The organism is Streptomyces sp. NPDC058145, assembly GCF_042884245.1.
Lineage (GTDB): Bacteria > Actinomycetota > Actinomycetes > Streptomycetales > Streptomycetaceae > Streptomyces.
Window position 1 is genome coordinate 262440 of sequence record NZ_JBHVUH010000004.1, and the last position, 113594, is coordinate 376033.

The following is a 113594-nucleotide window of genomic DNA, read 5'->3' on the forward strand; positions in this document are numbered from 1 at the left end:
CGTCCTGGTGATCGACCTCGACCCACAGGGCAACGCCTCCACCGCGCTGGGGATCGACCACCACGCCGAGGTTCCGTCGATCTACGACGTCCTGGTGGAGAGCAGGCCTCTTGCGGAGGTCGTCCAGCCCGTTCCGGACGTCGAAGGCCTCTTCTGCGCCCCTGCCACCATCGATCTCGCCGGTGCGGAGATCGAGCTGGTTTCGCTGGTGGCTCGGGAGAGCCGGCTGCAGCGGGCGATCCAGGCGTACGAGCAGCCGCTGGACTACGTCCTCATCGACTGCCCGCCGTCGCTGGGCCTGCTGACGGTCAACGCTCTCGTCGCCGGCCAGGAGGTCCTCATCCCGATTCAGTGCGAGTACTACGCGCTGGAGGGGCTGGGGCAGTTGCTGCGCAACGTCGACCTGGTGCGAGGCCACCTCAATCCGACCCTGCATGTGTCGACCATCCTGCTCACCATGTATGACGGCCGGACGCGTCTCGCCTCGCAGGTCGCGGAAGAGGTACGCACCCACTTCGGTGACGAGGTACTACGGACGAGCATTCCCCGCTCGGTCCGTATCTCCGAGGCGCCGAGTTACGGGCAGACGGTGCTGACCTACGATCCTGGATCGAGCGGCGCTCTCTCCTACCTTGAGGCCGCCCGAGAAATCGCGCTGAGGGGCATTGGCATCAGCTACGACGCGAGCCAGGCCCACATCGGCGCCCAGAACGATCCGAACATGGTGGAGGGCGTCCAGTGAGCGAGCGACGGAGGGGGCTGGGCCGCGGGCTCGGCGCACTGATCCCTGCTGCCCCGACCGAGAAGGAGCCGGCTCCGGCCGCGATGGGGAGCCAGGCTTCCACATCCCCGGCCGCGGTGCCGCTGATGTCGGACCGCGGAGTGGCCGCAGCGAAGGTGGCCACGCTGCCGCCTGTTTCACATGAAACCGAGGAGCCCTTGGCGAACCCAGCCGCGGAGGCGCCCGCGCCTCCGGTAGGGGCCCACTTCGCTGAGCTCCCCCTCGACTCCATCACGCCGAACCCGCGCCAGCCCCGTGAGGTCTTCGACGAGGACGCGCTCCACGAGCTGATCACCTCCATCAAGGAAGTCGGTCTCCTCCAGCCCGTCGTCGTACGGCAGCTCGGCCCCGCCCGCTATGAGCTGATCATGGGTGAACGGCGCTGGCGGGCCTGCCGTGAGGCCGGCCTCGAGGCCATCCCGGCAATCGTCCGAGCCACAGACGACGAGAAGCTCCTTCTCGACGCCCTGCTGGAGAACCTGCACCGCGCGCAGCTCAACCCGCTGGAAGAGGCAGCCGCCTACGACCAGCTCCTGAAGGACTTCAACTGCACCCATGACCAGCTGGCCGACCGGATTGGGCGCTCGCGTCCGCAGGTCTCCAACACCCTGCGTCTGCTGAGGCTCTCACCGGCCGTGCAGAAGCGGGTGGCCGCTGGTGTCCTCTCGGCCGGTCATGCCCGAGCGCTGCTGTCCGTCGAGGACTCGGAGGAGCAGGACCGGCTCGCTCACCGCATCGTGGCGGAGGGGCTGTCCGTTCGGGCAGTCGAGGAGATCGTGACCCTGATGGGCTCGCGGCCCCAGAAGGCTTCGCGGTCCAAGGGCCCCCGGGCCGGAGCGCGGGTCTCTCCGGCGTTCAATGAGCTGGCGACGCGGCTGTCGGACCGCTTCGAAACACGGGTGAAGGTGGAGCTGGGCCAGAAGAAGGGCAAGATCACCGTGGAGTTCGCCTCCCCGGACGACCTCGAACGGATTCTGAACACGCTCGCCCCCGGTGAGCGCCTGGCCCTCCAGCAGAGCCTGCAAGAGAGTGCGGCCGACGGGGCCGACGACTGATCGTCACTTCCGCCCCAGTGAGCTGAAGAGCGGACGGCGTCCGGTTGTACCGGAAGGCGGTCCGCTCTTTGCTTTGAGGCGGTATCGAGGCAATCGCATCGTGGATACGATGCGGATGGGTATGGCGCATCCACCTGGCGGATCTCTGAGTGGGGAGACAGGGGCCATGCGATCGATGAGCCGCACCGGATTGGTGGGCGCGGGCCTGGGCATCGGAGTGGTCGGCGGATTCGTCGGCAGCCTGCTCAGGCAACGGAGCGCCCTCACAGCAGCTCGCGATGCGGCGGGCGAAGGAAGCGAGGAACAGCTTTCATGGGGCGTCGGGTCGTACCGCTCACGCTGGACAACCTCGAGGACCTTCCCCGGCGCTGCCGCTCGTGTGTCTTCTGGGAGCTGGATCCCGTCAGCGGCGAGGCCGCGGTAAAGGCCGGTAGGTCCGCGCTGGAGAAGGAATCCTGGATCTCCGCCGTGCTGCTGGACTGGGGATCGTGCGGTCGGGTTGTCTACGTAGACGATGTCCCCGTCGGCTTCGTGCTCTATGCGCCGCCGGCCTACGTGCCGCGCTCCACGGCCTTTTCCACGAGTCCGCTCTCACCGGATGCTGTCCAGCTCATGACGGCGTTCATCATGCCCCGCTATCAGGGGCAGGGGCTGGGCCGGGTGATGGTCCAGACGGTCGCCAAGGATCTGCTTCGCCGCGGCTTCAAAGCGATCGAGGCGTTCGGTGATGCCCGCTGGAAGGAGCCCGCCTGTCTGCTGCCCGCTGACCACCTCCTGGCCGTGGGGTTCAAGACGGTCCGGCAGCATCCCACGCATCCTCGTCTGCGCCTGGATCTTCGCTCGACCCTCTCCTGGAAGGAAGACGTGGAGCTGGCGCTGGACCGGCTGCTGGGTGCGGTTCAGAAGGAGCCGGTACTGCGGCCGCTGTAGAGGGCGGAGCAAGCGAAACCACATCATGCGAATGGGCCAACCCGTTGGGGTTGGCCCATTCGTGTTTCACGTGAAACATGCGCCGCCGGTTCGACGACGTCGACCGACTACTCGGCGATGAACTCCTCGAGGTCGCGCACGATGGCGGCCTTCGGCTTGGCACCCACGATCGTCTTTGCGACCTCGCCGCTCTGGTAGACGTTCAGGGTCGGGATGGACATGACGCCGTACTTGGCGGCCGTACCCGGGTTCTCGTCGATGTTGAGCTTGACGATCTCGATCTTGTCGCCGTACTCGGCGGCGATCGCCTCGAGCGACGGGGCGATCTGGCGGCACGGTCCGCACCAGGCGGCCCAGAAGTCCACCAGGACGGGCTTGTCGTTCTTGAGGACGTCCTGCTCGAAGGAGTCGTCGGTCACGTTCTTCAGAGTGCCGGCCACGGCGGGCTCCTTAACTTGGTCGTGCGGTGAGGCGGGAGTGGTGGGCGAGGGTCAGACGGCGGCGGTTCAGACGGCGGCGGTCTTCTCGGGCTCGGCCTTGTCCTCGTCCGCGAGGGCGGCGAGGAAGCGCTCGGCGTCGAGAGCGGCGGAGCAGCCGGTGCCGGCCGCGGTGATTGCCTGCCGGTAGGTGTGATCGACCACGTCACCAGCGCCGAAGACTCCGGTCACGCTGGTGCGGGTGGACGGGGAGGTGACCTTCAGGTAACCCTCCTCGTCGAGGTCCAGCTGCCCCTTGAAGAGCTCGGTGCGCGGGTCGTGGCCGATCGCGATGAACAGACCGGTTACCGGCAGCTCCGACAGCTCGCCGGTCTTGATGTTGCGCAGCTTGAGCCCGGAGAGCTTCTGGTCGCCCTGGACCTCGGCGACCTCACTGTCCCAGACGAACTTGATCTTCGGGTCGCCGAAAGCACGCTCCTGCATCGCCTTGGAGGCGCGCAGCGTGTCCCGGCGGTGGACGATCGTGACCGACTTGGCGAACCGGGAGAGGAAGGTGGCCTCCTCCATCGCGGTGTCGCCACCGCCGATCACGGCGATGTCCTGGTCCTTGAAGAAGAACCCGTCACAGGTGGCGCACCAGGAGACACCGCGGCCGGAGAGGGCGTCCTCGTTCGGCAGACCGAGCTTGCGGTGCTGGGAGCCGGTCGTGACGATCACGGCCTTGGCCTGGTGGACCGTTCCGGCGGTGTCCGTGACGGTCTTGATCTCACCGGCCAGATCGACGGAGACGATGTCGTCCGGGATCAGCTCGGCGCCGAAGCGCTCGGCCTGGGCCCGCATGTTGTCCATCAGGTCGGGACCCATGATGCCGTCGCGGAAGCCCGGGAAGTTTTCCACCTCGGTAGTGTTCATCAGGGCACCGCCGGCGGTGACGGCACCCTCGAACACCAGGGGCTTCAGCGACGCGCGCGCGGTGTAGAGCGCCGCCGTGTAGCCGGCGGGCCCGGAGCCGATGATGATCACGTTACGGACGTCGCTCACGGCTTGATTCCTCGTCTCTGGTCTGTGTCAGTCGACCGGTGGAGCTCCTTTCGGAACTCTCACCCCACCCAACGGATCCTAGGGGGTCCGCATTCCCGGTGTGTCCGGGCACACGGGGATGGCACAGGGTACGGATGACTGCACAGGCGTCGAGGAATCCTCCGACGAACTCAGGACCGGGGGAACGACTGTTTCATCAGTACCTTGCCGGCGGAGTCGGGATGCTGATGGACGCACTCCGCGTCGACGATATAGGCGGTGACTCGGGTGCTGTCGTCGGCGTCGGGCACCACGACCAGGTAGGCGCTCTTACCGGCGTAGATGCCTGTCTTGGAGCCCAGGACGTCGTCGTGGCTGTTGATCGCCTGGCGGACACAGTCCGGGACCGGTGGCTGGGCTTGGAGCAATGTGTTGGCGCTCTGGGTGGACCCGGGGCTGATCTGCTCGGTCTCGACCCCCGACCGCGGCTCATGGGAGTGATGCTGCCTGGCCTTGCCCGCGGCCAGCAGACCCTTGACCTGGCCCTGGACGCTGTCTCCGGAGAAGCTGCCGACGGACGGCGCCGCCGTGCCGTGGGCCGTCGTACCGGAGCCCCCGCTGCTCAGGGACTGCAGGACGAGGGACCCGGCGCCCAGGACCGCGGCGGTGAGAAGGGAGCCCAGGACTATGGTCCTTCGGCGACGCCCACGCTGGGAACCCTTGCGTCCCGGACCTGTCGCCGCGGGGGACCGTCCAGCAGGGCGGTCCGACGGGCTCGATGTTTCACGTGAAACGCGACCGCCACTTTCCTCGCTCGTCGGCGCCGCGGTCTTGGAAACCAGGACCGGCGCGTGACCGGCGTCAGGGGCCGGGGGCGCCTCGGCGGCGAGAGCGGCGTCGAGGCGGCCGACGACATCCGCAGGCATACGCGGGGCTGCCTCGAAAGTGCCCAGCAGCCCTCGGATCTCCTCAAGCGATGCGTGGACGTCCGCACACTGCACGCACCCTTCCAGGTGCCGCTGTACCTCGGCGCTCCGGTCCGGCGGGAGCAGGTCCTCGGTGAGGTCGGAGATCTCCGCGACGTCCGGGTGCCCGGTCGTGTCTGTCGTGGAAGTCACGCTCGCCCACCTCCGCCCTTCGCTACGGCTGAATCACTCGGACCCGTACCTTCGGCATCTCTGCCGCGAAGGCCCGTTGCAGGTGGGACGGATGTCCCCTGCACCCGGTTCCGTCCCGGACCGGGCTCTTTTTCGTCACTGGCGTTTCCGGGCCGGAGATGGCCGAGCAATGGAAGAAGCCTGGCTCTGCCCCGGGCACACCGGCTCTTCACCGTCCCGGTCGGCACATCGAGAATCCGGGCGGCTTCGGCGACGGGGTAGCCCTGCATGTCCACAAGGACCAGAGCCGCGCGCTGCTCGTAGGGAAGCGTGCCGAGCGCCTCCAGGAGCTGCCGGTGCAGATCGTTCCGTTCGGCGGGAGCCGAGGCGGACTCATGCGGCTCCAGCAGCTGCTCCAGCCGCTCGGTGTCGTCGACTGGGGCGGTCTTCCGGGTGGCAGCCTTCCGTGCGCGGTCCAGGCAGGCATTCACGGTGATCCGGTGCAGCCAGGTCGTGACAGCCGACTGTCCCCGGAAGGTGTGTGCGGCCCGGTAGGCGGACACCAGGGCGTCCTGGACCGCGTCAGCGGCTTCCTCCCGGTCGCCCAGCGTCCGCAGCGCCACGGCCCAGAGCCGGTCCCGATGCCGTCGGACGATCTCAGCGAAGGCATCGGGGTCGCCTTCTACGTGTCGGGCGAGCAGATCCTCGTCCCGTGCGTCGCCGTATCCGGCGCCATCTCCCATCGGCCCCTCCCGAGTGGAGACCTCAGCTGGTCACCTTGATGTCTGCCACTCGGCCTCGCCAGTGGCCCTCGTTGTCCGCGGGCAGCTTGGTCAACCACACGAGGAGGTACTGCGTCTTGAGCGACTTGCCGGGCTTGAGCGTCACCGTGGTGCCCGAGCCGTTGGCAACCTTGGTGTAGCCGTTGAAATTCGTCGGCTCGGATCCCGCGTTCGCGTCCGCGGCGCGGAGTTCGACCGAGGTCTCGCCCACGAAGGTGATGCTCACCTGGCCGACCTGCTGGACCTTGCCGAGGTCGAGTTTGACGCCGACACCCGACTTCAGATTGCCGAACTCCGGGCTCAGGTAGAAGTCCGTCTGCCAGTAGGAGGCAGTGCTGTTGTCGTCGACCTTGTTTATGTCGGCCGGCTTCTCGGACTGGTCTCCGAACGGGTCGAAGTCACGGGTCCCCTTGATGGCGATGGGCTTGCCGTCCGTGGGCTTCTTCGGGCTCTTGTCGCCGCCGTCCTGCGTCTGGGTGTTGTTGGTGTCGTTCGAGTTGTCAGCCTGGTCCATCAGGGCGTCCGCGAGCTGCCAGCTGCCCAGGCCCAGCGCGGCGATGAGCAGGGCGGAGACCGCCCACTTCAGGACCTTGCCGGTGCGGCTCTGCAGCGGGGGCGGCGGGGGCGCGAGCGGCTGGGTGACGCCGGGGTGCGGGGCGGGGCGCCCGTAGGTGCCCTGCTGGTACGTGGTGCGCTGGTACTCCGGCGGCGCGGTGAAGGCCGGCTCCGGCGGGCGGATGCGGGGCATCTCACCGATCGCCTTGACCAGTTCCTCCGGTGTGGTGCACGCGGCCTCGTGGCGCGAGGCGGTGGCGCCGTCGTTTACCAGGGCCCTCATGGCGAGCTCGGACAGGCCGCGGTGCACACCGGCCCGTACCTGGTCCGGTGCGATCAGGCCGATGTCCTTGGGCAGCCCCGCCAGGCCGTAGGCGTCGTTCTCGTACGGCCAGCGCTGGGTGAGGGCCGCGTACAGCAGGGCGCCGATGGATTCGGTGTCCGTGCGCTGCGGGGTGTCGGAGCCGATGCCGCGCAGCGCCGCGTTCACGGCGAGACCGCGGATGCGCCACTGGCCGGTGGAGGCACGCAGGACGGCGTTCGGGTTCAGCCGAAGGTGGGCGAGGCCTTCGCGGTGGGCGGCTGCCATGGCGGAGGCTACCTGAGTGACCATCTGGTAGGCGTCGTGCGGCTCCAGCGGGCCTGCCGCGAGCAGCGCGGTCAGTTCGGTGGCGTCGGGCAGCCATTCGTGCACGACGTATACGAGGTCGTTCTCCTCGACGGCGTCGAGGACCTGGACGAAGCGCGGATCACCGAGCAGCGCCGAGGACCGGGCGGCGGCCAGCACCGACCGTGCCCGCACATGGTCCGCGGGCAGAATGTGGACGCCTACGGCACGACGGAGTTTCTCGTCGACCGCACGCCAACTGCTGAATCCGTCCAAACGGGTGACGCACTCCTCGAGACGGTAGCGTCTGGCGAGCTTGTGACCGCTGTGCAGTTCGGGCGGCGATGCCTTCCTGCCGGGGCCCTCCGTCCCGCCGCTCCCCTGTGCCTCGTCGCTGTCCGTGTCCCGCTCCGGGTTCTGGGCCACCCCGTCGGCCGTGGACTGGTCCGCCTTCGCGGTCAGCGGCTCGTCACCGCTGTTGTCTGCCACGTCGACGGCAGCCGTGCTCCGTTCCGCCACCGTCGTCCCTGCCTCCCCATCCGTTGCACGCTGTCCGACGCCGAATCCAATTGTGCCCACAGTCCGCCGCTATGCACGACACACAGCCCAGGACGATGGTTGTGCGCCTACCCCCGCCTCAGCGCCCCAGACGCCCGCGGACCATACCCACGAGCGAGTTGAGTTCCTCGATCCGCATCTTGCGGGCGGCGACGAAGAAGACGCCGAGCAGGACCGCGCCACCGGCGATCAGCGCGGCGAACGAACCGACGACGCCCTGGCCGAGGGTGTGCCCGATGCCGTAGCAGGCCGCACCGCTGAGCAGAGCCGCCGGCACCGAGGCGATGCCGAGCCGGGCGTAGGTCCGCAGCACCCGGGCGCCGTCCAGGTCACCGCCGAGCCGCTTGCGCAGCCGCCGCCAGGCGACACCCACCCCGATCGCGTAGGCGAGGCCGTACGCGGCGGCCATGCCCGCCACCGCCCAGCGGGACGGCAGCAGGAAGTAGCAGAGCCCCGAGACAGCGGCGTTGACCGCCGCCACGATGACGGTGTTGTAGAAGGGGGTGCGGGTGTCCTCGTACGCGTAGAAGGCGCGCAGGACGACGTACTGCACCGAGTACGGGATCAGGCCGAGGCCGAAGGCCATCAGCATGTAACCCATGTTGGTGGCCGAGCTGATGCCCGCCGAGCCGAAGATCAGCGTGCACATCGGGATGCCGAGCGCGAGGAAGCCGAAGGCGATGGGCACGATGGCGACCGCGGTGGTGCGCAGCCCCTGGGAGATGTCGTCGCGGACGGCTCCGCCGTCGCCCTCGGCGGCCGAGCGCGAGATGCGCGGCAGCAGCGCCGCCATCAGGGACACCGTGATGATGGCCTGCGGCAGACCCCAGATCAGCTGGGCGTTGGCGTAGGCGGCGAAGCCGGTTCCCTTGACACCGGAGTCGTCACCCGCGGCGGTGGACAGCTGGGTCACGACCATGGCACCCAACTGGTTGGCGAGCACGAACAGGACCGTCCACTTGGCGAGCATCGCGGCCTTGCCGAGGCCCTGGCCCCTCCAGTCGAAGCGCAGCCGGATCCGGAACCCGGTCTCCCGCAGATACGGGATCATCGCGAGCGACTGCACCACAAGACCGAGCAGCACACCGGCGCCGAGCAGCCGCTGGCCCTGGGGCGGGATGCTCTCGACGGCCAGGTGGGAGTTGGCCGCGGTGCCGTAGACCCAGATGAACATGCCGAGCGAGATGATGATGACGATGTTGTTCAGGACCGGGGTCCACATCATCGCGCCGAACTTGCCGCGTGCGTTCAGGATCTGACCCATCACCACGTGGATGCCCATGAAGAAGATCGAGGGCAGGAAGTAACGGGTGAACGTGACCGCGACCTCGTTGGCCGCCGGGTCGTCCGCGATGGTGGGAGACAGCAGCCGCACCAGCAACGGCGCCGCGAACATCGCGAGACCGGTCAGCGCGGCCAGGGCCACCATCACGAGGGTCAGCAGGCGGTTGGCGAAGGCCTCGCCGCCGTCCTCGTCCTCCTTCATGGAGCGCACCAGCTGCGGCACGAAGACGGAGTTGAGGCCACCACCGACGGTGAGGATGTAGATCATCGTGGGCAGCTGGTAGGCCACCTGGAACGAGTCGGCGAGCAGGCCGAGACCCAGTGCGGCGGCGATCAGCGCGGAGCGGACGAACCCGGTGAGCCGGGAGACCATCGTGCCCGCCGCCATGACCGCGCTGGACTTCAGCAGCCCCGCTGCCTTCCCGCCCTTCTTCGGGACGGGCGGGGCGGCCGTCGCGGTGGCGGCCGCACCGGCGGGCTCGGGAACCGCGGCCGGGGCCGGCACCGAAGACGGCGCGGGGCCGCCGGGAGCGGTGGGTCCGGCCTGGTACGAGGCGTCCGCGTACCGGTTCGGGTGCTGCGGGCTCTGAGCGTGCGGCGGAGCCGGGTAGGGGTCCGCGGGGCGCTGACCGGTGCCCGGACTCGCGGCCGGGCCTGGGACGGCAGGGGGATCCATCGGCGTGGGCCCACCGCCCTGCTGCTGGTCCCGGAAGAGGTGCGCGAAGGCGCCCGGCTCGTGGTACTCCTCACCGGAGTGCGTGACCAGGTCGTCCACGCCCACGAACTGCGTCGTGCGGGGATCGTCGCCGTAGGGCAGGTACGGGGCCGCGCCGTCGGGCTCCGGCGCCGGGGTCTGCGCCCAGACCTGTGGGTCCGGCGCGTGCGGCGACTGGGCCGGCGGGGCGTACAGCGGCTGCTGCTGCTCGTACGTGCCCGGGGGCGGCGGCGGGTGCGCGGCACGGTCGTACAGCGCCTCGGCGACCGGGTCCTGGGCGGCGAGGTCCTGCGCCCGGTAGGGGTCCTGGTCGTAGGCGTCCTGCAGGTACATGTCCGTCGCGTGCTGCGGCGGCACCTGGCCGGGCTCGGGCGGCGGCTCGGGGTAGCCCGAGCCGGCCGCGCCCTGGCCGCGATCACCGTCGTACGGCGCGTTCATGGTTACCCCACCTCATCGTCCCGGGCCACACCGGCCACGACATAGCTCAACGGTCCACTCTCTCACCCGTCCCGGACGGGTCGGTGTTTTCCGGTGCGGTGTCCGGCGCAGGGTCACTCGGCTGCTCCGGGTCCTCCGCCCCGGACGGGGCGTCGGACTCGTCGGGGAGACGGTCCCCGGGGGCGTCGGGGTTCCCCGGATCGTCGTCGGTCTCGCCACCCTCCGCGCCAGGACCGTCGTCGTCCGCCCGACGGGCAGCCGCGCGCTTGCGCTGGGTGTACATCCGGAACCCGGCCAGGACGAGCAGGAGCACACCGCCGCCGATGACCAGCATGACGGTGGGGGTGACCTCGGTGACCTTCACGTCGAAGCTGACCGGGTCGCCGTACTCCTGGCCGTCCTGGGTGTAGAGCTGGGCGATGACCGTGACGCGGCCGTTGGCGTTGGCCGCGGTGGGGAACTTCACGGACTGGCTGTGGCCGCCGGAGACCTCGACGGGTTGCTCGTCGTAGGCCTTGCCGCCGATCTTCAGGCGGGTCGGCATCGTCGAGGTGAGCCGCAGGACCAGATGGCTCACGGGCTGCACGAGGTTGTTCTGGACGGTCACCGGGATGGTGGCGCTGCGTCCGGAGAGCTTCGTCTCGGACTTGTCGATCAGCTTGACCTGGTCGGCCAACTCGTCGAGCCAGGCCTCGACGTCGCCCCGGGAGCTGTCCGCCTCGGCACCGCGGCCGCGCCAGGACGTGGACATCTCACGGTTTATGGCCCGCCCGAACGGGGTGATCACCCGGGACTGGTCGCTGAGGACCACCTTGAAGTTGTCGAGCTTGTCCTGCGTGCGCGCGATCTGTTCGAAGGCCGTCCTCGGGAGCTCCCGCTTGCGCAGCGAGGAGGGGTAGGCGGACGTCGACGGGATGCGGGTGGTGGCGTCGGGGTCCGGCTTGGCCTTGGCGGCCGCGGTGAGGTTCTGCGCCTGGGACCAGGTGCCGCCCTGGAGCTCCTTCACCGCCTTCGCCATCGCCTGCGCCTGGCTCGCCGACGGCATACGCTGCGGAGCGACCACGATGCTGCGCTGCGCGTCCGTCTGCGCGTTCACCTCCAGGCTCTGCGCCAGGAACTGCTGGACGGCGAGCGTCGCCGAGCCGGCCTTGGTCAGGTCGTCCTTGAAGGCCGTGGACAGCCGTGCGTCGGAGACCACCGCCGTGGTACCGCCGCCGACCGGGCGAGCCGCGGACGGGGTGTATGGCAGTCCGGCGGTCTCCTGGAGGCTGTCGCTGCGGGCGATCACGCGGTCGGCTCCGGCGGAGGTGGCGACCTTCATGATCGACGGGTCGATGGCGCCTTCCACGGGCCAAGCGAAATCGGTCGTCGGTGTGACGTGAAGCACGGTCTTCACGGTGGTGGCGGCGACGTCGGTGGCGTCCTTGAGGTGGCTGAGTGAGCCGGTGACGCTGGTACCGCGGTGCGCCAGGGAGGCCAGGTCCGGGTCGGCGAAGGGCAGGGCGACGACCTCCTTGCCCACGACGGCCTTCTGCAGCTTGGCCAGCCACTGCTTGGCGACCGCCTGGTGCGGGCCGGCCGTGGTGGTGCCGTCCTCGCCCTGGAGCCGGTAGCTGCCCGCCATGGCGTCCACCGAGGCCAGCAGGTCCGGGTCGATCACATAGGTGACGTCGAGGTCCTTACCCAGGTCCAGCATCTGCGCCAGCCGGCCGCCCGGTGCGATCTCCTTGGCCAGGTCGTCGTTGAGGAAGACCGGCGTCTGCAGCTCACCGGGGCCCGTCCTCGCCGTCATGTGGGACGTGGAGATCAGCGGCCACAGGAAGGTGGTCCTGGTCTTGGTGTCAGCATCGGACGGCTGCCACGGCAGGAACGTCCGCTGGATGCCGAGCACCTGGTCCCAGGGCTGGGCGGAGGTCTGGCCGGACAGGGCCACACCGAACTCGTAGACGCCGTCCTGGCCGAGGTCGAGCTGGTCCACCGGGACGGAGATGCTGAAGTGCTGCGCGACGCCGGGCGCGAGCTTGGCGAACTTCTCCACGTACTTGCCGCCGACCTCGGGGCCGGTGCGGGTACGGAGGTCGTCGGAGTGCCGGGAGACGGCGTCGATCGCCGAGCGGGTGTTGAGCAGGGGGCCCACCCGCAAGCCGACATGTGCGCCGGTGACGTTCTGCTTGCCGGTGTTCGTCACCGTCCCGGACACGGTCACCGTGTCCCCGTCCGTCGGGGCGCCCGGGCTGAGCGAGTCCAGGGAGACGGACACCGGGCTCGATGAGGCGGCCTGTGCGGGCGCCGCGGCGGGCAGCTGGAGGAGCCCCGCCAGCAGCGGCACACCAGCCAGCAGTGCTCCGGTGCGCCGCAGCCACCGGCGGGCAGGTGAGGCACTGGTCCCCAGGAAGTCAGCCGCCTCGGCCACGCGCTCGCCCGTCCCTCGTCGTCGTCAGTGGTCGTCGGAATGTGCGTCCACGCATGGTAACGAGGCGCGCTGAGTGGAAGTGCCGCGGTCTGCTCCGCAAGACCCGGGAGCGGCGGCGCCACGTCCTCTATATCCAGTATCGAGGGGAGAGCGCTTGTACGCCGTAAGCACAGCGCTTGTGCGGGTATGCCGGGAGGTGTCCGCGCCGCTCAATGGAGGCGACCCGGGCCGCCTCGGCCACGTACCCTCTTCTGTTGTGCCGAACGCCAACGAAGACACTCCCTCTGCCCTGAGCCAGGCGCAGCACCGCGCGGTCAGCGAGCTGCTGCGGGTGGCCCCCGTCGCCGACGACCTTGCCCGCCGTTTCCAGGCGGCCGGGTTCTCGCTCGCCCTGGTGGGCGGCTCGGTCCGGGACGCGCTGCTCGGCCGGCTCGGCAACGACCTGGACTTCACCACCGACGCGCGTCCCGAGGACGTACTGACGATCGTGCGGCCGTGGGCGGACGCCGTCTGGGAGGTGGGGATCGCCTTCGGGACGGTCGGCGCGCAGAAGAGTGCCCGTGTCGCGGACACCGACTGGCAGTTCCAGATCGAGATCACCACCTACCGGTCGGAGGCGTACGACCGCACCTCACGCAAGCCCGAGGTGTCCTACGGCGACTCGATCGAGGAGGACCTCGTCCGTCGCGACTTCACTGTCAACGCGATGGCCGTGGCGCTGCCGGAGAAGGAGTTCATCGACCCGCACGGTGGCCTTCAGGACCTCGCGACCCAGGTTCTGCGCACCCCGAGTACGCCCGAGGAGTCGTTCTCGGACGATCCGCTGCGGATGATGCGGGCCGCCCGGTTCGCCGCCCAGCTGGACTTCGAGGTCGCTCCCGAGGTCGTCACCGCGATGACGGAGATGTCCGGGCGGATCGAGATCGTCTCCGCCGAGCGGGTCCGGGACGAGCTGAACAAGCTGATCCTCTCCGAGCAGCCGCGCAAGGGCCTGGCCCTTCTGGTCGACACCGGGCTGGCCGACCATGTCCTGCCCGAGCTGCCGGCTCTGCGGCTGGAGAGTGACGAGCACCACCGGCACAAGGATGTCTACGAGCACACGCTGATCGTGCTGGAGCAGGCGATCGCGCTGGAGCAGGAAGGGCCGGATCTCACGCTCCGCCTGGCCGCGCTGCTCCACGACATCGGCAAGCCGCGTACCCGGCGTTTCGAGAAGGACGGCCGCGTCTCGTTCCATCACCATGAAATGGTCGGCGCGAAGATGACCAAGAAGCGAATGACGGCTCTGAAGTACTCGAACGAGCTGGTGAAGGATGTCTCACGACTCGTTGAGCTCCACCTGCGCTTCCACGGCTACGGCACCGGCGAGTGGACGGACTCGGCAGTGCGGCGCTACGTCCGTGATGCGGGCCCGCTGCTGAATCGCCTGCACAAGCTGACCCGGTCCGACTGCACGACGCGCAACAAGCGGAAGGCGGTCGCGCTGTCGCGGGCCTATGACGGCCTGGAGGAGCGCATCGGCCAGCTACAGGAGCAGGAGCAGTTGGACGCGATCCGCCCGGACCTCGATGGCAACCAGATCATGGAGATCCTGGGCGTGGGCCCTGGCCCCGTCATCGGCAAGGCGTACCAGCACATGCTGGAGCTGCGCTTGGAGAACGGTCCGATGGCGCACGACGAGGCGATGGCGGCCCTCAAGGAATGGTGGGCCGGACAAGGCTGAGGTGCGGCGGGGTGGGGTCGTGTTTCACGTGAAACACGACCCCGCTGCCCTACCGAGGGGGCGATGTTTCACGTGAAACATCGCCCCCTCGGCTGTTCCGGCCGCGGTGGCGTTCGAAGCGGGCCATGCCCACGGCCACCCCGCCATAGATCAGTGCGACGAGAACCACCAGCAGAGCCGAGCGCCCGTCCGGCGGGAGCATCAGCGCGGCGACTCCGGCGGCGCCAACGAAAGCGATGTTGAAGAGGACGTCGTACACCGCGAAGATCCGGCCCCTGAAGGCGTCCTCCACCGACGCCTGGACGACGGTGTCCGTAGCGATCTTGGCTCCCTGGGTGATCAGGCCGAGAACGAAAGCGGCCACCAGGAGTGGGCCCGTGGCGAACGGGAGGCCGAGCGCGGGCTCCAGCACGGTGGCCGTGCCGGCGCACACCGCGATCCAACGGCCCGGCCCGAGCCGTCCCACCGCCCAGGGTGTCACCACGGCGGCCGCGAAGAAGCCCGCACCGGACACGGCCAGACCGAGTCCGAGCAGCCGCAGTCCTTCCTCGGGGGTCGCGGAGAGGGCGTAGCGGCACAGCATGAGCAGCAGTACGAGGAGCGCTCCGTAGCAGAAACGCATCAGCGTCATGGCGGCCAGCGCCCAGGCCGCCTCCCGGCGGCGGGGTGCGGCCAGGTGCCGGACGGCCGAGAGCAGGTCGCGTGCGGTGTCGAGGAGCGCGGTCCGTAGGTGGGGCTGTGCGGGCTCCCGGTCGGGACCGAGCAGAGCGGGAGCCATGCTCAGGGCGGTCAGTGCCGCACACAGATAGAGAAAGGCCCCCAGCAGTACCACCGCGGCATCGGAGTCCGACGCCGCCAGCCGGACCATGAAGGCGAGACCGCCCCCTGCCGTCGCGGCGAGCGTCCCCGCCGTAGGCGACAAGGAGTTGGCGATCACCAGGCGCTCGGTGTCGACCACGTGCGGCAGCGCGGCCGACAGCCCGGCGAGGACGAAACGGTTGACGGCCGTGACGCACAGCGCGGAGGCGTAGAACAGCCAGTTCGGCACATGGCTGACCATCAGTACGGCGGTGGCTCCCGCCAGCAGGGCGCGCAGCAGGTTGCCGTACACGAAGACCTGGCGGCGCCGCCAGCGGTCCAGCAGTACGCCGGCGAAGGGGCCGACCAACGAGTAGGGCAGCAGCAGGACCGCCATCGCCGAGGCGATCGCCGCCGCCGAGGTCTGTTTCTCCGGGGAGAAGACGACGTACGCGGCCAGTGCGATCTGGTAGACGCCGTCGGCTCCCTGGGACAGCAGGCGCACGGTCAGCAGGCGGCGGAAGTCCCGCAGACGCAGCAGGATGCGCAGGTCACGGACGACGGGCATGGGCCCCACCCTCACATATGCGAAGGGTCCCCGGGTCGAGAGACCCGGGGACCCTTCGCAGCCCTGGCAGGAGCGTTCTCTTCGGCGTGCTGAACGGCCGGACCCGTGCTTAGCGCTCGACCTCGCCGCGGATGAACTTCTCGACGTTCTCGTAGGCCTCGTCGTCGAAGTACTGGACCGGCGGGGACTTCATGAAGTAGCTGGAAGCCGACAGGATCGGGCCGCCGATGCCGCGGTCCTTGGCGATCTTCGCGGCGCGCAGCGCGTCGATGATGACACCCGCGGAGTTCGGGGAGTCCCAGACCTCAAGCTTGTATTCCAGGTTCAGCGGGACGTCACCGAAGGCGCGGCCCTCGAGGCGGACGTACGCCCACTTGCGGTCGTCGAGCCACGCGACGTAGTCGGACGGGCCGATGTGGACGTTCTTCTCGCCGAGGTCCCGGTCGGGGATCTGGGAGGTGACGGCCTGCGTCTTGGAGATCTTCTTCGACTCGAGGCGGTCGCGCTCGAGCATGTTCTTGAAGTCCATGTTGCCGCCGACGTTCAGCTGCATCGTGCGCTCAAGGCGGACACCGCGGTCTTCGAACAGCTTCGCCATCACGCGGTGCGTGATGGTGGCGCCGACCTGGGACTTGATGTCGTCACCGACGATCGGCACGCCGGCCTCGGTGAACTTGTCCGCCCACTCCTTGGTGCCGGCGATGAAGACCGGGAGAGCGTTGACGAAGCCGACCTTGGCGTCGATGGCGCACTGGGCGTAGAACTTCGCCGCGTCCTCGGAGCCCACGGGCAGGTAGCAGACGAGAACGTCGACCTGCTTGTCCTTGAGGACCTGGACGACGTCCACGGGCTCCTCGGCGGACTCCTCGATGGTCAGGCGGTAGTACTTGCCCAGACCGTCGAGGGTGTGGCCACGCTGGACCGTGACGCCCTTGTTCGGGACGTCGCAGATCTTGATGGTGTTGTTCTCGCTGGCACCGATGGCGTCCGAGAGGTCGAGGCCGACCTTCTTCGCGTCGACGTCGAACGCGGCGACGAACTCGACGTCCCGCACGTGGTAGTCACCGAACTGCACGTGCATCAGGCCGGGCACCTTCGACGCCGGGTCGGCGTCCTTGTAGTACTCGACTCCCTGCACCAGCGACGCGGCGCAGTTGCCCACGCCGACGACGGCTACGCGAACCGAACCCATTCCGGTTGCTCCCTGTGTGTACGAGTGAGGCCCTGAGTGGGACTCACGTGGCGGTGTCGCCGGGCGTATCCGTACCGAAGTGCTCTCCGGTACGGGGCAGGCCGCCCGTCGATCCAGTGGTGGTGTCCTGCTGAGCGGACCCTCCGGACGCGGAACCCTTCAGGTCCCGCCCGGCCCGCTCGCTCTCGATGAGCTCATTCAGCCAGCGCACTTCGCGCTCCACGGACTCCATTCCGTGGCGCTGGAGCTCAAGCGTGTAGTCGTCGAGGCGCTCCCTGGTGCGCGCCAGGGAGGCACTCATCTTCTCCAGACGCTCCTCCAGGCGGCTGCGCCGGCCCTCCAGCACGCGCATGCGCACATCCCGCGAGGTCTGCCCGAAGAAGGCGAACCGTGCGGCGAAGTGCTCGTCCTCGTACGCGTCGGGGCCGGTCTGCGAGAGCAGCTCCTCGAAGTGTTCCTTACCTTCTGCCGTCAACCGGTAGACGATTTTGGCGCGGCGCCCGGTGAGGGGAGCGGCCAGGGCGTCCTCATGGGTGCTGCCCGGTTCCTCGATCAACCAGCCGTTGGCGAGCAGCGTCTTGAGGCAGGGGTACAGGGTTCCGTAGCTGAACGCCCGGAACACACCCAGTGACGTGTTGAGTCGTTTGCGCAGCTCATAGCCGTGCATCGGGGACTCGCGCAGCAGGCCGAGGACGGCGAACTCAAGGATGCCGGAACGACGGCTCATGATCGCCTCCTCTCGGTCCGTCGCGTCTTTATCTCACACTGATGTATCGACTCGATACATCACGACGATAGAACGGCCTTCCGCACGCGACAAGGGGGAGGACGGTGAACGGGATCACATCGCCGATTCGTAGGAGGCAAGTTGCCTGTTTTGGGATGAACTTCGGGACTCGGCGGGTTTTGGCGGTGCGTAGTCTGTGCGGCATGCACATCAGCGGGAACCGAGTGACGCCTGGGGGGCGTCCTCGTCCCCGGAGTAGTACGGGTGAATGCGGAACCGACCACATCCGTACTTCGGGGGGACCGGAAACCAGCCGCCGTTTCCAGGCGCGCAAGGGTGCGCCTGCCCGAGGAGTAATCGTTCGATGAGCGAGCACCGTCGCAAACCGCCGCAGCCGCAGGGAGGCGGACGTGCCGCGGCCCGACGCGGCCAGCCCGGCCCGGCCTCCGGCCGCCGCGCGGCACCGCGAGGCGCCACCGGGTCCTCAGCCGACTCCTATGGGTCCCCTTCCTATGGGTCGGACTCCTATGACGCAGGGGGTGAAGGGCGCTCCTACGGCAGCCGTGCCGAGGCTCGCCGGGCGGCGCAGAGAGGCGGCGGCCGGCGCAGGGTCGGCGAACCGACCGGCCCCGGACGCGGCCGTGCGGGCACGCCCGCCAAGAAGCGTTTGATCAACTACCCACGCCACAACAAGGACGGATGGCACCGCTGGGTGCCTTCGTGGAAGCTCGTCACCGGGTTGTTCATCGGCTTCGTCGGCAGCCTTGTGGCCATGGTCGGCGTGGGCTACGCGATGGTCTCCATCCCCAATGAGAACGATGCGGCCAAGTCCCAGAACAACGTCTACTACTGGGCCGACGGCTCTCAGATGGTCGCGACGGGCACGGGTGTGAACCGTCAGAACGTCACCATCGACAAGATCCCCGAGGCCATGCAGTACGCGGTGATCTCGGCCGAGAACAAGAGCTTCTACCAGGACTCGGGCGTCGACCCCATGGGTATCGCGCGTGCCCTGGGCAACATGGCCCGAGGCGGTCAGACGCAGGGTGGTTCCACGATCACCCAGCAGTACGTCAAGAACACGTACCTCAGCCAGGACCAGACCGTCACCCGTAAGTTCAAGGAGATGTTCATCTCCATCAAGGTGGGGACGAAGCTCAAGAAGCCGCAGATTCTCCAGGGCTACCTCAACACCTCGTACTACGGCCGTGGCGCCTATGGCATCCAGGCCGCCGCCCGGACCTACTACAACAAGGACGCCGTCGATCTCAAGCCCAGCGAGTGTGCCGTCCTCGCGGCACTGCTCAAGGGAGCGACGTACTACGACCCTGCGGGCAACGAGAACCTCGACAAGGCGGCGACGGCCAGTGCCAATCGCAAGCGGTCGGAGGAGCGGTGGTCCTGGATCCTCGGCGAGATGCACAAGGACAAGCGCCTCACCGACGCCCAGTACCAGGAGGCCATCAGGAAGTACCCCATGCCCCAGGACCGCAAGGCGACCAAGGGCATGACCGGCCAGATCAGCTATCTGGCCGACACGGCGAAGAAGTACGTCCTGAACCACTCGAACATCTCTGAGCAGGAGTTCGACAGGGGCGGCTACCAGATCTACACGACCTTCAAGAAGGACAAGGTCAATGCCCTGAGCGCCGCAGTGAAGAAGATCCAGAAGGAGCGGCTCAACCCGAAGCGTGAGCTCGACAAGTACGTCCAGTTCGGTGCGGCGTCAGTGGTCCCCGACAGTGGTGCGATCGTCGCTCTCTACGGCGGTGACGGCTACGAGAACGGTCACTTCACGAACAACGCCGACACCCAGGGTGTCCCCGTCGGTTCGACGTGGAAGCCATTCGTACTGGCCGCGGCCATGCAGTACGGCACGTACGACTCCGGCGGAGAAGGCATCTCGCCGTTGAGCAAGTACAACGGCAACGACCACCTCAAGGTGAAGAAGCCGGACGGGTCGTACTACCTCACCAAGGACAACTCGTTCTTCTTCCAGAAGAACGAGAGCCCTCACCCGTGGGGTTACATCACCCTGCGCAAGGCGATGGAGCAGTCCATCAACACACCCTTCGTGCAGTTGGGCGTCGATGTCGGCATGTCACACGTCCGCGACGTCGCCCGCTCGGCCGGCATTCTCGACCAGAGCATGTCGGTGGACCTCAACCCGTCGTTCGCCATCGGTACCTCCACCCCCAGTGCGATCCGCATGGCCGACGCCTACGCGACCTTCGCCGCGTCCGGCAAGCAGGCGGATCCGTACTCGGTGACCGCCGTCAAGAAGGACGGCGTGGAACAGCCCGGCTTCACCAGGCCCAAGGTCAAGCAGGCGATGGAGTCGAACATCGCCAACAACGTCACGGATGTCCTGCAGAACGTCATCCAGAACGGTACGGCTCAGAACGCCAAGGCCCTGGGCCGTACGGCGGCGGGCAAGACCGGTACCACCGACAAGAACAAGTCGGCCTGGTTCGTCGGCTACACCCAGCAGCTGTCGACCTCGGTGGCGATGTTCCGGGAGAACCCCAAGAACCACAAGTTGCTCTCCATGAACGGCACCGCGGGCAAGGACTCCATCCACGGTGGTGACATCCCGACGCAGGTGTGGACCGAGTACATGAAGGCCGCACTGAAGAACGCGAACGACCCCGGCTTCCCGGACGCGATCAAGATCGGCAAGGTGCATGACGAAGCCGGTGCGCCCGCCCCGACCCCGTCGGTCACCATCACGCCGAGCCAGACGCCGAGCGACTCGCCCAGCCCGTCACCGAGCCTGACGTCCCCGTCCCCCTCGCCGTCGGCCAGCGAGACCTGCCAGTGGGGCTGGGGCAACAACTGCAACGGCAGTAATGGTGGCACGACCACGGGCGGGACGGACGGAGGTACGACGCCCACGCCCACGGTCACGGACACGACCGGTACCGGCAATACCAGAGGCAATGGCAACGGAGGCCTTTTCTCGGGCCAGACCGGCTAGCTCTCCGGTTTGACCGCTTGGTGGTCATTTCGCCCGCCAAGCGCGTTTCACGTGAAACGTGGGGCCGCCGCATCCACCAGGTGCGGCGGCCCTCGGTGTATTCCCAGACTGGTACGGCAGGATGTGCCCCATGCCCAGTGCAGAGATGACGCCCGCGGGCGTGCACGAGCCCGATCCCGTACGGCCCGTCGGCGCCGAGCCGGTGCGGCCGACCCGTGAGGACGAGGTGGCCGCGGCCGGGAGCGAGCTGATCGGCGGACCGATCGGCCGGCGTGCCCTGCTCGGGACGACCTGGTGGACCCCGCTACGGGTCATCGCGCTCGTGGCGATCGGCATGTTCGCCCTCGGCCTGGTGCAGAAGGCGCCCTGCTACCAGAGCGCCTGGTTCTTCGGCGCGAGTTCGCAGTACACCCACGCCTGCTACTCGGACATCCCCCACCTCTATCAGGGACGCGGATTCGCCGACGGGCTGGTGCCGTACTTCGACCGGCTCCCGGGCGACATGGACTACCTCGAGTACCCGGTGCTGACCGGCGTGTTCATGGAGGTGGCCGCCTGGGTCACGCCGGGCAGCGGCGGCATCCAGCACCAGGAGCAGTGGTACTGGTTCGTCAACGCCGGAATGCTGATGGCGTGCGCGGCCGTCGTCGCCGTGTGCGTGACCCGTACCCACGCCCGGCGCCCCTGGGACGGGCTGCTGGTCGCTCTGGCGCCCGCCGCCGCCCTCACCGCCACCATCAACTGGGACCTGCTCGCGGTGGCCCTGACGGCCGCCGCGATGCTGATGTGGTCGCGGGGCCGCTCACTGGCCTTCGGTGTTCTCCTGGGTCTCGCCACCGCCGCCAAGCTCTACCCGGTCCTGCTGCTCGGTCCCCTGCTGGTGCTGTGCTGGCGGGCCGGCAAATGGCGGGAGTTCTTCCGGGCCGTGGGCGGCGCGGCCGTCGCCTGGTTGGTGGTGAACCTGCCGGTGATGCTCTTCGCCTACGAGGGATGGTCGAAGTTCTACACGTTCAGCCACGACCGGGGCGTCGACTTCGGGTCGCTCTGGCTGATCTGGGCGCAGAACTCGAGCAATCCGCCCTCCACCGACTTCGTGAACAACGCCGCCGTCGTGCTCGTGGCGGTGTGCTCCCTGGGTATCGCCGCGCTGACGCTCACCGCCCCGCGCCGGCCGCGCTTCGCCCAGCTGGCCTTCCTGATCGTCGCGGTCTTCATCCTGACCAACAAGGTCTACTCCCCGCAGTACGTCCTGTGGCTGGTGCCGCTGGCCGTCCTCGCCCGGCCCAAGTGGCGGGACTTCCTGATCTGGCAGGCCTGCGAGGTGGCGTACTTCCTGGGCATCTGGTTCTACCTCGCCTACACGACCAGTGGGGACGCCCACAAGGGACTGCCCACGCTGGGGTACGACTGGGTGATCGCGGTGCATCTGCTCGGCACGCTCTACCTGTGCGCCGTCGTCGTGCGGGACATCCTCATGCCCGAGCGGGACGTGGTGCGCCGGTCCGGTGACGACGACCCCTCGGGCGGAGTGCTCGACGGCGCCGAGGACGTCTTCGTGCTGGGCGCCGCGGCCCATCCACCCCGCCACGCCGCCCACTTCGACGCGCCTCAGGTGGACTGGGGAAGGCCCGGGCTGCCGCCGAACGGAGAGCGTTCGCTCTGAGCGAACGCGCCCCCTTGGGTCCACATGAAGAAGGCCGTACACGCGCGATGCGTGTACGGCCTTCTCGGTCCGGGGCCCGTACCGTCCGGCGGCCCGGACTAACGGTCCACGATCCGGTCGAACTGGGTTGTGGTGTGCCGCAGATGGGCCACCAGTTCGTCGCCCACCTTCGGCTCGGGGGCGTCCGAGGGGACGAAGAGGATCGACACCTGCATGTGCGGCGGCTCGGCGAACCAGCGCTGCTTGCCGCCCCAGACGAACGGGGACAGGTTCCGGTTGACCGTGGCCAGGCCGGCCCGTGCGACGCCCTTGGCGCGCGGCATGACGCCGTGCAGCGCCTTCGGGGCCTCCAGGCCCACCCCGTGCGACGTACCGCCCGCCACGACCACCAGGAAGCCGTCCGAAGCCGCCTTCTGCTGCCGGTAGCCGAAGCGGTCACCCTTGGTCACCCGGGTGACATCCAGGACGGCGCCGTGGTACTCGGTGGCGTCGTGGTCCCCGAGCCAGAGCCGCGTGCCGATGCGGGCGCGGAACCGGGTCTGCGGGAACTGTTGCTGCAGCCGGGCGAGTTCATCGGCCTTGAGATGGCTGACGAACATCGTGTGCAGCGGCAGCCGGGCGGCGCGAAGCCGGTCCATCCAGCCGATGACCTCCTCGACGGCGTCCGAGCCGTCGGTGCGGTCCAGCGGCAGGTGGATGGCGAAGCCCTCCAGCCGGACGTTCTCTGTGGCGGCGTGCAACTGCGGCAGATCCTGCTCACTGATGCCGTGCCGCTTCATGGAGGACATCACCTCGATGACGACGCGCGCGCCCACGAGGCCGTACACGCCGTCGACCGACGACACCGAACGGATCACCCGGTCCGGCAGCGGAACGGGCTCCTCGCCCCGCCGGTACGGCGTCAGCACCAGCAGGTCGCCGCCGAAGAAGTCCTTGATACGCGCGGCCTCGTACGTGGTGCCGACGGCGAGGATGTCCGAGCCGAGCCGGGTGGCCTCCTCCGCCAGCCGTTCGTGTCCAAAACCGTAGCCGTTGCCCTTGCAGACCGGGACGAGCCCCGGGAACTGCTCCTGCACGTGCTTGTGGTGCGCCCGCCAGCGCGCGGTGTCGACGTAGAGCGTGAGCGCCATGGCCGGACCCGGACCCTTTCTCGTGGCTGCCGTGTGTCAGTGGGGTGGAGAGCTGTGGAGACTATGGAATCAAACGTCCCGCGCTCAGCGGCGCGACATGTAGATGTCGAGCGCCTTGTGGAGCAGCTTGTTCAGCGGGAAGTCCCACTCGCCGAGGTACTCGGCGGCCTGGCCGCCGGTGCCGACCTTGAACTGGATCAGGCCGAACAGGTGGTCCGTCTCGTCCAGCGAGTCCGAGATACCGCGCAGGTCGTAGACGGTGGCGCCGAGCGCGTAGGCGTCGCGCAGCATCCGCCACTGCATCGCGTTCGAGGGCCGGACCTCACGGCCGATGTTGTCGGAGGCGCCGTAGGAGTACCAGACGTGCCCGCCGACGATCAGCATGGTCGCGGCCGACAGGTTCACGCCGTTGTGACGGGCGAAGTACAGCCGCATGCGGTTGGGGTCCTCGGTGTTGAGGGCCGTCCACATGCGTTGGAAGTACGACAGCGGGCGGGGCCGGAAGTGGTCGCGCACGGCCGTGATCTCGTACAACCGCTGCCACTCGGCGAGGTCCTGGTAGCCGCCCTGGACGACCTCGACGCCGGCCTTCTCGGCCTTCTTGATGTTGCGGCGCCACAGCTGGTTGAAGTTCTTGTGCACCTCTTCCAGCGAACGATTCGCCAGCGGCACCTGGAAGACGTAGCGGGGCTGGACGTCGCCGAAGCCGGCGCCGCCGTCCTCACCCTGCTGCCAGCCCATGCGACGCAGCTTGTCGGCCACCTCGAAGGCGCGCGGCTCGATGAAGTCGGCCTCCATGTCGCGCAGGCGCTTCACATCCTGGCTCTGGATGCCCTTCTTGATCGTCTCCGCGTTCCAGCGGCGGATGATCACCGGCGGGCCCATCTTCACGGAGAAGGCGCCCTGCTGCTTGAGGTGGGCGAGCATCGGCTGGATCCAGTCGTCCAGGTTCGGCGCGAACCAGTTGATGACCGGGCCCTCGGGGAGGTAGGCGAGGTAGCGCTTGATCTTGGGCAGCTGGCGGTACAGGACCAGACCCGCGCCGACCATGTCGCCGGTGCGCTCGTCGAACCAGCCGAGATGCTCCGTGCGCCACTCCGCCTTCACATCGGCCCAGGCCGGGACCTGCATGTGGCTCGCCGACGGCAGGCTCTGGATGTAGGCCAGATGCTGCTCGCGGCTGATGGTCCTCAGGGTCAGGCTCATGTCGGGGCGCTCCTCGGGCTGGTGTGTCCCCATGGGTTCAGGGGCTCCGGCTCACCCGCCGAAGCCTACTGCGCCTTGCGACCGCCCCGACTGGGCGCACAGCACCTTCGCCCCGGCCTGTCGCCTGCCGGGGCGTCTGCGCGGTGTTCAGTGGGGCGTCGTAGGAGAGCCGGTGGGCTCAGCCGACGAGCCCACCGAACAGCCCGCCGTTCGCCATGCCGAGCATGAAGCCGACACCGGAGGCGCCCAGACCCAGGATCAGGCCGAACCGTTCACGCGTCGTCACCGAGATCCACTGGCCGTAAACACCGATCACGAGCCCCACCAGTCCGGCCCAGGAAGCGATCAGATGGAGACCGGAGAAGAAGGACGTGATGAAGGCCAGCACGCCCAGGACAAGCGTCACCGCCATGAGGGCGTCCTGGAGCGGATGGGGCTTGCCGTCCGTGGCGAAGAGGGATCCGGCGGTGTTGGGTCGCAATGCCTGCTGTGCCATGGGGCACCTCCTGCGGATCGCGGCGCACAGTAGCGCCATACACACCCGATGTGTACAGACTGACGGTGCCCACCGCCGGATTTCAACCGGAAGCCGGTGTGCAGGTAGTCTGTACCGTCTGCATCGGTGTCTGCCCAGGCCTGTCAGAAATATCTGCGGCCGCACTGCGGGATCCCCAGCGGAACCCCTTCGATTGTCAGTGGTGGCCGATACCGTTGCTTACGCATCACGACCCTCCTGCCACGGAACGACCGTGGCCGCTGAGTCCAAAGGAGGTGGGTTCCACATGCGTCACTACGAGGTGATGGTCATCCTCGACCCCGATCTCGAGGAGCGCGCTGTCTCCCCGCTGATCGAGAACTTCCTGTCTGTCGTCCGCGATGGCGGCGGCAAGGTTGAGAAGGTCGACACCTGGGGCCGTCGTCGTCTCTCGTACGAGATCAAGAAGAAGCCCGAGGGCATCTACTCGGTCATCGACCTGCAGGCCGAGCCTGCGGTCGTCAAGGAGCTCGACCGCCAGATGAACCTGAACGAGTCGGTCCTCCGGACCAAGGTCCTCCGTCCCGAGACCCACTGAGCCTCCCGCTCAGCTGATCTCGGGATTCGAGTAGCAGCAAGCAGCCAGCAGCAAACCCGCCGAGAGGTTCCCCATGGCAGGCGAGACCGTCATCACGGTCGTCGGCAATCTTGTCGACGACCCCGAGCTGCGCTTCACCCCGTCCGGTGCGGCGGTCGCGAAGTTCCGCGTCGCGTCCACTCCCCGCACCTTCGACCGCCAGACGAACGAGTGGAAGGACGGCGAGAGCCTGTTCCTGACCTGCTCGGTCTGGCGTCAGGCGGCGGAGAACGTCGCCGAGTCGCTCCAGCGAGGCATGCGCGTCATCGTGCAGGGCCGGCTGAAGCAGCGGTCCTATGAGGACCGTGAGGGCGTCAAGCGCACGGTCTACGAACTGGACGTCGAGGAAGTCGGCGCCAGCCTGCGCAGCGCCACGGCGAAGGTCACCAAGACCTCCGGTGGCGCGCGCAGTGGCCAGGGCGGTTACGGCGGCGGCCAGGGTGGTGGCGGCTGGGGCGGCGGCTCCGGCGGCGGCCAGCAGGGCGGCCAGCAAGGCGGCGGCGCTCCTGCCGACGACCCGTGGGCGACCGGCGCTCCCGCCGGTGGCAACCAGGGCGGCGGCTGGGGCGGTGGCTCCGGCTCCGGCGGCGGCGGTGGTGGCGGCGGCTACTCGGACGAGCCTCCCTTCTAGGGGGCTCGTATTCCCACTTCTTGATCACACAGGAGAAACACCATGGCGAAGCCGCCTGTGCGCAAGCCTAAGAAGAAGGTCTGCGCTTTCTGCAAGGACAAGGTCACGTACGTGGACTACAAGGACACGAACATGCTGCGGAAGTTCATTTCCGACCGCGGCAAGATCCGTGCCCGCCGCGTGACCGGCAACTGCACGCAGCACCAGCGTGACGTCGCCACGGCCGTGAAGAACAGCCGTGAGATGGCGCTGCTGCCCTACACGTCCACCGCGCGCTAAGGGAAGGGTGACCGACTAATGAAGATCATCCTCACCCACGAGGTTTCCGGCCTCGGTGCCGCGGGCGACGTCGTCGACGTCAAGGACGGTTACGCTCGCAACTACCTGATCCCGCGGAAGTTCGCTATCCGCTGGACCAAGGGTGGCGAGAAGGACGTCGAGCAGATCCGTCGCGCTCGCAAGATCCACGAGATCCAGACCATCGAGCAGGCCAACGCTGTGAAGGCCCAGCTCGAGGGCGTCAAGGTCCGTCTGGCCGTCCGCTCGGGCGACGCCGGTCGTCTCTTCGGTTCCGTCACCCCGGCCGACGTCGCTTCGGCGATCAAGGCTTCCGGTGGCCCCGAGGTCGACAAGCGCCGCATCGAGCTGGGTGCGCCGATCAAGACTCTGGGCGCTCACCAGACGTCCGTGCGTCTGCACCCCGAGGTTGCCGCCAAGGTCAACATCGAGGTCGTCGCGGCCTGACGCCGTGCTCGGCTTGAACAGCTGAGAGAGGGGCCACCCCACTGGGGTGGCCCCTCTTCGTATGGGCGTGGCTTGCCAGGACGCGGTCTGTTTCACGTGAAACCGGGCCAAGGCGAGCCGGCTGATGCACTCAGCGGGTCGCGCCCGTCACGATCCATCGGCCCGAGCTCGTCCGTAGCCCCAAGGTGATCATGCGGACCGTCATCATCAGGGTCATGGCCGCCCAGAGGGCGGTGAGGCCGCCACCGAGGCTGGGAACGAGCAGCGCCACCGGTGCGAAGACCGCCAGGGTCACGACCATGGCCCCGGCCAGGTACGGGCCGTCGCCGGCGCCCATCAGGACACCGTCCAGGATGAACACGATTCCGCAGATGGGCTGCGAAAGGGCCACCATCAGCAGCGCGGGGAGTGCCGTGTCCTTGACCACGGAGTCGCTGGTGAACAGCGGAAGGAACAGGGGGCGGGCGGCCACCACGAGCAGGCCGAGCCCGGCCCCGGTGGCAATGCCCCACTGGACCATGCGGCGGCAGGCCAACCGGGCGCCCTCGGAATCGTTCGCCCCGAGGTAGCGGCCGATGATGGCCTGCCCGGCGATGGCGATCGCATCGAGGGCGAAGGCCAGCAGACTCCACAGGGACAGGATGATCTGATGGGCGGCGATGTCGGCGTCGCCGAGGCGTGCGGCTACCGCTGTGGCGATCATGAGGATCGCCCGCAGCGACAGGGTGCGGACGAGCAGAGGGGCTCCGGCCTGTGCCGAGGCCCGGATACCGGCCGCGTCCGGTCGCAGCGAGGCCCCGTGCCGCCGGGCCCCGCGAACGACCACGGTCAGATAGGCCGCCGCCATGCCGCACTGGGCGATCACGGTGCCCCAGGCGGATCCGGCGATGCCGAGTCCGACGCCGTAGACGAGACCCACGTTGAGGGCGGCGTTGACGACGAAACCCGCGACGGCGACGTAGAGGGGTGTCCTGGTGTCCTGCAGGCCGCGCAGCACACCGGTGGCGGCCAGGACGATCAGCATGGCCGGGATACCGAGAGCGGAGATGCGCAGGTACGTCGTGGCGTAGGGCGCCGCAGTGGCGGAGGCGCCGAACAGGTCCACGATGCTTGGGGCCAGGGGGAGGACGGCGGCGATGACCGCCGCGCCGAGGAGCAGCGCGAGCCAGATGCCGTCCGTGCCCTGGCGGATGGCCGCCTGGATATCGCCGGCGCCGACCCGCCGGGCCACGGCGGCTGTGGTGGCATACGCCAGGAAGACGAAGACGCTCACCGCGGTGGTGAGGAGGGCCGACGCCACTCCGAGGCCGGCGAGCTGGGCGGTTCCCAGGTGGCCGACGATCGCGCTGTCGGCCATCACGAACAGGGGCTCGGCGACCAGCGCACCGAAGGCCGGTACGGCCAGCGCGATGATCTCCTGGTCGTGCCGACGGCGGGTGGCCTTGGGGATCGCGGGAGCCTGTGTCATGAGCACCAATCTAATCGTCCACAGGTAAGAGATGTAATTGCTTGTTGACCCTTACTTCCAATCGTCGCCCGCGTGGCTGTGCGCCCCATCCGAAGCGATCTTGATCCGACTGGGAAAATTTTTCTTCTGCACAGCCGGTGGACGGTAAACCTGCAGTTCAGCGCGGTGGCGTGCGCCACGGCGAGGGCTTGTTCACAGGGCTGTCCACTGGGTCGTGCACAGGTTTGGGGAGGTTCTCCACAGCATCTGGGCCGTCGTCCACATGGCCTGTGGATAACCAGATTGGCTGACGCTGCCGACAGGCCTAACGTTGTCCGGCGCCCGCTCCTTCCTCCGACTCGGGAAACGTCACAAAACAGACCCGCGAGAACCGGAGTTGGGCCTCTCATTTTGTCAGTGTCGTGCCGTACAACAGAGGGCACGGCTAGGTCCGCCGTGCGGACGGGAGGAGGTGGCTCGGTGAGCATTTCCGAGCCCTTGGACGATCCGTGGGCCGAGGCCGGGCCCAGTGATCGTCTGCCGGCCTCCCGTCGCAGGAGTGACGGCGGCCGGGGTCGTGACGAACAGCACGACCGGGGCCGGGAGAGCGGCGGCTGGGACGGCGGGGGTTCCTCCTTCGAACGGCTGCCTCCGCAGGACCTGGACGCCGAGCAGTCCGTCCTCGGTGGCATGCTTCTCTCCAAGGACGCCATCGCCGACGTCGTGGAGATCCTCAAGGGCCACGACTTCTACAAGCCCGCGCACGAGACGATCTACCAGGCGATCCTCGACGTCTACGCCAAGGGCGAGCCGGCCGACCCGATCACCATCGCCGCCGAACTCACCAAGCGCGGCGAGATCAACAAGGTGGGCGGGGCGTCGTATCTGCACACCCTCGTGCAGACCGTGCCGACGGCGGCGAACGCCGAGTACTACGCGGAGATCGTGCACGAGCGCGCGGTGCTGCGCCGTCTGGTCGAGGCCGGCACCCGCATCACGCAGATGGGATACGCGGCCGACGACGACGTGGACGAGATCGTCAACCGCGCCCAGGCCGAGATCTACGCCGTCACCGAGCAGCGCACCAGCGAGGACTACCTCCCGCTGGGGGACATCATGGAGGGCGCCCTCGACGAGATCGAGGCGATCGGCTCGCGCAGCGGCGAGATGACCGGTGTGCCGACCGGGTTCACGGACTTCGACTCGCTGACGAACGGCCTGCACCCGGGCCAGATGATCGTCATCGCGGCCCGTCCCGCCATGGGTAAGTCCACCCTCGCGCTGGACTTCGCCCGGGCCGCCTCGATCAAGAACAACCTCCCCAGCGTCATCTTCTCCCTCGAGATGGGACGCAACGAGATCGCGATGCGTCTGCTGTCGGCGGAGGCCCGCGTGGCCCTGCACCACATGCGGTCCGGCACGATGACGGACGAGGACTGGACCCGGCTCGCCCGGCGTATGCCGGACGTGTCCGCTGCCCCGCTCTACATCGACGACTCCCCGAACCTGTCGATGATGGAGATTCGCGCGAAGTGCCGGCGCCTGAAGCAGCGCAACGACCTGAAGCTGGTGGTCATCGACTATCTCCAGCTGATGCAGTCCGGCGGCTCCAAGCGGGCCGAGAGCCGTCAGCAGGAGGTTTCGGACATGTCCCGTAACCTCAAGCTGCTGGCCAAGGAACTGGAGCTCCCGGTCATCGCGCTCTCCCAGCTCAACCGTGGCCCGGAGCAGCGCACCGACAAGAAGCCGATGGTCTCCGACCTGCGTGAGTCCGGCTCCATCGAGCAGGACGCCGACATGGTCATCCTGCTGCACCGTGAGGACGCGTACGAGAAGGAATCCCCGCGTGCGGGCGAGGCCGACCTGATCGTGGCCAAGCACCGAAACGGCCCCACGGCGACGATCACGGTCGCCTTCCAGGGCCACTACTCACGCTTCGTGGACATGGCCCAGACCTGACCGTCGGCTCAGGGGCCGTCGTCGTCATGCGCGGGGCCGGTGAAATGGACTCGACGTGCGTCGGCACAGCCGCTGAACTGGGGGCATGACGACATCCCAGGAAGAGCTGCTCCCCGGCACTCGGCGGGCGTTGCTGCACCGCATCGCTGTCGCTCAGACCGAAGGGCGGACACCCTCGCTGGTTGCCGCGGTCGTCCGGGACGGGCGGACCGTGTGGCACGGCGCGCGGTCCTCGGTCGACGGGCACGCGCCGGACGAGAATGTGCAGTACCGGATCGGTTCGATCACCAAGACGTTCACCGCCGTCCTGGTGCTACGACTGCGTGACGAGGGGTTGCTCGACCTCAATGACCCGCTGGAGAAGCATCTGCCGGGCACCGGTGCGGGGGAGGCGACCATCGCCCAACTGCTCGCGCACACCAGTGGTCTTGCGGCGGAGTCACCCGCACCCTGGTGGGAGCGGACGCCTGGTTCGCTGCGTCCCGAGCTGAGCGACGTCCTCGGAGAGCGGCCGGTACTGCATCCCGTCGGCCGACGGCACCACTACTCCAATCCCGGCTACACCTTGCTCGGTGCTCTGGTGGAACGACTGCGCGGCGCTGACTGGACGGACGTGCTCGGCAGGGAGGTGCTGGAGCCCCTGGGACTGACGCGCACCAGTGCCCAGCCCCAGGCGCCCCACGCGGGCGGCTGGGCCGTACATCCGTGGGCCGACGCGCTGCTGCCCGAGCCTTTGGAGGACCTGGGCCGGATGGCGCCGGCCGGACAGCTCTGGTCCACCACGGCCGATCTGGCGCGCTTCGCCGCCTTTCTGGCCGGGGGAGACGACCGGGTGCTGAGCGCGGAATCGGTCCGGGAGATGCGCACACCCGCGGCCCCCGCGGAGGCCTCGGACGTCGTCGACGGCGCCGCCTACGGCCTCGGCATGCAGATCCAGCGGCGTGACGACCGGTTGATCGTGGGGCACTCCGGTTCGCTGCCGGGGTTCCTCGCGAACCTCAGCATCAGCGTGGGGGACGGTGTGGCGGCCGTGGTGCTGACCAACTGCACGTCCGGTCCGGTGGTGTCAGCGGTGGGTGCCGATCTCGTCCGCATCGTCGCGGAGGCCGAGCCCCGGATTCCCGCCCCTTGGCGTCCGCTGAGCGAAGTCGACCCGGCCGTACTGGAGTTGGCCGGGCAGTGGTACTGGGGAACACATGCCTTCGCCCTGCGGGTGACGGCGGACGGCCTCGTCTCCCTGGGGCCGATGTCCGGCGCCGGGCGTCGGGCGCGCTTCCGACCCGACGGGGACGGCACCTGGACCGGACTGGAGGGTTACTACGCGGGAGAGGTCCTGCGCGCCGTGCGGCGCTCGGACGGATCCGTGAGCCATCTGGACCTCGGGTCGTTCGTGTTCGCACGGCAGCCCTACGAGGAGGGCGCCGGGGTGCCCGGCGGCGTGGATCCGGCAGGCTGGCGAGGGATCGCGGACTGACTGAACGATGCGGCCGTTTTCACAGTTGCAGCTTGAAGCCCACATGGGAGGCGGCGAAACCGAGCCGCTCGTAGAAGCGGTGGGCGTCCTTGCGGCTGTTGTCGGAGGTCAGCTGCACCAAGTGGCAGTCCTGCCGCCTGGATTCCTCGATCGCCCACTGGATGAGCTGTGTACCCAGGCCGCTGCCGCGCTCGTCGGCGTGGATGCGGACGCCTTCGATGATCGAGCGGGTGGCTCCCTTGCGGGAGAGGCCAGGAATGATCGTGAGCTGGAGCGTGCCGACGACCCGGGTCTCGCGCACCGCGACGACGAGCCGCTGGTTCGGGTCCGCGGTCAGCCGCTCCAGGGCTGTCAGGTACGGCGACAGGTCGTCGGGCGACTCGCGCCGGGCTCCGAGTGGATCGTCGGCGAGCATGTCCACGATCGCGGGCAGGTCGGGTGCGGTCGCCCCGCGTATCTCAAGATCTCCCATGCCCGCACCCTATGCGGGCACGTTCAGGGACTCCACGACCCTCACCAGCGGGGCCAACTCGGGATCCCTGGCCGCCTCGTCCAGGGCTTCGCGGAGAGCGGCGTCATTGCTGGGACGCGCCTCGTCCAGCAGCCGCAGACCCGCCTCCGTGACGTTGGTGTAGATGCCGCGACGGTCGGTGGGGCACAGATAGCGCTCCAGGAGACCGCGGTCCTCCAGGCGGGTCACCAGCCGAGTGGTGGCGCTCTGGCTGAGGACCACCGCGTCGGCGACCTGCTTCATCTGCAGATGGCCGCCCTCACCCTCGTGCTGGCGGCTGAGCACGTCGAGCAGGGAGTACTCGCGCACGCTCAGGTCGTGCTTCGCCTGCAGGGCGCGCTCGATGTGCGCCTCGATCCTCCCGTGCAGCAGGGAGAGGGCGCACCAGCCCTGGGCGAGGGCGGTGAGCGCAGGGTCCGTCGCTGTCATTGCGTGTTCCTCCGTCCCGGAGCGGCTGGATCCAGGGTAGAGCATTTCCGCAATAGCCCGCGCTTGCGTTTATCCCGCGTCTGCAACTATTGTGAACGCACGCAAAGCGCTCCTGCAATCGTTTGGAAGGTGCACCCCCACATGCCTCTCGCGCTTCTGGCCCTCGCGATCGGGGCCTTCGGAATCGGGACGACCGAGTTCGTGATCATGGGCCTACTGCCCGAGGTCGCGGGCGACTTCGGGGTCTCCATCCCCACGGCCGGCCTGCTCGTGACCGGATACGCCCTCGGCGTGGTGATCGGCGCCCCGCTGATGACCGTGCTCGGCACCAAGGTCCCGCGCAAGCGGATGCTGATGCTCCTCATGGGGCTCTTCATCGTCGGCAACCTGCTCTCCGCGGTGGCCCCGGCCTTCGCGGTCATGCTGATCGGACGCGTGATCGCGTCCCTCGCCCATGGCGCCTTCTTCGGCATCGGCTCGGTCGTCGCGGCCGAACTGGTGGCTTCCGACAAGAAGGCCGGAGCCATCGCCATGATGTTCACCGGTCTGACCGTCGCCAACGTCGTCGGCGTTCCGCTGGGCACGCTGATCGGCCAGAACGTCGGCTGGCGCGTCACCTTCGGCATCGTCGCCGCCCTGGGTGTCGTCGGCCTGGCAGGCATCGCCCGGCTGGTGCCGGACCTGCCGCGGCCGGAGGGCGTACACCTGCGCCATGAGCTGGCCGCCTTCAAGAACGCACAGGTGCTGCTCGCCATGGCGATGACCGTCCTCGGCTTCGGCGGGGTCTTCGCGGCCATCACCTACATCGCGCCGATGATGACGCACATCGCGGGCTTCGCCGACGGCTCGGTCACCTGGCTGCTGGTCCTGTTCGGCCTCGGCATGGTCGGCGGCAACCTCATCGGCGGCAAGTTCGCCGATCGCGCGCTGATGCCGATGCTGTACGTCTCCCTGGGCGCGCTGGCCGTCGTCCTCGCGCTCTTCACGCTCACCGCGCACAACAAGATCGCCGCCGCTGTGACCATCGCCCTGATCGGCGCCCTCGGCTTCGCGACCGTCCCGCCGCTGCAGAAGCGCGTCCTCGACCAGGCGCACGGCGCCCCGACACTCGCGTCGGCCGTCAACATCGGCGCCTTCAACCTGGGCAACGCCCTTTCCGCCTGGCTCGGCGGCATGGTCATCGCGGCCGGCCTCGGCTACACCGCGCCCAACTGGGTCGGTGCCGCCCTCGCCGCGGCCGCCCTGGTCCTGGCCGTGCTCTCGGCCACCCTCGAGCGCCGCCACGGTACGCGCGGCACGGTGCTCGCATCGGCGGCGCCCACCGGACAGCGGACCCCGGTCCACCACTGAGCCCACCCCGGCCACCGGACGGTACGTCCGTACCCGGCCGTCGCCCGGAACACCGGGGCGTGTACGCCCTGGCCCCCGTGCGGCATCACCTCACCCCACGCACCACCGCACAAGGAGCATGTTTTACATGAGCACCACCACCGTCGCCCCGCTCACCATCGAGGACGCCGAGCTGCTCGTCGCCACGGCACGTCGCGCGGCCGAAGAGGCTGGGGTCACCGTCAGCGTCACCGTCCTCGACGCCGGCGGCAACCTGCTCGCCTTCCGCCGGGACGACCGGGCGGTGCTCATCTCCGGTGAGACCAGCACCCGCAAGGCCTACACGGCGCTCCAGCTCGACGCGGCCACCGCCGACCTCGTGGACGCCGTGCAGCCGGGTGGCCCCTTCCACACGCTGCCCACCGCCCTCGACCGGCCGCTGCTCTTCATCGCGGGCGGTCTCCCCGTCCACCGGGACGGCCGCCTGATCGGCGCGGTCGGTGTCGGCGGCGGTGCGCCCGAGCAGGACCACGGTTTCGCCACCGCGGCCGTTGCGGCGCTCGTCTGACCGCCCACCTCGCACGGCAGCGTCGGCCCCTCGCTCTGGAGCGGGGGGCCGACGCTCAGCCCGCGGCCACCGTCAGTGGCGCAAACCGACGCCTCCAGTCCCCCGGCAGCTCCGTGATGCCATAGGTCATTACGACGTTGACGGCCACGGGGGCCAGTCCCCGTGCCCTCGCCCAGCTCAGCAGCTCCTCGTGCCGTACGTCGATGTCGGTGCGCAGGGGGCGGTGCGTGTGGGCCGCGAGCGAGGCGATGAGGGCCTTGGCCGTCTCCGTGTCCCGGGCGATCAGCGGGCCGACGACATGGGTGTCCATGTTGGGCCACGCGGCCGTGTAGCCGATGATCCGGCCGTCCTCCTCGGCCACGCGCAACTGGTCGGCGAAGGAGGGGAGACGGGTGATGAGGGGAGTGCGGTCGGTGCCGAACGCCTCCTCGTCGAGCCGGAGGATCGAGGGCAGGTCCTCGGCGATGGCCGGCCGCGTCGCCACTCGGGCTTCCGGACCCCCGGGGGTGAAGTGCCCCCTCAGCATCTCCGACCGGCCCGAGACCTTGAAGCCCAGCTCCTCGTAGAGCGGGCGTCCGAAGGGGGTGGCGTACAGGGTCAGCGGGGTGGTGCCCATGAGCGACACGACATGCCGCATCATGCGGCGTCCGACACCCTGGCGGGCATGGCGTCCGGCCACGAGGACCATGCCGATGGCGCCAAGGGCCGAGCGCTCCCAGGAACCGTACTCAGTGACGACGCACGCAGTGACGAGTCCGCCGTCGGGGTCGTCGATGCCGTAGCCCCTGCCGGCCGTGAGGAGGAAACCCCACTTGTGTTCCTCACGTGGCCACCCCCGGTCCTCGGACAAGTCGGCGCAGGCGGTGAGATCGTGGAGCGTCAGACGCCGGATGGGCAGGGCGGCGAGCGAAGGAGTCGGCACGCAGGTCAGGCTGTCCGACCAGTCCCCCGTCCGTCCACCTGTTTCGATGCGGACGTGGACGCTTTCGGCCACGTCGTGGCCCGTTCACGCGGGCCTGGGTGAGCGCAGGCGTCTCACATCGGTGGGCCCAGGCCCCCCGGGCCGCGGGCCGGTGTGGCACTTCCTGGCGTGCCGTGCGGCCTATTCGAGGTCGGGGGCGTGCATGGCGCGTACGCCCTCGATATTGCCGTCCAGGTAGTGCCGCAGGGACAACGGCACGAGGTGGACGGAGGCGATGCCGACGCGGGTGAAGGGAACACGGACGATCTCGTACTCGCCCAGCGGTTCATCCACCTCGGGGCCGTGGCGCAGCGACGGATCCATGGACTCCAGTCGGCAGACGAAGAAGTGCTGCACTTTCACGCCGGTCGCGCCGCCGTCCTCGCCAATGTGCTCCACGGTGTCCACGAAGCAGGGCACGACGTCGGTGATCTTGGCGCCGAGTTCCTCGTACACCTCTCGGTGCAGGGCGTCGACGACGGTCGGGTCCGCGGCTTCCACTCCGCCACCGGGGGTGACCCAGTAGGGATCGACGCCGGGCTTGGTGCGCTTGATCAGGATCAGGTCGTCACCGTCCAGCAGAACGGCGCGGGCGGTGCGCTTGACCACGGGTCGGACGGTCATGCAGGGAATGTGGCCCGGCTCGTTCCACGTGAAACATCACGCCTTCGGCACCGCTCGAGTGCAAGCCGTGAAGTCAGGCCGGCTGTCTCAGCCCCAGGCAGTCGCGGCCCGCTGGAGCCACACGTGCGCCCGGGCGATGTGCGGCATGGCGAGGCTGCCCGTGCGCGCGTTCAGGAAGTAGGTGCGCAGCGGCGGCACCGCGGGGTCGTACAGCGTCGTGATCTCGCCGCGGTCCAGGGCGGAGGTGCTCAGATAGCGGGGCAGTACAGCGAGTCCGGCGCCCGAGATGGCGCAGGAGAGCACGGCACGCAGATCGGGAACGATGACCGTGCCCGAGGCGGCCGGACGGGAGTCGAAGACGGAGGCCCAGTAGCGCGAGACGAACGGCAGGGACTCGTGGACCTCCACGACGGGCAAGTTCTCCAGGACCACTGCCCCCTTGAGGTGCAGGGTTCCTGGCCCGATCCGCTCGGCCCAGCGGGGAGCGGCGACCAGCACGTGCTCCTCGTCGCAGAGCGCGGTCGCGGTCAGCAGGGCGCCGCGCGGTCGGGCGGTGCTGATGGCCAGGTCGTGGTGTCCGGCGGCCAGCCCTTCCAAAGCCTCCTCCGCGGTTCCGAAGGAGGCGCGCAGCGCGAAGCCCTGGCCGTCCTCGCCGGTCAGTCGCGTCAGGGCGGGAAGGGCACGCTCGGCGATGAACTCCGGTGGGCCTACGAGGTGCAGCGTCCGTAACGAGGATCCGTCGTCCGGGGCGCTCTCGGCTATCTCGACCAGGGCGTCGAGGTGGGGCGCGGCCTTGTGGGCGAGTTCGTCGCCGATGGTCGTAGGCGTCACTCCGCGGGCCTGTCTCAGGAACAGGGGACGGCCCAGCTGCCGCTCCAGGGTGCGGATCTGGGAAGTGACGGCCGGCTGGGACAGGCCCAGCAGGGCCGCGGCGCGAGTGAAGGAACCGGCCCGGTGCACGGTGACGAAAGTGCGCAGCAAGGCCAGGTCCATGGCGCGCCCTCCCCCTTTCCCTGCCTTCTTCCGGCCTCCGGGCAGGCACCAACTATAAATAAGTCGATAGGTCTCTGTCGCTACCGTGATTGGACACTGACAGAGAGTCAACTAGCCTTGTTCGCGCGGTTCTTCGCGCGCAGAACCGAGGACGGTCCGAGCCACGAGGGGGGAGGCTCGGACCGTCTGCCGATCGGAATCGCCGCCGTTAAACGGCTCACTCGGCCGACTCGTCGAGCGCGCGCAGCACGTCCGCCACCAGGTCCTCGGGGTCCTCCGCGCCGACGGACATGCGGATGAAGCCCTCGGGAACCGCGTCCCCGCCCCAGCGACGGCGGCGCTCGGCCGTGGAACGCACTCCGCCGAAGCTCGTCGCGTCCTCGACCAGGTGCAGCGCCTCCAGGAACCGCTCGGCACGCGCGCGCGTGGGCAGCGTGAAGGAGACCACGCAGCCGAAGCGGTGCATCTGCTGCGAGGCCACCTTGTGCGAGGGGTCGTCGGGCAGCCCCGGATAGCGCAGCCCGGAGACCTCGGGCCGCTGCCGCAGGGCCTCGGCGACCACGAGCGCGGTGGCGTTCTGCCGGTCGACGCGCAGCTGGAGCGTGGCGATGGAGCGGTGGGCGAGCCAGGCCTCCATCGGCCCGGAGATCGCTCCCACGATCTTGCGCCACCGGCGTACGGCGGCCATCGCCTCACCGTCGCGCCCGGTCACGTAGCCCAGCAGGACGTCGCCGTGTCCGGTCAGCTGCTTGGTACCGCTGGCCACGGAGAAGTCGGCACCCAGCTCCAGCGGACGCTGGCCGAGCGGGGTGGCGAGCGTGTTGTCGACGGCGACCAGGGCGCCCCGCGCATGCGCGGCCTCCACCAGCCGCCGGATGTCGCACACGTCGAGCCCCGGGTTCGACGGCGACTCGATCCACAGCAGCCGCGCGCCGTCGAGAACCTCGAGCTGGGCGTCTCCACCGGTGGGCGCGGTGCGCACCTCGACGCCGTAGGCCTCCAGCTGGGCGCGGACCAGAGGCAGCACCTGATAGCCGTCGGAGGGCAGGACGACCGCGTCGCCCGCGCGCAGCTGGGAGAACAGCACCGCCGAGATCGCGGCCATGCCCGATGCGAACACCAGCGTCTCGACGTCGTCCCGTTCCGGTGCCTCCAGCTCGCCGATGGCGCGCTCCAGGTTGGTCCAGGTGGGGTTGTCGTCACGGCCGTAGGAGTACGGTCCCGTCACTTCGCCCGGCAGGTGGAAGTGCGCGGCGAACACGGGCCCGGGCAGGGTCGGCTCGTGCTTGACCGGCTCGGGCAGTCCGGCCCGTACCGCGCGCGTGCCGTCGCCGGTGTGGTCCGCGTCCTTGGTGGATTCGCTCATGCGATCCGTCCCTCCAGTTGTTCCCGTACGGCGGCGAGCAGACCGGTGCTCGCCTCCTCAACCATCTCAAGGCATTCCTGGAAGCCGACCGGGCCCCCGTAGTACGGGTCCGGCACGTCGAGGTCGTCGCAGGTGTCCTCGGGGGCGTCGGCGGTGGTGCGCCGGTCGGAGGAGTGGGCGTAGGAGCGCAGCAGGCGGACCTTGCGAGCGTCCTCCTCGGTGGGCGCGAGGCGGCGCAGGGCCTTGAGGTGGCCGGTGTCCAGGGCGATCACCAGGTCGAGGCGGGCGAACCAGGCGGGCCGGAACTGCCGTGCGACGTGCTCGGTGCGGTAGCCGTGCTCGTCGAGGACCGTGACGGTGCGCGGGTCGGCGGTCTCCCCCTCGTGCCAGCCGCCGGTGCCGGCGCTGTCGATCTCCACCCGGTCCTCGAGGCCCGCCTCCTCCACGCGCGCGCGGAAGACGGACTCGGCCATCGGGGAGCGGCAGATGTTGCCGGTGCACACGAAACAGACGCGGTAGGTCATGGCGAGCTCAGTCCTCGTCGGGCAGGACGAGGTTCAGCGCCCAGGAGACGACGGAGATGATCAGTCCGCCGAGCACGGCCGTCCAGAAGCCCTCCACGTGGAAGCTCAGGTCGAGTTTGCCGCACACCCAGGAGGTCAGCAGCAGCATCAGCGCGTTGACGACCAGGGTGATCAGCCCCAGCGTCAGCAGGAACAGCGGGAAGGTGAGTACCTTCACGATCGGCTTGACCAGGAAGTTGACCAGGCCGAAGATCAGCGCGACGACGATCAGCGTGCCGGCCTTCTTGCCCGTGCTGTCACCCGTGAGAGTGATCTTGTCGAGCAGCCACACGGCGATCGCGAGAGCGGCCGCGTTGGCGATCGTCTTGACTACGAAATTCTTCATGTGTCTGATCGTGGCAGACCGGATCCAGGGCGAGCAGGGGCGAGGGCGGACAACGGCGATGAAGGCATTCCGGCTGGACGAACTGGAGGCGGAGCGCGCCGCCAACGAGGGGGCCTACCTTCAGTTCCTGCGGGAGCGGAACATGTCGGTCGGCCTGTATGCCCTCGACGCGGGCGAGCACGACCCGCAGAAGCCGCACAACCAGGACGAGGTGTACTTCGTCGTCAGCGGCCGCGCGTCGATCACGGTCGGCCTGGAGACCACCCAGGTGGCGCGGGGCAGCGTGGTGTACGTACCGGCCGGCGTCGCCCACAAGTTCCACCACATCAGCGAGGACCTGAGGGTACTGGTCGTCTTCTCTCCACCCGAGGCCTGAGCTTCGGGCTCGGGGTTCCCTAGGGGTCGGGTCAGGGGAGGACAAGGGGTGCGAGGCGCCCGCAGGCACCCTCGGCGGCCCTAGCATCGATGGCAGACATCGGGATTGTGTCCAGGACAGAGCGCAGGACGTCGTGGACGCAACGGAACGCAAAGGACGAGGGCAATGCGAGGGATCTTCGCGGGGCTGCCGTGGTGGGTGAAGTGGGTCGCGGTGCCGGTCATCGCCCTGGTCGTGTTCGGCAGCCTGATAGCGACCGTCATCGGCTTCGTGATCGGCCTGCTCTTCAAGGCACTGGTCTTCGTCGCGCTGGTCGGCGGACTGATCTACATCGTGCGCAAGTTCATGTCGAACTCCTCGTCGCGCAGCGACTGGTGAGGGGCGTGGGAGCCGGTGACCGGTAACGGAAATCACCGGTTCCCTCGGGGGAGGGAAGTTTCCCGGCAGGCCGTCCCCACGCGGTGGCGGGCGGTTAGGTTCGGAACCCACGCGGGGCCGGGCCCCGCGCGCGGCACCCGTGTTCCACCGCACGGGCTGCCCCACCCTCGCGCTCCCGGAGTGACCCTTGGCCACGGTTGACACCGCACCGGCAGAACCCCACGCACCCCCCGCTCCGCCGCGACCGTGCGTGCCCCATGTGCAGCGGCCGCGTGCAGCGGCCGTCCCGGGACAACCGCGTTCCGCGACCGGCCCCGGACGCGCACGGCCCCCGGAGGTTCCGGAGCAGCCGCAGGCGGCGACCCTCATCGGCTCCGTCCAGCGGGCGATGCGCCTGCTGGAGACCGTCGCGGTCCACGAGTACGGCGCCCCCGCCAAACAACTCGCCCGCGAGACCGGCCTCGCCCTGCCCACGGCCTATCACCTCCTGCGCACCCTGGTGCACGAGGGCTATCTGCGCCGCGACAAGGGGCTGTTCTTCCTCGGCGACGCGGCCGAGCGGCTGAGCAGCAGCGGAGCGCAGCAGAAACGTCGCAGCACGGTGGCCGACACCCTCGCGTACTGGCGCGATTCCATCGGCGCCCCGGTGTACTACGCCATGTACCGGGCCGGTGAGATCGAGGTCATGTGCGTCTCCGACTCGCGGGAGACACCCGCGGTCGAGGAGTGGGCCGACTTCCGCGAGACCGGGCACGCGCACGCGATCGGACAGTGCCTGCTCTCCCAGCTGGACGAGGAGGCCCGCCGGGACCACCTGAGCCGCTATCCGGCGCGGTCCCTCACGCCGTACTCGGTGCGGGACAACCACGCTCTCCTGCGCCGGCTGGCCAGGACACCGCGCATGGAGCCGGTGGTGGAGCGGCAGGAGTACGCGCTCGGGACGGTCTGTGCGGCGATCCCCATCACGGTCGGCACGACGGCGGCCACGATGGCCATCTCACTCCCCGTACATCAGAGCGAACAGCTGCTGCCCGCCGCCCTGCGTCTGCAGGCCGGGATCGGGAGACATCTGGGCGCGCTGTCGCTCTCTATCAGTATCTGAAAACTCACTCCTTGTGATCTGTCGTGCACGTTGAGCAAGATTTGATGCACAGTCGAGGGGGATCATTCCCGGCCAGTCGACGTCATATGACGGGGTAGGCGATGCGCGAATCCGTACAGGCAGAAGTCATGATGAGTTTTCTCGTGTCCGAGGAGCTCTCCTTCCGCATCCCGGTGGAGTTGCGCTACGAGACCTGTGATCCCTACGCCGTGCGGCTCACCTTCCATCTGCCCGGTGACGCCCCGGTGACCTGGGCCTTCGGGAGGGAACTGCTGATCGACGGGGTCGGGCGGCCGTGCGGGGAGGGCGATGTGCACATCGCACCCGCCGACACCGAGGTGCTGGGCGAGGTGCTGATCCGGCTTCAGGTGGGCAGCGACCAGGCTCTGTTCCGCTCCTCGACGCCGCCGCTCGTGGCCTTCCTCGACCGCACGGACAAGCTGGTGCCGCTCGGCCAGGAGGGCGCGCTGGCCGACTTCGACGCCCACCTCGACGAGGCTCTGGATCGCATTCTGGCCGAGGAGCAGAGCGCCGGCTGAGGGCTTGTGGCAGCGGGGCGCCGGGCGCTCACGTACTGCCGCCCGGGACACCGCAGGAACGCTTCTTCGGTGGTGTCCCGGCGGATGCGCCTCTCAGCGCTTCCGCCGCCGCCCCCTGCCGCCGCGCGCCGGAACGGGCTGCGCCCCGCCGTCCACGGCGCCGCCCGGCCCAGACCGGTCGGCCGACACCACGAGGGCAGCGAGGGCGGTGGTGACCGGGACCGAGGCGACCAGCCCGATCGAGCCCACCAGCGTCCGTACGATCTCCTCGGCCACCAGCTCGCTGTTGGCCACCGTGCCCACGCTGCTCTGCGCGATCGAGAACAGCAGAAGCAGCGGCAGGGCGGCGCCGGCGTAGGCGAGGACAAGGGTGTTGACGACCGAGGCGATGTGGTCGCGGCCGATCCGGATGCCCGCCCGGTACAGGTCGCGCCAGCCCATCGCCGGATTCGCCTCGTGCAGCTCCCAGACCGCCGACGTCTGGGTCACCGTCACATCGTCCAGGACACCCAGCGAACCGATGATGACTCCGGCCAGCAGCAGACCGCTCATGTCTATCGACGGAAACAGGCCGTGGATCAGACCGGTGCTGTCGTCCGTGTTGCCGGTCAGCGCGGCCCAGTCGATGAACCCGGAGCCGAGAACGCCGATCAGCAGCAGGGAGGCCAGAGTGCCGAGTACCGCGACCGATGTACGCGCCGAAAGACCATGGCACACGTAGAGCGCGATGAGCATGATGGCGCTCGACCCGACGACGGCCACCAGCAGCGGGTTCGAGCCCTGCAGGATCGCGGGCAGGATGAAGAACGTCAGCACCAGGAAGCTCACGGCCAGCGCGACCAGGGCCATGACCCCGCGCAGCCGGCCCACCACCACGACGGCGAGCGCGAAGATGCCCGCGAGCAGCGCCATGGGGAACTTCCGGTTCACATCGGTCACCGAGTACTGCAGGTCCTTCGGCGCCGAGGGCTCGTAGGCGACCACGACCTTCTCGCCCTGGTGCAACTGCCGTGACTGGTCCGGCTGCACGATCTCGGTGAAGGTCCGGCCCTCGTCCTTGCCGGTGTCGACCCGGACCGTCGCCTTCCTGCAGGCGCCCTTCGCCTCGTGCTGTGCCGAGCTGTCTCCTCGAGCGGCGGTGCCGCCCGCCGCCGTACCGCCCGATGCGTTGACCGACTTGCAGCTCAGCTCGACCACCTGGGTGACCGTGGCCTGCTGCGTCTGTCGGTCGAAGCCGACACCGGTGCGCTCGTGCGGCGGTGCTCCTTCGGGCCACAAAATCACCAGACCGACCACGACGGCCGCGGTGAACGGGACGAGGATCGCCGCGATGACCTTGCGCAGATGCTTCGAGACGGGCGCGGCAGGTCTGTGACTGTGACTGTGACCGTGTGAGTGGCCATGACCATGGCCTGGTTCGGAGCCGTCTTGGCGCGGCGGCTCCGAGGGCGGGTAAGGGTGCTGCTCCGTCGTGGTCACCGCCCGATCATCGCAAGAACGAAGGGGCCCTCTGTTCACCGCGCCCGAACTGACGCTAGCGTGGAGGCACCTTTGCACACGCGGGAGCTCGGAGCACCGGGCTGAGAGGGCGCTGACCTCCGGATACGCGATGTTTCACGTGGAACGTGGTTTCCCGGGAGACATCCGCAGCCGGAAATCGCTGCGTCGACCGCCGAACCTGTTACCGGGTAATGCCGGCGTAGGGAGTAGGTCTCATGACCAACAAGGACGCACGCACGCCTGCCTCCGTTCAGGACGAGAAGTCCCAGGAGGCCGGAAAGTCCATCGGCTGGCACAAGGCGTACGTCGAGGGTTCACGCCCCGACCTGTGTGTGCCGGTCCGTCAGGTGCATCTCACCAACGGGCAGTCGGTCACGCTGTACGACACATCGGGCCCGTACACCGATCCACTCGTCGAGACCGATGTCCGCAGGGGGCTGTCGCCGCTGCGGGAGACCTGGATCATCGCCCGCGGTGACACCGAGGAGTACGCGGGCCGCCCCGTCCGCCCCGAGGATGACGGGATCAAGCACACCTCGCCGCGTGGCGGGCTGCGCAACCTGGACGCGGTGTTCCCCGGGCGCCCGCGTCAGCCACGCCGCGGTCGTGAAGGCCAGGCGGTCACACAGCTCGCGTACGCGCGCAGGGGCGAGATCACGCCTGAGATGGAGTACGTGGCCATCCGGGAGAACGTCTCTCCCGAGGTGGTCCGTGAGGAGATCGCGGCGGGCCGCGCGGTGTTGCCGGCCAACGTCAACCACCCGGAGATCGAGCCGATGATCATCGGCAAGCGCTTCCTGGTGAAGGTCAACGCCAACATCGGCAACTCCGCGGTCACCTCCTCGATCGAGGAGGAGGTCGAGAAGATGACCTGGGCGACCCGCTGGGGTGCCGACACGGTCATGGACCTCTCCACCGGCCGCAACATCCACACCACCCGCGAGTGGGTGCTGCGCAACTCCCCCGTGCCCATCGGCACCGTTCCGCTTTACCAGGCACTGGAGAAGGTCGACGGCAGGGCCGAGGAACTGACCTGGGAGATCTACAAGGACACCGTCATCGAGCAGGCCGAGCAGGGCGTGGACTACATGACCGTCCACGCCGGCGTGCGCCTGCCGTATGTGCCGCTCACCGCCAACCGCAAGACCGGCATCGTCTCGCGGGGCGGCTCGATCATGGCCGCGTGGTGCCTGGCGCACCACAAGGAGTCGTTCCTGTACGAGAACTTCGAGGAGCTCTGCGAGATCCTCGCCGCCTACGACGTCACGTACTCGTTGGGCGACGGTCTGCGGCCCGGCTCGATCGCGGACGCCAACGACGAGGCGCAGTTCGCGGAATTGCGCACGCTCGGGGAACTCAACCGGATCGCCAGGCGTTTCAACGTACAGACCATGATCGAGGGCCCGGGCCATGTCCCGATGCACAAGATCAAGGAGAACATCGACCTTCAGCAGGAGATCTGCGATGAAGCTCCGTTCTATACACTCGGCCCGCTGACGACCGACATCGCGCCGGCGTACGACCACATCACCTCCGGCATCGGTGCCGCGATGATCGCCTGGTGGGGCACGGCGATGCTCTGCTACGTCACGCCCAAGGAGCACCTGGGCCTGCCCAACCGTGACGACGTCAAGACCGGGGTCATCACCTACAAGATCGCCGCCCACGCGGCGGACCTCGCCAAGGGGCACCCGGGCGCGCAGGAGTGGGACGACGCGCTGTCCGACGCCCGCTTCGAGTTCCGGTGGGAGGACCAGTTCAACCTCGCCCTGGACCCGGACACGGCACGGGAGTTCCACGACGAGACCCTGCCGGCCGAACCGGCCAAGACGGCCCACTTCTGCTCCATGTGCGGGCCGAAGTTCTGCAGCATGAAGATCTCCCAGGACATTCGCCGGGAACACGGCGGCAGCCGGGCCGAGGTCGAGGAGGGCATGGCTCAGAAGTCGAAGGAGTTCGCGGCGTCGGGCAACCGGGTGTACCTGCCGATCGCCGACTGATCCGGCCGTGACGGCCGTCGGCCCGGGGCGTGCCAGGCCCCGGGCGTCGGGCGGCGCGGTGAGACCGGCGACGTGCCGCCGGCACCGTCCCTGCCGGGCACCGACCGGGGCCCGGCAGGCGCCCCGTGAGGGGCCGCGAGCCGGCTATTCCGGCTGGTGTTCCGGGCCGCCGAAGTCGGGGCTGGTGTAGTCGGGACTGCTGAAGCTCGGACGGTCGGAGACGGAGCCGTCGTCCGGGCTGCTGAAACCGGGACGGCCGTAGCCGAGGCGCGGCATGCGGCCGGTCGGGGCCGAGGGTGCCGTGCGGTGCAGTGGGGCCGTACCGGGCTGGGCGAGCGCGTCCCGCAGGAACGGCAGGACGCCGCGTTCCAGCAGGGCCTCCCGCCAGGCCTCTCTGGCCCTGGCCACCTCCTCGTCAGCCGCGTCGTGCGCTCGGGCATCCGCCGCGGCGCTGTTGCGCAGGGCGGTGAGCAGCAGCCCGGCACCGGCGACGAGGATCGCGGCGGCGGTCACGGCGCCGAACACCCAGCCCGCGGTGAGCATGGTCTGGGCGAAGGCCTGACCGGGGACCAGCATCTTCAGGATGTAGCCGACGAGCAGGAAGATCGCCGCGGCTGTCCCGGCGAGGACGGGCGCCAGCACCGCGATCACGGCGACGGCGCCCGCGCCGGTGGTCTCGGCGGCCTCGCCGAGGGCGGTGGCGAGCCCCACCGGGTCCGCGCCCGGCTCCGCGGAACCGGTGTCGTCGGCGGCCGAAGGGATGGACTGCGCGGGGCGGCGCAGTTCCTCGCGGACCTTCACGTAGTGCTGGTACTCGGTCGCCGCGGCCGCCGTGATGAGCACGGTGGCGTTGAGTGCCATGGTGCGCAGTTGTTCCGGGTTGAGCCGCTGTCCGACAGCGGCCAGTTCGGGTCGCTGGGGTGCGGAGCGCAGCGCCTCATCGAGGATCCGCTCGAATTCCTGGCGGTCCTCGCTCAGCAGGTGCTGCGGAACGCTGTTCATGTGCATCCCCCGATGCTCCGTAGGGCTTGGGGCTCGCACGCCGGCGAGCCGTCGGGCAGAAACGGAGGGGAGCCTGCTACGGATAAGCCGATGGTAGAGCCGTGACGCCACGCGGTGACAGGGGATTGCCGGAAATTGCGTGCCGACCTGGGCGCATCCGGTCGGGCTCGATCAGCCCCGCGAACGCTCAGGAATTCAGGGGAAGTTGCTGGACCAGCAGCTTCCCGGCCATGGTCACGCCGCCGTCCATGGCGATGGCGAGCCCGTCGGCGTAGATGTGCGGTCCCTCCACCGAGGGGCCGTCGTCCTCCTCGGTCTCCTCGGAGCCGACTTCGCCGAGCAGATAGGGAATGGGGCTGTGACCGTGAACGACGCGGGTGCCGCCGTACGTATCGAGGAGGGAGCGCACGGCTTCCGCGCCGCCCTCGTCCCGGAAGGAGAACCGCTTGGTGAACTTCCGGAACAGGTCCCAGACTTCGTCCGCGTCGTTGCGGGTGATGGTCTCGCGGACGGTGTCGTTGACCGCCTCGATCGAGTCGCCGTAGTCGAGGTAGGCGGTGGTGTCGGAGTGGATGAGCAGGTGCCCGTCGACCTCCTCCACGGCGTCGAGCCGGGACATCCACTGCAGGTGGTGGTCCTGGAGGCGGTCCATGTCGGTCTTCTGGCCGCCGTTGAGCAGCCAGGCCGCCTGGAAGGTGGCGGTACCCGCGCCGGAGTGGACCGGGGTGTCGCCGAACCGCTTCGCGCCGAGCAGCAGCAGCTCGTGGTTGCCCATGAGGGCCTTGCAGTAGCCGCCCGCCGCGGCCGCCTCGGCGGACAGCCGCATGACCAGGTCGATGACGCCAATGCCGTCGGGGCCGCGGTCGGTGAAGTCACCGAGGAACCACAGCCGGGCGGTGCCCGCGCTCCACTGACCGTCGGCGTCGACCAGCCCCTTCTCCCCCAGGGCGGCCAGCAGTTCGTCCAGGTAGCCGTGGACGTCACCGACGACGTACAGCGGGCCCGGGCCGGCCGACGGCTGCGGGTCCGGGGCCGCGGGGCCCGGCTCGACGGACACCTGCAGCGTGTCGCCACGGTTGATGACGGGCAGGTCGCGCTGGGTGGGCGTGTAGCCCTCCGGATAGGCCTCGTCCATGGGCGGCACGGTGTCACCGGGGTGGGTGCGGACGTACGGACCGGTCTCGTTGACGTACGCGGGCACCCGGAAGTCGCGCAACGTCGCCGTCCGCTCCACCTCGGGTCCCTGACCGGCCCCCTGAGTCATCAGACCCCTCCACCATCGCGCCGCAGCTGCACCGCTTCGGACTGCCTGGTCGCAGCGGCCCGCGGTGTCGTGGGCCCATCATAGGAATGCGCGTCGTTCCGTGTGATGACCCAGGGGTGGTGAATCGGAGCGAGACTCCAGTTCGCTGCGGCTTTCGTCCCGTTTGGACATGGTTCGGACCGGTTGCCCGGCGCCGGTGGGCCGTACGGCGCGACGGCCGGCCGGCCCGTCCGGGGGCGAACGAAGCCGCGGGCCGTGGGCCGGGCGGGTCGTGCCAGGTCTGACCTTGCCGCTCCGGACCCTTCAGGTCCCACCGCCCGGTGGCGGCCACCGCGTGCTCTGCGGTCACCGGCCGGGCGGCGATCCGCCCGCTACCCCTTCTCCGGGGCTCGCGGCGGGCTGACGGTCGTGCGCGGAGGACGTCGCTGGGACGAGGTACGCACGATCAGCTCGGTCGGTATCACCTGTTCGACGGGCTGGTCCGACTCGACGCCCTCGATGGCATCGATGAGCAGCTGCACCACGGCCGTACCGATCCGGCGCGGCTTCAGGGAGAGCGTGGTGATGGGCGGCTCGGTGTTGGCGTAGACCGTGGACTCGCTGCAGCACACCAGCAGCAGGTCGTCGGGGACGCGCAGGCCGTAGCGGCGGGCCGCGGCGAGGAGGTCGGTTCCGTTGGGGTCGAAGAGGCCGTACACGGCGTCGGGCCGGTCGGGCCGGGCGAGCAGGCGGTCGGCGGCGACGGTGCCCGCGCACGGGTCGTGCGCGGGGTAGGCCTCGTAGACCGGTTCCTGGCCGACCCGCTCGCACCAGCGCAGGTAGGCGGTGGTGGACAGATGGGTGTACGTGTCCGTCGTGGTGCCGGTGAGGAGGCCGATGCGGCGGGCGCCGGCGTCGGCGAGGTGGTCGAGGATGTCGAGGACGGCGGCCTCGTGGTCGTTGTCGACCCAGGCGGTGACCGGCAGCGAGCCGGCCGGGCGGCCGTCGGAGACGACCGGCAGGCCCTGCCGGACGAGTTCGCTGACCACCGGGTCCTGGTCGGAGGGGTCGATGACGACCGTGCCGTCCAGGGCGACGTTGGACCACACGTCGTGGCGGGAAGTCGCGGGCAGGATGACCAGGGCATAGCCACGGGCGAGCGCGGCGGAGGTGGCGGCCCGGGCCATCTCGGCGAAGTAGGCGAATTCCGTGAAGGTGAAAGGTTCATCCCCGTACGTCGTCACGGTCAGGCCGATCAGTCCCGACTTGCCGGTACGGAGGGTGCGGGCGGCGGCCGAGGGGCGGTACCCCAGCCGGTCGGCGACCTCGCGGACATGGCGCCGGGTGGCGTCCGGGAGCCGGCCCTTGCCGTTGAGGGCGTCGGACACGGTCGTGATGGAGACCCCGGCGGCGGCGGCCACGTCTCTGATGCCCGCCCGGCTCGGTCGGCTGCCTCGACGTGAGGTTTCCGCGCGGCTCACCTGGTGCTTCCCTGCTGCTGTCATGGCGAGCCGATAGTAGGGCTCATGCGGTGGGGTAGTGCGGACGCATATGCACGCGTTGACAGGCACGTTTCTGCATGGCTGAAGGTGCCTAACTGCCTTGGAAAACAAGGTAGTTGAACGATCCAATGATAGGACGTGACGTGCCGACGGGCGTGGGCCTGCCAAGGGGCCGATGTCTCGAAGAGGTCTCAACTCACCTTCACGAGGGATGCGCGCCAGGGCGCGAGCCACCGGCGCGTAGATATATGTGCGGCGCGCCCCCGGGTACGTACGCCTTCGTGTGGTGATGCCCCTGATGCCGGTGTGACGGAAGAGGCTGGACTCCCGTCGTCCCGCACCTGTTCGCAGCGGGGCCGAATCCTCATAAGGTGTGGAGTATTGGAAGCCGGCGGCGTCGACGGGCCGCCGGTGGTCGCGAGGAGGACTGCGGTGAGCGAGACGAGCCCCAAGCTGCGCGCCGAGCTGGAGGGTATCCCCACCTACAAGCCGGGCAAGCCGGCCGCGGCCGGCGGGCCGGTGGCCTACAAGCTCTCCTCCAACGAGAACCCGTATCCCCCGCTCCCCGGCGTGATGGAGAGCGTGACCGCGGCCGCCTGCAACTTCAACCGCTACCCGGACATGGCCTGCAGCGGGTTGATGGAGGAGTTGTCGGACCGCTTCGCCGTCCCACTGGCCCACCTCGCCACCGGCACCGGCTCGGTGGGCGTCGCCCAGCAGCTGATCCAGGCGACCAGTGGACCCGGTGACGAGGTGATGTACGCCTGGCGCTCCTTCGAGGCGTACCCGATCATCACGCAGATCAACGGGGCGCGCTCGGTTCAGGTGCCGCTCACCCCCGGCGATGTGCACGACCTGGACGCCATGGCGGACGCGATCACCGAGCGGACGCGTCTGATTTTCGTCTGCAACCCCAACAACCCGACCGGCACGGTGGTGCGGCGGGCCGAGCTGGAACGGTTCCTCGACCGGGTGCCCAGGGACGTGCTCGTGGTCCTGGACGAGGCCTACCGCGAGTTCATCCGCGACCCCGAGGTGCCCGACGGTGTCGAGCTGTACCGGGAGCGGCCCAACGTCTGCGTCCTGCGCACGTTCTCCAAGGCCTACGGTCTCGCCGGGCTGCGCGTCGGTTTCGCGATCGCCCACGAGCCGGTGGCGGCGGCGCTGCGCAAGACGGCGGTGCCCTTCGGCGTCAGCCAGCTCGCGCAGGAGGCGGCGATCGCCTCACTGCGGGCCGAGGACGAGCTGCTGGGCCGCGTAGGCTCGCTGGTGTGCGAGCGCAAGCGCGTGGTCGACGCGCTGCGCGCCCAGGGGTGGACGGTGCCGGAGACCCAGGCCAACTTCGTGTGGCTGCGGCTGGGGGAGCGCACGGTCGCGTTCGCCGCGGCCTGTGAGGAGCACGGTGTGGTGGTCCGGCCGTTCCCGGGTGAGGGTGTGCGGGTGACGGTCGGGGAGACCGAGGCGAACGACATCTTCCTGAAGGTCGCGGAGGCGTTCCACAAGGAGAACTGAGAGCAGGCGGCCGCGGCTGGAATGCCGGCGGCTTCGGCTGGGCCCCGCCGTGTGCGGGGCCCTTCTCGTTTGACCGGTTCGGTCGGGGGAGCCCGAGGGGTACCCCCTTGCGATTGCCGAATATCAGTGCGTCATAATGGCTTGTGAATGTGAACGCGTTCACAAGCGCGTCCCGATTGCTCCCGTACGTGTGTGACAAAAGGAGCAAACCGCCGCTGTACCACGGCGTAGTAAGGAGAGTGACGACGTGGACCTGGCTCTGGCGCCGGAGACACTGGCGCGCTGGCAGTTCGGCATCACCACCGTCTACCACTTCCTGTTCGTCCCCCTGACGATCTCCCTGGCCGCTCTCACGGCCGGCCTGCAGACGGCCTGGGTGCGCACGGAGAAGGAGAAGTACCTCAGGGCGACGAAGTTCTGGGGCAAGCTCTTCCTGATCAACATCGCGATGGGTGTGGTCACCGGCATCGTGCAGGAGTTCCAGTTCGGTATGAACTGGTCGGACTACTCGCGCTTCGTCGGTGACATCTTCGGTGCCCCGCTCGCCTTCGAGGCCCTGATCGCCTTCTTCTTCGAGTCCACGTTCATCGGCCTGTGGATCTTCGGCTGGGACAAGCTGCCCAAGAAGATCCACCTGGCCTGCATCTGGCTGGTGTCGATCGGCACGATCCTGTCGGCGTACTTCATCCTCGCGGCCAACTCCTGGATGCAGCACCCCGTCGGCTACAAGATCGACAAGGTGCGGGGGCGGGCCGAGCTGACCGACTTCTGGGCCGTGCTGACCCAGAACACCGCGCTCAGCCAGGCCTTCCACACCCTGTCCGCGGCCTTCCTGACCGGTGGCGCGTTCATGGTGGGCATCGCCGCCTACCACCTGGCCCGCAAGAAGCACGTTCGTGAGATGAAGACCTCGCTACGGCTCGGCCTGATCACCGTGGTCATCGCCGGCCTGCTCACCGCGGTCAGCGGTGACGTGCTCGGCAAGGTCATGTTCAAGCAGCAGCCGATGAAGATGGCGGCCGCCGAAGCGCTGTGGGACGGCCAGGCGCCGGCGCCGTTCTCGGTCTTCGCCTACGGCGATGTGGAGAAGGGCCACAACAGCGTGGCCGTCGAGATCCCGGGCCTGCTGTCGTTCCTCGCCAACGACGACTTCACCTCGTACGTGCCCGGCATCAACGACGTCAACAAGGCGGAGCAGCAGAAGTTCGGACCCGGCGACTACCGGCCCAACATCCCGGTCACCTTCTGGGGCTTCCGCTGGATGATCGGCTTCGGCATGGCCTCCTTCGCCATCGGCCTCGCCGGGCTCTGGCTGACCCGCAAGAGGTTCCTGCTGCCGCAGCACCTGCGGGTGGGCGACGACGAGGTGCCGCACCTGGTCCTGTTCCGGAACAAGGCGCTCGGCCCGGAGCTGACCTCCTGGTACTGGCGCATCGCGATCTGGACCCTGGCCTTCCCGCTGATCGCCAACTCCTGGGGATGGATCTTCACCGAGATGGGCCGGCAACCGTGGGCCGTCTACGGCGTCCTGCAGACCCGCGACGCGGTCTCCCCCAGTGTCTCCCAGGGCGAGGTGCTCACCTCGATGTTCGTCTTCACCGCGCTGTACGCGATCCTCGCCGTCGTCGAGGTCAAGCTGCTCGCGAAGTACGTCAAGGCCGGTCCGCCCGAGCTGACCGAAGCCGACCTCAACCCGCCCACGAAGATCGGCGGCGACACCCGTGACGCCGACAAGCCGATGGCCTTCTCGTACTAGGCCGAGGGGACAGTCATGGAACTTCACGACGTCTGGTTCGTCCTGATCGCCGTCCTGTGGACCGGCTACTTCTTCCTGGAGGGCTTCGACTTCGGGGTCGGCATCCTCACCCAGCTACTGGCCCGCGACCGGCCCGAACGCCGGGTGCTCATCAACACCATCGGGCCCGTCTGGGACGGCAACGAGGTGTGGCTGCTCACGGCGGGCGGCGCGACCTTCGCCGCCTTCCCGGAGTGGTACGCCACCCTCTTCTCGGGCTTCTACCTGCCGCTGCTGGTCATCCTGGTCTGTCTGATCGTCCGGGGCGTCGCCTTCGAGTACCGGGCCAAGCGGCCCGAGGAGAACTGGCAGCGCAACTGGGAGACGGCCATCTTCTGGACCTCGCTCGTCCCGGCGTTCCTATGGGGCGTGGCCTTCGGGAACATCGTGCGGGGCGTGAAGATCGACCGCCACTTCGAGTACGTCGGCAGCCTCCTGGATCTGCTCAATCCCTACGCCCTGCTCGGCGGCCTGGTGACGCTGACGCTGTTCACGTTCCACGGGGCGGTGTTCACCGCGCTGAAGACCGTGGGCGACATCCGGGTGCGGGCGCGGAAGCTGGCGCTGAAGGTCGGGCTTGTCACCGCCGTTGTGGCGCTCGCCTTCCTGCTGTGGACGCAGGCCGACAGCGGTGACGGCAAGAGCCTGGTGGCGCTGATCGTGGCGGTCGCCGCACTGGTGGCCGCGCTGGTGGCCAACCAGGCGGGGCGTGAGGGATGGTCGTTCGCCCTGTCCGGCGTGACGATCGTGGCGGCCGTGGCGATGCTCTTCCTGTCGCTCTTCCCGAACGTCATGCCGTCCACGCTCGAAGGCGACTGGAGTCTCACCGTCACCAATGCCTCGTCGAGCCCGTACACCCTGAAGATCATGACCTGGTGCGCGGCCGTCGCCACGCCACTCGTGCTGCTCTATCAGGGTTGGACCTACTGGGTGTTCCGCAAGCGGATCGGCACGCAGCACATAGCTGACGCCGCGCACTGAGACCGCCGAGGGTGTGTTTCACGTGAAACACACCCTCCGGACGGAAGGGCATGTTTCACGTGAAACCGATCGATCCGCGCCTGCTGCGATACGCCCGTGCCACCCGTGTCTTCCTGGGGGCGGCCGTCGCGCTGGGGGCCGTCGGAGCCGGGCTGGTCATCGCCCAGGCGATGCTCATCGCCGAGGTGGTCACCGGGGCGTTCCAGCACGGTCAGGCGGTCGCCGAACTCCGCACTCCCCTGGTGTTGTTGGCCGCCGTGGCCGTGGGCCGGTCGATCATCGCGTGGCTCACCGAGCTCGCTGCGCACCGGGCCAGCGCGGCCGTGAAGTCGGAGCTGCGTGGACGTGTTCTGGACCGCGCGGTTCAGCTGGGTCCCGGCTGGCTCGGCGGGCAGCGGACCGGCTCGCTGGTCACCCTGGCCACGCGCGGAGTCGATGCTCTCGACGACTACTTCTCCCGCTACCTTCCGCAGTTGGGGCTCGCGGTGGTCGTCCCGGTGGCCGTGCTGGCGCGCATCGTCACCGAGGACTGGGTGTCTGCGGCGATCATCGTCGGCACACTGCCGCTCATCCCTCTCTTCATGATGCTGATCGGCTGGGCCACCCAGTCCCGGATGGACCGTCAGTGGCGGCTGCTGTCCCGGCTGTCCGGCCACTTCCTGGACGTGGTCGCGGGGCTGCCCACGCTGAAGGTGTTCGGCCGGGCCAAGGCCCAGGCCGAGTCCATCCGGCGGATCACCGGTGAGTACCGCCAAGCCACCATGCGGACCCTGCGGATCGCCTTCCTCTCCTCCTTCGCCCTTGAGTTGCTGGCCACGCTCTCGGTCGCGCTGGTCGCCGTGACGATCGGCATGCGCCTCGTCCATGGCGACATGGACCTGTACACCGGGCTGGTCATCCTGGTGCTGGCGCCCGAGGCCTATCTGCCGCTGCGCCAGGTGGGCGCGCAGTACCACGCGGCGGCGGAGGGGCTCGCCGCGGCGGAGGAGATCTTCGCCGTGCTGGAGACGCCGGTGCCGGCGTCCGGCACCGCGTCGGTGCCTCCGGGCGCCATCGCCTTCGACGCGGTGACCGTCCGCTACCCGCAGCGCTCGGCTGATGCCCTGACGGGCGTGTCCTTCACCGTCGAGCCCGGTGAGACCGTGGCCCTGGTCGGACCGAGCGGCTCGGGCAAGACGAGCCTGCTGAACGTGCTGCTGGGCTTCGTCCGTCCCACCGAAGGCCGGGTGCGCGTCGGCGGGACCGACCTCGCCGACATCGACCTCGAGGAGTGGCGCTCGCGGATCGCGTGGGTGCCGCAGCGGCCGCACCTGTACGCCGGGACCATCGCGGAGAACGTACGGCTGGCCCGGCCCGACGCGGACGACACCGCTGTGCGCCGGGCGCTGCGGGACGCGGGCGCGCTGGAGTTCGTGGACGCGCTGCCCGAGGGTGCCGGGACGACGCTCGGTGAGGACGGGGCGGGGCTGTCCGCCGGTCAGCGCCAGCGGCTCGCGTTGGCCCGTGCCTTTCTCGCCGACCGGCCTGTCCTGCTGCTGGACGAGCCGACGGCCGCGCTGGACGGGGCGACGGAGGCCGATGTCGTGGCGGCGGTGCGCCGGCTGGCGGTCGGCCGCACGGTGCTGCTGGTGGTGCACCGGCCGGCCCTGCTTGAGGCGGCGGACCGGGTGGTCCGGCTGGACTCTGCCGCGCCGCCCGCCGTCAGGACGCCCGCCGTCGGGACGCCCGCAGCCGGTACGGTCACCGATACCGTCCCCGAGAACGTCGACCCCAGCATGCGTTCGGTCGAGGCGAGCGGCCCTGCCGAGGCCGGGTCGGAGCCGGAGACCGGAGTCCCGGCTTCGCGCGGTCGGATGCCGGCCCGGGTACGCGCCCTCGCGGGTCCCCGGCGCGGCCGGCTGCTGCTCGCGCTGCTGCTCGGCGGCCTGGCGCTCGGCAGCGCGGTCGGGCTGATGGCCACCTCCGGCTGGCTCATCTCGCGGGCCTCGCAGCATCCGCCGGTGCTCTATCTGATGGTGGCCGTGACGGCGACGCGGGCGTTCGGGATCGGACGGGCCGTGTTCCGGTACGCCGAGCGGCTCGTCGCGCACGACGCCGTGCTGCGGATGCTGGCCGACACCCGGGTCGCCGTGTACCGGCGGCTGGAGCGGCTGGCGCCCGCCGGGCTGCGGACGGCCCGCCGCGGCGATCTGCTCACCCGGCTGGTCGCCGACGTCGACGCGTTCCAGGACTACTGGCTGCGCTGGCTGCTGCCCGCCGGGATCGCGGCCGCCGTCTCCACCGTCTCCGTCGCCTTCACGGCCTGGCTGCTGCCCGAGGCCGGGGCCGCCCTCGCCACGGGCCTCCTCGTGGCCGGCGCCGGTGTCCCCATGGTCACCGCCGCCACGGCCCGGCGCGCCGGGCGGCGACTGGCGCCCGCCCGCGGTGTGCTCGCGACCCGGGTGACCGACCTGCTCACCGGCACCGCAGAGCTGACCGTCGCCGGCGCCCTGCCGGCCCGTACCGCGGCGGCCCGGCGGGCCGACGGCGCCCTCACCCGGATCGCCGCGCGCGGCGCCTCCGCCACCGCCCTCGGCGACGGGCTCACCGCACTGGTCTGCGGCCTGACCGTCACCGCGACCGCGCTGCTGGGCGCCCAAGCGGTGGCCACGGGCCGGCTCGGCGGAGTGGCGATGGCCGTGGTGGTGCTCACCCCGCTGGCCGCCTTCGAGGCCGTACTGGGGCTCCCGCTCGCCGTGCGTCATCGCCAGCGGGTGCGCCGGAGCGCGGAGCGGGTGTTCGAGGTGCTCGACGCCCCGGAGCCCGTCACCGAGCCGGAGCGGCCGCGGCAGGCGCCCGTCTCACCCTTCCCGCTCGTGGTCCGGGACCTGACCGCCCGCCACCCGGGTCAGCGGCGTGCGGCCCTGGCCGGGCTGGACCTCACCCTGGAGCGTGGGCGGCGGATCGCCGTGGTCGGTGCGTCCGGCTCCGGCAAGACGACCCTCGCCCAGGTGCTGCTGCGGTTCCTCGACGCCGGGGCGGGCTCGTACACGCTCGCCGGTGTGGACGCGTACGCCCTGGACGGCGACGACGTACGGCGGCTCGTCGGACTGTGCGCGCAGGACGCCCACCTCTTCGACAGCACGGTGCGCGAGAACCTGCTGCTCGCCCGGAAGGACGCCACCGAGGCCGGCCTGCGGGACGCGCTGTCCCGGGCCCGGCTGCTGGACTGGGTGGACGGGCTGCCGGACGGGCTGGACACGCTCGTCGGCGAGCACGGGGCACGGCTGTCCGGAGGGCAGCGTCAGCGCCTCGCCCTGGCCCGCGCGCTGCTCGCCGACTTCCCGGTGCTCGTTCTGGACGAGCCCGCCGAGCATCTGGACCTGCCCACGGCCGACGCGCTCACCGCGGATCTGCTGGCCGCCACCGAGGGCCGTACGACGCTGCTGATCACCCATCGGCTGGCCGGGCTCGACGCGGTGGACGAGGTGGTCGTGCTCGACGAGGGCCGGGTGGTGCAGCGGGGACCGTACGCGGAGCTGGCCGCCGCGGACGGGCCGCTGCGGACGATGGCACGGCGGGAGGCGGCCGCGGAGTCGCTGGTGGCGGCGCGCTGAGGGGCGCGCCGGTACCAGTACGGTCGGACCGAACGGGCCTCAGTCCCGTTCGGCGAGCATCCGCTCGATGACGATCGCCACGCCGTCCTCGTTGTTGGCGACCGTACGTCCCGAGGCGGCGGCGATGACGTCCGGGTGGGCGTTGCCCATCGCGTACGACCGGCCTGCCCAGGTCAGCATCTCGACGTCGTTGGGCATGTCGCCGAAGGCGACGACCTCCTCGTGCGATATGCCGCGTTCGGCGCAGCACAGGGCGAGGGTGCTGGCCTTGGAGACCCCGGGGCCGCTGAGTTCCAGCAGGGCGCTCGGGCTGGAGCGGGTGACGTTGGCGCGCTCGCCGACCGCCAGCCGGGCCAGGGTGAGAAAGGCGTCCGGGTCGAGGTCGGGGTGGTAGGCAAGGATCTTGAGTACGGGCTGGTCGGCGTCCGGGCCGTCGGCCGCCAAGAGGTTCTCCGCGGGCAGCAGGTTGTCCGGCGTCTCCATGTGCAGCTTGGGATAGGCGGGCTCCTGGTGGAAGCCGTACGTCTGCTCGACCGCGAACACCGTGCCGGGTGCCGCGTCGCGCAGCAGCCGCACGGCGTCCACCGCGTTCCGACGGGCCAGTTCCCGCACCTTCACGAACCGGTGGGTGCCGGGGCCACCGTGCAGGTCGACCACGGCGGCGCCGTTGCCGCAGATCGCCAGGCCGTGGCCGTGCACATGCTCGCTGACGACGTCCATCCAGCGGGCCGGCCGGCCGGTGACGAAGAAGACCTCGATGCCCGCCTCCTCCGCGGCGGCCAGCGCGGCGACCGTCCTCGGGGAGACCGACTTGTCGTCACGTAGAAGAGTGCCGTCGAGGTCGGTGGCGATCAGCCGCGGCCGAAAGGCGGCGGCCGGGGTCCCGGGCAGTCTGGTCGCTGAGGTCACCCGGCCATTCTGGCGCATATGCCCGCACGCCCGTGCGGGAGTCCGCACAGATGAGTCCACCGACACACAACAGTTGGCCGACGGACGACGTCTCCGCCGCCGGATCACGAGAGCTGGGCGAGCCCTTCCATGGCGATCCGCTCGAAGACCTTCTCGTCCGCGGCGAAGTCGGAGTCCGGGATCGGCCAGTGGACCACGATCTCGGTGAAGCCCAGCTCCCGGTGACGGCCCGCGAAGTCCACGAAGGCGTCCAGCGACTCCAGAGGCCTGCCGCGGTCCGGGGTGAAGCCGGTGAGCAGCACCTTGTCCAGTTCGGCCACGTCCCGGCCGGCCTCCGCGCAGGCCTCGGCCAGCTTCGCCAGCTGCCCGCGCAGAGCGGCGACGGACTCCTCCGGGGTGCCGTTCTCGTACAGCTTCGGGTCGCCGGTGGTCACCCATGCCTGTCCGTACCGCGCGGCGAGCCGCAGCCCGCGCGGGCCGGTGGCCGCAACGGCGAAGGGCAGCCGGGGCCGCTGCACACAGCCGGGTATGTTGCGCGCCTCGAGCGCCGAGTAGAACCGGCCCTCGTACGTTACGGAGTCCTCGGTGAGTAGCCGGTCGAGCAGCGGCACGAACTCGGCGAACCGGTCGGCACGCTCGCGCGGCGTCCACGGCTCCTGGCCGAGGGCGGTGGCGTCGAAGCCGGTGCCGCCCGTGCCGATGCCCAGGGTCACGCGGCCGCCGGAGACGTCGTCCAGGGAGATCAGTTCCTTGGCGAGAGTCACCGGGTGCCGGAAGTTCGGGGAGGTGACCAGCGTGCCGAGACGCAGCCGGTCGGTGACGCCCGCGGCGGCGGTCAGGGTCGGGACGGCACCGAACCACGGGCCGTCGCGGAAGCTGCGCCAGGACAGGTGGTCGTAGGTGTACGCGGTGTGGAAACCGAGCTCCTCGGCCCGTATCCAGGCCGCACGGCCGCCCTCGCTCCAGCGGCGGTACGGCAGGATCACGGTGCTCAGACGCAGACTCATGCGTCCGAGCGTAAGGGGGCGGCTCGACAATGGCCGAAATCGGTCACCGTGTGTGACTGCTGGGCGACAGGGTGAGCGGGCCCCGTGCGAGGGCGCCGGCCGGGAGGTCAGTGCGCGGCGGGGAAGCGCAGGTAGCGGGGCGGCACCGCCCGGGTGAGCCACACTCCGTTCGCGCTGACGTGGAAGACGTGGCCGTCGCGGTGCATGGCGCCCGCGTCCACGGCGAGGACGACGGGCCGGCCACGGCGGGCGCCTACCCGGGTGGCGGTCTGGCGATCGGCGGACAGGTGGACGTCGTGCCGGTTCATGGGCCGCAGGCCCTCGGCGCGGATCGCGTCCAGGTTGCGGGCGACGGTGCCGTGGTAGAGGTACGGCGGCGGGGGTGCGGGGGGCAGGCCGAGGGCGACCTCGACGCTGTGTCCCTGGCTGGCGCGTATCCGGGTGCCCTCGACCGCGAAGCGCTGCTTGTCGTTGGCGGCCACCACGTGGTCGAGTTCCTCGCGGGTGAAGCGGAATCCGTGCGCGGCGGCCGCGGCGATCAGTGTGTCGATCTCGACCCAGCCGGCCGGGTCCAGCGCGAGGCCGATGCGCTCGGGCTGGTGGCGGAGGTGTCTCGAGAGGTACTTCGACACCTTCACGGTGCGTCTGTCGTCCATCTCTCCAGAGTGCGGGAGAGACACGGATCACGCAGGTTATTTTTCGCCTTGAGGTTTGGTCCACAGGCAACTGGCGTTATCCACAGACTATTTGGAAAAGTTGTGGACAACGGGCAGGCGATTCAGGGGGCTTGATCAACTGCTGCGTCCGGTTGTCTAGATGTGATCATGTCGTCCAAAGCTCTTGCTCTGAGCTCTCGTTCGGCGGCCAGGGCGATGAAGGCGGACGTCCGCTCCCGGCCAACCAGGGCCTCGACGCCGCTGATCACGTCCGCGGGCAGTTCGACGGAGCGCTTGCCTTCCGGCGGCTGTGGCGGGTTGTCGGCGGCGAGTCCGGCTCGGAGGTGCCGGACCGCGAACGTGCGCATGGCGCGGGCCAGTTCGGCGTCCACCGTCTGTCTGGCCAGCGGGCGCAGCCTGCGCACCAGCGAGGCCGCTTCGGCCGCGTGAGCGTCCGTGCGGTGGGCCGGGTCGTCCAGGTAGCGGGCGAAGACGTGCTGGGTGGTGAACTCCAGGAAACGGGCGGCGATGTGCTCGATGTCGCCGCGCAACTCCCGCAGGTGGTCGGCTATCGCGGGCAGGGGCACACCGGCTGAGTGCAACTCGGCTGCCACATACAGCTCCTGGGGACTGGGCACGAGAAACGTGTCCGAGTCGTCCATCACCGGTTCCAGTACGCCCAGTTCGAGCGCCTCGGTCACGGCGTCGTCGTCGGGGGTGCCGCCGAAGCGGGCGTTGAGTTCCGCGCGGGTGACGCGGGTCGGTTGCTCGTCGGTCCACGGGCCCTCCACCTCCGTGGCCAGGCCCAGGACTCCGCCCAGGCCGCGTCCGGTGTCCCAGGCGTCCAGGAGTTCCCTGATCGAGGCGAGGGTGTAGCCGCGGTCCAGGAGGTGGGTGATCTGGCGGAGGCGGGTGAGGTGGAGGTCGGAGTAGAGGTTGGCTCGGCCCTGGCGCTGGGGGCGGGGGAGGAGGTCTTTGTCCTGGTAGGCGCGGATGGTTCTTACTGTGGTGCCGGACTGGTGGGCCAGGTCTTCGATGCGGTAGGTCTTTTGGGGCGGGGGCTCGGTCATGCGGGCGTCCTTGGTCGGTTGCCGGAGTCGGGGCCGGGCGGGGGCGGGCTTCGCTTGCCCGCGTCGGCGGGGTGCCTCCCCCACTCTCGGCTTCGCTCGCGTGGGGGCCCCAGCGCCCACCCGTGCGGCCCTGGGGGTCCGGTCCCCGGGCCCTTGAGGCACAGGGGGAGGCGCCATGCCGGCAGCTATGCGGTCATGTGCGCTCCGAGTACCCGTCGCTACTACGGCAGTTGAGCCTCATAGCTTCGGGTTCAGGCGGGCGAGCCTTCGCAGTGCTCCCGGCATGAAGCGGGACAGGAGGTGGGCACCCCGGGCTTCCGGGGTTACCGGGACCACCGCCCTGTTGCGGGTCACTGCGTCCAGGACGGCGTCCGCGACCTTCTCCGGTGGGTAGTTGCGCAGGCCGTACAGGCGGGCCGAGCGCTGCTGACGGCGGCGTTCCTCCGCCTCGTCGACGCCGGTGAAGCGGGCCGTGGCGGTGATGTTGGTGTTGACCAGCCCCGGGCAGATGGCCGTGACCCCGATGTCCTGTCCGGCGAGTTCGGCCCGCAGGCACTCGGAGAGCATCAGTACCGCCGCCTTGGAGGTGCTGTAGGCGGGCAGTGCCCGGGACGGCTGATAGGCGGCCGCCGAGGCGATGTTGACGATGTGGCCGCCCTGCCCGCGCTCGGCCATGCGCGCGCCGAAGAGCCGGCAACCGTGGATGACTCCCCACAGATTGACGTCCAGGACCTTGCGCCAGTCGTCGGTGGTCGTGCTGAAGAAGGACCCCGAGAGGCCGATGCCCGCGTTGTTGACCAGTACGTCCAGCACGCCGTACGCGCTGTGCACCCGCTCGGCCAGCTTCTCCATGGCCTGCTCGTCCGAGACGTCCGCCGTCTCCGCCCAGGCCTCGGGGGCGCCGATCAACCGGGACAGTTCAGCGGTGCGGGCGGCCGCCTCGGCGTCGCGGTCGACGGCCACCACCCGCGCCCCGGCCTCCGCGAAGGCGAACGCCGTGGCCCGGCCTATGCCGCTGCCCGCACCGGTGACGAGCACCAACTGCCCGCCGAACCGGTCCGCATGGCGGCCCGTGGCCTTCGGCTCAGGCCGGCCGCCCTCGACGCTCGTGACGAACTCCTCGATCCATGACGCCACCTGGTCCGGCCGGGTGCGCGGGATCCAGTGCTTGGCGGGCAGGGTGCGGCGGGTCAGCCGCGGTACCCACTCGTCCAGGTCGTCGTAGAGCCGCTCCGACAGGAACGCGTCGCCCAGGGGTGTGATCAGCTGCACGGGCGCGTGCGCGAACGCGTCCGGGCGGGGTCTGCGCAGGCGGGCGCGGACGTTGTCCCGGTACAGCCAGGCGCCGTGCGCGGCGTCGGAGGGCAGGGACGCGGTCGGGTAGTCACCGGCGGGGACCTTCTCGGCGCGCTCCAGGATCTTGGGCCAGCGCTTGCCGAGCGGGCCCCGCCAGGCCAGTTCCGGCAGGGCGGGGGTGTGCAGCAGGTAGACGTACCAGGACTTGGCGCCCTGCCCGAGCAGCTGGCCCAGCCGGCGGGGCGTCGGACGCTTCACGCGCGCGTTGATCCAGTGCCCGAAGTGGTCGAGGGACGGCCCGGACATGGAGGTGAAGGAGGCGATGCGGCCTTCCGTGCGGCCCACCGTGACGAATTCCCAGGACTGCACGGAGCCCCAGTCGTGGCCCACCAGGTGCACCGGCCGGTCCGGGCTCACCGCGTCCACCACGGCCATGAAGTCGTCGGTGAGCTTGGTCAGGGTGAAGCCGCCGCGCAGCGGCCGCGGTGCCGTCGAGCGGCCGTGGCCCCGGACGTCGTACAGCACCACGTGGAAGCGGTCGGCGAGGCGTGCGGCCACCTCCGACCAGACCTCCTTGCTGTCCGGATAGCCGTGCACCAGCACCACCGTGGGCTGCTGCGGATCGCCCAGCTCGGCGACGCACAGCTCGACCCCGCCGGTGTGCACCCGGCGCTCACGCGCCCCCTTCAGTGTCATTTCGCCTCCGCCCAGCGCCGCACGTGCGGCAGATCGTCGTCCAGCCAGAAGGCGCTCTCTTCGGGGTCCCGGGAGTCGGTGACCACCAGGATCTCCTCGAACTTCGCGCCCGTACCCCGGAAACCGAGGTGAGGTTCGACCGCCCACAGACCCGGCCGCGGTGGGTGGTCGGAGAAGCGGTACGGCGACCACAGGGGCGACCAGCCCTCGCGGTGGCCGTGCAGGGCGTCGGCGGCGAGCCCCTTGAGGGACTGCGTGCCGAACCCGAACAGATGTGGGGAGAAGCGGCGGGCCTTCACCCGGTCCACCTTGTGGGCGATCACTCCGAAGGGGTACGCGCGGTGCCGGTTGGCGTATCCCTGGCGGACCATGAGGCGGTCCACGTCCTGGTAGATCCCGCGCAGCGGGCGTCGCTCGCGCACCTCCCGCAGGATCAGCTCGCGGTGCGCCTCCAGATCCGCCATCAGCCGGTCCTGCACCGGGTTGACGCCGAGCGAGCCCGAGTAGCCGATGTCCGCGGTGCATCCCGCGAACACCGGGGCCATGTCCAGGATGAACGGCATCCCGGGCTCCAGTTTGCGGTCGGTCGGGAAGAACTGCAGCGGCAGGCGGAAGTTCACGAACGCCGTGCGGTCGCCGAACCAGGCGAAGGGCAGGTGGAACCAGTCGCGCACCCCGCGCTCACGCAGCCAGTCGCGCTGCATCCGGGCCGCCTCGCGCTCGGTGACGCCCGGCTCCAGACGTGCCGCGACCGCCTCCGCGCACTCGTAGGCGAGGCGCTGCACCCGCCTGAATCCCCGAAGCTCCGCGGAGAGTTCGCTGCTCACTGCCGTCGTCATGCCGCCCCGTCCGTCGACTGCGGTACGCGTCCGTAACTTGACACTGGTGAATGTGACAGTTGTTAGAGGTGGCGTCAATAGGGTGGATCAAGGGCTGTGGACAACGGCCGGTGCGTGGCGGCCGGGTAGGTCCGGGGCAGGGGATCGCTCAGGGTGCCGTCCTACTCGAGTCTGACGTGAAGACGGCTCTGAGGTCTGACGACCGGCATGTCCGGCGTCACTACCTTCGAAGCGTGACTGTGATCGCGACCGAAAGCCTGAGCAAGCGGTTCCCCCGGGTGACCGCGCTCGACCGGCTGTCCATGGACATCGGACCCGGTGTGACCGGACTCGTCGGTGCCAACGGCGCCGGCAAGTCCACCCTGATCAAGATCCTGCTGGGTCTGTCCCCCGCCACGGAGGGCCGCGCCGCGGTGCTCGGCCTCGACGTGGCCACCGAGGGCGCCGCCATCCGCGAGCGGGTGGGCTACATGCCGGAGCACGACTGCCTGCCGCCCGACGTCTCGGCCACCGAGTTCGTCGTGCACATGGCGCGGATGTCCGGCCTGCCGCCCGCCTCCGCGCGCGAGCGCACCGCGGACACGCTGCGCCACGTAGGTCTGTACGAGGAGCGCTATCGCCCCATCGGTGGCTACTCCACCGGCATGAAGCAGCGGGTGAAGCTGGCCCAGGCCCTGGTGCACGACCCGCGGCTGGTCTTCCTCGACGAGCCGACGAACGGTCTGGACCCGGTCGGCCGGGACGAGATGCTCGGCCTGATCCGCCGCATCCACACCGACTTCGGCATCTCGGTCCTGGTCACCTCGCACCTGCTGGGCGAGCTGGAACGCACCTGCGACCACGTCGTCGTCATCGACGGCGGCAAGCTGCTGCGTTCCAGCTCCACCACCGACTTCACCCAGACCACGACCACCCTCGCGATCGAGGTCACCGACAGCGACAGCCACCCGGACGGCACCCGCGCGGTGCGCGAGGCGCTCCGCGCGCGCGGGGTGGACACCCACGACGAGGGCGGCGGCCTGCCCGGCGCCGGACACATCCTGCTGCTGACCGCCGCCGGCGAGGAGACGTACGACCTGGTGCGCGACGTCGTCGCCGACCTCGGTCTCGGCCTGGTGCGCATGGAGCAGCGCCGGCACCACATCTCCGAGGTGTTCACCAGCAGCGACGAGCAGCGGAAGGAGGCTGTCGGCCATGGCGCTTGAGCAGCCCGCGCCGGTGACCGCCGGCGGCGACCAGTCCCGCATCCACGACATCGGCTACCGCGGCTACGACGGCCCCCGCCTGGGCCGCGGCTACGCCCGCCGCTCGCTGTACTCGCAGTCCCTGCGCGGCGCCTACGGCCTCGGCCGCTCGGTGAAGTCCAAGGTGCTGCCGATGCTGCTGTTCGTGGTGATGTGTGTGCCCGCGGCCATCATGGTGGCCGTCGCGGTGGCCACCAAGGCGCACGAACTGCCGCTCGCCCACGCATACACCCGCTGGGCGCTCGTCATGCAGGCGGTGATCAGCCTGTACGTCGCCTCGCAGGCGCCCCAGTCCGTCTCCCGCGACCTGCGCTTCAAGACCGTGCCGCTGTACTTCTCGCGGCCCATCGAGACCGCCGACTACGTGCGGGCGAAGTTCGCCGCGCTCGCCTCGGCCCTGTTCGTCCTCACCGGCGCTCCCCTGCTGGTGATGTACGCGGGCGCGCTGCTCGCCAAGATGGGCTTCGCCCACCAGACCAAGGAATTCGCCCAGGGGCTGGTCTCCGTGGCCCTGCTCTCGCTGCTGTTCGCCGGCATCGGCCTGGTCATCGCCGCCGTCACCCCGCGCCGGGGCTTCGGCATCGCCGCCGTGATCGCCGTACTCACCATCTCCTACGGCGCCGTCTCCACCCTCCAGGCCATCGCCGACGTGCAGGGCAGCAGCGACGCCGTGCCGTGGATCGGCCTGTTCTCGCCGGTCACCCTGGTCGACGGAGTCCAGTCCGCGTTCCTGGGCGGCAGCTCCAACTTCCCCGGCGGGACCGGCCCGTCCAGCGGCGAGGGCGCGGTGTACGTCCTGGTCGTGCTCGGCCTGATCGCCGCCTGCTACGCCCTCCTGATCCGCCGCTACAAGAAGGTGGGGCTGTGACGACCCTCAGCATCGACCACGTCTCCCGCTGGTTCGGCAACGTGGTCGCCGTCAACGACATCACCATGACCATCGGCCCCGGCGTCACCGGCCTGCTCGGCCCGAACGGCGCCGGGAAGTCCACCCTCATCAACATGATGGGCGGCTTCCTCGCTCCCTCCACCGGTTCGGTCACCCTCGACGGGCAGCCGGTGTGGCGCAACGAGGCCATCTACAAGCACATCGGCATCGTCCCCGAGCGGGAGGCGATGTACGACTTCCTCACCGGCCGCGAGTTCGTCGTCGCCAACGCCGAGCTGCACGGACTCGGCGCGAAGGCCGCCCAGCGGGCGCTCGCCACGGTCGAGATGGAGTACGCGCAGGACCGGAAGATCTCCACGTACTCCAAGGGCATGCGCCAGCGGGTGAAGATGGCCTCCGCGCTGGTCCACGACCCCTCCCTGCTGCTGCTCGACGAGCCGTTCAACGGCATGGACCCGCGCCAGCGCATGCAGCTCATGGAACTGCTGCGGCGAATGGGCGACGAGGGCCGCACGGTGCTGTTCTCCTCGCACATCCTCGAGGAGGTCGAGCAGCTCGCCCGGCACATCGAGGTGGTCGTCGCCGGCCGGCACGCCGCCAGCGGCGACTTCCGCAGGATCCGCCGCCTGATGACCGACCGGCCGCACCGCTACCTGGTGCGCTCCAGCGACGACCGCGCCCTCGCGGCCGCGCTGATCGCCGACCCGTCGACGTCCGGCATCGAGGTCGACGTCACCGAGGGCGCGCTGCGCGTCCAGGCCGTCGACTTCGGCCGCTTCACCGCGCTGCTGCCGAAGGTCGCCCGGGACCACGGCATCCGGCTGCTCACGGTCTCGCCGTCCGACGAGTCCCTGGAGTCCGTGTTCTCATACCTGGTCGCGGCGTAGGAGGCCCATGATGTATGACCCCACCGTCGCCCGGCTCACCTACCGGGCCCTGCTCGGCCGCCGCCGGGCCCTCATCCTCGGCGCGCTGCCGCTGCTGCTGCTCGTGATCTCCGTGGCCGTGCGCGCCCTGACCGGCGCCGACGACCAGACGGCCGCCGACGTCCTGGGCGGCTTCGCGCTCGCCACCATGGTGCCGATCATCGGAGTCATCGCGGGCACGGGCGCGATCGGCCCGGAGATCGACGACGGCTCCGTGGTGTACCTGCTGTCCAAGCCGCTGAAGCGGCCGACGATCATCCTGACCAAGCTGATCGTCGCCATCGCGGTGACCATGGTGTTCTCCGCCGTGCCGACCATGATCGCGGGCCTGATCCTGAACGGCAACGGCCAGCAGATCGCCGTCGCCTACACGGTGGCCGCGCTGGTCTCCTCCATCGCCTACTCGGCGCTGTTCCTGCTGCTGGGCACCGTGTCCCGGCACGCGGTGGTCCTCGGGCTGGTCTACGCGCTCGTCTGGGAGGCCCTGTTCGGCTCCCTGGTGCCGGGCGCGCGCACGCTGAGCGTCCAGCAGTGGTCGCTCGCCGTCGCCCAGAAGCTCGCCGGCGGTGACCTGGTGACCTCCGACGTCGGACTGACGACGGCCACGGTGCTGCTCGTCGCGGTCACCGTGCTGGCCACCTGGTACGCCGGCCAGAAGCTGCGGGCGCTGAAGCTGGCGGGCGAGGAGTAGGCCCGTGAGGGCCCCGGTCGTCCTTGACGGGGCCTTCACCTCCGCGCGGGCACACTGGACGGAGCGGATGTACGGCTGGGAGGCCGCGGATGGCTGAGCGGACACCGGAGCACGGCGGAGCCGGGCGGGCCGAGGACGACGACTGGGACGAGACCGTCCTGGACGAGGCGTTCGTAGGGGCCGCGGAGACCTCCGAGCCGTCCGCGCGGGCCAGGATGCTCGCCGCCCGCTGGCGCGCCGAGTCGCCGGAGCCGCAGCCCTGGCGGTCGGACGAGCCGCCCGCGGGGTGGTTCTTCAGCAAGGCGCGCCGGCGAAGGTGGCGGCGCCGGTAGGACGGACGCGGTCCCGGTTAATTCGGTGGCACCCAAATCCCGGCCGGGGCAGAGTGGTTGTGCCCCACCCGCCGGGACGGACCCGGGGTCACGGACTGGGAGAGGAGCCGGGCGATGTCCATGCACGACAGTACGCCCAGCTCCCGTCAGGGCAGCCCGGGGCGGGCTCCGGAGTGATCGCCACATCTCCGTAGAGCTCATGGGAGCTGCCCGGGGCGGCCGCTTCGAGCACGCGATGTCGCTCTCGCGTGGGCCGCCCACCCGGAGGATTGGCCGAGTGGTAAGGCACTGGCTTGCGCTGTGGTCGATCAGAAGCAGGTCATGGTCGGGTGTGAAAGCCCGCGCACGTTCGATTCGTGCGTCCTCCGCGAGACGTTGTCACCGGGACTCGGGCGGATCTTCCGTTCGCGGTACGTGGACTGGCTGGGCGGTGCTTCCCGCAGGGCTGCGCCGTAGGTCTCGGGGTCCGCGGCCGAGTGACGGCGTCGTCCTGGCTTGTCGCGCAGTTCCCCGCGCCCCTGGGGAGTCGCGGAGACCGCCGGCTGTTGAGCGAACTACGGCAGCAACCGCTCCAGGACTGCCGCGATGCCGTCCTCCTCGTTGGAGGTGGTGACCTCGTCCGCCACTGCCCTGAGTTCCTCGTGGGCGTTGGCCATGGCCACGCCGTGGGCGGCCCAGGCGAACATCGGGATGTCGTTGGGCATGTCGCCGAAGGCGATCGTGTCGGCGGCCTTCAGGCCCAGGCGGCGGGCGGCCAGGGAGAGGCCCGTGGCCTTGGACAGGCCGAGCGGCAGCAGCTCCACGATGCCCGCGCCCGCCATGGCCACCGTGACGAAACCGCCTGCCACGCGCCGGGCCACGTCCGCCAGCTCGTCGTCGCCGAGCGTCGGATGCTGTATGTAGACCTTGTTCAGCGGGGCGGACCACAGGTCGGCCGCGTCCGTGAACGGGGTCGCGGGGAGGTTGCCCGTGACCGCGTAGCCCGGGCCCACCAGCACCTCGCCGTCCAGGCCGTCCCGGCTCGCCGCCAGGTACAGCGGGCCCACCTCCGCCTCGAGCTTCGCCAGGGCCACGCCCGCGAGCTGCCGGTCCAGGGTGACCGAGGTCAGCAGGCGGTGCGCGCCGGCGTCGTACACCTGGGCGCCCTGGCCGCAGACGGCGAGGCCGTCGTAGCCGAGGTCGTCCAGGATGTGGCGGGTCCAGGGGACCGCGCGGCCGGTGACGACGATGTGGGCCGCACCCGCCGCGGTGGCCGCGGCGAGCGCGTCACGGGTGCGCCGCGAGATCGACTCGTCGGAGCGCAGGAGCGTCCCGTCGAGGTCGGTCGCGATCAGTCGGAACAGGAATCCGGCGCTCACTTGGCGACCGGCTCCAGGACCTCCCGGCCGCCCAGGTACGGGCGCAGCACCTGGGGGACCCGGACGGAGCCGTCGGCCAGCTGGTGGTTCTCCAGGATCGCCACGATCGTGCGCGGTACGGCACACAGGGTGCCGTTGAGGGTGGCCAGCGGGCGGACCTGCTTGCCGTCGCGCATGCGGATCGACAGGCGGCGGGACTGGAACTCGGTGCAGTCCGAGGTCGAGGTCAGCTCGCGGTACTTGCCCTGGGTCGGGATCCACGCCTCGCAGTCGTACTTACGGGAGGCCGAGGCGCCGAGGTCGGCGGAGGCGACGTCGATGACGCGGAAGGGCAGCTCCAGCGAGGTCAGCCACTGCTTCTCCCACTCCAGCAGGCGCTTGTGCTCCTGCTGGGAGTCCTCGGGAGTCACGTAGGAGAACATCTCGACCTTGTCGAACTGGTGCACGCGGAAGATGCCCCGCGTGTCCTTGCCGTGCGAGCCGGCCTCGCGGCGGAAGCAGGGCGAGAAGCCCGCGTACCGCAGCGGCAGCTTGTCGGCGTCGATGATCTCGTCCATGTGGTAGGCCGCGAGGGGGACCTCGGAGGTGCCGACCAGGTACAGGTCGTCCTTGTCGAGGTGGTAGACGTCCTGGGCCGCCTGGCCGAGGAAGCCGGTGCCCGCCATGGACTGCGGGCGGACCAGCGCCGGGGTCAGCATCGGGGTGAAGCCGGCCGCGGTGGCCTGGGCGATGGCCGCGTTGACCAGGGCCAGCTCCAGCAGGGCGCCGACACCGGTGAGGAAGTAGAAGCGGGAGCCGGAGACCTTGGCGCCGCGCTCGACGTCGATGGCGCCCAGTACCTGACCGAGCTCCAAGTGGTCCCTGGGCTCGAAGCCCTCGGCGCCGAAGTCGCGGATGGTGCCGTGCGTCTCCAGCGTGACGAAGTCCTCCTCGCCGCCGACGGGCACGTCGGGGTGGACGAGGTTGCCGAGCCGCTGCAGCAGTTGCTGGGTCTCGGTGTCGGCCGCGTCGCGCTCGGCGTCGGCGGCCTTGACGTCGGCCTTCAGCTGCTCGGCGCGCGCCAGCAGCTCGGCCTTCTCCTCCGGGGTGGCCTTGGGGATCAGCTTGCCGAGCGACTTCTGCTCGGCGCGCAGCTCGTCGAAGCGGACGCCGGAGGACCTGCGCCGTTCGTCGGCGGACAGGAGGGAGTCGACGAGCGCGACGTCCTCTCCACGGGCGCGCTGGGACGCGCGCACACGGTCGGGGTCCTCACGGAGCAGGCGAAGGTCAATCACGCGAGCAAGGCTACCGGTGCGAGCTCGCAGGTCACGACTCACTATTGCGACTCGCGCCTTACGTGCCGTTTCAGGGCAATTGCGCAGAGTGGTGGAAGGTGTCAAGAAAAGGTGTCTCATCCCTGGAACGAGGCAGGCGGCGGATTCCCGGTTGACCGGATTTCCTTGCGGAGGGCGGGACTTGGAGAGGCCGTTGTCCACAGCGATCCCGGTCGCCGAAGGAGTTATCCACAGGCTGTGCGGAAAGTCTGTGGATTCCGGAATTGATCACTCCGGAGGATTCGGCCAGGCGAAGGAATTCTCGCCCCGAGCAGGGATGACACCTACTTTCGAGTGGAAAGGGGTCGCCCCAAAAGATGAACCAAAGGAAACGGGTGGACGAAGGGTGACGCGCGGGACGGTGGCCGCAAGGGGGACCAACAGGGCGATTTGTCGACGGGATCGCTCGCCCTTGTCGACTTGTCCCCAGGTCGAGAAGCGGACCTGTGGATAACTTCTGTGGATAACGAAGATATGCAGGTAGGACTGACCGGAAGGAGTCTACGGCCGCCTCAGAACCGGCCGTCCTGGCAGCGCGCCACCCAGTCCGCGGCCGTCACGAACTCCTCGTCCGAAGTGCCCGGCGAAGTGGACCGGGCCTCGCCGGGAAGGATGTCGGCGCGCGGATAGGAGCCGAGGAACCGCACCTGGAGGCAGATTCGCTTCAGCCCCATCAGCGCCTCGGCCATCCGCCGGTCGGAGATATGCCCCTCGGCGTCGATGCAGAAGCAGTAGTTGCCGATGCCGGCGCCGGTCGGCCGGGACTGCAGCAGCATGAGGTTGATTCCCCGGGTGGCGAACTCGCCCAGCAGGTCGCGCAGGGCGCCGGGGTGGTCGTCCCGCTGCCACAGCACCACCGAGGTCTTGTCGGCGCCGGTCGGTGCCGCGGGCCGGGCCGGGCGGCCGACGAGCACGAAGCGGGTCTGCGCGTTCTCCGCGTCGTGGATGCCGGTCTCCAGTGCCTCCAGGCCGTACCGGGCGGCGGCGAACTCGCCCGCGAAAGCGGCGTCGTACTGGCCCTCCTGAACCAGCCGCGCGGCGTCCGCGTTCGAGGCGGCCGACTCCCAGTGGACCTCCGGCAGGTTCTTCTTGAGCCAGTTGCGCACCTGCGGCTGGGCCGCCGGATGCGCGGAGACCGTCTTGATGTCCGCCAGCCGCGTGCCCGGCCGGACCAGCAGAGCGAAGGTGATCGAGAGCAGCACCTCGCGGTAGATCGTCAGCGGCTCGCCCGCGACCAGCTCGTCCAGGGTGGTGGTGATGCCGCCCTCGACGGAGTTCTCGATCGGCACGAACGCGGCCTCGGCCTCGCCGGCCCGCACCGCGTCCAGCGCGGACTGCACCGACACGTAGGGCATCAGCTCCCGGGTGGCCGCCTCCGGAAGCGTGCGCAGGGCGACTTCGGTGAACGTGCCTTCGGGACCGAGATACGCATAGCTCGCTGGCATGTCCTCACCCTAATGGGCGCCGGGGTGACCGGCTTCCGTGTCTCGTCGACGCCACTCGACCGGGTGGTTTGAAACCTCCGGCCGGTGGGTCTCCGGGCGGCATCACCCCTCCAGGAGCCGCTGTCCCACGTACTCTCCCTCGGCCGCGCCGCCGGGCACCGCGAACAGGCCGCTGGCCTCGTGCCGGATGAACCTCGACAGGGCGTCGCCCCGGTCGAGCTTGCGCTGCACCGGTACGAAGCCGCGCAGCGGGTCCGCCTGCCAGCAGACGAAGAGCAGCCCGGCGTCCGGCGTGCCGTCCTGGTGGATGCCGTCGTGGTAGGAGAACGGACGCCGCAGCATGGCCGCGCCACCGTTGCGGTCGGGCCGGGTGATCCGGGCGTGGGCGTTGATGGGAACGGCCGGCTCGCCCTTGGCGTCGGTCTTGTCCAGGTCCATCGGCGTCGTCTCGTCGCCCCCGGACAGCGGCGCCCCGGTGTCCTTGCGGCGCCCGATGACCGCTTCCTGGGCCGCGAGCGACAGCGTCTCCCAGTCGTCGAGGAGCATGCGGATACGGCGGACGACGGCGTAGGAGCCGTTCGCCATCCACGCGGGCTCCGCCGAGGCGGGCACGAAGATCCGCCGGTCGAAGTCGGCGTCGGCGGGCTTGGGATTACGGGTGCCGTCGATCTGGCCCATGAGGTTGCGGGCCGTCATGGGGTGGGCGGTGGCGCCCGGAGTGCGGTTGAAGCCGTTCATCTGCCAGCGGACGCGGGCCGCGTGGCCGGCGTCCTTCTGGATGGCGCGCAGGGCGTGGAAGGCGACGAGGGCGTCGTCGGCGCCGATCTGCACCCACAGGTCGCCGTCGCTGCGCGCCTTGTCGAGCCGGTCGGAGGAGAAGTCGGGCAGTGGGTCCAGGGCCGTCGGACGCTGCTTCTCCAGGCCGGTCCGCCCGAAGAAGCCGTGGCCGAAGCCGAAGGTGATCGTCAGCGAGGACGGTCCCGCGTCCCGGGCCACACCGGTGTCGCCGTGGGTGGCCGTCTCACCTGCCATCAGTCGCTCGGCCGTCGCCGACCAGCGGCGCAGCAGGGCCGCCGCCTCCTTGCGGCCCGCCCCCGCCGCGAGGTCGAAGGCGACGAGGTGGCCGCGGGCCTGGAGTCCCTCGGTGATGCCGGGTTGATGTTTCCCGTGAAACATCGCCCGACCGGTGCCCACCGAGGTCAGCGGAGTGGCCTGGGCGGGCGCGGAGGCGTATCCCACGGCGCCGCCGGCCGCGCCGAGTACCAGCCCGGTGGCACCGGCGGTGCCGAGCAGCGTGCGCCGGGTGACGCCACGGCGGTCCTCGGCGGTGTCGCCGTGGGCGCTCGGCTCGCGTGCCGGGGAGCCGGGCGTGCGGGTCTCGGGAGGGGACTGGTCGGGCATGGTGTGGTTCAGCCGATCTGCGCGTTCTTGGAGACGGTCACCTGGTCGATGTCGGAGGTCCGCACGGTCACGGCGACCTTCCAGTCGCCCGCCATGGGGATCTGCACTCCGCTCGCCGCCCAGTGGCCGGTGGTGACGTGGTCCGGGGTCACGGGCAGCGGCCCGATCTTCCTCGCCGCGAGGGTGAGGGCGACCTTCACCTCGGGGATGTCGAAGGCGCGTCCGTTGGGCCGCTGGACGTAGACGTGCATCTCGTTGCCGCCCACGCGCGCGGGGTCGAAGTCGATCCGGACCAGGCCCTTGCCGTCGGTGCCGCCGGTGTCGAAGGGCATGTCCAGGGTCAGCGCGCCGGACGAGGACGACGAGGAACTGGAGGAGGACGAGGAGGCCGCCCTGGCGTCCAGCTCGGTGCGGCCCGGCTCGGTCTGGGTCAGCCAGGTGGTGACGGCGAGCAGCACCACCGCGACACCGGCCTCGGCGAGCACCGAGCGGCGCAGTCCGAAGCGGTTCGGGTCGGCGTCCCGCTGCCGCTTCTGCCGGGCGGTGTCCACCGCGGCCCGCTGCCGGGCGAGCTGGGCGGCGCGCGCGCCGTCATGGGGGGCGGCCTCCTGGCCGGCGGACGCCGGCGCGGAGACGGGCTCCTTCGCGGGCTGCTCGGTCCGTTCGGCTTCGGTGACCGGGGCCGCGAGCCGTCCCGTCCATCGCCGGGAGATCCAGGCGATGCCGACCAGCAGTGCCACCAGCGCGATCTTGACCAGCAGCAGCTGTCCGTACCGGGTCTCGGTGAACGCCGACCAGGAGCCGAGCTGCCGCCAGGACTGGTAGGTGCCGGTGGCGACCAGGGTGAGGACGGAGGCGAAGGCGAGGCGGGAGAAGCGGTGGACGGCGGGGGTCTCGACCGGGGTGTCCGCGGGCGCCCGGTAGAGGGCGACGAGCAGGGCGGTGAGGCCGCCCAGCCAGGCGGCGACGGCCAGCAGGTGCAGTACGTCGACGGGCATGGCGATGCCCGGCTGGAGTCCGGTGGAGGCGTGCTCGGCCATGGCCCAGCTCGCCGCGAGCCCGGCGGCCACGACCACCCCGCCGACGGTCAGCCCGAAGGTCAGGTCACGCTTCTCCTCGGCCTCCTCGCGCCGGTTGTAGGCGCCGAAGAGGACGGCGATGAACAGCGCGGCGGCGGCGAGCAGCAGCAGCCGTGAGACCAGCGTCGCGCCGGTCTTGGTCTGCAGCACCTGGCCGAGCAGGCTCAGGTCGAAGACGTCGCCGAACTTCCCCGAGGAGGTGTAGGAGCCACGCAGGAGCAGCAGCCACAGCGTGGACGCGGTGAGCGCCAGCCAGCCGCCCACCACCAGCCGCTGCAGGGCCCGCACGCCCGAGCCGCGCTGCCAGCAGGCCAGCACGAAGGCGGCGCCGCCCGCCAGCACGATGAAGCCGGCGTAGGAGACGTACCGCCCGAGGGCGTAGAGCCGGCCGACGGCCGTGTCGCCCGCTGCCGTGCCGACGCCGGAGACGACGGTCTGTGAGGGCGCCCCGATGGAGAAGGTGTAGGCGCCGGCGACCGGGTGGCTGTCCGCCGAGACGACCTGGTAGCCGACCGTGTAGGTGCCCTTGTCAAGGCCGCCCTTGAGCTTCACGGCGTACGTGGTCCCACTCACGTTGACCGGCGAACCGACCTGGACCTTTCTGCCCTTGGGGTCGAGGACCTGCAGCGAGTCGTCGCTCATGGCCACCTTCTCGGAGAAGGTGAGCGACACCTGGGTGGGCGCCTTGTCGACCACCACCCCCTGCGTGGGGTCGCTGCCGGTCAGCGCGGCGTGCGCGGCGGCCGGACCGGCGCCCGCGAGCAGCGCACCGGTGACGGCGATGAGCAGCAGCACCAGGGTGCGCAGGCGGGGGGTGATGGTCCGCGTCAAGGTGGTCCCTCCCTCAGTGTCCGGTCGACGGGTTGTACGTGGCGGACCTCACCGGCATCTCGACGGTGAGGGGCCCGGACTTGGCGAACGTGAGCTTCAGGGTCACGTGCTGGCCCTGCTTCGGCGCCTGCTTCAGTTCCTCGAACATCAGATGGTTGCCGCCGCTTCTGAAGACCAGCCGGCCGTGGGCGGGTATCGGGAAGGAGGTCTTCTCCCGCATGGCTCCGCCGACCGTGCTGTGCATGGTGACCCGGCCGGCGACGTCGCTGCTGACCGAGGTCAGCGTCTCCTTCGCGCCGCCCTGGTTGGTGATCGTCAGGAACCCGGCGGCCATGTCGGGGGAGACCGGCTGGGGCATGTACGGCGAACTCACGGACAGGTCGGCCTTCGAGGCGCCCGGGCCGGAGTCCGGTCCCGAACCGGAGCCGCAGCCCGTGAGGGCCAGGGCGCCGGCGAGGGCGGCCGCGGGCAGGACGGCACGCCTCACGGCTTGGCTCCCTCGACGAGCTTGGGCAGGTCCTTGGTGTAGTCGTCGACGGTGGTGTCCTCGCCGTAGAGGACGTAGCCGCCGTCGGTCTTCGGTGAGAAGGCGATGACCTGGGTGCCGTGCACCGAGACGACCTTTCCGTGCTTGTCCTTCGTCGTCGGCTCGATGGAGATGCCCAGCGAGCGGGCGCCGGCCTGGATGGTGGCGAAGTCGCCGGTCAGGCCGGTGAACCGGGGGTCGATGCCCTTGAGCCACTTGCCCAGCTCGGTGGGGGTGTCGCGGTCGGGGTCGGTGGTGACGAAGACGACCCTGAGATCGTTCTGCTCGGCCTTGGGCAGCGCCTTCTTGGCGACGGCGATGTTGCTCATCGTCGTCGGGCAGATGTCGGGGCAGTGCGTGTAGCCGAAGTAGACCAGGGTGGGGTGGCCCTTGGTCTCGGCGCGCAGGTCGTACTTCTTGCCGTGCGTGTCGGTCAGGACCAGGTCCGGCTTCTCGAACGGCTGGTCGAGGATGGTCGCGGCCTTGCCCGAGTCGGACTCCTCGGAGACCACGGAGACCGGTGACGTGGTGTCGTCACCGCTGCCGCAGGCGGAGAGGGTCAGGGAGGCGGCGGCGAGCAGCGCGGCCGCGGCGAACGTCTTCTTGCGCATAGAAAAATGTCCCAGATGTGAGAACTCCGGCGCGCACCGGGGGTCGTACGAAAGGGTCGCACGACCCCCGGTGCGCGTGCGGAACGGTGATCAGGCGGTTCGGCGGCGGCCCGCGAGGACGCCGTAGGCCACGCCCGCGGCACCGATGACGATGCCGACCACGCCGAGCACGCGCGCGGTGGTGTCGCTGCCGCCCTTCGCGCCCTCGTCGGCGGCAGCGGTCTGCCCGGTCTTGCCGTCGGTCTTGTCAGCGGTCTTGTCGGCGGCGGCCGAGGTGCCGTGGTGGTCGTCGGTGGCGGCGGACAGCTCCAGCACCGGGGCCGGGTTCTCGGGTTCGGCCCGGCCCTCCTGCGGCACCTCGATCCAGCGCACGACCTCCTTGTCGGAGTACGTCTGGACGGCCTTGAACACGAGCTGGTCGGTGTCCTCGGGCAGGGCGCCGACGGAGAGCGGGAACTTCTGGAAGTAGCCGGGCTCGACGCCCTTGCCGTCGGCGGTCCAGGTGACCTTGGTGACGGCCTCGTCGATCTTCTCGCCGTGCATGGTCAGCGGCTTGTCCAGCTTGGACTTGGTGACCTTCACGCTCCAGCCGGGCAGCGGCTGGGGCATGACAGAGGCCAGCGGGTGGTCGGCGGGGAAGTTCACCTCGAGCTTGGTGGTCGAGGCGTCGTCGCGCTCGTTGGGGACCTTGAAGTCGACGACCGCGTAGCCGCCCTTGGCCGCGGTTCCTTCGGGCTGCACGCTGACGTGCGCGAAGGCGGTGCCGGACAGGGCGAGGACGGCCGAGCCCGCGACGGCGGTGGCGGCGGCGATACGAGAAGTCTTCATGGCAGGGAGCACTCCACTTCGGGTGAGTTCCGGTGGTGATCGGGAGTACGCGTGCGCGTGGCGGTGCCGTTCGCTGTGCCACTGGGTGATGTGCGCACGCGCGCGCCGCGCGACGGCGGCTCCTCCCGTCCGGCTCGTCCGTTTCCGGCTCCGGGGCGGTGGTGCTCGCGTCGCGTCAGGCGGCGAGGAGGAAGGCGGCGGCGGGCGGGCCGCGCCGGATCACCGTGTGCTGGAGTGCGGTGGTGCGCGGGGCGGGCGGTTCGTCGCGGGCGGCGCGGCGGGGGCGCGGGCGCGGTTCGGTCGCGGGCAGCAGCCCGGCGCACAGTGCGCGGGTCAGCGCGAGCGCCGCGCGCAGGGAACGCACGAGCGCCCCCTCCGTGACTCCGTGCGCCGAGAGCTCGATCAGCCGCAGAACGGCGAGATCGCCCCGGCGCAGCAGCCAGCCGGCCACGACGGCCGCGAGGACGTGACCGAGGATCATCGGCACGGAGGGCAGCAGCGACGCCGGCGAGCCGCCGGAGCCGGCGGCCATGTGGTGCATGGCCGGCATGGTGCCGGCGGATTCGCCGGAGGAGTCGATGAGGTGCGCGTCGAGCAGGAGCCGGTAGGCGTGTCCGGGGGTGAGCGCCGACGCGCTGGACCCGCACAGCAGCCGGGCGGCCCGCTCGACGAGCGCGCCGTCGCTCGCCGGCGTGCTCATCGGGCTCATGGACATCGCACCCGGGGTCCCGTGCTGGCCCAGTCCGAACAGCGTGTGCAGCACGGTCTGGCCGAGCGCGAGGAGCGCGGCGATACCGGGCAGGGAGCGCGCGCGCCCGGCGAGCGGTGCCACGAGCAGCAGGGAGCCCAGGAATCCCGCGCCGAGCGTCCACAGGGGCACGCGCGCGCAGGAGGCCAGTGTGTGCCCGGCCGCGGCCAGCACGACACAGACCGCGGCGAACACCGCGGCCCGTAGCATCCGGAGCCCGGCTCCGGGGTGTGCCGTGCGGGGGTGGGGGGCAGTCATGGCGGGGTCATCATCGCACCGGACCCGCCCGCGCCTCATGGCAGGTCGCCGGATTCGGTCACCGCGGGAACGTCGCCGACATGACCGGAAGATCCTCTTCCGCCGGAATCGGCTCTTCCATACACCGTTTCGGTCCGGGACACATCGACCTTATGGGCGGCGTCACGTGAACGGTGTGCTTACGGACGGGCACGCGCGGCAATAGGTAACGGTATGTCGAGCCGCGGCCAGGAGGCTGGAGCATGAGCATCTGGTGGTCACTCCATCTGCGCCGCGAGCCCGCCAGCGTCCCGCTCGCCCGCCGACTGCTCATCGGCACGATGGAGACCGCGGGCGTCGACCCGGACGTCTCCTACGACCTGTCCGTCGCCCTCAGCGAGGCCTGCGCGAACGCCGTCGAGCACGGCGGGGACGGCGCGGCCGCGGGCTGCTCGGAGGCGTACCGGGTGACCGCCTACCTCGACGGTGAGAAGTGCCGTATCGAGGTGGCCGATTCGGGGCCCGGCTTCACCCTGGCCCAGGATCTCCGGCCCGCGCGCTCGGACGCGGAGCACGGCCGCGGGCTCTGTCTGATCAGGGAACTCGCCGACCACGTGCACATCGGCGGCAAGCCAGGACGCGGCGGGACCGTGGTCAGCTTCGACAAGATCCTCAAGTGGAAGAAGGATCCGTCCCTGCTCACGGCATGACGGGAGTCGATCCGGTCCCGCGCGGCTAGGGTGCGCGCATGCGTGTCGATGACCTGGGCAGCGCGGAGATGGCGGGCGGGGCGGTCCTGCGCCCGCTCGCCGCGGACGACGCCTGCGCGCTCGCCGCCGCCTATGCGCGAAACCGTGCGCACCTGGAGCCCTGGGAGCCGGTCAGGCCGGAGGCTTTCTTCACGGCCGAGGGCCAGGCGGAGCGCATCGACGGGCTGCTGCGGCAGTTCGCCGAAGGTGCCGTGGTGCCATGGGTGTTCGAGGCTCCGGACGGCAGGATCGTCGGGGCGATCACCCTGTCCGGGATCTCCCGCGGCCCTTTCTGCAGCTCCTACCTCGGGTACTGGGTCGCCGCCGACCAGCAGAACAAGGGGCTGGCCAGTACCGCGGTGGAAGAGGTCTGCCGGATCGCCCGGGACACGGTCGGGCTGCACCGGATCGAGGCGTCCACGCTGACCGACAACACCGGCTCGCAGCGAGTGCTGGCGAAATGCGGTTTCGCGCCGATCGGGCTCGCTCCCCGTTATCTGCACATCAACGGGGAATGGCGGGACTGCCGGCTCTTCCAGCGCGTGCTCCACGACCACGCTCCCCTTCCGTGAAGGCGGCTCGCCGGAACCACTGAAGCCGCCGATGGCCGGGCACCCATGCGGTGCCCGGCCATCGGCGGCTTGGGTGTCCGGTCAGCCCTTGAGGGACGCCATCCACGCCTCGACCTCGTCGGAGCGGCGCGGCAGGGCCGCCGAGAGGTTCCGGTTGCCGTCCTCGGTGACGAGGATGTCGTCCTCGATGCGGACGCCGATGCCCCGGTAGTCCTCCGGGACGGTCAGGTCGTCGGCCTGGAAGTACAGGCCCGGCTCGACGGTGAGGACCATGCCCGGCTCCAGCGTGCCGTCCACATAGCTCTCGGTGCGCGCGGCCGCGCAGTCGTGGACGTCCATGCCGAGCATGTGACCGGTGCCGTGCAGCGTCCAGCGGCGCTGCAGGCCCAGCTCCAGGACGCGCTCGACCGGTCCCTCGACCAGGCCCCACTCGACGAGCCGCTCGGCGAGCACGCGCTGGGCGGCGTCGTGGAAGTCGCGGAACTTGGCGCCCGGCTTCACCGCCGCGATGCCGGCCTCCTGTGCCTCGTACACGGCGTCGTAGATCTTCTTCTGGATGTCGCTGTAGGTGCCGTTGACGGGCAGTGTGCGCGTGACGTCGGCGGTGTACAGCGTGTGCGTCTCCACACCGGCGTCCAGCAGGAGCAGGTCGCCGGAGCGCACCGGGCCGTCGTTGCGCACCCAGTGCAGCGTGCAGGCGTGCGGGCCGGCCGCGCAGATGGAGCCGTAGCCGATGTCGTTGCCCTCCACGCGCGCGCGGAGGAAGAACGTGCCCTCGATGTAGCGCTCGCTCGTCGCCTCGGCCTTGTCGAGGACCTTCACCACGTCCTCGAAGCCGCGGACCGTGGAGTCGACGGCCTTCTGCAGCTCGCCGACCTCGAACTCGTCCTTGACCAGCCGGGCCTCGGAGAGGAAGACGCGCAGCTCCTCGTCGCGCTCGGCGGTGACCTTGTCGGTCAGGGCGGCCTCGATGCCGGCGTCGTGGCCGCGCACGACCCGCACCGGGCCGGTGGCCTCGCGCAGCCGGTCGGCCAGCTCGCGCACGTCGGCGGCCGGGATGCCGTACAGCGCCTCGGACTCGGTGAGCGAGTGGCGGCGGCCCACCCACAGCTCGCCCTGGCCGGACAGCCAGAACTCGCCGTTCTCGCGGTCGGAGCGGGGCAGGAGGTAGATCGTCTCCTTGTGCCCGCCGGCGCTGGGCTCCAGGACGAGGACGCCGTCCTCGGTCTGGTTGCCGGTGAGGTAGGCGTACTCGACGGAGGCGCGGAAGGCGTACTCCGTGTCGTTCGAGCGGGTCTTCAGGTTGCCCGCGGGGACGACCAGGCGCTCGCCGGGGAAGCGCGCGGAGAGCGCGGCGCGGCGGCGAGCGCTCTCGGCGGCCTGCGGAACGGGCCGCAGATCACGCATCTCCGTGTCGGCCCACCCGGACTGCATGTTCTCGGCCAGCTCGTCGGAGACGCCCGGGTACAGGCCGTTCTTCCGCTGCTTCATGGGCTCCTCGGCCTCGGCATCCGGACCCGCTGCGGTAGCAGCCTCGTCGGTGACAGCCGGGTTGAGCTCGTCGGCCACGTGATCCTCCTCGATACGCCATGTGATCTCCCCCCGGCCCGCGACGCTCCTGCTTGTGGCCGAGCGGGGACCTCCATCATCGTACGGTCGCACCGGAGGCGGCCCGGGGCCGGAACAGCTGTTATGGCCGGTCATGCCAGACGGTCCAGGGCCGGTCACGCCGGGTGGCGGGCGGTGCTCAGTCGAACCGGGCGGCGAGCAGGACCACGTCCTCCGGGCTGTCCGCCGTGTCCCGGCCGTCCGGCAGCACGGTGCGCAGCACGTGGTCGGTGACCGCCTCGGGGTCGTGGCGCAGCGCGCGCGGGATGCTCGCGGCCGCCGCGTGCAGCCGGGCGAAGGCGCGGTCCATCGGGTCGCCGGTACGGTGCAGCAGCCCGTCGGTGTAGAGCAGGACGGTGTCCCCCGCCTCGGCCTGGACCTCCACGCTGGGCGCCTCCCAGCAGGCGAGCATGCCGAGCGGCGCGGAGACGGAGGTCTCGGCGAACTCGGTGCGCCGTTCGCCGATCAGCAGCGGCGGGCTGTGCCCGGCACCGGCCAGGGTGACCCGGCGCAGCGCCGGCTCACAGTAGGCGAACAGCGCGGTGGCCGAACGTGCGGGCTCGGTCAGCCGCAGCAGCAGCTCCAGGTCGGACAGCACGGCGACCGGATCCTCGCCCTCCATCACGGCGTAGGCCCGCAGGGAGGCGCGCAGCCGGCCCATGGCGGCCACCGCGCTGGGCCCGGAGCCGGTGACCGAGCCGACGGAGAGGCCGAGGGCGGCGTCGGGCAGCGGCAGCGCGTCGTACCAGTCGCCGCCGCCGCGCGGGGAGGTGCGGTGCCGGGCGGCGAGCTGGACGCCGGCCACCCGGGGCAGCCGGGACGGGAGCAGTTCCTCGGTGATGGTGGCCATGCGCGCGCGTGTGCGCTCCACTTCCAGCAGCCGGGCCAGGTGTTCCGAGGCGTGCCGGACGTAGAGGCCGGCCAGGTGGCGGCGGCGCTCGTCCGGCTCGGCGGGCTCGTCGTAGAGCCACACGGCGGCACCGAGGTGACCGGCGGATCTGGTGGACAGGGGCAGGGCGTAGCTGGCGGCGTAGCCGAGGCGGGCGGCCACCTCGCGGTGGCGGGGGTCCAGACCGTCCTCGGCGAAAAGGTCGGGGTGGGCGATCCCGTCGTGCGTGCCGGTGCCCCGGCCGGCGGCGTCGAGGAGGGTGCCGTGGGGCAGGGCGTCACGCGGCACGGTCTCCAGGTGACCGAGATCGGCGCGGCCGAGACCGAGGCCGGCGGTGGTGCGGGGGCCGAGTCCGTCGCCGGGTTCCAGGGCGACCAGGCCGCGGCGGGCGCCGACGAGGGCGGAACCGGCGCGCAGCAGTTCCTGGAGGGCGGGCTCGAGCGCGTTCGTCGCGGACAGGCGTTCGGTCAGTTCGTGGAGGGTCGTGAGGTCCGAGACCCAGCCGGCCAGCCGGTCCTGGAGGAGCATCCCGGGGCCGGGGCCGGTGGGAGTGGGGGTGCTCGGGACCGGAAGAGCGGTGTCCGGGGCGTGGGCGGCGTCCGGGGCGGGGGGTGTGGGCGCGACAGTGTGTGCGGGTGTGGGAACCGTTGGATCGATTCCAGCCACTTTCGGGGGGTGGGGGGCGTTCATGGCGTCCGGCCTTCAGACCGGTGCGTATTGCTCAGAAGCATCGCAAACCCCCATGTCATTCTGCGCCGCTAGCAGTGTCTCCACATGTACACGCACTCGTGAGGGGATGTCCAGCATTGTCCTGCGGGGATTCCTGGTGTCCATGGGTTTGAAGTGGCTTTCTCTCGAAACCCTTGCCTTACTGCCAAGTTGGCCTAAAACTGCCTCGGGTAACGGCTCTTTGCGGTCGACTGGCGTCGTTCCACGGAGCGTCACAACGGTCGTGATGGGTACGTACTCGATGAAGGCCAGGGGCGGTTGGGGGCCACCCGGAACCTGGCGCCGGACCCGGACGTCATAACCATCGACGGCCGAGCCCCATCCTCCCGTGGCGGAGGCGAAGAGAAACACGCGCGACAGCAAAACGCCATACTTCGCCACCCCCGCGCCGCACCCGTGCTTCCGATGGACGCACTGAGGACGCGGCCGACGACCGACCCCTGGGGTCCCCCTGCCGTGCGCAGGGGTGTGATGCGCCAACAGGTACGCACAGTGCAGTGATCGACACATGGTGTGATGTGGTCCACGGTGTTGCCAGCGGTGCAACGGAAAGGACGAGCGCTCATGCGCGAGATCCTCGGAAAGCGACGCAGGCTCCTGTCCAGGCGGAACGACGGGAGGCCTGAGCCGATCAGCGCGGCCCTGACCTTCGCGGCGGAATGGCAGTGGCCGGTACTCCCGGGTGTGGCCCCGGACCCGCAGGACCGGGCCCGCTGCGCCTGCCCGGACCCGGAGTGCACGGTGCCCGGCGCCCACCCCTTTGACCCCGGTCTGCTCGCGGCCACCACCGACGCGCGCATGGTGCGCTGGTGGTGGACCAACCGGCCGGGCGCGCCGATCGTCCTCGCCACCGGCGGCACGGCGCCCTGCGCGGTCAGCCTGCCGGCGCCCGCGGCGGCCCGCGCCCTCGACCTGCTCGACCGGCGGGGCATACGTCTCGGCCCGGTGATCGCCTCGCCCACCCGCTGGGCGGTGCTCGTCAAGCCGTACTCCATGGAGCAGCTCGGCGAACTGCTCTACGCCAAGGACTTCGTGCCCGGTTCCCTGCGTTTCCACGGGGAGGGCGGCTACATCGCCCTGCCGCCGTCCGAGACCGGTCAGGGCGCCGTCCGCTGGGAGCGTGCCCCGCTGCCCGGCTCGGCCTCGCCCTGGGTGCCCGACGTGGAGGCGGTGGTGGACGCCGTGGTCGACGCCCTCACTCGTACGGGTGTGAGCGCACCCGAGTTGTAGGAGTGTCCGGCGCGGACACGGCTTCCGCCTGCCCGCGGTCGTTATCTTCCGCTACATGCTGCGCATTTCTGGGGGCAACCGCACACGGTCGCCGCGCCGCGGCGGGCCGGACTCCCGAAGGCTTCGTCTGCTCGCCCTGGCCGGCATCGTGGTGGCCGTGGTCGCCCTGCCACTGGCCGTGGCGTCCACGGGACAGGTGGGCGACGCCGCGGCGCCCCGGCGGGCGGGCGGCCGGCACGCCACCGGCGCGCCCGCGGGTGGCGACGCGAAGATGCCCTCCGTGGCCCCCTCGCGCTCGCCGCTGCTGCTCGGCCTGGGGCTGGCCACCGCGGCCCGCTGCGGGCCTGAACTCTCCTCCTCGGACGGCGTCGAGGCGCAGACCTGTGTGCTGACCCAGGGCAAGGACACCTGGGCGCGCACCTACTACCGCAACGCCACGGGCGAGGCCATGGCCCCAGCGCTGAGCATGATGGGGCCCGGCGGCCGGACCGTGCAGATCCAGTGCGCCGCCGGCTCCGACGACGAGCCCGCCACCTGCGAGACGCCCCGTGAGCACACCAGGGGCGCGCTGGACGGCTACACGGCCGTCACCGAGTTCGCCGTGCGCGGCTCCGACGAGCCGCTGCTGCTGCGCTCGGGCAGCAACTCCGAACTGACAGACGGCAGTTGACGCGTCTCGACGGATTGTCCACCGGACGCGGGCATGGAAAGGCCCGGTTGCTGGCGACGGGGGATGCACCAGCAACCGGGCTACTGGAACGGTAACAAGAGATCGGCGGTTCGCAAATTCGATCTCGGCTATTCGGACACCGATTCCACTGTCGCGCCGGACAGTTGTGACAGGAGTCACCTGATGCCGGTGCCCTCGTCACGGCTGACCGGTCGGTCAGCCGTGAGACGGGCGTCGCGGCACGTCAGCTGAGCGTGACCTGCCGGTTGGTCAGTCCGCCGCGGGCCCGGCGCTCCTCGGGGGTGAGCGGCTCCCCGGACGCGAGGGCGGTGGCGAGCCGCTCGGCGAACTCGGCGGCCGGCTTCTCCACGTCCTCGGCCGTGACCCCGCTCGGCAGGTCCCAGACCGGCACCGTGAGCCCGTGAGCACGGAAGGAGCCCACCAGCCGGGTGCCCTCGCCGAGGCTGGACCGGCCCACCGCGTGCAACCGGGCGAGAGCGTCCAGAAGCTGCTCCTCCGGGTGCGGCATGACCCAGCGCAGGTGGTTCTTCTCCGGGGTCTCGCACCAGTACGCGGCGTCCACGCCGGACAGCTTCACGGTCGGGATGGCGGCGGCGTTGGCCCGCTCGAGGGAGGCGGCCACCTCCGGCGTGGCGTTCTCCGCGTCCGGCACCCAGAACTCGAAGCCGCTGTGCACGACCGGCTCGAACGGGCCTTCCGGGTCGAGCAGCTCCTGCAGCCTGGGACCGTCGGCGGGCGCGCGGCGGCCCTCCACCGGAGAGCCGGGCGCCGCCTCGAGCGCGCGCCGGAGGGTGTCGGCGAGGTCGCGGCTGATGTCGCCGGAGGGCGTGTCGTTCTGCAGGCCGAGCAGGACGGAGCCGTCGTCGCGGCGCAGCGCCGGCCAGGCCATCGGCAGCACCGTGGCCAGCGTGACCGAGGGGACGCCCTCGGGCAGGCCGCCGGTGAGGGTCAGTTCGACGGTGGCGGCAGGCACCAGCTCGCGCAGCGCCACCCAGTCGCACTCGCTCGGCAGCCCCTCGAACGGGCGGCGCACCAGCTCGGTCACGGCGTGCGCGGCGGCCCGGCCGTGGCACGCCTTGTAGCGCCGGCCGCTGCCGCAGGGGCAGGGCTCGCGGGCGCCGACCACCGGGATGTCCCCGTTTGCCTGCTGCGGGCGCTTGGCCTTCGTCTGGGGTCGCTTCTTGGCCATCGTGGGGTCTCCCGATTACGGCTCGTCTGGTACGGGCGGGAGCCTAGCCGTTCGCGCCCTGACCCACGGGAACCTGTGGACAACGGACACGCGGGCGACGCCGACGGCGTACGGCCGTGGCCCGCCGAGGAGTCCCGCGTGCTCAGCCCAGTTCGTCGAAGGCGTCCGCGAAGTCCAGTTCGGCCATGGCCGGGACCGGGGACGCGGTGACGCGCGTAGCGAAGCCCCCGCGCCGGCACCCGGCGTCCGGATCATGAACGTCCTCGTGGACCACGACCCAGACCGTCACCTCGCCCTGGGTGTCGTCCCGGACACCCCAGTCGTCGGCGAGCGCCGAGATGATGTTCAGCCCGCGGCCGCCGTGCGCGGTGACCGACGGAGTGGCCGGGGCCGGGCGGGTCGGGCCGCCGCCGTCCGTCACCTCGACGATGAGCCGTCCGCGCGCGTCCACCTTCCACGCGGCGCGCACGGCGCCGTCCCCGGCCGGGGCGTCCCCGAGTGGCCGCCCGTGTTTGCAGGCGTTGCTCAAGAGTTCGGAAAGGATCAGTACGGCATCGTCGACGACCGACTCCGACACCCCGCCGCTGCGCAGTTGCGCACGCATCCGGTGTCTCGCCTTCCCCACGCCCGCAGGGCCATGGGGAACGGCCATGCTCGACGACGTGGGCACCTCCTGTGCCACCACCAACGCCACCCCCGAGACCTCCTTCGCCCCACGCCACGGTGTGGATGCCCCAATGGCCTGTACCGGAAACCGGCCAGTCCTCTTCCACTGACGCATTCGCAATGTCCGCACACATGACGAATACGCCGGAGCACTCCCTGCGACGAACCGGTCACTCTGTGGCTGGATTTCAGGGGTGTGGCCGAGAATGGAGGATGCTGCAGCCCTCGGTCCGGGGTCAAGGGGTGCGCACCGGTCCTTACCCGGCTTTTGTGTCCCCCGAAGGGCGGCGGAACCAGGGCTCGCGTCCCTTTCCGCTCAGCGGCCCAGTCGGCGCAGCACCGCGCGCGGGCGGTTGGTGATGATGGCGTCGACGCCCAGTCCGACGCACAGATCGACGTCCGCCGGCTCGTTCACGGTCCAGACGTGGACCTGGTGGCCGGCTCGTTTCAGCCGTTCCACATACGCCGGGTGACTGCGCAGGATGCGGATCGAGGGGCCCGCGATGCGCACGCCCGCCGGGAGCCGCCCGTCGCGCAGCCGGGGTGAGACGAACTGCATCAGGTAGACCGCCGGCAGCGTCGGCGCGGCGGCCTGCATCCGGTGCAGCGAGCGCGCCGAGAAGCTCATGATCCGGACCGGCGACTCGGCGGCCGAGGCGGGCGCGTCCAGCCCGAACCGTTTCAGCAGATGCAGCAGCCGCTCCTCGACCTGGCCCGCCCAGCGTGTGGGGTGCTTGGTCTCGATGGCCAGCTCCACCCGCCGCCCGGAGTCCGCGACCAGCTCGAGCAGCCGCTCCAGGGTGAGCACGGAGGTGTCCGCCAGGTCCTCCGGCCGGTGCTCCCAGTCCGGCTCCTCGTCCCGTCCGCTCCAGGCCTCGCGGGTCTTCCAGGAGCCGAAGTCCAGGGCGGCGAGATCGGCCAGCTCCAGCGCGGACACGGCCCCGCGGCCGTTGGAGGTCCGGTTCACCCGGCGGTCGTGGACGCAGACCAGATGACCGTCGGCGGTGAGTCGTACGTCGCACTCGAGGGCGTCCGCCCCGTCCTCGATCGCCTTCTTGTACGCGGCCAGGGTGTGCTCCGGCGCGTCCTCGGAGGCCCCCCGGTGGGCGACGACCTGGATGGTGTGGTGTGGTGCGTGGGTCACCGCGTCATGGTGCCACCGACGCGGGGTACACGGGGGCGGCACCGGTCGGTCCGTGCGGCGAACGGTGGCATCCGTTCTGTACCTCGGTCAAACTTTTGCGAGAAAGATCCTATATAAAGAGTGGCCCTGGACCCACAGCCACCGCTTATGGTGCTCTGACGGCCCATGGGAAAAGCTGACTGCATACAAGAGGAACACCGAAACATGCACAGCTGTCGCACCGGGCCCGTCCGCACGGGCGACCGGCGTGCACGCCACGACGAGCGTGCCTGAGCGAGTGTGTCCGAGTGCGACCTGAAACAACAGCCGTGGATCGAGGAGAAGAGCTGTGAGCACCGAGAACGAGGGCAACGCGGTACCCCCGGCCCCGTCCGCACCTCCCGTGCCGGTGGCATCTCCCGCTGCTTCCCCGCAGGGCTCCGCGCCCGACGGGGGCGCGCCGACGGCTCCGCTGCCGCCGGTGCCCCAGGGCACCCCGGGCGCCCCGGAGCAGTACCCGGCACCCGCGGCGCAGACCCCCGCGGGGCCGCCACACGGGGCCCCCGGCCCCGCGCCCGACGCCCACCAGCCCTACGGCGCTCCCGCCGCCCCCGCCGCCGACGGCTCCTGGCCGCCGCCCACCGCCACGCCCTCCTACGGCGACGGCGGCTCCGGCGGGGCGGGCTGGGGCTCGTCGTACCAGCAGCCCGCCCCCAAGCCCCGCAACGGGCGCGGCGGGCTGGTCGCCGCGGTCCTGGTGGCCGCGCTGGTCGCGGGCGGCCTGGGCGGTGGAATCGGCTACACCCTGGCCAAGGACAACGACGGCTCCGGCTCCACCACCGTCTCCGCCTCCGACGGCGCCTCCCAGATCAAGCGTGCCCCCGGCACCATCGCCAACGTGGCGTCCAGGGCACTGCCCAGCACGGTCACCATCGAGGCGGAGAGCACCAGCGGCGAGGGCGGCACGGGCACCGGGTTCGTCTTCGACACCCAGGGCCACATCGTCACCAACAACCACGTGGTGGCCGACGCGGTGGACGGCGGCAAGCTCTCCGCCACCTTCCCGAACGGCAGGAAGTACGACGCCGAGGTCGTCGGGCACGCCCAGGGGTACGACGTCGCCGTCATCAAGCTCAAGAACGCCCCCTCCGACCTCAAGCCGCTCGCCCTCGGCAACTCCGACAGGGTGGCCGTCGGCGACGAGACCATCGCCATCGGCGCCCCCTTCGGGCTGTCCAACACCGTCACCACGGGCATCATCAGCGCCAAGAACCGCCCGGTGGCCTCCAGCGACGGCAGCTCCTCCAGCAAGGCGTCCTACATGAGCGCCCTGCAGACCGACGCGTCGATCAACCCCGGCAACTCGGGCGGCCCGCTGCTGAACGCCTCCGGCGCGGTGATCGGCATCAACTCGGCGATCCAGTCCAGCAGCAGCGGCGGCTTCGGCTCCGGCCAGTCGGGGTCGATCGGCCTCGGCTTCGCTATCCCGATCAACCAGGCCAAGAACGTCGCCCAGCAGCTGATCAAGTCCGGCAAGCCGGTCTACGCCAAGATCGGCGCGTCCGTGTCCCTGGAGGACTCCACGGCCGGCGCGAAGATCACCGACCAGGGCGCGTCCGGCGCCGCCGCTGTCGAGTCCGGCGGCCCGGCCGCCAAGGCCGGCCTGAAGCCCGGGGACGTCATCACCAAGCTCGACGACCATGTGATCGACAGCGGCCCCACCCTGATCGGCGAGATCTGGACCCACAAGCCCGGCGACAAGGTCACGATCACCTACAAGCGGGGTGGCCAGGAGCACACGGTGGACCTCACCCTGGGCTCCCGGGCGGGCGACAGCTGACGCTTCCGCACGGGGTGCCGCGCGGGCACCGACGGCACCCCGGTGTACCCAGGCCCCCTCGGCGGCCCGGTAATGTGTATGCGCGCCGCCGATCACGGGCGGCCGCGGGGAGGCGTGCCCGAGCGGCCTAAGGGAACGGTCTTGAAAACCGTCGTGGCAGCGATGTCACCGTGGGTTCAAATCCCACCGCCTCCGCGTAGGTAGAAGCGTTGCAGGTCAGAAGGGGTGCCTCTCACTGAGAGGCACCCCTTCTGCATGGGCCCCGTCTCACCCGGATCCGGCCCTCTCGCGTTGTGGATCACTGCGTGTGGACCAGGCGTGGACCACGGTCCGGCGGAATGGAGGCGCATACCTGCTGATCAGCGGCACTCTTGTGACCCGAGACGTGGACCATTACCGAGGGTGACGGCGTGGAAGGCCACGAAGCACAACAGTCTCTTTGCGTAATCAGTTGATAACTTTAAGCATGAGGGGGGTCGCGAACCGCCATCAAAGGGACGAAATGAGCGACCAAGAAGTCACCTTCTACACCCAGGCCAACTACTCGGGCGACGCCCACGTCTACAGGGTCGGCGCCGACGAGAACCTGCACCCGGGCGAGCTGAACGACAGGTTCAAATCCGTCAAGGTCGGCCGCAAGGCCAAGGTCCTGGCCTGGCAGCACGGCAACCAGACAGGCAAGTACCGGGAATGGGACCTCGACCAGGCGGACCTCTCCGACATCGGCGGGCTGACCCGGTTCAAGGTCGTCGACAGCACCACTCTGCCCATCGCGGTCCGGATCCAGGACCTCACCGGCGCCCCCGCCAGGGCGTACAGCATGAAGGTCAACTCCTACGACGTCGGAGACACCATCGTCTACTCCGGCGACCCGGAGTACGGGCTCGTCGGCGTCATGCCCGAGGACGGCCCGCCGGTCACCACCGCCATCTACGTCCGGAACGAGAGCAGCGGCGAATACGTCGCCACGGGCGCCATCCACTTCACCTGGAACTCCGGCACCAAGTCGATCGACGTGGCCGACGCCTCGAACTTCCCCGAGAACATGGAGCACGCGCGGGACGGCCGCAACCAGTTCACCTTCACACTCAAGTCCGTCTAGCCACCGCCGGCACCTGGGTCGGAGACTCCGCGTTCCGGCCCACAGGACGTGACGACGAACGGCCGCGGTCCAGGATCGCGAGAAGGCGCCATCCTCGCCCATATGGGGGTGAGGATGGCGCCTGTCGTGCGTGCAGAGGTGCTGTCTACACCTCATTGGCGGCCTCCAGGGCCCGCACCTCGTAGAGCCACGAACAGCACACCAGCCTCCGTACGATGAGCAGTGAGAACGGCCCCTGACCGAGGTTGATGGTCGGGGGCCGTTGCGCTGGGCTCGGGCACGGGTGGGCTCACGCGGGCAGGTTCAGTTGCCAGGAGACTCCGAACCGGTCGTTGACCCACCCGAACCTGGGGCTGAAGCCATGGTTTCCCAGCGGCATGAGCGCGGTGCCCTGCTCGACGAGGGCCGCGTAGAGGCGGTCGATCTCGGCCTCGTTCTCGCATTGGACGAAGAGGGAGATCGCGGGTGTGAAAGTGAAGCCGTGTTTCACGGGGCTGTCGATGCACATGAATTGCCCGCCGGCGAGCGAGAACGTCGCGTGCTGCACGCTCCCCTCCTTGCCGGGGCCGTCGGCACCGTAGCGGGTGATGCTGACGATTTCGGCGTCGTCGAAGAGCGAGGTGTAGAAGGTCATCGCCTCTTCGGCGTTCCCCTCGAACATCAAGAACGTGGTGATCTTCTGGGACGTCACGATCTCCATGCCGCTTGCTCCTTCGGCGCTGTCAGGCTGTGGACGCGTGGCTACGTTAGCGTCGAGCCCGGTGCGAGGCGGCTGCCTGCCGCAAGTCGTCCGCGGGTCTGTTCCAGATGGACCTGGAGCCGGGCGGCGGCCCGGCGGCAGTCGAGGCCGCAGGCCAGGAGGACGCGCAAGGTCCGCAGCATTTCCGGTCGCTCGGCCAGGGGGCTCAGCAGCGCGGCGAGCCGGTCGCGGGCGGGCGTGGGGCGGGTCAGCTGATACTCGACCAGGTCCGAGAGCCGGGAGAGGCCCGCTCCGCGGCCGAAGGCGGTGGCCACCAATCGGACCTTGGCGGCCAGCCGCGCGGTCTACGGCACGCCTTCGGCCGGAGCCGGTTCCACGCCCACCATGAGTTCGGCGCCGCACATCCGGCCGGGCTGGGCGATGAGCGCCGACAGCCGGTCCCAGCGCTCTGCCCGCCAGTCCGCCGCCGCCACCTGGCTGGGCATCAGCACCAGGCCACCGTCGACGGTCAGGCCGGTCAGCACCGGTCCCGCGCCTGACGGTCGAACTCCCGGCGCAGCCGCCTGAGTTCGCGCCGGGCCGCCACCACCGGATCCACTCCCCGGGCGTTCTCGTCGGGATGCCGGCCGATGGCGACGCCGAGCACCAGGTAGCACTCGGGCACCGCCAGACCGGCCCGCTCCGCGGCCTGCCGGACGGGCCCGCCGTCGAGCAGGGCCGCCGGCAGCGCCTGACGGGCGCTGCGCTCCTCTCCGAACGCTGCCCGGTGCTCGTGGAAGAAGCCCGCGCTCACGGCCTGTGTCACCAGCCGCGAGTACTCCAGCAGAAGCTGGTGGACGGCCACCACGGCGGGCAGGTCCGCGGGCTCGGCCGCGGAGGTCACCTGAGAGGTCCGAGCGCGTCGGTACCGGCACCCGAGGCCTCCAGGAGCACCTCGCCGGCCGCCGTCCGCACGTACAGCACCGAGCGGCCGGCCCGGCGCCGTTCCACCAGGCCCGCGTCCCGCAGTACCCGCAGGTGCCGGCCCACCGATCCCAGGCCCTGGCCGGTCACGGCGACCAGTTGGGTCGTGCTCATGGGAGTGCCGAGCAGGACCAGGAGCCCGGCGCGCGCGGTTCCGACGAGTGCGTCGAGGCCGGCCGGGACGGGCCGGTGGTCGTGGTCCTCGGCGAGCACCCCGAGACACGGGTAGACGACGGCGTACCGCTCGTGTCCCTCCCACGACACCCACCCGGTCCTCGGCGTCACCGGCATGAACAGCAGTTCGGCGCCGGCGGCGATCTCCCGCGGCGGATACGCGTTCAGGTTGACCTGGAACCGGCTCTCCCCGAGCCACCGCGTCCCCGGCCGGAGGGAGTCCAGCACGGCCGCCCAGCCGCCCTGGCCGACCCGCGCGGTCCGCGCGACCACGTCGGCCTCCAGGACCCGCCGCCTGCGCTGCCAGTGCGGTCGTACGGTCTCCTCCCACACATATGTCAGGAGCGCGGCCGCCCGCTCGGGCAGGTCGTCCCGTTCCAGGGCGGCGGGCAGCGGGCCCCGCAGGGAGACGCGAAGGTCGGCACGCGCGTCCCCGGCCGCGGCCGTCCGCACCCGGGCCACGGTCTGCTCGAAGCTCTCCCCCACGCACGAGGTGGGGCAGAAGAAGTCGGCGATCCAGGAGGTGCCGAGGGCAGCCCGCACGAGCGGCTCGGTCACCGGGTCGGCCGCCAGGCGCGCGCGGTAGCCGGGCAGGTGCGCGCGCAGCCAGGCCTCCTCGCCCGGATGGGCCCCGGCCCCCGCGTGCAGCAGTTTCAGGCTCGCGAAGGTCTCGGCGAACGGCGAGAGCACGAACCGGCTGCGGGCGAGGGTGTCGGTGTCGATCTGCCACAAGCCCATGCGTACGACCTTTCGCGTGTCGGCGAAACAGTAAACACGGCCGCCCGACCGACCCGAGACTCTGCCGCATGCGCAGCTACCGAACCCTGTTCCGCACCCCGGAGTTCACCCCCTTCCTGCTCTCCTTCGCCGTCTCCGCCGCGGCCCAGACGATCGGCGCCCTGGCCCTCGGCACGCTGGTCTTCCGGGCCACGGGCTCCCCGCTCCTGTCGGCGGTGAGCATGTTCGGTCCACAGCTCGCGCAGTTGGTGGGGGCCACGTTCCTGCTCTCGGCCGCCGACCGGCTGCCCCCGCGCGCGATCCTGACCGGCCTCGCCCTCGCCTTCGCGGCTGGTACGGCGGTGCCGGCGCTGCCCGGTCTGCCGGTCCGGGCGGTCCTCACGGTCGTACTGCTGCAGGGCCTGGTCGCGTCGCTCGGCGGGGGAGTGCGCGGGGGCCTGCTGAACGACATCCTGTCCAAAGACGGCTATGTCCTCGGCCGTTCGGTCTACAACATGCTCTGGGGCCTGACCCAGGTGGCCGGTTTCGCGACGGGCGGCGCACTGCTGGCGCTCCTGTCCCCGCGCACCTGCCTGCTCCTCGCGGCCGCGCTGTACCTGATGTCGGCCCTCGTCAGCCGTCTGGGCCTCACGGCCCGTCCACCGCGTTCGGCCGGCCGCCCGTCCCTCTCGGCGACCTGGCGCACCAACGCCCTCCTGTGGTCCTCACGCTCCCGCCGCCTCACCTATCTGGGCCTGTGGGTCCCCAACGGACTGGTGGTCGGCGGCGATTCGCTCTACGTCTCCTACGCCCCCGGAGCCGCCGGCACGATGTACGCGTGCGGGGCGCTGGGCATGTTCCTGGGCGACATGGCGGTGGGCCGCCTGGTGCCGCCCGCGACGCGTCCCCGGCTCGCGACCCCGTTGCGCCTGCTGCTGGCGGTGCCCTACCTGTTCTTCGTCCTGCGGCCGGGGGTGGCGCTGTCGGCCGTGGCCGCCGCCGTCGCCTCCGTCGGCTTCGCCGCGAGCCTGGTCCTGCAGGAACGTCTGATGTCCCTCACCCCCGACGACCTCACCGGCCAGGCCCTCGGCCTGCACGCCACCGGCATGGCCGCCCTGCAGGGCGTCGGCGCCGTCCTCGCGGGCACGCTGGCCCAACTGACGTCCCCGGCCATGGCGATGACGCTGATGGCGGCCGGATCGGTCACCGTGACCCTGGTCCTCGCGGCGCTGGGCAGGCAGGAGGAACGGCAGCCGGCCGTCCCCGGTACGCGTCCGGGCGCGCGGTCGGAACCCGCGGCCACGGACTAGGACGGGCCCGGGGCGCGGTGTCCGGCGGACCGGGTGGCCGTCAGGGCCGGTGGCCCGTCATGCGGGCCGCCGAGGCGATCGTCGCGCGGGCCTCGCGTTCGGTCAGGCCGGTGTCGACGGCCGCTTCGATCAGGGGGGTCAGCAGGGCGGGGCCGATGCCGTTCTCGTAGGCGCGGCAGGCCGCCCAGAACAGGCGGGTGTTGCGCTGGCCCTCGTGTGCGGTGAGCACGAAGTGGATCAGGCCCCGCCCGTGGTCGCCGCTCGGCGGCGCCGCCGGGTGCGCGGCGCGTGGCGGGGGTGAAAGCAGGCGCAGCAGGGTCGGCGGGCAGACGGCGGGGGCCAGGTGGGCGGTCCCCGGGGCGGTCGCGTACACGCCGTGGTCCGTGCGGGAACCCGGGCCGACGAGGTAGCCGCCGGCGCCCCGGATGTCGATGCCGGGGGCGAGCCGGCCGGCGGAGTTGGGGACGACGACGTCCGGCGGGCCGGTCAGCCACAGGTGGCGGCCGCCGCTCGGGGTGATCACCACGACCGTCTCGGGGATCGTGAACAGGTGCCGCAGGGCCAGTTCGCGCAGCGCGGCCGAGGAGTCGGTGCCCGTCTTGGTGTCGAGGTCGACGCCGATGAGGTGGTGCGGGGGCAGCCCGCAGGCGATGCCGTAGCCGCCGGCCCAGGGCGCGGCGGCGAACAGCTCGCGGATGCGGGCGGGGTCGGTGGAGGCGTCGTACACGCCGTGCCCAAAACGGCCGCACTCGCCGTGGCAGGAGCTGGGGCCGGGGTCGTCGTGGTGGGGGGAGCGCAGGGCCGGGAGCTTGCTCCGGGACAGGGGGATGACGGCCAGTCCGCGTTCGGCGGCTGACAGGGCGTGTGCGAGGGCCAGCGTCGTGGCCTGCCGGTCGGTGGTGGCCATGAGTCCATGTTCGTACGTACGTTCGAAAAAGGAAAGAGGGGACCGTGATGACGCGCCGGGAGTGGGAAGTTTGGCCGGAAATGGGGCGGAACGATTCATCCCTTACGTGGCTCGGCGAGCGGAAGGTCCGCGCTGCGGGTCGGCGTGACGCCAGGTGAAGAAAGGTGGCGAAAGGGGTTTATCGACATGTCATCACGCTTGCGTGCGAATGATGGCTTCCGGGGTGGTTCACCGGGATTCGGTGGGCAAGTCTGGATGCGCGACGTCGTTCATGACAGCCGAGGCGGTCGGCCAACCGCCTTGACGCAAGCCGTACTTCACGGACCTCCGGCCGCCTCGGCCGGAAGGTGCCCCGTTCTGGAGGGACAACATGGCAAGTATCCGTACCGCCCGCGTTCTCGCCGCCGTCTCCGCACTACCGCTCGCAGCCGCCCTCTTCACCGGCGTCGCGGGTGCGGACAACGGCGCCCTCGCGGGCGACGGATCGACCGCCGGTGTGGCGAGCCTCGCCGGCAGCGGCGTCGGCCGTGACAACGGCGGGAACGTCGCGCAGGTCAACGGTTCGGAGTTCACGGCCCTGCAGCAGGGCAACGAGAACGTCACCGTCCGCTTCACCCGGCTCTGGTGAGCCGGGGGCGGGGGCCCTTGTGGTGAAGGTCCTCGCGGGGTGTGCTTCGGGGTCGTAAGGCGGCTGCGCGGCGGTGCTTCGGTGCCGCCGCGCAGCCGTTTCCCGGTTCGCGGACCCCCGGTGCCGACCGGTGCGAGGCGCTGGTGCCGGGGCTGATCCCGGCGGCCTGGCGGGCCAGCCCGCAGGGGAGAACCCGCAGAGGCCGTCATCGCGCGGTCCACCTTCAGGAGGTGGGGACGGCCCCACCCCTACAACCTGAGGGGGACGCGGCATCGGGACCTGGGGCCGATCCGCGGGTGGCCGGTCCGCTCCTAGCGTGGAGCCATGACCACACCCGTCTGCACCAGCGCCTCGGCCGCCGCCGCACCGGCGTGGCAGACCCACTCGTTCCCGTCGTTCGCGTCGTACGTACGGGCCCGCCAGCCGGTGCTGCTGCGCACCGCGCGGTCGCTGACCGCCAACCCGAGCGATGCCGAGGACCTGCTGCAGACCGCGCTGACCAAGACCTATGTGGCCTGGGAGCGGATCGAGGACCACCGGGCGCTGGACGGCTATGTGCGCCGGGCGCTGCTGAACACCCGTACCTCGCAGTGGCGCAAGCGCAGGGTGGACGAGTTCGTCTGCGACGAGCTGCCCGAACCCGAGCCCGTGCCCGGCGCGGAGGACCCGGCCGAGCGGCAGGCGCTGCGCGACGCCATGTGGCGGGCGATCACCAGGCTGCCCGCGCGGCAGCGGGCGATGGTCGTCCTCAGGTACTACGAGGACCTCAGCGAGGTCCAGACGGCCGAGGTGCTCGGCGTCTCGGTGGGAACGGTGAAGTCGGCGGTCTCCAGGGCCTTGGGCAAGCTGCGCGAGGACCCCGAGTTGGGCCTGGTTCGCTAGGGCCCGTAGCGAACGGTCAGGGTCCCGTCGCCAAACTGTTTCTCTTCTCCTAGTGACATACCGCGCGGTATGTGCGCAGAATCAGCGCGACCCCGACCACCGCGTAGGCAAAGTCGCCCGGGAGGACGCCGTGCTGAGCACCATGCAGGACGTACCGCTGTTGATCTCGAGGATCCTGACCCACGGGTCGACGGTCCACGGGTCGTCGCGGGTGATCACCTGGACCGGCGAGGCCGAGCCGCACCGCCGTACCTTCGCCGAGATCGGGGCCCGCTCGGCACAGCTCGCCCACGCGCTGCGGGACGGACTCGGGGTGCGCGACGACGACCGCGTCGCGACGCTGATGTGGAACAACGCCGAGCACGTCGAGGCGTACTACGCCATCCCCTCCATGGGCGCGGTGCTGCACACGCTGAACCTGCGGCTGCCCGCCGAGCAGTTGGTGTGGATCGTCAACCACGCCGCCGACCGGGTGATCGTCGTCAACGGCTCGCTGATCCCGCTGCTCGCGCCGCTGCTGCCCAAGCTCCCGACGGTGGAGCACATCGTCGTCTCCGGTCCGGGCGACCGCTCCCCGCTCGAGGGCGCCACCGCGCGCGTGCACGAGTACGAGGAGCTGATCGCCGGCCGGCCCACCGCCTACGACTGGCCGGAGCTGGACGAGCGTCAGGCCGCCGCGATGTGCTACACCTCCGGCACCACCGGTGACCCCAAGGGCGTGGTGTACAGCCACCGTTCGATCTACCTGCACTCCATGCAGGTCAACATGACCGAGTCGATGGGCCTGACCGACCAGGACACCTCGCTGGTCGTGGTCCCCCAGTTCCACGTCAACGCCTGGGGCCTGCCGCACGCCACGTTCATGACCGGCGTGAACATGCTGATGCCGGACCGCTTCCTGCAGCCCGCCCCGCTCGCCGAGATGATCGAGCGGGAGCGGCCGACGCACGCTGCGGCCGTCCCCACCATCTGGCAGGGCCTGCTCGCCGAGCTGACCGCCCGCCCCCGTGACGTCTCCGCCCTCACCCAGGTCACCATCGGCGGTTCGGCCTGCCCGCCCTCCCTCATGGAGGCCTTCGACGAACTCGGCATGCGGGTCTGTCACGCCTGGGGCATGACGGAGACCTCCCCGCTGGGCACGGTGGCCCGCCCGCCGGCCCACTCGGTCGGCACCGACGAGGAGTTCGGGTACCGCCTGACCCAGGGCCGTTTCGCGGCCGGTGTGGAGGCCCGGCTCACCGGCCCCGGCGGCGAGCGCATCCCGTGGGACGGCGAGTCGGCGGGCGAGCTGGAGGTGCGCGGCCCCTGGATCGCGGGCGCCTACTACAACGGCCCCGACACCGAACCGCTCCGCCCCGCCGACAAGTTCAGCGAGGACGGCTGGCTGAAGACCGGTGACGTCGGCACCATCTCCCCCGACGGCTTCCTCACCCTCACCGACCGCGCCAAGGACGTCATCAAGTCCGGCGGCGAGTGGATCTCCTCGGTCGAGCTGGAGAACGCGCTGATGTCCCACCCGGACGTCGCGGAGGCCGCCGTGGTCGCGGTACCGGACGAGAAGTGGGGCGAGCGCCCGCTGGCCACGGTGGTCCTCCGGGAGGGCTCGAGCATCGGCTTCGAGACGCTGCGCGCGTTCCTCGCCCAGGAGGGCAAGATCGCCAAGTGGCAGCTCCCCGAGCGCTGGACGGTCATCGCGACGGTCCCGAAGACCAGCGTCGGAAAGTTCGACAAGAAGGTGCTCCGCAGGCAGTACGCGGAGGGCGGCCTGGACGTGACCAGGCTCGGCTGACGCCCGACGTACGGCGAACAGCCCCCGGCGTGTGCCGGGGGCTGTTCGTTCATGCGGGGCGGGGGCGGCGGCGGGCCGTCCTCGCTAGTTCGTGCCGATGCCGGCCAGCAGGTCGACGATCCGGCTCTGCACCTCGGGGCTGGTGGACCGCTCGGCGAGGAACAGCACGGTCTCACCGGAGGCCAGCCGGGGCAGGTCGGCCGGATCGACGGCCGCGGTGTAGACGACGAGCGGGGTGCGGTTGAGCTGCCCGTTCGCGCGCAGCCAGTCGATGATCCCGCTGAACCCGGCCTGCCGGCGGTGCACCTGCATCAGGTCCATCACCACGAGGTTCGGCCGGAACTGCCCCGCCAGCGTCACCGCGTCGCTGTCGCTCGCGGCCCGCGCCACCTGCATCCCGCGCCGCTCCAGCGTCGAGGTCAGCGCCAGCGCGATCTCCGCGTGCTCCTCGATCAGCAGCACGCGCGGCGGATGCTGCTCGCTGTCCCGCGGCGCCAGCGCCTTCAGCAGGACGGCGGGGTCGGCGCCGTACGCCGCCTCGCGCGTCGCCTGCCCGAGCCCGGCCGTGACCAGCACCGGCACCTCGGCGGCGACCGCCGCCTGGCGCAGCGACTGCAGCGCGGTACGGGTGATCGGCCCGGTGAGCGGGTCCACGAACAGCGCGGCGGGGAAGGCCGCGATCTGCGCGTCCACCTCCTCACGGGAGTGCACGACGACCGGCCGGTAGCCGCGGTCGCTCAGCGCCTGCTGGGTCGTCACGTCCGGCGCGGGCCACACCAGCAGCCGGCGCGGGTTGTCCAGCGGCTCCGGCGGCAGCTCGTCGTCCAGCGGCTGCGGACGCGGGGTGTCGGCGACCTCCACGGCCCCGCCGGGACCGTCCAGCGGCTCCGGTCCCTCGGCCGCGTTCGCGTCCGGGGCGCCTATGGCGTACGACCGTCCGCCACCCTCGGCGGTGGGGGCGAGCCGGGACTGCCCCGCGAGCGAGGGCTGCGCGGGCGGCTGTTCGGCCGGCGGATGCGGCCGGGCGCCCTGCTCCGGCTGCGCCTCCTGGCGCGCGGAGGGGTCGGGCGGCGTGCCCAGCTTCCGCCGGCGGCCGGAACCGCCGGGCGCGTGCGGGGGCGGGGTGGCCGTCGGCTGTTGCACCTGCAGGGCCTGCCGTGCGAACGGCACGCCCTGCCCGAGCGTACGGACACTGATCGCCCGGCCCTGAGTGGAGTTCGGGTCGCCGGCGTTCCCCGGTGCCTCGGCGGGCAGGGGCCGCGCGGCGGGCAGGGGCCGCGCGGCCGGGAGGGGCTGTGCGGCGGCGTGCTCAGGGGGCAGCGGGGTGCCGGTGGCGGGGGTGGTGGCCGGGCCGGCCTGCGACGCCGGACCCGCCGGGGGTACGGCCACGCCCGCGCCGGAGGTGGCGTCGGCACCGGGCCACTGCTGCGGTACGGCGGCCGCGGGGGTGCCGGCGGCCGGAGTGGCCGGGCCCCCCTGGGCCACCGGCGCCTGCCCGGCGGCGGCCTCGGCGGGCAGCGGTTGGGCGGCCGGGGGGGTGGCCTGCGCGGCAGCGGGCTGCTGCCCCTGGGCGGGCAGGTGCGCCTCCGGGGTGGCCCGAGCGGGCACGGGTACGCCCTGACCGTAGGTGCCCTGCGCGGGTACGCCCTGGCCGTGGGTGCCCTGTGCGGGTACGGGCCGGCCCGGGGCCACCTGCGCGGGAACCGGCCGGCCGGGGGGTACGGGCGCAGCCTGACCGGCGGTGCCCTGCGCGGGCACGGCGGCGTGCGGCACCGCCGCCATCGGCTGACCGGGGGCGGCCTGAGCCGGCACACCGGCCCGAGCCGCGCTGCCCGGCTGCCCGGCGGGGCCCGCCGGTGCGGCCGTACCCTGCGCCGGAATCCTGTGCCCCGGAATCGGCTGCCCGGCCGGTCCGGTGACGGCCTGCCCGAGAGCCGACTGCGCGTTACCCGGCTGCGCGTGACCCGCCTGGGCCGGGACGGCCTGGGCCGGAGCGTCGGCGGCCGGGGCCGCGCCCTGAACCGGCTCCGCCGTCTGCGCCGCCTCACCCGGCTGGGCCACGGCCCGCCGGCGGCGGCCGGTCGGTGCGCTGGTGGGGTGCGGCTGCGGCGGGGTGTGGTCGTCGGCCTGGTCGGGCGTCATGGCGTCGTGCCGGCCGTCGTCGTCCGTACCGCCCGCGACGGCCACCGGGGCCGGACCGACCACCGGCGCCCGACCGGTCGCCGAGCCGACACCGGTCGCCGTTCCGGCGGATTCGGGCGAACGGTCGGCCTCGGCGGGCGGCAGGGCGAAGACCGTACGGGCTCCGGACTCCTGCGCCGCTGCCCGCTCCTGTGCCGCGGCCAGCGCCCGCCGGCGCCGACCGGTCGGCTGCGCGTCGTCGGCCGCACCGGCCTGGGCCTGCTCCGCGCCGGCCGCGGGCAGCGCGGGCGGCAGGGCGGCCTGCGGGGCGTCCGAGTCACGCCGGGCACGGCGGCCCGTGGGCACGGGCACGCCCTGCGGCGGTACGGCGCCGCCGAGTCCGTTGCCCGCGGCGGCGGTACCCGCGGCATGCTCGGCCGCCGTCATCACGGCACCCTCGCTCACGCCCTCGCCACCGGCGCCGGGCTCGGCGGCCCGGCCGCGTCGGCGTCCGCTCCCGCTGTCATCGGCCTCGGGCACGACCGGCGCCGCCGCCTCGACGGCGGCCGCCGCACGCCTGCGGCGCCGCCCGGTCGGCGAGGGCGACTCCGCCCCGCCGTCGGCTGGCTCACCGGACTCACCGGGAACGTCGCTCTCCAGGAAGGCGTCCGTCGAAGCCCGGCGGGCCCGGCGCCGCCCGCCACCGGCATCCGGCCCGGCGCCCTCCGCCGCGGTCTCCCCGGCGTCCGGGACCAGGGCGGCGACCGCCCCGGCCCCACCGCCGAGCGGCACTTCGAGCACGTACGCGCTGCCGCTCATGCCCGGCACCTCGTGCGTCTGCAGCACTCCGCCGTGCGCCCGGACGATCCCGCGCACGATCGGCTCGTGCACCGGGTCTCCCCCGCTGTACGGCCCCCGCACCTCGATCCGCGCGACCTCGCCGCGCTGGGCGGCCGCGACCACGACCGTGTTGTCCATGTATCCGCCCGCCGAGACGGGCGCGTTGCCGGTGGCGTCGACACCGGCCACGTCCGCGACGAGATGCGCGAGCGCGGTGGCGAGCCGCTGCGCGTCGACCTCGGCCTCGATGGGCGGCGCGTGCACGGCGAACTGCACCCGGCCGGGCCCGATCAGCTCGACGGCCCCGTCCACACCGGCCGCGACGACGGCGTCGAGCATCACCTTCGTCCGGGTGATGTCCTCGCTGCCGGCGTCGAGGTGCTGATAGCCGAGCACGTTGTCGATCAGCGTGGTGATGCGCGAGTACCCGGCGGACAGGTGGTGCAGCACCTGGTTGGCCTCGGGCCACAGCTGGCCGGCGTCGTCGGCGGCGAGGGCGGACAGCTCGCGGCGCAGTTCGTCCAGCGGTCCGCGCAGCGACCGGCCCAGCAGCGTGAGCAGTTGCTCGTGCCGCCCGGCGAGCGCCTCGTAGCGGTCCTTCTCCCGCTCGCCGAGGGCGGCGTACCGATCCTCGCCGGCCGCCAGCTCCTCCTGGTGCTGCTCGCGCAGTTCCTCGAGCTCGGTGACGTGCGCCTGGCGCAGCGCGGTCAGGTCGGAGGCGTGCTCCTCGGAGAGCCGCTCCAACTCGTCGGCGTGCGCCTTCTCCAGAGCGGACTTCTCGTCGGCGAGGTCGTCGTACGGCCGGCGGTCGGTGAAGGTCATCACGGCGCCGACGAGCTGGTCGCCGTCGCGCACGGGCGCGGTGGTCAGATCGACCGCGACCCGCTCCCCGCCCTTGGACCACAGCACCTGCCCGCGCACCCGGTGCTTGCGTCCGGAGCGCAGGGTGTCGGCGAGCGGGGACTCCTCGTACGGGAAGGGCGAGCCGTCGGCGCGCGAGTGCAGCACGAGGTTGTGCAGCTCCTTGCCGCCCAGCTCACCGGCCCGGTACCCCAGTATCTGGGCGGCGGCCGGATTGACCAGCACGATCCGCCCGTCGGTATCGGTACCGACGACGCCTTCCGACGCCGCCCGCAGGATCATCTCGGTCTGCCGCTGCGAACGGGCCAGCTCGGCCTCGGTGTCCACGGTTCCCGACAGGTCCCGCACCACGAGCATCAGCAGCTCGTCACCGGTGTAGCCGTAACCGTCGTACGCCTGCTGCCCGTTCTCCAGATTCGCGCTCGTGACCTCGACCGGGAACTCCGTCCCGTCGGTCCGCCGCGCGATCATGCGGGTCGGCTTGGTCCGCCCGCGCGGGTCCATGTGATCGGGCCGCCGCATGGAGCCGGGGATGAGCCGGGAGTCGAACTGCGGCAGCAGATCGAGCAGCCCGCGCCCGACGAGCGCGGTCCCCGGCGTCTCGAAGGCCTCCAGGGCGATGGTGTTGGCGTTGACGACGGTTCCGTTGGCGTTGACCAGGACCAACGCATCGGGCAGCGCGTCGAGTATGGCTGCGAGGCGAGCAGCGCCTCGGGATGGCCTGCTGCTCACGAGACGCTTCCTCCTTGTTACCGCACCTTGCCTACTGCTCGGGCCATCTTGCCAACCGGCCCGCGGGGTGTCACGCGAGGGAGTCTAAAGGCACGGGTTGCGCTCGCGACGCCGGATGAGAGGGAGGTCGCACGACGAAGTGACGGCGAACATGTGACCGTACGCGTCCGGCGTGCGGCCGGCCGCGTCCCGGTCCCCTTCCGCGCCTGTCCCGGCTCCTCTAGACCTTCGCGGGACCTTTACGTGAGCGCTGGCGGCGCCGGGAACCGTCTACGTGGGCGAACCGAGGTCCGGCAGCAGCGGCACCATCCGGTCCCACCGCGCCATCTCGCATCCGTTGCCCCGGTCGTACGCCGCGTCGACCGGGCGTCCGGCCCAGGTGCCGGTGACCCGGGCGGTGGCCGGTCCGCCGTAGAGCATGGTGCAGACGCTGTCGGGGGCGACCGGGGCGAAGGTGTCCCGGCCCCACTGCGTGTTCGCGTCGAGCGCCCGGCAGGCTCCCGCCGCGTCCGGGTGGTTCCCGCCCGTGGGATGGCAGGACATCTCGTACGTACCGTCCAGCCCGCGACCCGCGTGCCGTACGACGACGGTGAGGTGATCACCGGTCTCGTCCTCGGGCCGTGCCGGCGGGGGCATGAGGCCCGTGGCGGGCGGGGTGGGCGTGAGGTGCGCGGGGTGCGCGGCGGTGGCGGACGGTGCCGGCGGGGCGGCCGTGGCCGGTGTGGCGGTGAGGGCGGACAGGGATGGGACCGAGAGGGCGGCGAGGGCCGACACCAGGACGCCCCGAGGGACGACCGACATGACAGAGACCATGCCCTGATCAACGCCCACGGGCCCTGGACGTTGCGGCAGTGCCGCACCGCCGGCGAAGCCCTTTGCCCTGTGACCCCGGTGCCTAGTACCGTGGGGGTCGATTGGTGACAGCACGCTCGACTGTGTCATCATCTGCACGCACCAGTCGCGCGCTCGCGTGAGTGGTTGTGCTGGAGGCGTCGCCTAGTCCGGTCTATGGCGCCGCACTGCTAATGCGGTTTGGGTTTTAAAGCCCATCGAGGGTTCAAATCCCTCCGCCTCCGCGCCCATCCCGAAGCCCCGGTCCCAGGACCGGGGCTTCGGCGTTGTCGGCTCCACCGGCCCTCATCCGCGTTTTCGCAGGTCACAAGGGGTATGCGAATCGGATTTCACATGACGGCGGCAGTCATGTAATGTTCTTCCTGTCGCCGCGAGCGGGCCGGAAGGGCCGGGAGCGGATGACAAAAACAAAAGAACAAGCACTCGTAGCTTAACGGATAGAGCATCTGACTACGGATCAGAAGGTTGCAGGTTCGAATCCTGCCGAGTGCACACAGGTTGAAGGCCCCGGAGAGATCCGGGGCCTTCTGCGTTTCCGGGAAATGGCGGAGCCGCCGCGGCTCGCCGGTGCCGGAATGGGCTCGCGGTGGGGGCGGTTGCTCAGCAATCATTCTGCGGATCGTTGCGGTTCAGCTTCTCCAGGTACTCGTGGGCCAGTGCCGTCGCCCGGGTGAACCAGTCGGTGATGACCGACAGCTCCTCGGGGGAGTAGTCGGCGAACAGGTCCGTGACGCGCTGGTAGTGGCCCGCGTACACCGCCGCGACGCGGCTCACCGCGGCCTGGACGGGAGCCACCCGGACGCGGCGGCGGTCGGCCGGGTCGGGGCGGCGGGTGACGTAGCCCGCGCGTTCGAGGCGGTTGAGGATTCCGGTGACCGCGCCGGTGGTCACGTGGGCCCGGGCCGCGAGGTCGCCGGCCGTGAGCAGCTCCTCGCCCGCCTCCAGGACGAAGCCGAAGCAGGTCAGGTCGGTGACGTTCAGGCCCAGCCGCCGGGCCAGTTCCTGCCGGCCGATCAGGTGGGCGGCGATGAGGTGGTCCATCGCCGACAGCGCCTGCGCCGGATCGGCGGGCGGTCGGGTCGTGCCGTCCATCTTCCTGAATCCCTTAGCTCGTGAGATATTCGGGTGGGTAAATGTCTTGGCCCATGAGGGAATCTCTGTCGCTGTCCCTGGAGGCGGCCTTATGAGTCTGTACGACGAGGGTCACACGATCGCCGGCTGGACCGGCGCCGGCGTCGCGACCGTGGGAAGCGGAGTGCTGGGGTGGGGCGTGTGCGCGGCCTCGGCGGCAGGGGTGGCCGGCGGCCTGGCCGTCGTCGCCGCGAGCGTCCTGGTGACCTGGGCGCTGCATCTGTCCGGCTGGGGCAAGCCGCCGGGCGTGCGGCCGCGGGGGCAGTGGGGCATGCGGGTCCGCGACACCCAGGCTCCCGAGGGACACCCGGGCTGCGTCAGCTGCCGCCTGGCGGGACGGGGGCGGCAACGTACGAACGCCGTGGTGGCGGTGCCGGGCGAGGTGCGCGCCGAGTCGATACCTCTGTCTCCTCTGTCTCCTGTCGAGTGAATGGGCCCTCTGCGCACGGCTGTTGGGGATCGGCTGTTGATGATCGGTCTGCCCAGCTTCCGGGGTGGAGGTGATGCTCTGTGTACGAGCAGAACGACACGGCGGCGGATCGGTCGGCGGTACGGAAGCAGGACGCGATCGACCTCGGTGACTTCGTGTTCGCGGCCACGGGGGCGCGGGTGGGGAGGCTGACGACGCCGTAGGGCGAGCACTGGTTCCCGGCTGCGGATGTGGCAGCGAGGCTCGGCTGTGCGAACACGCGGCAAGCACTCTTGTGGCATGTCGCGGCAGAGTGCACCAAACGGTTCGGTGAGATCGCGGAAGGCGTCTGTGGACCAGACGCCTTGCGCAAAGTTGCAGGTCGCAGGTCGCAGGCTGCGGAAGTCGATGAAGACGGTGAACGTGCGTGGTTTGACCGCGCTCGTCAACGGTTGCACCAAGCCCGAGTGCGCACCCTTCAAACCGCCGGTCTCGTCGCCGCCCGCACTGTCAGTGGTGCCCTTTACCCTCACGGGTGATGGAACGCGTGTGGAAGTGTTCGGGGCTGCGGTGGACGTCGGATGGTCCCGTGCTGGTCTGGGACGGGGGTCGGCGCAGTGGGCTGCCCCGGGGCAAGAGGGTGGCCTTCGCGGTGCCGGCGGGGGCCGTGCGGCGGTGTGTGGGGGCCCGGGGGAACGCGTGTCCGGTGGCGGCCGGGGTGCCGGGGCGGAGCAGGGGGGCCCGGTGCGAGGAGTGTGCGCGGCTGGACCGGGCGCACTCGGTGGCCGCCGACACCCTTGCCGATGATCCGCGGCCGTACCGGGTGTACCTGGCCTGGTTCGGGCCCGGCATGGTCAAGGTCGGCATCACCGCCGTCGAGCGCGGTCCGGCTCGGCTGCTCGAGCAGGGCGCCGTCTGTTTCGCCTGGCTGGGTGCCGGTCCGCTGATGGCGGCCCGGAGGACGGAGGAGCTGCTGCGGGCCGCGCTCCGGGTGCCGGACCGGATTCCGTACGCCGACAAGCGGGCCGTGCGGGCGGCGTTGCCGGGGACGGTGGCCGAACGAGCGGCCGAAGTGTCGGAGTTGCACGCGCGGGCCGCCGCGCTCACGGGGTGGCCGGAGTCGCTGAGCCGGGAGCCGTGCCGGGTGGTGGACCACGTGGAGCGGTTCGGGCTCCTCGGTGCGGCGGCCGCCGCCGGGGATGTGGTGGAGCTGGTGCCGGGCGGGGCCGTGAGCGGGGAACTGGTCGCGGCCGCCGGGCCCGATCTGCATCTGGCGGTCGGCGGGCGGCGCGGGGTCGTCGTCCTCGACACGCGGCTGATGACCGGCTGGGAGGTCGTTCCCCGGTCCTCGGACGTTGGTGAACTGGGCTTTCCGGTGCGGGAGTTCGCGAGGGAGCCGGACGGGTTGTTCTGACGGCGTGGGCGGGGGCGGGCCGTTCCCAGGTGTTCCCTGAGAGGCGCCTGTGTGTTTCTCAGGGAAATCACAGACTGGGGAAAGCGTCTTCTCAGAGGACCCCGACAGGGTGTCCGCCATGACCACGATCTCGCCCCAGGGGCGCACCGAACTGCTGAGGCCGGACGGGAGCCCCGTCCGCGTGCTTGTGGTGGACGACGAACTGTCGATCACCGAACTGCTGAGCATGGCTCTTCGCTACGAGGGCTGGCAGATCAGGAGCGCGGGCGACGGGCAGGGCGCCATCCAGACGGCCCGCGAGTTCCGGCCCGACGCCGTCGTCCTGGACATGATGCTGCCGGACATGGACGGGCTGACCGTCCTCCAGCGGCTGCGCCGCGAGTTTCCCGACGTGCCCGTGCTCTTCCTGACCGCCAGGGACGCGGTGGAGGACCGGATCGCCGGGCTCACCGCGGGCGGCGACGACTACGTCACCAAGCCGTTCAGCCTGGAGGAGGTCGTGGCCCGGCTGCGCGGGCTGATCCGGCGCTCCGGCGCCGCCGACCGGAGGTCCGAGTCCATGCTCGTCGTCGGCGACCTGACCCTGGACGAGGACAGCCACGAGGTGTCGCGGGGCGGGGACAACATCCACCTGACCGCCACCGAGTTCGAGCTGCTGCGCTTCCTGATGCGCAATCCGCGGCGCGTGCTCAGCAAGGCGCAGATCCTGGACCGCGTGTGGTCGTACGACTTCGGCGGGCAGGCCAACGTCGTCGAGCTGTACATCTCCTATCTGCGCAGGAAGATCGACGCCGGCCGGGAACCGATGATCCACACCAGGCGCGGGGCCGGTTACCTGATCAAACCCGCCGTGTCATGAGCGGACGACGACGGCCGCGTCCGCGAAGACGAGCGGGACAGCCGCGCACCCTGCGGACCCGGCTCGTCGTCGCGTCGGTGGTGCTGATCGCCGTGGTCTGCTCGGTGATCGGCACCGTCACCACGCTGGCGCTGCGCTCGCATCTGTACGACCAGCTCAACGGACAGCTCGACGAGGTCGCCGCGCGCGCGTCCGGCTCCTTCGGCCCACCGGGCGAGGAGCCCAGGGGCGGCATGGCACCGGGTGGGCAGAAACCCAGGACGCGTCCCCCGGTCCTCACCGAGTTCGTCACCAAGGGCCCGCAGCCGCAGGGCACCATCGCGGCCACGGTCGAGAATGGTGTGATCACCGACGCCCAGCGTGGCAAGCAGTCCCGCAGCGATTTCGAGATGAAGCCGAAGTCGCTGACCAAGGCGCAGATCGCCGCCCTCCAGGCCGTTCCGCGGGAGGACGGGGGACAGCGCACCGTCGACATCCCCGGCCTCGGCGAGTACCGGGTCGAGTACCGGACCGGTGACAACGGCGCCTACTACGTCGCCGTACCGACGACATCGGTCGACAACACGATCAACACCCTGATCCTCGTCGAGATCAGCGTCACCGCGGCCGGCCTCGTCGCCGCCGTCATCGCGGGCTACGCGCTCGTCGGCGTCGCCACCCGGCCCCTGCGGAAGGTCGCCGCCACCGCCACCCGGGTCTCCGAACTGCGCCTGCACACCGGCGAGGTGATCCTGAGCGAGCGGGTGCTCGAGTCCGAGTGCGACCCGCACACCGAGGTCGGCCAGGTGGGCGCCGCGCTCAACCGCCTGCTCGACCATGTGCACGGCGCGCTGCACGCCCGACAGCAGAGCGAGACCCGGGTACGGCAGTTCGTCGCCGACGCCAGCCACGAGCTGCGCACGCCGCTCGCCTCCATCCGCGGCTACGCCGAGCTCACGCGGCGCGGACGCGAACAGGTCGGACCCGACACCCGGCACGCCCTCGGCCGTATCGAGTCCGAGGCCGGACGGATGACCCTGCTCGTGGAGGACCTCCTCCTGCTCGCCCGGCTCGACGCCGGACGCCCGCTGCGGTTCGAGCAGACCGATCTCGTGCCGCTCGTCGTCGACACCGTCAGCGACGCCCGCGCGGCCGGCCTGGACCACAACTGGCGGCTCGACCTGCCCGACGCACCGGCACCGGTGTCCGCGGACGCGGCCCGCCTGCAGCAGGTGCTGGTCAACCTGCTGGGCAACGCCCGCAACCACACCCCGCCGGGGACGACCGTCACCGCGCGCGTGCGGCGGCGCGGGGCGTGGATGTGCGTCGACGTGGAGGACAACGGGCCGGGCGTCCCGCCCGAGCTGCTGCCGCACGTCTTCGAGCGGTTCGCCCGCGGGGACTCCGCCCGCTCGCGGGCCACCGGCTCCACGGGTCTGGGGCTCGCCATCGTGCAGGCCGTCGCGGCCGCGCACGGCGGCGCCGTGACCGTGGACAGCGTGCCGGGGCGGACGGTCTTCACCGTGCACCTGCCCGCGCTCGGCCCCACCGAGGTGCGCCCGGACCCCGTATCGAACCGGGAATCGCACTCACAGGCCCAGCACAGGGCCACCACATGGGTGCAACAGGGCGCCTGAGGAGAGTCGGTGCATGCGAACCGACTCTTCTCCCGGCACCCTGCCGGCGCGGGAGCACCTCCCGGCCGGAAACGCCGGTACGCCTGTCCTGGACGTAGTGATCCCCGTCTACAACGAGGAGAAGGACCTCCAGCCGTGCGTGCGCAGACTGCACGAGCACCTCGCGCGCACCTTCCCGTACGCCTTCCGCATCACCATCGCGGACAACGCCTCCACGGACGGCACCCCGCAGGTGGCGGCGCGGCTGGCGGCTCGGCTGCCCGAGGTCAGCACGTTCCGGCTGGAGCAGAAGGGCCGCGGCCGTGCCCTGCGGACGGTGTGGGCCGCGTCCGACGCGCCGGTCCTCGCGTACATGGACGTCGATCTGTCCACCGATCTCAACGCCCTGCTGCCGCTGGTGGCACCGCTGATCTCGGGCCACTCCGACCTCGCGATCGGCTCCCGGCTCGCCCGTGCCTCACGGGTTGTGCGGGGACCCAAGCGGGAGTTCATCAGCCGGGCCTACAACCTGATCCTGCGCGGCTCGCTGCAGGCCCGTTTCTCGGACGCGCAGTGCGGCTTCAAGGCCATCCGGCGGGATGTGGCGCAGGTGCTGCTGCCGCTGGTGGAGGACACCGGCTGGTTCTTCGACACCGAGATGCTGGTGCTCGCCGAGCGGGCCGGGCTGCGGATCCACGAGGTGCCGGTCGACTGGGTCGACGACCCCGACTCGACCGTGCACATCGTGCGGACCGCGACCGACGACCTCAAGGGTGTCTGGCGCATCGGCCGGGCGCTGACCACCGGTTCGCTGCCGCTGGACCGGCTCACCCGGCCCTTCGGGGACGACCCGCGCGACCGCGAGATCCAGGACGTGCCCCGCGGGCTTGCCCGCCAGCTCGTCGGGTTCTGCGTGGTCGGTGGCCTGTCGACACTGTTCTACCTGCTGCTGTACAGCGTCTTCCGGCAGTTCTCCGGCTCGCAGATCGCCAACGCGCTCGCGCTGCTGGTCTCGGCGGTCGCCAACACGGCCGCCAACCGCCGGCTGACCTTCGGGGTGCGCGGCCGGGGCGGTGCGGTCCGGCACCAGGCGCAGGGCCTGGTCGTCTTCGGCATCGGACTCGCCCTGACCAGCGGCTCGCTGGCCGCCCTGAACGCGGCCAACGCCAGCCCCGCGCACTCCACCGAGCTGGCGGTGCTCATCGCCGCCAACCTCGCGGCGACCGTGCTGCGCTTCCTGCTCTTCCGGGCCTGGGTGTTCCCGGACCGGCCGGAGGACGGCCCGGTCTCCACCGTGGTCACCGCGCGCACCGCGTCCGCGCACACCCCATCCGCGCCGGCCCACGCCACGACGTCCTCGCCGGCCTACGCCCCGCCCGCGCCGTACCGGCCGGACGGGCCGCTCCCGCGCCGCCCGCTGCCGCACCCGGCGTACGGCCCGTTCCAGACCACCGCCCAGGTCCGCGCCGGTGAAGCCGCGGACGGCACCTGGAGGGACGGCACCATGCCGCCGCGGCCGGTGCGCCCTCACGACACCGACCCGGGGGACCCCCGATGACCACGCACTTCGACCAGCCCGCCCAGCAGGGCGCCCCCGCCGTCTGGGGTCCCCCCGCGGCTTCCCCGCCTGTCCCGGAGGCGGGCGAGCCCCGCCGGCCCCTCGTGTCCCGGGTGTGGCGCGGCCGCCCCGAGGACCCGCGCTGGGCGCGGCCGGCCCTCCTCGGCCTGCTGGCCCTCACCCTCGTCACCTACCTGTACGACCTGAGCACCTCCGGCTACGCCAACTCCTTCTACTCGGCGGCCGTCCAGGCGGGCAGCAGGTCCTGGAAGGCGTTCTTCTTCGGCTCCCTGGACGCGGGCAACGCCATCACCGTCGACAAGCCCTCGGCCTTCATGTGGCCGATGGAGCTGTCGGTGCGGATCTTCGGCCTGAACTCGTGGGCGATCCTGACGCCGCAGGTGCTCATGGGCGTCGGCACGGTGGCGGTCGTGTACGCCGGGGTACGGCGCCGGTCCAGCCCCGCCGCCGGTCTGATCGCGGGCGCGGTGCTCGCGCTCACCCCGGTCGCCGCGCTGATGTTCCGGTTCAACAACCCGGACGCGCTGCTGGCCCTGCTGATGTCGCTGGCCTGCTACTTCGTCGTCCGCGCGGTGGAGGACGGGCGGACCCGGTGGCTGGTGTGGGCGGGTGCCGTGATCGGCTTCGCGTTCCTCGCCAAGACCCTGCAGGCGTTCCTGATCCTGCCGCCGCTGGCGATCGTCTACGCCGTCTGCGGTCCGGTCCGGCTGCGGAAGCGGCTGGTGCAACTGGCTCTGGCGACCGTCGCGCTCGTGGTGGCGGGCGGCTGGTGGGTCGCGATCGTCGAGCTGTGGCCGGCCTCCTCCCGCCCCTACACCGGCGGTTCGCAGAACAACAGCTTCCTCGAGCTGACCTTCGGCTACAACGGTCTCGGCCGGATCAGCGGCGACGAGACCGGCAGCGTCGGCGGCGGTGGCGGCGGTGGCGGCGCGGGCGGCTCCGGCCAGTGGGGCGAGACCGGCTGGGACCGGATGTTCGACTCCGAGATCGGCAGCCAGATCTCCTGGCTGATCCCGGCCGCGCTGATCCTGCTGGCCGCCGGCCTGTGGGCGACGAGGAAGGCCCGGCGTACGTCGGTGACGCGCGCCTCGTTCCTGGTCTGGGGCGGCTCGCTGCTCATGACGATGGTGGTCTTCAGCTACATGGCGGGCATCTTCCACCAGTACTACACGGTGGCCCTCGCCCCCGACGTCGCGGCCGTCACCGGCACGGGCGCCGGGCTGCTGTGGGAGCGGCGCCGGGAGACCTGGGCGTCGATCACGCTCGCCGCCGCCGTGGTGGCCGCGGCCGCCTGGGGCTACGTCCTGCTCAACCGCACCTCCGACTACCTGCCCTGGCTGAGGTGGCTGGTGCTGATCGGCGGCCTCGCGGCCGCGTTCGGGCTGGTCTTCGCCGGGCGGATCTCCCGGCGACCTGCCCTCGGCGTGGCGGCGCTGGGCCTGGTGGCCGCGCTGGCCGGTCCGGGCGCGTACACCCTCAGCACGGTGAACTCGGCGCACACCGGTTCCATCCCGACGGCCGGTCCGGCGGGCGCGAGCATGATGGGCTTCGGCGGCGGCCGCCCGGGAGGCGGCGACGGCGGCGGCATGCCGGGCGGCTTCGGCGGCGGGATGCCGGGCCAGGGGCAGCAGAACCAGCAGGGGCAACAAGGCCGGCAGGGCCGGCCGAACGGGAACGGGAACCTGCCGAGTCAGGGCCAGGGCTTCCCCGGCGGGGGCATGCCGGGCCAGAACGGCAACACCCAGGGCCAGGCGCCGCGGAACGGGAACGGCTTCCCGGGCGGCGGTGCCATGGGCGAGGGCGGCCGTGCGGGCGGCGGTGGCGCCGGCGGTCTGCTGGACGGCGCGCAGGTCGGCTCGGCGGCCAGGAAGCTGCTGGAGACGGACGCGGGCGAGTACACCTGGGTCGCCGCCTCCATCGGCTCCCAGAACTCCGCGAGCTACCAGCTCGCCACCGGCGACCCGGTGATGGCGATCGGCGGCTTCAACGGCACCGACCCGTCCCCGACCCTGGCCCAGTTCAAGAAGTACGTGACCGAAGGGAAGATCCACTACTTCATCGCCGGCGGCGGCATGGGCGGCGGCATGGGCGGCAGCGGCAGCGGTTCGGCGTCGAGGATCAGCTCGTGGGTGCAGAGCAACTTCAAGAAGGTCACGGTGGGTTCGGCCACCTTCTACGACCTTCTACGACCTGACCAGGAGCGGCTGACGAAGAACAGCCGATGACGACGCGCCGTACACCGCAGGGCCCCGGCCGTGCGGTGTACGGCGCGTCTGCCCCCCCCGGGTCGGGTCGGCTCCCGGACGGACCGCCTAAGAGCTCGCGGCCCTGGGTATGCGTGCCGCTGCGGGCGGTGTGCGGTCGGCCGCGCCCAGGCGGCGGAGCCCCGTACCGACACGGCCGCGCGCCCCACATCCGGGGCGGTGGCCGGAGTTCGAGAGAGGTGCGTCGGTGGCCAGGACCGGTGACGGGTCGGCGCGGGGCAGTGTCTGGCTGGAGGCGAGGACACGGCGCGGCGGGCGAGGTGGCCAGCCCTCGGGCCTGGACCGGGAGCGGATCATCGAGGTCAGCG

Annotated in this window: 101 protein-coding genes, 4 tRNA genes and 1 riboswitch (2 of these 106 cut by a window edge); of the genes, 50 read left to right on the forward strand and 55 right to left on the reverse strand. The window is 70.7% G+C overall.

The features are described 5' to 3' along the window. The 3 genes from ACFVVO_RS11165 to ACFVVO_RS11175 all read left to right on the forward strand — a co-directional run. Positions 1-742 carry the 3' portion of a ParA family protein gene (locus ACFVVO_RS11165; protein ID WP_390054120.1) on the forward strand. The gene continues 332 nt to the left of window position 1, outside the view, so only the last 742 of its 1074 coding nucleotides appear in the window; its start codon lies off the left edge, out of view; it ends in the stop codon at positions 740-742. Next, entirely contained in the window at positions 739-1836 is a 1098-nt protein-coding gene (locus tag ACFVVO_RS11170; RefSeq protein ID WP_390053769.1) for a ParB/RepB/Spo0J family partition protein, read from the forward strand. The genes ACFVVO_RS11165 and ACFVVO_RS11170 overlap by 4 nt, the downstream gene beginning before the upstream one ends. A 312-nt stretch (positions 1837-2148) precedes the next feature. Further along, positions 2149-2766, forward strand: coding sequence for a GNAT family N-acetyltransferase (locus tag ACFVVO_RS11175; protein WP_390053771.1), 618 nt, complete (start codon positions 2149-2151; stop codon positions 2764-2766). Positions 2767-2873: 107 nt separating this feature from the next. On the opposite strand, the gene trxA is transcribed toward ACFVVO_RS11175, so the two are convergent. The 7 genes from trxA to ACFVVO_RS11210 all read right to left on the reverse strand — a co-directional run bounded on the left by trxA (position 2874) and on the right by ACFVVO_RS11210 (position 12672). Beyond that, the gene (trxA, locus tag ACFVVO_RS11180) at positions 2874-3206 is read right to left on the reverse strand and encodes a thioredoxin (RefSeq protein WP_199211225.1); all 333 of its coding nucleotides are present in this window, start codon (positions 3204-3206) and stop codon (positions 2874-2876) included. 66 nt (positions 3207-3272) lie between these two features. Continuing rightward, positions 3273-4244, reverse strand: coding sequence for a thioredoxin-disulfide reductase (gene trxB / locus ACFVVO_RS11185; RefSeq protein WP_390053772.1), 972 nt, complete (start codon positions 4242-4244; stop codon positions 3273-3275). 170 nt (positions 4245-4414) lie between these two features. Then, positions 4415-5341 (reverse strand): anti-sigma factor family protein, encoded by a 927-nt coding sequence (locus ACFVVO_RS11190; RefSeq protein ID WP_390053774.1) that lies wholly within the window; start codon positions 5339-5341, stop codon positions 4415-4417. After that, positions 5338-6063 carry an RNA polymerase sigma factor SigM gene (gene sigM / locus ACFVVO_RS11195; RefSeq protein WP_390053775.1) on the reverse strand — a complete coding sequence of 242 codons (726 nt, stop codon included), beginning with the start codon at positions 6061-6063 and terminating at the stop codon, positions 5338-5340. Before sigM ends, ACFVVO_RS11190 begins: the two co-directional genes overlap by 4 nt. A 22-nt stretch (positions 6064-6085) precedes the next feature. After that, positions 6086-7783 (reverse strand): protein kinase family protein, encoded by a 1698-nt coding sequence (locus ACFVVO_RS11200; RefSeq protein WP_390053777.1) that lies wholly within the window; start codon positions 7781-7783, stop codon positions 6086-6088. A 118-nt stretch (positions 7784-7901) separates the two neighbouring features. Beyond that, a complete protein-coding gene (gene murJ / locus ACFVVO_RS11205) occupies positions 7902-10259 on the reverse strand; it encodes a murein biosynthesis integral membrane protein MurJ (protein ID WP_390053779.1) in 2358 nt (785 codons plus the stop codon). Between the two features lie 46 nt (positions 10260-10305). Beyond that, a complete protein-coding gene (locus ACFVVO_RS11210) occupies positions 10306-12672 on the reverse strand; it encodes a DUF6049 family protein (RefSeq protein ID WP_390053781.1) in 2367 nt (788 codons plus the stop codon). A 256-nt stretch (positions 12673-12928) separates the two neighbouring features. Between ACFVVO_RS11210 and ACFVVO_RS11215 the strand changes: the two genes are divergently transcribed. Next, the gene (locus tag ACFVVO_RS11215) at positions 12929-14395 is read left to right on the forward strand and encodes a CCA tRNA nucleotidyltransferase (protein WP_390053783.1); all 1467 of its coding nucleotides are present in this window, start codon (positions 12929-12931) and stop codon (positions 14393-14395) included. 49 nt (positions 14396-14444) lie between these two features. On the opposite strand, the gene ACFVVO_RS11220 is transcribed toward ACFVVO_RS11215, so the two are convergent. The 3 genes from ACFVVO_RS11220 to ACFVVO_RS11230 all read right to left on the reverse strand — a co-directional run bounded on the left by ACFVVO_RS11220 (position 14445) and on the right by ACFVVO_RS11230 (position 17680). After that, the gene (locus tag ACFVVO_RS11220; RefSeq protein ID WP_390053785.1) at positions 14445-15761 is read right to left on the reverse strand and encodes an MFS transporter; all 1317 of its coding nucleotides are present in this window, start codon (positions 15759-15761) and stop codon (positions 14445-14447) included. A gap of 109 nt (positions 15762-15870) precedes the next feature. Beyond that, positions 15871-16953, reverse strand: coding sequence for an inositol-3-phosphate synthase (locus tag ACFVVO_RS11225; protein ID WP_390053787.1), 1083 nt, complete (start codon positions 16951-16953; stop codon positions 15871-15873). Between the two features lie 43 nt (positions 16954-16996). Next, on the reverse strand, positions 16997-17680 hold the full coding sequence (locus ACFVVO_RS11230) for a PadR family transcriptional regulator (protein WP_390053789.1): 684 nt from the start codon (positions 17678-17680) through the stop codon (positions 16997-16999). Between the two features lie 712 nt (positions 17681-18392). Between ACFVVO_RS11230 and ACFVVO_RS11235 the strand changes: the two genes are divergently transcribed. Both ACFVVO_RS11235 and ACFVVO_RS11240 read left to right on the forward strand, forming a co-directional pair. After that, positions 18393-20657 (forward strand): transglycosylase domain-containing protein, encoded by a 2265-nt coding sequence (locus ACFVVO_RS11235; protein WP_390054122.1) that lies wholly within the window; start codon positions 18393-18395, stop codon positions 20655-20657. 130 nt (positions 20658-20787) lie between these two features. Then, positions 20788-22320 carry a glycosyltransferase family 87 protein gene (locus ACFVVO_RS11240; protein ID WP_390053791.1) on the forward strand — a complete coding sequence of 511 codons (1533 nt, stop codon included), beginning with the start codon at positions 20788-20790 and terminating at the stop codon, positions 22318-22320. A 98-nt stretch (positions 22321-22418) separates the two neighbouring features. Here ACFVVO_RS11240 and ACFVVO_RS11245 read toward each other — a convergent pair whose 3' ends face one another. From ACFVVO_RS11245 to ACFVVO_RS11255, 3 genes are all read right to left on the reverse strand, one after another. Beyond that, positions 22419-23450 (reverse strand): alanine racemase, encoded by a 1032-nt coding sequence (locus ACFVVO_RS11245; protein WP_390053793.1) that lies wholly within the window; start codon positions 23448-23450, stop codon positions 22419-22421. Between the two features lie 84 nt (positions 23451-23534). Further along, the gene (locus ACFVVO_RS11250; protein ID WP_390053795.1) at positions 23535-24656 is read right to left on the reverse strand and encodes a lipid II:glycine glycyltransferase FemX; all 1122 of its coding nucleotides are present in this window, start codon (positions 24654-24656) and stop codon (positions 23535-23537) included. Positions 24657-24834: 178 nt separating this feature from the next. After that, positions 24835-25152: a hypothetical protein gene (locus ACFVVO_RS11255; RefSeq protein WP_390053797.1), complete on the reverse strand. Its 318-nt coding sequence runs from the start codon at positions 25150-25152 to the stop codon at positions 24835-24837. Positions 25153-25438: 286 nt separating this feature from the next. On the opposite strand from ACFVVO_RS11255, the gene rpsF reads away from it, so the two are divergent. The 4 genes from rpsF (at position 25439) to rplI (ending at position 27143) form a co-directional block, all read left to right on the forward strand. Further along, complete coding sequence (gene rpsF / locus ACFVVO_RS11260) at positions 25439-25729, forward strand: 30S ribosomal protein S6 (protein WP_004985983.1); 291 nt, start codon at positions 25439-25441, stop codon at positions 25727-25729. 73 nt (positions 25730-25802) lie between these two features. After that, positions 25803-26399, forward strand: coding sequence for a single-stranded DNA-binding protein (locus ACFVVO_RS11265; RefSeq protein WP_390053798.1), 597 nt, complete (start codon positions 25803-25805; stop codon positions 26397-26399). A gap of 42 nt (positions 26400-26441) precedes the next feature. Then, positions 26442-26678 carry a 30S ribosomal protein S18 gene (rpsR, locus tag ACFVVO_RS11270; RefSeq protein WP_003949403.1) on the forward strand — a complete coding sequence of 79 codons (237 nt, stop codon included), beginning with the start codon at positions 26442-26444 and terminating at the stop codon, positions 26676-26678. Positions 26679-26696: 18 nt separating this feature from the next. Next, entirely contained in the window at positions 26697-27143 is a 447-nt protein-coding gene (rplI, locus tag ACFVVO_RS11275; protein WP_390053799.1) for a 50S ribosomal protein L9, read from the forward strand. A 130-nt stretch (positions 27144-27273) separates the two neighbouring features. Here rplI and ACFVVO_RS11280 read toward each other — a convergent pair whose 3' ends face one another. After that, positions 27274-28611, reverse strand: coding sequence for an MATE family efflux transporter (locus ACFVVO_RS11280; protein WP_390053800.1), 1338 nt, complete (start codon positions 28609-28611; stop codon positions 27274-27276). A gap of 459 nt (positions 28612-29070) precedes the next feature. Here ACFVVO_RS11280 and dnaB point away from each other — a divergent pair, with 459 nt between their 5' ends. Together dnaB and ACFVVO_RS11290 are read left to right on the forward strand one after the other, a co-directional pair. Then, on the forward strand, positions 29071-30549 hold the full coding sequence (gene dnaB / locus ACFVVO_RS11285) for a replicative DNA helicase (protein WP_390053801.1): 1479 nt from the start codon (positions 29071-29073) through the stop codon (positions 30547-30549). An 85-nt stretch (positions 30550-30634) separates the two neighbouring features. Continuing rightward, positions 30635-32023, forward strand: a complete 1389-nt coding sequence (locus ACFVVO_RS11290) for a serine hydrolase domain-containing protein (RefSeq protein ID WP_390053802.1) — start codon at positions 30635-30637, stop codon at positions 32021-32023. A 19-nt stretch (positions 32024-32042) separates the two neighbouring features. Here ACFVVO_RS11290 and ACFVVO_RS11295 read toward each other — a convergent pair whose 3' ends face one another. Together ACFVVO_RS11295 and ACFVVO_RS11300 are read right to left on the reverse strand one after the other, a co-directional pair. Next, entirely contained in the window at positions 32043-32495 is a 453-nt protein-coding gene (locus ACFVVO_RS11295; protein WP_390053803.1) for a GNAT family N-acetyltransferase, read from the reverse strand. Positions 32496-32504: 9 nt separating this feature from the next. Next, positions 32505-32963, reverse strand: a complete 459-nt coding sequence (locus tag ACFVVO_RS11300; protein WP_390053804.1) for a MarR family winged helix-turn-helix transcriptional regulator — start codon at positions 32961-32963, stop codon at positions 32505-32507. A gap of 141 nt (positions 32964-33104) precedes the next feature. Between ACFVVO_RS11300 and ACFVVO_RS11305 the strand changes: the two genes are divergently transcribed. Both ACFVVO_RS11305 and ACFVVO_RS11310 read left to right on the forward strand, forming a co-directional pair. After that, positions 33105-34313 carry an MFS transporter gene (locus tag ACFVVO_RS11305; RefSeq protein WP_390053805.1) on the forward strand — a complete coding sequence of 403 codons (1209 nt, stop codon included), beginning with the start codon at positions 33105-33107 and terminating at the stop codon, positions 34311-34313. A gap of 127 nt (positions 34314-34440) precedes the next feature. Beyond that, complete coding sequence (locus ACFVVO_RS11310; RefSeq protein WP_390053806.1) at positions 34441-34860, forward strand: heme-binding protein; 420 nt, start codon at positions 34441-34443, stop codon at positions 34858-34860. A gap of 55 nt (positions 34861-34915) precedes the next feature. Here the strand turns inward: ACFVVO_RS11310 and ACFVVO_RS11315 are convergent, their stop codons facing one another. The 6 genes from ACFVVO_RS11315 to ACFVVO_RS11340 all read right to left on the reverse strand — a co-directional run bounded on the left by ACFVVO_RS11315 (position 34916) and on the right by ACFVVO_RS11340 (position 39713). Beyond that, a complete protein-coding gene (locus tag ACFVVO_RS11315) occupies positions 34916-35782 on the reverse strand; it encodes a GNAT family N-acetyltransferase (protein ID WP_390053807.1) in 867 nt (288 codons plus the stop codon). Between the two features lie 180 nt (positions 35783-35962). Continuing rightward, positions 35963-36445 (reverse strand): NUDIX domain-containing protein, encoded by a 483-nt coding sequence (locus tag ACFVVO_RS11320; RefSeq protein ID WP_390053808.1) that lies wholly within the window; start codon positions 36443-36445, stop codon positions 35963-35965. 87 nt (positions 36446-36532) lie between these two features. Further along, entirely contained in the window at positions 36533-37438 is a 906-nt protein-coding gene (locus ACFVVO_RS11325; protein ID WP_390053809.1) for a LysR family transcriptional regulator, read from the reverse strand. Positions 37439-37655: 217 nt separating this feature from the next. Further along, a complete protein-coding gene (locus tag ACFVVO_RS11330; protein ID WP_390053810.1) occupies positions 37656-38804 on the reverse strand; it encodes a cystathionine gamma-lyase in 1149 nt (382 codons plus the stop codon). Beyond that, positions 38801-39328 carry a low molecular weight protein-tyrosine-phosphatase gene (locus ACFVVO_RS11335; protein ID WP_390053812.1) on the reverse strand — a complete coding sequence of 176 codons (528 nt, stop codon included), beginning with the start codon at positions 39326-39328 and terminating at the stop codon, positions 38801-38803. Before ACFVVO_RS11335 ends, ACFVVO_RS11330 begins: the two co-directional genes overlap by 4 nt. 7 nt (positions 39329-39335) lie before the next feature. Next, positions 39336-39713: a phage holin family protein gene (locus ACFVVO_RS11340; RefSeq protein WP_351661667.1), complete on the reverse strand. Its 378-nt coding sequence runs from the start codon at positions 39711-39713 to the stop codon at positions 39336-39338. A 58-nt stretch (positions 39714-39771) separates the two neighbouring features. Here ACFVVO_RS11340 and ACFVVO_RS11345 point away from each other — a divergent pair, with 58 nt between their 5' ends. The 4 genes from ACFVVO_RS11345 to ACFVVO_RS11360 all read left to right on the forward strand — a co-directional run bounded on the left by ACFVVO_RS11345 (position 39772) and on the right by ACFVVO_RS11360 (position 42108). Beyond that, a complete protein-coding gene (locus ACFVVO_RS11345; RefSeq protein ID WP_389451950.1) occupies positions 39772-40089 on the forward strand; it encodes a cupin domain-containing protein in 318 nt (105 codons plus the stop codon). Positions 40090-40254: 165 nt separating this feature from the next. Further along, positions 40255-40467 (forward strand): DUF5326 family protein, encoded by a 213-nt coding sequence (locus tag ACFVVO_RS11350; RefSeq protein ID WP_390053814.1) that lies wholly within the window; start codon positions 40255-40257, stop codon positions 40465-40467. Positions 40468-40654: 187 nt separating this feature from the next. Beyond that, complete coding sequence (locus ACFVVO_RS11355) at positions 40655-41569, forward strand: IclR family transcriptional regulator (protein WP_390053816.1); 915 nt, start codon at positions 40655-40657, stop codon at positions 41567-41569. 101 nt (positions 41570-41670) lie between these two features. Continuing rightward, positions 41671-42108 (forward strand): SsgA family sporulation/cell division regulator, encoded by a 438-nt coding sequence (locus ACFVVO_RS11360; protein ID WP_143630291.1) that lies wholly within the window; start codon positions 41671-41673, stop codon positions 42106-42108. A 93-nt stretch (positions 42109-42201) separates the two neighbouring features. Here the strand turns inward: ACFVVO_RS11360 and ACFVVO_RS11365 are convergent, their stop codons facing one another. Then, positions 42202-43587, reverse strand: coding sequence for a YibE/F family protein (locus ACFVVO_RS11365; protein WP_390053818.1), 1386 nt, complete (start codon positions 43585-43587; stop codon positions 42202-42204). Positions 43588-43657: 70 nt separating this feature from the next. After that, positions 43658-43831, forward strand: a riboswitch (TPP riboswitch). On the opposite strand from ACFVVO_RS11365, the gene thiC reads away from it, so the two are divergent. After that, the gene (gene thiC, locus ACFVVO_RS11370) at positions 43824-45608 is read left to right on the forward strand and encodes a phosphomethylpyrimidine synthase ThiC (protein WP_390053820.1); all 1785 of its coding nucleotides are present in this window, start codon (positions 43824-43826) and stop codon (positions 45606-45608) included. Its footprint overlaps the riboswitch before it by 8 nt. Positions 45609-45752: 144 nt before the next feature. On the opposite strand, the gene ACFVVO_RS11375 is transcribed toward thiC, so the two are convergent. From ACFVVO_RS11375 to ACFVVO_RS11385, 3 genes are all read right to left on the reverse strand, one after another. Continuing rightward, positions 45753-46616 (reverse strand): hypothetical protein, encoded by an 864-nt coding sequence (locus ACFVVO_RS11375; RefSeq protein WP_390053822.1) that lies wholly within the window; start codon positions 46614-46616, stop codon positions 45753-45755. Positions 46617-46797: 181 nt separating this feature from the next. Next, positions 46798-47874, reverse strand: coding sequence for a metallophosphoesterase (locus ACFVVO_RS11380; RefSeq protein WP_390053824.1), 1077 nt, complete (start codon positions 47872-47874; stop codon positions 46798-46800). Positions 47875-48245: 371 nt separating this feature from the next. Next, the gene (locus ACFVVO_RS11385; protein ID WP_390053826.1) at positions 48246-49358 is read right to left on the reverse strand and encodes a LacI family DNA-binding transcriptional regulator; all 1113 of its coding nucleotides are present in this window, start codon (positions 49356-49358) and stop codon (positions 48246-48248) included. Positions 49359-49787: 429 nt separating this feature from the next. Between ACFVVO_RS11385 and hisC the strand changes: the two genes are divergently transcribed. The 4 genes from hisC (at position 49788) to cydD (ending at position 57239) form a co-directional block, all read left to right on the forward strand. Continuing rightward, a complete protein-coding gene (hisC, locus tag ACFVVO_RS11390) occupies positions 49788-50867 on the forward strand; it encodes a histidinol-phosphate transaminase (RefSeq protein WP_390053828.1) in 1080 nt (359 codons plus the stop codon). Positions 50868-51114: 247 nt separating this feature from the next. Further along, on the forward strand, positions 51115-52623 hold the full coding sequence (locus ACFVVO_RS11395) for a cytochrome ubiquinol oxidase subunit I (protein ID WP_390053830.1): 1509 nt from the start codon (positions 51115-51117) through the stop codon (positions 52621-52623). A gap of 15 nt (positions 52624-52638) precedes the next feature. After that, on the forward strand, positions 52639-53643 hold the full coding sequence (cydB, locus tag ACFVVO_RS11400; protein WP_390053832.1) for a cytochrome d ubiquinol oxidase subunit II: 1005 nt from the start codon (positions 52639-52641) through the stop codon (positions 53641-53643). A gap of 59 nt (positions 53644-53702) precedes the next feature. Beyond that, positions 53703-57239 (forward strand): thiol reductant ABC exporter subunit CydD, encoded by a 3537-nt coding sequence (gene cydD / locus ACFVVO_RS11405; RefSeq protein ID WP_390053833.1) that lies wholly within the window; start codon positions 53703-53705, stop codon positions 57237-57239. Positions 57240-57278: 39 nt separating this feature from the next. On the opposite strand, the gene ACFVVO_RS11410 is transcribed toward cydD, so the two are convergent. The 6 genes from ACFVVO_RS11410 to ACFVVO_RS11435 all read right to left on the reverse strand — a co-directional run bounded on the left by ACFVVO_RS11410 (position 57279) and on the right by ACFVVO_RS11435 (position 63712). Then, positions 57279-58166 carry a Cof-type HAD-IIB family hydrolase gene (locus ACFVVO_RS11410; RefSeq protein WP_390053835.1) on the reverse strand — a complete coding sequence of 296 codons (888 nt, stop codon included), beginning with the start codon at positions 58164-58166 and terminating at the stop codon, positions 57279-57281. A gap of 86 nt (positions 58167-58252) precedes the next feature. After that, entirely contained in the window at positions 58253-59155 is a 903-nt protein-coding gene (locus ACFVVO_RS11415) for an LLM class flavin-dependent oxidoreductase (RefSeq protein WP_390053836.1), read from the reverse strand. A 107-nt stretch (positions 59156-59262) separates the two neighbouring features. Continuing rightward, complete coding sequence (locus tag ACFVVO_RS11420) at positions 59263-59811, reverse strand: RNA 2'-phosphotransferase (RefSeq protein WP_390053838.1); 549 nt, start codon at positions 59809-59811, stop codon at positions 59263-59265. Between the two features lie 122 nt (positions 59812-59933). Beyond that, positions 59934-60881: a MerR family transcriptional regulator gene (locus tag ACFVVO_RS11425; protein ID WP_390053840.1), complete on the reverse strand. Its 948-nt coding sequence runs from the start codon at positions 60879-60881 to the stop codon at positions 59934-59936. Between the two features lie 237 nt (positions 60882-61118). Then, positions 61119-62873, reverse strand: coding sequence for an SDR family oxidoreductase (locus ACFVVO_RS11430; RefSeq protein ID WP_390053841.1), 1755 nt, complete (start codon positions 62871-62873; stop codon positions 61119-61121). Further along, on the reverse strand, positions 62870-63712 hold the full coding sequence (locus ACFVVO_RS11435) for a M24 family metallopeptidase (protein ID WP_390053843.1): 843 nt from the start codon (positions 63710-63712) through the stop codon (positions 62870-62872). The genes ACFVVO_RS11430 and ACFVVO_RS11435 overlap by 4 nt, the downstream gene beginning before the upstream one ends. A gap of 239 nt (positions 63713-63951) precedes the next feature. On the opposite strand from ACFVVO_RS11435, the gene ACFVVO_RS11440 reads away from it, so the two are divergent. The 6 genes from ACFVVO_RS11440 to ACFVVO_RS11465 all read left to right on the forward strand — a co-directional run bounded on the left by ACFVVO_RS11440 (position 63952) and on the right by ACFVVO_RS11465 (position 68162). Then, entirely contained in the window at positions 63952-64917 is a 966-nt protein-coding gene (locus ACFVVO_RS11440; protein WP_390054124.1) for an ABC transporter ATP-binding protein, read from the forward strand. Further along, positions 64907-65824: an ABC transporter permease gene (locus ACFVVO_RS11445; protein ID WP_390053844.1), complete on the forward strand. Its 918-nt coding sequence runs from the start codon at positions 64907-64909 to the stop codon at positions 65822-65824. The genes ACFVVO_RS11440 and ACFVVO_RS11445 overlap by 11 nt, the downstream gene beginning before the upstream one ends. Further along, positions 65821-66732 (forward strand): ABC transporter ATP-binding protein, encoded by a 912-nt coding sequence (locus ACFVVO_RS11450; protein ID WP_390053846.1) that lies wholly within the window; start codon positions 65821-65823, stop codon positions 66730-66732. Before ACFVVO_RS11445 ends, ACFVVO_RS11450 begins: the two co-directional genes overlap by 4 nt. 10 nt (positions 66733-66742) lie before the next feature. After that, the gene (locus tag ACFVVO_RS11455; RefSeq protein ID WP_390054126.1) at positions 66743-67462 is read left to right on the forward strand and encodes an ABC transporter permease subunit; all 720 of its coding nucleotides are present in this window, start codon (positions 66743-66745) and stop codon (positions 67460-67462) included. Between the two features lie 89 nt (positions 67463-67551). After that, on the forward strand, positions 67552-67794 hold the full coding sequence (locus ACFVVO_RS11460; RefSeq protein ID WP_390053848.1) for a hypothetical protein: 243 nt from the start codon (positions 67552-67554) through the stop codon (positions 67792-67794). Between the two features lie 263 nt (positions 67795-68057). Next, positions 68058-68162 (forward strand) — tRNA-OTHER (locus tag ACFVVO_RS11465). Positions 68163-68348: 186 nt separating this feature from the next. Here the strand turns inward: ACFVVO_RS11465 and ACFVVO_RS11470 are convergent. The 9 genes from ACFVVO_RS11470 to ACFVVO_RS11510 all read right to left on the reverse strand — a co-directional run bounded on the left by ACFVVO_RS11470 (position 68349) and on the right by ACFVVO_RS11510 (position 78192). Beyond that, positions 68349-69152 (reverse strand): HAD family hydrolase, encoded by an 804-nt coding sequence (locus tag ACFVVO_RS11470; protein WP_390053849.1) that lies wholly within the window; start codon positions 69150-69152, stop codon positions 68349-68351. Beyond that, the gene (serS, locus tag ACFVVO_RS11475; RefSeq protein WP_390053851.1) at positions 69149-70426 is read right to left on the reverse strand and encodes a serine--tRNA ligase; all 1278 of its coding nucleotides are present in this window, start codon (positions 70424-70426) and stop codon (positions 69149-69151) included. Before serS ends, ACFVVO_RS11470 begins: the two co-directional genes overlap by 4 nt. A 551-nt stretch (positions 70427-70977) precedes the next feature. Next, the gene (gene pheA, locus ACFVVO_RS11480; protein ID WP_390053853.1) at positions 70978-71910 is read right to left on the reverse strand and encodes a prephenate dehydratase; all 933 of its coding nucleotides are present in this window, start codon (positions 71908-71910) and stop codon (positions 70978-70980) included. A 102-nt stretch (positions 71911-72012) separates the two neighbouring features. Then, positions 72013-73311 carry an iron uptake transporter deferrochelatase/peroxidase subunit gene (gene efeB / locus ACFVVO_RS11485; protein ID WP_390053855.1) on the reverse strand — a complete coding sequence of 433 codons (1299 nt, stop codon included), beginning with the start codon at positions 73309-73311 and terminating at the stop codon, positions 72013-72015. Positions 73312-73319: 8 nt separating this feature from the next. Further along, entirely contained in the window at positions 73320-75221 is a 1902-nt protein-coding gene (locus ACFVVO_RS11490; protein WP_390053857.1) for a copper resistance protein CopC, read from the reverse strand. A gap of 13 nt (positions 75222-75234) precedes the next feature. Further along, entirely contained in the window at positions 75235-75708 is a 474-nt protein-coding gene (locus ACFVVO_RS11495; RefSeq protein WP_390053859.1) for a copper chaperone PCu(A)C, read from the reverse strand. Continuing rightward, positions 75705-76358, reverse strand: a complete 654-nt coding sequence (locus tag ACFVVO_RS11500; protein WP_390053861.1) for an SCO family protein — start codon at positions 76356-76358, stop codon at positions 75705-75707. The genes ACFVVO_RS11495 and ACFVVO_RS11500 overlap by 4 nt, the downstream gene beginning before the upstream one ends. A 90-nt stretch (positions 76359-76448) precedes the next feature. After that, positions 76449-77186, reverse strand: a complete 738-nt coding sequence (locus ACFVVO_RS11505; RefSeq protein WP_390053863.1) for a YcnI family protein — start codon at positions 77184-77186, stop codon at positions 76449-76451. Between the two features lie 175 nt (positions 77187-77361). Then, on the reverse strand, positions 77362-78192 hold the full coding sequence (locus tag ACFVVO_RS11510; RefSeq protein ID WP_390053865.1) for a hypothetical protein: 831 nt from the start codon (positions 78190-78192) through the stop codon (positions 77362-77364). 242 nt (positions 78193-78434) lie between these two features. Here ACFVVO_RS11510 and ACFVVO_RS11515 point away from each other — a divergent pair, with 242 nt between their 5' ends. Continuing rightward, positions 78435-78881: an ATP-binding protein gene (locus ACFVVO_RS11515; RefSeq protein WP_390053867.1), complete on the forward strand. Its 447-nt coding sequence runs from the start codon at positions 78435-78437 to the stop codon at positions 78879-78881. A gap of 38 nt (positions 78882-78919) precedes the next feature. Further along, positions 78920-79492 (forward strand): GNAT family N-acetyltransferase, encoded by a 573-nt coding sequence (locus ACFVVO_RS11520; protein ID WP_390053869.1) that lies wholly within the window; start codon positions 78920-78922, stop codon positions 79490-79492. Between the two features lie 81 nt (positions 79493-79573). Here the strand turns inward: ACFVVO_RS11520 and ACFVVO_RS11525 are convergent, their stop codons facing one another. Together ACFVVO_RS11525 and ACFVVO_RS11530 are read right to left on the reverse strand one after the other, a co-directional pair. After that, entirely contained in the window at positions 79574-81061 is a 1488-nt protein-coding gene (locus ACFVVO_RS11525) for an aminopeptidase P family protein (RefSeq protein ID WP_390053871.1), read from the reverse strand. A 178-nt stretch (positions 81062-81239) separates the two neighbouring features. Continuing rightward, entirely contained in the window at positions 81240-82679 is a 1440-nt protein-coding gene (locus ACFVVO_RS11530; protein WP_390053873.1) for a PP2C family protein-serine/threonine phosphatase, read from the reverse strand. A gap of 603 nt (positions 82680-83282) precedes the next feature. Here ACFVVO_RS11530 and ACFVVO_RS11535 point away from each other — a divergent pair. Both ACFVVO_RS11535 and ACFVVO_RS11540 read left to right on the forward strand, forming a co-directional pair. Next, a complete protein-coding gene (locus ACFVVO_RS11535) occupies positions 83283-83948 on the forward strand; it encodes a bifunctional DNA primase/polymerase (protein ID WP_390053875.1) in 666 nt (221 codons plus the stop codon). Between the two features lie 55 nt (positions 83949-84003). Next, positions 84004-84618, forward strand: coding sequence for a hypothetical protein (locus tag ACFVVO_RS11540; protein ID WP_390053877.1), 615 nt, complete (start codon positions 84004-84006; stop codon positions 84616-84618). A 244-nt stretch (positions 84619-84862) separates the two neighbouring features. On the opposite strand, the gene ACFVVO_RS11545 is transcribed toward ACFVVO_RS11540, so the two are convergent. The 3 genes from ACFVVO_RS11545 to ACFVVO_RS11555 form a co-directional block, all read right to left on the reverse strand. Continuing rightward, the gene (locus ACFVVO_RS11545; RefSeq protein WP_390053878.1) at positions 84863-85828 is read right to left on the reverse strand and encodes a DUF5926 family protein; all 966 of its coding nucleotides are present in this window, start codon (positions 85826-85828) and stop codon (positions 84863-84865) included. Positions 85829-85970: 142 nt separating this feature from the next. Beyond that, entirely contained in the window at positions 85971-86609 is a 639-nt protein-coding gene (locus ACFVVO_RS11550) for an ATP-binding protein (RefSeq protein ID WP_390053880.1), read from the reverse strand. Positions 86610-86810: 201 nt separating this feature from the next. After that, complete coding sequence (locus ACFVVO_RS11555) at positions 86811-87638, reverse strand: glycerophosphodiester phosphodiesterase (RefSeq protein ID WP_390053882.1); 828 nt, start codon at positions 87636-87638, stop codon at positions 86811-86813. Positions 87639-87966: 328 nt separating this feature from the next. Here ACFVVO_RS11555 and ACFVVO_RS11560 point away from each other — a divergent pair, with 328 nt between their 5' ends. The 3 genes from ACFVVO_RS11560 to ACFVVO_RS11570 all read left to right on the forward strand — a co-directional run bounded on the left by ACFVVO_RS11560 (position 87967) and on the right by ACFVVO_RS11570 (position 90559). Continuing rightward, positions 87967-89457 (forward strand): S1C family serine protease, encoded by a 1491-nt coding sequence (locus tag ACFVVO_RS11560; protein WP_390053884.1) that lies wholly within the window; start codon positions 87967-87969, stop codon positions 89455-89457. Between the two features lie 108 nt (positions 89458-89565). After that, positions 89566-89652 (forward strand) — tRNA-Ser (locus ACFVVO_RS11565). 307 nt (positions 89653-89959) lie between these two features. After that, positions 89960-90559, forward strand: coding sequence for a beta/gamma crystallin domain-containing protein (locus tag ACFVVO_RS11570; RefSeq protein WP_390053885.1), 600 nt, complete (start codon positions 89960-89962; stop codon positions 90557-90559). Positions 90560-90848: 289 nt separating this feature from the next. On the opposite strand, the gene ACFVVO_RS11575 is transcribed toward ACFVVO_RS11570, so the two are convergent. The 5 genes from ACFVVO_RS11575 to ACFVVO_RS11595 are packed head-to-tail and all read right to left on the reverse strand — an operon-like array spanning position 90849 to position 93134. After that, on the reverse strand, positions 90849-91259 hold the full coding sequence (locus ACFVVO_RS11575; protein ID WP_390053887.1) for a VOC family protein: 411 nt from the start codon (positions 91257-91259) through the stop codon (positions 90849-90851). Positions 91260-91300: 41 nt separating this feature from the next. Next, positions 91301-91573, reverse strand: a complete 273-nt coding sequence (locus ACFVVO_RS11580) for a hypothetical protein (RefSeq protein ID WP_390053889.1) — start codon at positions 91571-91573, stop codon at positions 91301-91303. Positions 91574-91603: 30 nt separating this feature from the next. Continuing rightward, a complete protein-coding gene (locus ACFVVO_RS11585) occupies positions 91604-91783 on the reverse strand; it encodes a hypothetical protein (protein ID WP_390053891.1) in 180 nt (59 codons plus the stop codon). Next, positions 91777-92142: a hypothetical protein gene (locus ACFVVO_RS11590; RefSeq protein WP_390053893.1), complete on the reverse strand. Its 366-nt coding sequence runs from the start codon at positions 92140-92142 to the stop codon at positions 91777-91779. Before ACFVVO_RS11590 ends, ACFVVO_RS11585 begins: the two co-directional genes overlap by 7 nt. Beyond that, positions 92139-93134, reverse strand: coding sequence for an ArsR/SmtB family transcription factor (locus ACFVVO_RS11595; RefSeq protein WP_390053895.1), 996 nt, complete (start codon positions 93132-93134; stop codon positions 92139-92141). Before ACFVVO_RS11595 ends, ACFVVO_RS11590 begins: the two co-directional genes overlap by 4 nt. 68 nt (positions 93135-93202) lie before the next feature. Here ACFVVO_RS11595 and ACFVVO_RS11600 point away from each other — a divergent pair, with 68 nt between their 5' ends. Then, the gene (locus tag ACFVVO_RS11600; RefSeq protein ID WP_390053897.1) at positions 93203-94423 is read left to right on the forward strand and encodes an MFS transporter; all 1221 of its coding nucleotides are present in this window, start codon (positions 93203-93205) and stop codon (positions 94421-94423) included. Positions 94424-94463: 40 nt separating this feature from the next. Here ACFVVO_RS11600 and ACFVVO_RS11605 read toward each other — a convergent pair whose 3' ends face one another. Next, the gene (locus ACFVVO_RS11605; protein ID WP_390053899.1) at positions 94464-95330 is read right to left on the reverse strand and encodes a bifunctional DNA primase/polymerase; all 867 of its coding nucleotides are present in this window, start codon (positions 95328-95330) and stop codon (positions 94464-94466) included. A 370-nt stretch (positions 95331-95700) separates the two neighbouring features. Between ACFVVO_RS11605 and ACFVVO_RS11610 the strand changes: the two genes are divergently transcribed. From ACFVVO_RS11610 to ACFVVO_RS11620, 3 genes are all read left to right on the forward strand, one after another. Then, positions 95701-95958, forward strand: a complete 258-nt coding sequence (locus ACFVVO_RS11610; RefSeq protein ID WP_390053901.1) for a hypothetical protein — start codon at positions 95701-95703, stop codon at positions 95956-95958. Between the two features lie 324 nt (positions 95959-96282). Further along, positions 96283-96840 (forward strand): SigE family RNA polymerase sigma factor, encoded by a 558-nt coding sequence (locus tag ACFVVO_RS11615; RefSeq protein WP_390053903.1) that lies wholly within the window; start codon positions 96283-96285, stop codon positions 96838-96840. Positions 96841-96970: 130 nt separating this feature from the next. Beyond that, on the forward strand, positions 96971-98629 hold the full coding sequence (locus ACFVVO_RS11620) for a long-chain fatty acid--CoA ligase (RefSeq protein ID WP_390053905.1): 1659 nt from the start codon (positions 96971-96973) through the stop codon (positions 98627-98629). An 84-nt stretch (positions 98630-98713) separates the two neighbouring features. On the opposite strand, the gene ACFVVO_RS11625 is transcribed toward ACFVVO_RS11620, so the two are convergent. Both ACFVVO_RS11625 and ACFVVO_RS11630 read right to left on the reverse strand, forming a co-directional pair. Continuing rightward, the gene (locus ACFVVO_RS11625) at positions 98714-103183 is read right to left on the reverse strand and encodes a PAS domain-containing protein (protein ID WP_390053907.1); all 4470 of its coding nucleotides are present in this window, start codon (positions 103181-103183) and stop codon (positions 98714-98716) included. 270 nt (positions 103184-103453) lie between these two features. After that, positions 103454-103984: an SSI family serine proteinase inhibitor gene (locus ACFVVO_RS11630; protein ID WP_390053909.1), complete on the reverse strand. Its 531-nt coding sequence runs from the start codon at positions 103982-103984 to the stop codon at positions 103454-103456. A gap of 184 nt (positions 103985-104168) precedes the next feature. Between ACFVVO_RS11630 and ACFVVO_RS11635 the strand changes: the two genes are divergently transcribed. Together ACFVVO_RS11635 and ACFVVO_RS11640 are read left to right on the forward strand one after the other, a co-directional pair. Further along, positions 104169-104259, forward strand: a tRNA-Ser gene (locus tag ACFVVO_RS11635). 195 nt (positions 104260-104454) lie between these two features. Beyond that, a tRNA-Arg gene (locus tag ACFVVO_RS11640) sits at positions 104455-104527 on the forward strand. Positions 104528-104635: 108 nt separating this feature from the next. On the opposite strand, the gene ACFVVO_RS11645 is transcribed toward ACFVVO_RS11640, so the two are convergent. Next, positions 104636-105127 (reverse strand): MarR family winged helix-turn-helix transcriptional regulator, encoded by a 492-nt coding sequence (locus tag ACFVVO_RS11645; protein ID WP_390053911.1) that lies wholly within the window; start codon positions 105125-105127, stop codon positions 104636-104638. A 91-nt stretch (positions 105128-105218) separates the two neighbouring features. Here ACFVVO_RS11645 and ACFVVO_RS11650 point away from each other — a divergent pair, with 91 nt between their 5' ends. The 8 genes from ACFVVO_RS11650 to ACFVVO_RS11685 form a co-directional block, all read left to right on the forward strand. Then, positions 105219-105596 (forward strand): HGxxPAAW family protein, encoded by a 378-nt coding sequence (locus ACFVVO_RS11650; protein WP_390053912.1) that lies wholly within the window; start codon positions 105219-105221, stop codon positions 105594-105596. An 80-nt stretch (positions 105597-105676) separates the two neighbouring features. Continuing rightward, on the forward strand, positions 105677-105799 hold the full coding sequence (locus ACFVVO_RS11655; RefSeq protein ID WP_390053914.1) for a hypothetical protein: 123 nt from the start codon (positions 105677-105679) through the stop codon (positions 105797-105799). 314 nt (positions 105800-106113) lie between these two features. Continuing rightward, entirely contained in the window at positions 106114-106989 is an 876-nt protein-coding gene (locus tag ACFVVO_RS11660; RefSeq protein WP_390053915.1) for a DUF2797 domain-containing protein, read from the forward strand. A 118-nt stretch (positions 106990-107107) separates the two neighbouring features. Next, a complete protein-coding gene (locus ACFVVO_RS11665) occupies positions 107108-107848 on the forward strand; it encodes a response regulator transcription factor (protein WP_390053917.1) in 741 nt (246 codons plus the stop codon). Then, complete coding sequence (locus tag ACFVVO_RS11670; protein WP_390053919.1) at positions 107845-109464, forward strand: sensor histidine kinase; 1620 nt, start codon at positions 107845-107847, stop codon at positions 109462-109464. Before ACFVVO_RS11665 ends, ACFVVO_RS11670 begins: the two co-directional genes overlap by 4 nt. A 13-nt stretch (positions 109465-109477) precedes the next feature. Then, positions 109478-111001 carry a glycosyltransferase gene (locus tag ACFVVO_RS11675; RefSeq protein ID WP_390053920.1) on the forward strand — a complete coding sequence of 508 codons (1524 nt, stop codon included), beginning with the start codon at positions 109478-109480 and terminating at the stop codon, positions 110999-111001. After that, entirely contained in the window at positions 110998-113247 is a 2250-nt protein-coding gene (locus ACFVVO_RS11680; protein ID WP_390053922.1) for an ArnT family glycosyltransferase, read from the forward strand. Before ACFVVO_RS11675 ends, ACFVVO_RS11680 begins: the two co-directional genes overlap by 4 nt. 226 nt (positions 113248-113473) lie before the next feature. After that, positions 113474-113594: the start of a TetR/AcrR family transcriptional regulator gene (locus ACFVVO_RS11685; RefSeq protein WP_390053924.1), read on the forward strand. 638 nt of this gene lie beyond the right edge of the window; 121 of the gene's 759 nt are visible here — the first part of the coding sequence; it begins with the start codon at positions 113474-113476; its stop codon lies off the right edge, out of view.

Bases quoted from the DNA above. Each gene is read 5' to 3' on its own strand.
- ACFVVO_RS11175 (WP_390053771.1), top strand. From the start codon at position 2,149: ATGGGGCGTCGGGTCGTACCGCTCACGCTGGACAACCTCGAGGACCTT.
- sigM (WP_390053775.1), bottom strand. From the start codon at position 6,063: ATGGGAGATGGCGCCGGATACGGCGACGCACGGGACGAGGATCTGCTC.
- murJ (WP_390053779.1), bottom strand. From the start codon at position 10,259: ATGAACGCGCCGTACGACGGTGATCGCGGCCAGGGCGCGGCCGGCTCG.
- ACFVVO_RS11220 (WP_390053785.1), bottom strand. From the start codon at position 15,761: ATGCCCGTCGTCCGTGACCTGCGCATCCTGCTGCGTCTGCGGGACTTC.
- ACFVVO_RS11225 (WP_390053787.1), bottom strand. From the start codon at position 16,953: ATGGGTTCGGTTCGCGTAGCCGTCGTCGGCGTGGGCAACTGCGCCGCG.
- ACFVVO_RS11230 (WP_390053789.1), bottom strand. From the start codon at position 17,680: ATGAGCCGTCGTTCCGGCATCCTTGAGTTCGCCGTCCTCGGCCTGCTG.
- ACFVVO_RS11240 (WP_390053791.1), top strand. From the start codon at position 20,788: ATGCCCAGTGCAGAGATGACGCCCGCGGGCGTGCACGAGCCCGATCCC.
- ACFVVO_RS11245 (WP_390053793.1), bottom strand. From the start codon at position 23,450: ATGGCGCTCACGCTCTACGTCGACACCGCGCGCTGGCGGGCGCACCAC.
- ACFVVO_RS11250 (WP_390053795.1), bottom strand. From the start codon at position 24,656: ATGAGCCTGACCCTGAGGACCATCAGCCGCGAGCAGCATCTGGCCTAC.
- ACFVVO_RS11255 (WP_390053797.1), bottom strand. From the start codon at position 25,152: ATGGCACAGCAGGCATTGCGACCCAACACCGCCGGATCCCTCTTCGCC.
- rpsF (WP_004985983.1), top strand. From the start codon at position 25,439: ATGCGTCACTACGAGGTGATGGTCATCCTCGACCCCGATCTCGAGGAG.
- ACFVVO_RS11265 (WP_390053798.1), top strand. From the start codon at position 25,803: ATGGCAGGCGAGACCGTCATCACGGTCGTCGGCAATCTTGTCGACGAC.
- rpsR (WP_003949403.1), top strand. From the start codon at position 26,442: ATGGCGAAGCCGCCTGTGCGCAAGCCTAAGAAGAAGGTCTGCGCTTTC.
- rplI (WP_390053799.1), top strand. From the start codon at position 26,697: ATGAAGATCATCCTCACCCACGAGGTTTCCGGCCTCGGTGCCGCGGGC.
- ACFVVO_RS11280 (WP_390053800.1), bottom strand. From the start codon at position 28,611: ATGACACAGGCTCCCGCGATCCCCAAGGCCACCCGCCGTCGGCACGAC.
- ACFVVO_RS11290 (WP_390053802.1), top strand. From the start codon at position 30,635: ATGACGACATCCCAGGAAGAGCTGCTCCCCGGCACTCGGCGGGCGTTG.
- ACFVVO_RS11295 (WP_390053803.1), bottom strand. From the start codon at position 32,495: ATGGGAGATCTTGAGATACGCGGGGCGACCGCACCCGACCTGCCCGCG.
- ACFVVO_RS11300 (WP_390053804.1), bottom strand. From the start codon at position 32,963: ATGACAGCGACGGACCCTGCGCTCACCGCCCTCGCCCAGGGCTGGTGC.
- ACFVVO_RS11305 (WP_390053805.1), top strand. From the start codon at position 33,105: ATGCCTCTCGCGCTTCTGGCCCTCGCGATCGGGGCCTTCGGAATCGGG.
- ACFVVO_RS11310 (WP_390053806.1), top strand. From the start codon at position 34,441: ATGAGCACCACCACCGTCGCCCCGCTCACCATCGAGGACGCCGAGCTG.
- ACFVVO_RS11320 (WP_390053808.1), bottom strand. From the start codon at position 36,445: ATGACCGTCCGACCCGTGGTCAAGCGCACCGCCCGCGCCGTTCTGCTG.
- ACFVVO_RS11325 (WP_390053809.1), bottom strand. From the start codon at position 37,438: ATGGACCTGGCCTTGCTGCGCACTTTCGTCACCGTGCACCGGGCCGGT.
- ACFVVO_RS11330 (WP_390053810.1), bottom strand. From the start codon at position 38,804: ATGAGCGAATCCACCAAGGACGCGGACCACACCGGCGACGGCACGCGC.
- ACFVVO_RS11335 (WP_390053812.1), bottom strand. From the start codon at position 39,328: ATGACCTACCGCGTCTGTTTCGTGTGCACCGGCAACATCTGCCGCTCC.
- ACFVVO_RS11340 (WP_351661667.1), bottom strand. From the start codon at position 39,713: ATGAAGAATTTCGTAGTCAAGACGATCGCCAACGCGGCCGCTCTCGCG.
- ACFVVO_RS11345 (WP_389451950.1), top strand. From the start codon at position 39,772: ATGAAGGCATTCCGGCTGGACGAACTGGAGGCGGAGCGCGCCGCCAAC.
- ACFVVO_RS11350 (WP_390053814.1), top strand. From the start codon at position 40,255: ATGCGAGGGATCTTCGCGGGGCTGCCGTGGTGGGTGAAGTGGGTCGCG.
- ACFVVO_RS11360 (WP_143630291.1), top strand. From the start codon at position 41,671: ATGCGCGAATCCGTACAGGCAGAAGTCATGATGAGTTTTCTCGTGTCC.
- thiC (WP_390053820.1), top strand. From the start codon at position 43,824: ATGACCAACAAGGACGCACGCACGCCTGCCTCCGTTCAGGACGAGAAG.
- ACFVVO_RS11375 (WP_390053822.1), bottom strand. From the start codon at position 46,616: ATGCACATGAACAGCGTTCCGCAGCACCTGCTGAGCGAGGACCGCCAG.
- ACFVVO_RS11380 (WP_390053824.1), bottom strand. From the start codon at position 47,874: ATGACTCAGGGGGCCGGTCAGGGACCCGAGGTGGAGCGGACGGCGACG.
- ACFVVO_RS11385 (WP_390053826.1), bottom strand. From the start codon at position 49,358: ATGACAGCAGCAGGGAAGCACCAGGTGAGCCGCGCGGAAACCTCACGT.
- cydB (WP_390053832.1), top strand. From the start codon at position 52,639: ATGGAACTTCACGACGTCTGGTTCGTCCTGATCGCCGTCCTGTGGACC.
- ACFVVO_RS11410 (WP_390053835.1), bottom strand. From the start codon at position 58,166: ATGCGCCAGAATGGCCGGGTGACCTCAGCGACCAGACTGCCCGGGACC.
- ACFVVO_RS11415 (WP_390053836.1), bottom strand. From the start codon at position 59,155: ATGAGTCTGCGTCTGAGCACCGTGATCCTGCCGTACCGCCGCTGGAGC.
- ACFVVO_RS11420 (WP_390053838.1), bottom strand. From the start codon at position 59,811: ATGGACGACAGACGCACCGTGAAGGTGTCGAAGTACCTCTCGAGACAC.
- ACFVVO_RS11425 (WP_390053840.1), bottom strand. From the start codon at position 60,881: ATGACCGAGCCCCCGCCCCAAAAGACCTACCGCATCGAAGACCTGGCC.
- ACFVVO_RS11430 (WP_390053841.1), bottom strand. From the start codon at position 62,873: ATGACACTGAAGGGGGCGCGTGAGCGCCGGGTGCACACCGGCGGGGTC.
- ACFVVO_RS11435 (WP_390053843.1), bottom strand. From the start codon at position 63,712: ATGACGACGGCAGTGAGCAGCGAACTCTCCGCGGAGCTTCGGGGATTC.
- ACFVVO_RS11445 (WP_390053844.1), top strand. From the start codon at position 64,907: ATGGCGCTTGAGCAGCCCGCGCCGGTGACCGCCGGCGGCGACCAGTCC.
- ACFVVO_RS11455 (WP_390054126.1), top strand. From the start codon at position 66,743: ATGTATGACCCCACCGTCGCCCGGCTCACCTACCGGGCCCTGCTCGGC.
- ACFVVO_RS11460 (WP_390053848.1), top strand. From the start codon at position 67,552: ATGGCTGAGCGGACACCGGAGCACGGCGGAGCCGGGCGGGCCGAGGAC.
- pheA (WP_390053853.1), bottom strand. From the start codon at position 71,910: ATGCCAGCGAGCTATGCGTATCTCGGTCCCGAAGGCACGTTCACCGAA.
- efeB (WP_390053855.1), bottom strand. From the start codon at position 73,311: ATGCCCGACCAGTCCCCTCCCGAGACCCGCACGCCCGGCTCCCCGGCA.
- ACFVVO_RS11500 (WP_390053861.1), bottom strand. From the start codon at position 76,358: ATGCGCAAGAAGACGTTCGCCGCGGCCGCGCTGCTCGCCGCCGCCTCC.
- ACFVVO_RS11505 (WP_390053863.1), bottom strand. From the start codon at position 77,186: ATGAAGACTTCTCGTATCGCCGCCGCCACCGCCGTCGCGGGCTCGGCC.
- ACFVVO_RS11510 (WP_390053865.1), bottom strand. From the start codon at position 78,192: ATGACTGCCCCCCACCCCCGCACGGCACACCCCGGAGCCGGGCTCCGG.
- ACFVVO_RS11515 (WP_390053867.1), top strand. From the start codon at position 78,435: ATGAGCATCTGGTGGTCACTCCATCTGCGCCGCGAGCCCGCCAGCGTC.
- ACFVVO_RS11520 (WP_390053869.1), top strand. From the start codon at position 78,920: ATGCGTGTCGATGACCTGGGCAGCGCGGAGATGGCGGGCGGGGCGGTC.
- ACFVVO_RS11530 (WP_390053873.1), bottom strand. From the start codon at position 82,679: ATGAACGCCCCCCACCCCCCGAAAGTGGCTGGAATCGATCCAACGGTT.
- ACFVVO_RS11535 (WP_390053875.1), top strand. From the start codon at position 83,283: ATGCGCGAGATCCTCGGAAAGCGACGCAGGCTCCTGTCCAGGCGGAAC.
- ACFVVO_RS11540 (WP_390053877.1), top strand. From the start codon at position 84,004: ATGCTGCGCATTTCTGGGGGCAACCGCACACGGTCGCCGCGCCGCGGC.
- ACFVVO_RS11545 (WP_390053878.1), bottom strand. From the start codon at position 85,828: ATGGCCAAGAAGCGACCCCAGACGAAGGCCAAGCGCCCGCAGCAGGCA.
- ACFVVO_RS11550 (WP_390053880.1), bottom strand. From the start codon at position 86,609: ATGCGTCAGTGGAAGAGGACTGGCCGGTTTCCGGTACAGGCCATTGGG.
- ACFVVO_RS11570 (WP_390053885.1), top strand. From the start codon at position 89,960: ATGAGCGACCAAGAAGTCACCTTCTACACCCAGGCCAACTACTCGGGC.
- ACFVVO_RS11575 (WP_390053887.1), bottom strand. From the start codon at position 91,259: ATGGAGATCGTGACGTCCCAGAAGATCACCACGTTCTTGATGTTCGAG.
- ACFVVO_RS11595 (WP_390053895.1), bottom strand. From the start codon at position 93,134: ATGGGCTTGTGGCAGATCGACACCGACACCCTCGCCCGCAGCCGGTTC.
- ACFVVO_RS11600 (WP_390053897.1), top strand. From the start codon at position 93,203: ATGCGCAGCTACCGAACCCTGTTCCGCACCCCGGAGTTCACCCCCTTC.
- ACFVVO_RS11605 (WP_390053899.1), bottom strand. From the start codon at position 95,330: ATGGCCACCACCGACCGGCAGGCCACGACGCTGGCCCTCGCACACGCC.
- ACFVVO_RS11610 (WP_390053901.1), top strand. From the start codon at position 95,701: ATGGCAAGTATCCGTACCGCCCGCGTTCTCGCCGCCGTCTCCGCACTA.
- ACFVVO_RS11615 (WP_390053903.1), top strand. From the start codon at position 96,283: ATGACCACACCCGTCTGCACCAGCGCCTCGGCCGCCGCCGCACCGGCG.
- ACFVVO_RS11630 (WP_390053909.1), bottom strand. From the start codon at position 103,984: ATGTCGGTCGTCCCTCGGGGCGTCCTGGTGTCGGCCCTCGCCGCCCTC.
- ACFVVO_RS11645 (WP_390053911.1), bottom strand. From the start codon at position 105,127: ATGGACGGCACGACCCGACCGCCCGCCGATCCGGCGCAGGCGCTGTCG.
- ACFVVO_RS11650 (WP_390053912.1), top strand. From the start codon at position 105,219: ATGAGTCTGTACGACGAGGGTCACACGATCGCCGGCTGGACCGGCGCC.
- ACFVVO_RS11660 (WP_390053915.1), top strand. From the start codon at position 106,114: ATGGAACGCGTGTGGAAGTGTTCGGGGCTGCGGTGGACGTCGGATGGT.
- ACFVVO_RS11665 (WP_390053917.1), top strand. From the start codon at position 107,108: ATGACCACGATCTCGCCCCAGGGGCGCACCGAACTGCTGAGGCCGGAC.
- ACFVVO_RS11670 (WP_390053919.1), top strand. From the start codon at position 107,845: ATGAGCGGACGACGACGGCCGCGTCCGCGAAGACGAGCGGGACAGCCG.
- ACFVVO_RS11675 (WP_390053920.1), top strand. From the start codon at position 109,478: ATGCGAACCGACTCTTCTCCCGGCACCCTGCCGGCGCGGGAGCACCTC.
- ACFVVO_RS11680 (WP_390053922.1), top strand. From the start codon at position 110,998: ATGACCACGCACTTCGACCAGCCCGCCCAGCAGGGCGCCCCCGCCGTC.